We start from the raw sequence: 114,669 nt of genomic DNA on the forward strand, positions 1-114,669 counted from the left end.
GTTCAACAAAGTTTCGGCAAGAGGATGCATTGGGTAAGACTCCTTTCGAGCCAGATTTACAGAGATAGGGAGCAATCAGAAGATACGGCCCTTTCAGAAAACTCTAAAAGGGCCGCACCATGCGTAAACCAAGTTTATAAAAAATTGAGGGGTTTGTAAAGAGGATTAAAGAGGCATTATTTATGTGCCTGCACGGCTGCATTATTTTTCTTCAGCAGTACAGCGCATGCTATGGTAACTACAAAGCCGATCGCGATCAGTGCGTAGACCAGAGCAGTGCCAGCGTACTGTGTTCCGGGGGTGTGCACGCGAATCTCGCAGATGCCCCACTCGCTGACAGCTGCAAGAACGCCGCAGAAGATGCCGCCAAGGTAGGGATTGCCTGTGTGCTGGTACAGGAGACGACAAATCAGGATCGCAACAAAGATGAAGCCGGGCAGCGCATACACTGCAGTTGCGGCAGAAGCCAGACCGCCGAACATCGGGTTCGAGCCGGTAGCCTTGAAGATGCCGTAAACGTAGCAGAGGATGAACAGAGTGGGAACCGATGCGATAAAGCTGATCAGAAGGTTAGAAAGCAGATTGTTTTTGCCGAGCGCCGTGCTAAAGTTAAAACTGTTGACGCTGATGGACATGACAATGTAGTACACGAGATACATGGGTACAACAAGGAGCATACCCGGGATGCGGTTGGCTCCAAACTTCATAAAGCCCCAGTAAACGATCAGGAAGTTCACATCCACAAAATAGTCGACGGCAAAAACCATCAGGATCAGGGCAAAGACTGCAAGCAGGGCCGCGCCGATGGATTTGAGGAGTGCATGCCCGGAAATAGCGATGCCGGTATTCCGGAAGGAGAAACCGTGTTTTTTGCCGTAGGCCATGTACCACACCGTGCACAGAACAAGAGTCAGTGCGCCGCACAGCAGAGAGATCAGGCCGTGGTACGCAGGGTTGGCCGAGTGGAAAAGTGCATCACGGTAAGATGCCAGTCCCTGCTTGTTCAGGAATCGAATAATGAGGATGGACAGGACGGCACTGATGATCTGGATGCCCCAGAACCATGCAACTGCATTCTTATCGCCAACTGGGCGAAGGTCCTGCTCTCCATTGTCGGCACACTGGAATGTCTTGACGGAGCTGACCAGCCAGACCATCAGAGACCCGGCAAACAGCAGCAGACCGGACAGGGCGATGATCTTGAAGATGTTCCAGATGGTATAGGTGTAGCTGCTGGCGCTCAGAGCAGTGCCAGTGGGCATAACACGGTTAAAGAAGGTCAACACACGGTTCATGACCAGCGGGGACCACCAACCAGCCATATGCGTCTCGTTAGAAACAAAGATCTGGCGGCTTCCGGTCTTTCCGCCGTAATCCTGCTCATAAACGGTCTCTGCCACGCGCTGTTCACTGGTGGTTGCGGGGTCGATACCGAAATACAGGAAGGACTGTGCACTGTTGTTGATCACATATTCTGCCGGGCTGGAAAGGTTGGCTGCATACTTGTTGGCGTCGTTGGAATAGGTACCGTTATCATTAGCTTTTTCCGAGAAGAAGAACTCGTCGTTCTTGTCTGCGAGAACTGCGACATCTCGGGCACCGTAAACATCGGTGTAGCCCTCGCTGTTACGCACGATGGGATCGCTGTGGATCAGGAAAATGGCCTTGACAACATTCAGACTGTCGTTATCGCACTGCAGTGCTTCGCCAGCTGCCTTGCCACCGCGGGAGTAGCCCAGCAGCGAAACTCGGTCGGTATCAACGTAGGGCAGAGTCACGCCGTAGCGTACCGCATCATAAAGGCCGCGGCCCTGGGTGAGCCATTCGGAGTCCGGCAGAGGTTCGCTTTCGCCCATGCCGTACATATCCACGCCGATCGCAACATAGCCGCGGCGGGCGAGCTCAATGCAGTAGTGCTGCATTTCTTCTTTGTTGTTGTTTCCGCCATGCTGTACAAAAATAGCGGGCGCAGGCGTTTCAGCGGTGGCGTTTTCCGGAATATAAACATCCATCGCAAGGGTATGACCGGATTCGGATTCAATGGTAACGTTCCGGATGGTCGTTTTGCCGGAGTTCGTCTGTAAAATGAAAGAACCGGCAATGCCTACGATGATGAGCGCGATGCTGACGATGAGACTGATCAGCGGCCTTGAAAGTTTTTTCTCGTTCATATGGGGGACCTCCTTTTTGAATCTGATTTTTCCGTAATAAAAATGGGGACGCACTGCATCTGGACGATACAGTGCATCCCCATCTCACTTCTCTTGGGATGCTTCTAGTATAGCGTTTTGTAACAAAATGTCAATAGAAAATAAACAATTAAAAAATATTTTGTGCGCGAACTATAAAGTCAGACGAAAATCATCAATGCTCTGCCCAGTCGCAGCTGCGGCCCACAGCCTTGTGCCAGCCGGAGAGCAGACGGGTGCGCTCAGCCTCGTCCATCTGCGGGGCAAAGGTCATATTGCAGTGCCACAGGCTGCGGATCTCGTCCCGATCCTTCCACACACCGGTGGCAAGGCCCGCCAGATAGGCAGCGCCCAGAGCGGTCGTCTCCCGGATGGCCGGGCGCAGCACGGTCTTGTTCAGGATATCGGCCTGGAACTGCATCAGGAACTGGTCACGGGATGCACCGCCGTCCACCTTCAACGAGGTGATGGGCACGCCGGTGTCCTTTTCCATAGCAGCCACGAGGTCTGCGCTCTGGTAGGCAATGGACTCCTCTGCCGCGCGGATGATGTGGTTCTGGGTGGTGCCGCGGGTGATGCCCACAATGGCACCGCGGGCATACATATCCCAGTACGGTGCACCCAGACCAGTAAAGGCCGGCACGATGTAAATGCCGCCGTTATCCGGCACCTTCTGGGCATAGTATTCCGCATCGCGGCTCTCCTGGATCATGCGCAGGCCGTCGCGCACCCACTGGATGACGGCACCGCCCACAAAGACGCTGCCCTCCAGCGCGTACTCCACCTTACCGTTCAGGCTGATGGCGATGGTAGAGATCAGGCCGTTCCGGCTGCGGCAGATGGTATCGCCGGTGTTCATCAGCAAAAAGCAGCCGGTGCCGTAGGTGTTCTTGGCCTCGCCCTTGCCAAAGCAGCTCTGTCCGAACAGCGCAGCCTGCTGGTCACCGGCAATGCCGGCCACCGGGATCTGCACACCGCACAGATCGGTGGTGCCGTAGACCTCGCTGGAATCCGTCACGCGGGGCAGGATGCAGCGCGGGATATCCAGCGCTTTGAGCAGGGTGTCGTCCCAGTCCAGCGTGCGGATGTTATACAGCATGGTGCGGCTGGCGTTGGTGCGGTCGGTGACATGCACTCTGCCGCCGGTCAGCTTCCAGACCAGCCATGTGTCCACAGTGCCGAACAGGATCTCCCCTGCCTCGGCCCGCTCCCGCGCACCGGGCACATTGTCCAGGATCCACTTGATCTTCGTTGCGGAGAAATAGGCATCGGGCATCAGGCCGGTGTTCTCCCGGATGTAGTCTGCCATGCCGGGCTGCTGCAGCAGTTCATCCACCAGCGGAGCCGTGCGGCGGCACTGCCAGACGATGGCATTGTAGATGGGGCGGCCGGTGGCCTTTTCCCACAGGATGGTGGTCTCCCGCTGGTTGGTGATGCCAATGGCGGCGATATCGTGGGCATCGACACCGCTCTGGGCCACCACCTCGTTCATGACTCCATACTGGGTGGACCAGATCTCCATGGGGTTGTGCTCCACCCAGCCCTGCTGCGGATAGATCTGCTCAAACTCGCGCTGCTGCACCGCAATGATATTCTGCTCATTGTCGAACAGGATGGCACGGCTGCTGGTGGTTCCCTGATCCAGCGCCAGAACATATTTTGTACTCATGTTTTTGCTCCTCCGTATCGTTTCAGGAGTGTGTATCACAGATTTCGCGTCGCCACAACGTCCACGCCGGTGCCGCACACATCTGCCAGCACCACCTGCCCGGTGCGGACGGGGGCGTGCAGGGTGACGCGGTCCAGCGCAGCCATGACCTCTGTCATCTTCTCTTTGGGTACAGCCTGCGCAGTCTTTACCGGGCAGCGCGGGTACAGCCCGCCCTCCGCCCGCACCGTGCTGGTGATGATGCGAGTGGGATGGGTCAGCTCTTCCCTGCCGTAGGCGGCACCGTTGGGGCAGGCGTTTCCAGTTACATTATAATCATTTTCCGGGTCCACCTGCAAGTGGCAGCCGCAGGGACAGCAGATGCAAATGACTTCTTTGATGCTGCTCATTCTGCAATAACCTCCTCTACCGCAACGGTCAGCGGGCCGTCTGCTTTTTCCAGCAGGACTTTTGGAAGTGCGATGTGCTCCATCTCGCCGGGAGCCATGCGCTGGCGCTTGAACCGGGCCAGCTGCCTGCCGCCGCAGGTCACGGTGATCTGGCTGGGACCGTAGTTCTGCCGCACACGGAAGGAGATGTTCACGCTCCTGTCCACATCAGCGGGGCGCACCCGCTGCGGCACGGTGTAGCCCACGCCATTGCCCGGGATAAGATCGAGTGCGGCGGCATCGGAGGCTTCGCCCTTCAAAACATAGGCCGCCGCAGAAGCACCGGCAAGGTCGCTTTCGCCCGAAACGAAGTCCACCAGATCATGCACGTGCACCACGTTGCCGCAGGCGAACACGCCGGGGATGCCGGTCTCCATATTCTCGTAGACCACTGCGCCTTTGGTGTGGGGGTCCATGGGGATGCCCGCCTGCCGGGTCAGCTCATTTTCCGGGATCAGGCCGACGCTGAGCAGGATGGTGTCCACATCAAATTCCATCTCGGTGCCCGGGATGGGGCGGCGGTTTTCGTCCACCTTGGCAACGGTGGCCTTTTCCACGCGGGCCTTGCCCTGAATATCCACGATGGTATGGGACAGATACAGGGGGATGTCGAAGTCCTGCAGGCACTGCACGATGTTGCGGGTCAGGCCGCCGGAATACGGCATGACCTCCACGCAGGCCGGTACTTTGGCACCTTCCAGCGTCATGCGGCGGGCCATGATCAGGCCGATGTCGCCGCTGCCGAGGATGAGCACCCGCCTGCCTACCAGATAGCCCTCCATGTTGACATAGCGCTGGGCCGCACCGGCGGTGTAGATGCCTGCGGGGCGGGTACCCGGGATGCCAATGGCACCGCGGGTGCGCTCCCGGCAGCCCATGCAGAGGATGATGCTTCTGGCTTCCAAAATCTGATAGCCCTTTTCCCGGCTGACGCAGTGGATCTTTTTGTCCGGGGTGACGTCCAGCACCATCGTGCCCAGCTCCACCCGGACACCGGTGGAGCGCAGCAGTTCAATGCAGCGGCCTGCGTATTCCGGGCCGGTGAGCTGCTCGCCAAAGCGGTGCAGGCCGAAGCCGTTGTGGATGCACTGGTTCAGGATGCCGCCAAGCTCGTTGTCGCGCTCTAAGATAAGGATATCGCGCAGACCATGCTGCCATGCGCTGTAAGCTGCGGCAAGGCCTGCAGGGCCGCCGCCGACGATGACCAGATCAATCATGGTGCTCTCCCTCCTGCTTGGTTTCGCACAGTAAGACGTTGGTGCCGGCCTTATCCTGCAGCACGTCCAGCGGACTGATGCCCAGCGTTTTGCTGATCAGCTCCAGCACCCGCGGCCCGCAAAAGCCGCCCTGACAGCGGCCCATACCGGCACCGCAGCGGCGCTTGACACCGTCAATGGTGGTGGCGGGGATCTCTTCGTGCAGAGCGTCCAGAATTTCGCCCTCGGTGATCGTCTCGCAGCGGCAGATCACGCGGCCATAGGCGGGTTCCTTTGCAATGAGCCGGGCTTTTTCTTCGGGCGGAAGCTCCTTGAAGCGCACCCGGGTGCGGCCATCCCTGTAATCCGCCTTGGGGGCGGGCAGATCGCCGTGAGCTTCCAGAATTTTGACGGCTTCTCTGGCAACGGCCGGTGCACTGGAAAGGCCGGGCGATTTCATGCCCGCCAGATCGATGAAGCCGGGTGCGCCCTCTGCTTCGCCGATAACGAAGTCGCCCGTGTCCACATTGGCACGGACACCCGCAAAATTGCGGATGGACTCGCTGAAGCGGATGTTCGGCACGCTGCGGCGCGCTGCGGCGCTGACGAAGGCTAACCCGGCGGCGGTGCAGGCGGTATCGTCCCCTTCCACGGGGTCGGCGTTCGGGCCGACGATCAGGTTGCCGTGGACGGTGGGGGCCACCAGAACGCCCTTGCCGTTTTCGTTGGGGCACTGGAAGATGACGTGGTGCACACGGCTGCCCTCGGATTTATCCAGCAGGTAGTATTCGCCCCGGGTGGGCTGGATGGTAAATTTGTGGGGTGCGGCCATATCGTGCACGGCCTGCGCCGAGATGCCTGCCGCATTGATGATATAGCGCGTTTCCACAATTCCGGAGGGGGTGGTCAGTGCCCAGCCGCCGGCGGTCTTTTCGATGCGGGTCACAGGGCAGCTGCGGTGCAGCTCCACGCCGTTGCGCACAGCCACTTCTGCCATTGCCAGCGCAAACTCCCACGGGCTGACGATGGCGGCGCTGGGCGCATACAGCGCGCCAACGACAGTGGGGGCCAGATTCGGTTCCATGGCAAACGTTTCCTCTGCGGAAAGCAGCCGGATGCCCGGCACGCCGTTGGCGATGCCGTTCTCATACAGTTTCTGCAGGTGGGGCAGCTCTTCCGGGCTGAGGGCCAGCACCAGACTGCCGCACTGCAGGTACGGCACATCCAGCCGGGCGCAGATCTCCTTGGCCAGTGCGGACCCCTCCACGTTGAGCCGCGCCATCCGGGTGCCCGGTTCGGGGTCATAGCCAGCGTGCAGAATGGCACTGTTGGCCTTGGTGGTGCAGTCGGCCACGTCATTTTCAGCCTCGAAAATGGCGGTCTGCAGCGGGTAATGGGACAGCTCATAGGCGGCTGCCGCACCAATGACACCGCAGCCGATAATTGCTACATCCAGCATAAAAACCTCCTGATCGCTCCGTTTGCCGAATAAAAGAAAAAGAGCAGGACAAACAAAAGGGCCTTTCGACTCTCCCCTTGCTTGTTCTGCTCGATCCTCTGAACAAACTTTTATTGTCTTTATGATAATGCGATCTGCACAAGATGTCAAGCGTTTGTTGAAAATTTAAAGCTCATTTTTACCTGTGCAGCCTTTTCCTGCTCTTTGCGGGCGCGGAGGCTTTTGGCAGAGCACGGCCTGCTGCAGCATGGCCTGCAGCGCTGCGCCCGGCCACAAGGCCGGAGCCGAACGCCCAGTGCAGGTTAAAACCGCCGCAGCTGCCTGCGCAGTCCAGCGTTTCGCCCACAAAGTAAAGGCCCGGACAGCCCTTGAACTGGAAGTGCTGATCCACCTCCCGCAGGGCCAGCCCGCCGCCGGTGGTCTGGGCCTGCTTCCAGCTGCAGGGGGTCAGCCCCTCAAAGCGCCAGTGCTTGGCGGTGTGGGCCAGCTTCTGCCACTGTGCGGCGGTGAGCACGGCAGGCGCGTCGCTGTCCTGCAGCCCGGCGGCAGACCACACAGTACGGCCCAGCTTCTGGTTCAGCAGGCCCAGCCAGAAGTCAGCGGCGCTGCCCCCTGCCGTCTGGGCGGCGTGGGCCGCAAACAGGCTGGCAAGTGCGGTTTCGTCCACTGCCGGGAAGAGGTCCAGCTCCACAGCAGGAGCCTTGGGGCCGCGGCCCGGGGCCAGCAGGCCGGACAGCTGCATGATGCAGATGCCGGAAAGGCCGTAATCGGTGAACTGTACCTCGCCGTTCTCGCAGGCAAGCACATGGGTACCGTCCAGCAGGGATGCTGCTGCCTTGGCACGGATGCCAGCCAGCGCTTTGCGGGGCTTTGCGCACTGCAGGGCGGTCAGGCAGGGGTACAGCGGCTCCACCCTGCCGCCGCACTGGGCGGCGAACCGGGTGCCAAAGCCGTCGGTGCCGAACTGCGGCCCTGCCTCGCCGCCCATGGCGCAGATGACGGCATCGGCGCGCAGCGTTTCGGCAGAGCCCTCTGCCGTCTCGAACTGCACGGCGTAGCCGCTGCGGCTCTGGCTCAGGGTGCGCACGGTGCAGCCGGTGCGCAGCTGCACATGGTGCTGCGCAAGGTGATGCTCCAGCAGGGCCAGCACGTCCGCCGCCTGATTGGAGTACGGATACACCCGGCCCGCCTCGTCGGTGCGGGTGTAAAGCCCCAGCGCATGGAACCAGCGCAGCGGGTCGGCGGTATTTACGGCATCCAGCAGCGGACGAAGTGCTGCCGGGTCGGCAGTGAAATACAGCTCCGGTGCAATGCCGGTGTTATCCAGATTGCAGCGGCCATTGCCGGTGGCAAGCAGCTTTTTGCCCGGCTTCGGGTTGCGCTCCAGCACAATGACCTGTGCAGCGGGGGCACTTTGTGCCGCCGCCAGCGCGGCTGTAAGACCGGCGGCACCGCCGCCCAGAATGAGGATGTTCGGCATCCGGACACCTGCCTTTCTCAGTAGAATTTTAGGATCTGTCTTCATAAGCGGGGTGCTGTGCTTATGAAAACGGCTTTTTGTATCATTGTAGCAGAACCCTGCCGGAAACGCAACGAAGAGGCAGCTTTCCGTGCAGGTCTTTTTGCGCGGGGGCAGCAGGTATAAATGGCCCGGCCTGACAGATACTAGTGCTGCAGGCATTTTTAAGGAAACGGAGGAGCAAAAACATGAAAGCAACAGGAATCGTGCGCCGCATCGACGAGCTGGGCCGGGTGGTGATCCCCAAGGAGATCCGCCGCACCCAGCGCATCCGCCGCGGCGACCCGCTGGAGATCTTCACCACAGGCGACGGCGAGGTGATCTTTAAAAAGTATTCGCCCATTGGCGAGATGAACGCAGTGGCGGCCCAGTATACCGAGGTGCTCAGCAAAAGCTTTGCGCTGACCGCACTGGTGGCCGACCGTGACCGCATCCTTACGGTGAGCGGCTCCGGCCGGCGGGAGCTGGCCGACCGCAGCATCAGCCAGCCGCTGGAAAAGCTGATGGATGGCCGCAGGTTGTACCAGAGCGAGGGCATTGCCGAAAAGTGCATCCTGCCCTGCGAAGGCTCGCCCCGAGCAGTGCTGTGTGCCGCACCCATCATTGCGGCAGGCGATGTGACCGGCGTGGTGGCCCTGCTGACCGAAGACCGCACGGCCACGCCGGATGCCGCCCAGCTCAAGGCCGTGAATGTGGCAGCGGCATTTCTGGCAAGGCAGATGGAAGAGTAAAGAACATGCCGGAGCGCTTTCCTTATAATAAGGAGGGCGCTTTCTTCGTTTATGACAGAATTATGAATCTTTTAAAACATTTTTCCAAGGGGCTTGACAGCACCGGAAAATTGGCTATAATGGTCTTAGCACTCAGGAACAAGGAGTGCTAAACAAACAAAGCGAACGCAAAAAGGAGGCAGGCGCTATGACGATGGATGCACGCAAGCAGCGAGTCTTGCAGGCGATCGTGGCGCTGTATGGTCTCGAAGGCGAGCCCGTTGGCAGCAGCGTGCTGGCAAACTACTTTGACATGGCAGTTTCCAGCGCAACGCTTCGCAATGAGATGGCGGCGCTGACAAAGCTGGGTCTGCTGGAGCAGCCCCACACCAGCGCGGGCCGTGTGCCCAGTGCCAAGGGCTACCGTTACTACCTTGATAATCTGCTGACCGACGATCAGCCGCTGGATCGTGTGAGCCGCGCCCGTGTGGATGCGGTGTTCGCAAGCCTTGACCACGAGCCGGAAAAGCTGGCCGCAGGTGCCGCCAAGGCGCTGGCCGCCATCAGCGGCTGCACCGCCGCCATCAGCACCCCGTGTGCCGAGGATCTGTGCATCGCCCACTATGAAGTGGTTCAGGTGGGCCGCAGCGCAGCGGCTGTGCTGGCCGTTACCACGGCCGGTTACGTTCGTACCCGTGTGGCACGGGTGCGCACCGGTCTTTCCCGCGAGAATGCGGCAGCACTTGCCGCACTGCTCAACCGCAACCTTACCTTTGTAGCGCCGGTGGATCTTTCCACCCGGCTGCTGGCAGAGCTGTGCAGCCAGATCGACCCGGAGCTGGTGCCTGTCATCAGCGCGGCGGCTGCCATCCTGCAGGATTCCGTCAAGCCCCACGTATTTCTGGGCGGCGAGCAGTACCTGCTGGACTGGCCCCAGCTGGACGGCAAGGTGGGCGACATCCTCACACTGCTGAACGACGAGGAGCAGGCCGCTGGCCTGATCGCACCTCCGGCAGAACGCAGTGAGAGCGTGCTGCTGGGCGAGGATCTGGAACCGCAGATCCCGGGCCTGTGCATCGTGAGCGACCGGTATCTGGTGGGCGGAGGCCTGTGGGGCTCCATTGCATTGATCGGCCCCACCCGGATGCCCTTCCAGAAGCTGATGCCGCTGCTGCATTACTTTGCAGACCAGCTGGGCGAGGGCATGAGCGGCAAACGAAAAGACACCCCACAGGCTGCCGTACCCCGGCGGACTGTGATCTATAAGGAGGATCTGGAATGAGCGAAGAAGCAAAAAAGACGGCTCCGGCTCAAGAAGCGGAGCAGCCCGAAACGGCTCCCGAGGAAAAGGCCCAGCAGGCAGCACCCGAACAGGAACCTGCTGCTGAAGCTGCCGACCCGAAGGATGACAAGAAGAAGGATGGCGGCTGGTTCAACAAGAAGGCCCGTGAGCTGGAAGCCGTAAAGGCAAAGCTGGACGCGGCCGAAGCCAACGCTGCACAGGCCAAAGACCAGCTGCTGCGCATGGCAGCGGAGTACGAGAACTACCGCAAGCGCTCCACTCGCGAAGCCGACCAGAAGTTCAACGATGGCATTTCCTTTGCGGTGAACCAGATCATTCCCATTCTGGATACGCTGGAGATGGCAGCAAATGCCCCCACCACCGACGAGAACTACAAAAAGGGCGTGACCATGACGCTGGACAAGGCCGCCAAGGCGCTGGATGCCCTCCATGTGGAGGAGATCGAGGCGCTGGGCAAGCCCTTTGACCCCAACTTCATGAACGCAGTGCAGCAGATCCCCGCCCCGGACGGACAGGAGAGCGGCACCGTCATCACGGTCTACCAGAAGGGCTACAAGCTGGGCGATAAGATCGTCCGCCATGCGACCGTTGTAGTGGCCGAATAACAAAGCAGAAACCCGAAAGGGTTTTGAATATAACATCCGCTTAGCAACATTTGAGCATCACATAAACAATAAGAGTTGTTCTTTCGAGAGGAGTTTTCATTATGAGTAAGATCATTGGTATCGATCTTGGTACTACCAACAGCTGCGTGGCTGTCATGGAGGGCGGCGAGCCCGTTGTTATCGCAAACTCTGAGGGTGCACGCACCACCCCGTCTGTGGTCGGCTTTACCAAGACCGGCGATCGTCTGGTGGGTCAGGTCGCAAAGCGTCAGGCCATCACCAACCCCGAGAACACCGTCGCTTCCATCAAGCGCTTCATGGGCACCGACCACAAGGTGACCCTGAATGGCAAGGAGTACACTCCCCAGCAGGTCAGCGCTATGATCCTGCAGAAGCTGAAGGCTGATGCCGAGGCTTATCTGGGCGAGCCTGTTACCGAGGCTGTCATTACCGTTCCTGCATACTTCAACGACAGCCAGCGTCAGGCTACCAAGGACGCAGGCACCATTGCAGGCCTGAACGTCAAGCGTATCATCAACGAGCCTACTGCCGCTTCTCTGGCATATGGCATCGATAAGGAAGAAGACCAGAAGATCATGGTCTACGATCTGGGCGGCGGCACCTTCGATGTGTCCATCATCGAGATGGGCGACGGCGTTACCGAAGTTCTGGCCACCAACGGTGATACCCATCTGGGCGGCGATGACTTCGATGAGCGCATCATCAACTGGATGGCAGATGCCTTCCAGACCGAGAACGGCATCGACCTGCGTAAGGACAAGATGGCCGCGCAGCGTTTGAAGGAAGCTGCTGAGAAGGCAAAGATCGAGCTGTCCAGCGCAATGAGCAGCCAGATCAACCTGCCCTTCATCACTGCCGATGCTACCGGCCCCAAGCACTTGGATATGACCCTGACCCGCGCAAAGTTCAACGAGCTGACCGCGGATCTGGTCGATCGCACCATGGGCCCCGTCCGCAAGGCTCTGCAGGATGCAGGCCTGCGTCCCTCTGACCTGAAGAAGGTCCTGATGGTCGGTGGTTCCACCCGTATCCCCGCTGTCTACGATGCAGTCAAGAAGGAACTGAACTGCGAGCCCTTCAAGGGCATCAATCCCGATGAGTGCGTGGCTGTGGGCGCTGCTATTCAGGGCGGCGTGCTGCAGGGCGATGTCAAGGGTCTGCTGCTGCTGGATGTCACCCCGCTGAGCTTGGGCATTGAAACTCTGGGCGGCGTGTGCACCAAGATCATCGACCGCAATACCACCATCCCCACCCACAAGAGTCAGGTGTTCTCCACCGCTGCAGACAACCAGCCCTCTGTTGAGGTCAACGTTCTGCAGGGCGAGCGTGAGTTCGCACGCGACAACAAGAGCCTGGGTGTCTTCCATCTGGACGGCATCGCTCCGGCTCCCCGTGGTGTGCCTCAGATCGAAGTTACCTTCGATATCGATGCAAACGGCATCGTGAAGGTCAGCGCAAAAGATCTGGGTACCGGCAAGGAGCAGAACATCACCATTACCGCTTCCACCAACATGTCCAAGGAGGACATCGACAAGGCTGTGAAGGAAGCTGAGCAGTTTGCTGCCGACGATAAGAAGAAGCGTGAAGAGGTCGATATCCGCAACGGTGCCGACCAGATGGTGTTCCAGACCGAGAAGATGCTGAAGGAAAACGGCGACAAGCTGCCCGCCGACGTGAAGAGCGAGGCCGAGAGCAAGCTGGCCGATCTGAAGACCGCTGTTCAGTCCGGCAACGTGGACGACATCAAGGCAAAGCAGGAAGCCCTGAGCCAGGTGTTCGAGAAGATGTATCAGGCAGCCGCTGCCGCACAGCAGGCCGCCGGTGCACAGCCCGGCCCCGACGCAGGTGCAAACAACCAGCAGAAGCCGGGTGATGACGGCGTTGTGGATGCCGACTTCAAGGAAGTCTGATAAAAAACACAGCAGTGTGTGCCCGGCCAAACCGGCGGACGCACGCGTGGAATAGCAAAAGCCGCTCCGGTTTTGCCGGAGCGGCTCTTGCTGGTTATAGAGCGAGGAACCAACCGGGGCGTTTCCCGGATCAAACGTTCCCGGAGAGGTGAGTGGATATGGCACAGGAAAAGCGTGATTACTACGAAGTGCTGGGGGTATCCAAGACTGCGACCGATGCCGAGATCAAAAAGGCATACCGCAAGCTTGCAATGAAATACCACCCGGACTATAACCCCGGCGATAAGGACGCCGAGGAAAAGTTCAAGGAAGTAAACGAAGCAAACGAGGTGCTTTCGGACCCGAAGAAGCGCCAGCTGTACGACCAGTACGGCTTTGCAGGTGTTGACCCTGCCTATGCAGCACAGAACGGCGGCGGCCCCGGTGCGGGCGGCTTTGGCGGTTTTGGCGGCGACGGCGTGGATCTGGGCGACATTTTCGGCGATATCTTTGGCGGCGGCTTCGGCGGCTTTGGCGGTTCGTCCCGTCAGGCAAACCCCAACGCACCGCGCAAGGGTCAGGATATCCGCGTGCGCATCACCCTGAGCTTTGACGAGGCCGTGCACGGCTGCAAGAAGAACATCACCATCACCCGCCAGCAGGAGTGCACCGAGTGCCACGGCAGCGGCTGTGCCGCCGGTTCCAGCCCCGAGACCTGCCCGGACTGCGGCGGCCGCGGCTTCGTGATCCGTCAGCAGCGCACCCCCTTTGGTGTGATGCAGACCCAGCAGCCCTGCTCCCGCTGTGGCGGCAAGGGCAAGCTGGTCAAGAATCCCTGCAAGGTCTGCCATGGCAGCGGCAAGGTGGCTGCTAAAAAGACGCTGGAGGTGTCCATTCCCATGGGCATCGACGACGACCAGAGCTTTGCACTGCGCGGCATGGGCGATGCCGGTGCAAACGGCGGTCCTTCCGGTGATGTGATCGTCATGGTCACGGTGCGCCCCAGCGAGGTGTTCCAGCGCGATGGCTACGATGTGTGGGTCACCGTGCCCATCACTTACAGTCAGGCCGTGCTGGGCGACACCGTGCAGGTGCCCTCCATTGACGGCAAGGTGGAGTACACCGTGCCCGAGGGCACCCAGAGCGGCACCACCTTCCGCCTGCGCGGCAAGGGCATCCAGTACCTGAATGGCCGCGGCCGCGGTGATATGTACGTCAAGTGCGAGGTGGAGATCCCCAAGAAGCTGAACAAGACCCAGCGGGAGGCCCTGAAGAAGTTCGAGGGCACCCTGAAAGAAGAAAACTACGAAAAACGCAAGGGCTTCTTCAAAAAGCTGAAGGACATGTTCAACAACTGAGACTGAAAACCGCATGACATAAAAAGCGGCGGCACTTCCCAAACGGGAGGTGCCGCCGCTTTTGCTTTTTCAGAACAGAGACCGGGACTTAGTTGCCGAAGATCAACAGGGCGTTGGGCACAAGGCCGATGATGGTTGCGCAGGAACCAATGAACCAGAAGCTGCAGCCGATGTCATGGATGGTGTTCGTGGGGCTTTTTTCAGCATGGGCAACCAGAGCGTTCATGCCGTTTTCCACCCAGTTGGAGTTGATATTTGCCTTGCGGTAATCGTGGATGGCAGAAACAGCCTTGTACCAGCCGTACAGCGGGAACCATGCCATGGCGGCTTCCACAACACCTACGCCGCCTTCGGTGTAGGTCATTTCTTCGCAGGACAGAACGTTGTAGGAAGCAGGCATCATGATTTTGTTTTCCATAATAACACTCCTTTGAATCAAAGCTATCCAGACAGTGCAAGATCGCACTGTTTAAAACCCAAAAATAAACCGGGATATGCGCTTGGAGATCGTTCTCATAAAGCAGGGCGCGCCGCCGCATGACGCGAGTAGTTGCTTGCAGGAAAAGGAAAGCAGTGCTGTTCTCTGCAGGCAAAAGACCGTTCAGACGGTATACAGTGCTCAGGCAGCCGATTTCTTATTTCTGCTTGATGAAAAGCCCGCGGCCCTCTATGGCGGAAAAGGCCGCGGGTAAAGGGGTCTTTGGTCTCTCCGGACGGATCTTATGAGCAGGGTCAGAGCAGGACGATGGCAGCATTGACCAGAAAACCAACGCCGGTAGCGCTGGTCGCGGTGACCCAGACGATGCGTCCCAGATCACGCAGCATGTTCTGCGCACTGGAATCCATATCGCGGCTCAGAGCATCCAGACCGGTATCCAGCCAGTCGTTGGGGTGGCTCTTGCGGTAGTTGCGCATGGCGGTAACACCCATGTACCAGCCAATGGGCGGAATCCAGTTCAGCAGAGCTTCCGTAAAGGTAGCACCGCCCTCGGTGTAGGTCATCTCTTCGCAGGAAAGAACGTTGTAGGAAGCAGGCATCATGATCTTGTTTTCCATAATAACACTCCTTTGAATCAAAGATCGTATCAGCACATTCTATGCACTGTTCACACCAGATCGAACCATCGATGAAGAACAACTGCTCTATATCGCCATTGTACAACACCCGTTGATTTTTTGCAAGGGGTGAATGGGCAGAGTGCGCAAAAACTGGAGAGACTTCCGAAAAGAACTAGAAAAATTTGTGAAAAAAGACTGCAATAATTTGACATAAAACAACAGCGCCCTTTCCTTTGCGGAAAAGGCGCTGCCATGTTTACCCGGCCACACCGGCACGGTAGAGGTACGGGTCGCTCTTGAAGCTGTCAAAGCTGTACAGCACCAGGATCTGGTCATAATCGTTATCCGCGATCAGCTGATCCAGACCGTAGTTGTAGTTGCGGAAGTCCACCACATCGATCTGGGCGTAGTTTGCCGTCAGATACGGTGCAAAGCAGTTGGCGTAGCTGTCCTTGATCACCAGAATGCGCCCGATGCCGTCGCCCTCAATGCGGCTCAGGCCGTTGTTGCCATGCAGGAACATGGCATACTTATCGTACACGTTCAGCTTGTCCGTGTCGTACAGGCCGGTGGTCTGGCCGTCTGCGGGCTGACCTGCAGCGGTGACATTATAGATGGTCAGGCTGTTCGGCAGGTCGTAGTAGGTGATAGTATCCGGCACGGCATTCCATGTGCGGGCCTTGGAGTAGTGGGTGCCGTAGAAATTTTCGGCGGTCAGAGCCGTGTGCGCGGCGGGGTCGAAGGGGGTCAGGCCCAGCGCACCGCACAGCTGCTGGTAGGCGTAGTATGCGCCAAGGCTCGTCCAGTGATGGTCGGTGCGGTAGTAGATATATTCGTCCTTGTGTTCGGCAAGGGTCTGCCGCACATCCACAAAGCGCCCTCCGGCGGCCTGTACGGCGGCGGAAAGCTGGTCGAGATAGGCATCCTCGTCCAGCAGCGGCGCGTTTGCAGGCACGTTTTCCGGGTAAATGACCGATGCTGCCGGGGCCAGCAGTACATCCACCTTACCCGGGTGGCGCTGGCACAGTGCTTCCACAGCGGCGGTGTTCTTGGGCAGGGTGCGGTTCTCGCTGTCCAGCAGGCTGAAGGTGCGGGGGAACATCATGTGCTCTTTGCCCAGCAGGATGCCGCCGTTCTGCTCCTTCTGCAGCAGGGTGGTCTCCACTACGCTCTGCAGGCTGATCCACTCATCGCGGCCGAACACCTGATCCTTCACGTACTTTGTGTAGGCGGTAAAGTAGCTGTTCAGCCCCTTGGCGGAAAGCTGGGTCAGCGCCGGGCGCTGGGAAAGGGTGGTGTTTTCCATCTCGCTGTAGGCGCGGTCCGGTGTAATAAGGTCCAGTGCGAACAGACCAAGAAAGAACAGGCTGAACACCACCAGCACCGGGTAGTGCAGGAGCGAGGAAGATTTTTTGGAATGCTTGTCCATCTTCACGCCTCCTTAAAAGTTGAAATAGAGGAACGGGCTGTTGGTGCTGCCCACCACATAGGCGGTGGAGACCACCAGCAGCGCCAGAATGGCGGCACAGCGGGTGACGGCATTCTTTTTGAGCAGGTTCCAAATCTTTTCAATGAGCGGGGTGCAGCAGAGGATGCTGACCACCAGCAGCACACCGTAGTTGCGCAGGAAGTACAGCGGCGAAACACCGCCGGAAGGAACGAACAGCTTGTGGAACAGCAGGCCGAAGCTTACGCCCGTGTCGTTGCCCACAAACATGGCCCAGCCCACCACCACGAGGAACAGGGTGTAGATGTGGGGCCACACTCTGCCCTTTTGCAGGTGGGGCAGCAGGAACAGCTTTTCTACAGCCAGCAGCACAAAGTAGTACAGGCCCCAGCAGATAAAGTTCCAGTTCGCGCCGTGCCAGATGCCAGTGAGCAGCTCCACCACGAACAGGTTGAAGATCTGGCGCTTCAGGCCCTTGCGGTTGCCACCGAGAGGGATATACACATACTCCCGGAACCAGCCGGAAAGGGTCATGTGCCAGCGCCGCCAGAACTCGGTGATGGATGCGGAGATATAAGGGTAGTTGAAGTTTGCGGGGAAGTCGAAGCCCAGCATCTTGCCCATGCCAATGCCCATCATGGAGTAGCCGGAAAAGTCAAAGTAGAGCTGCAGGCTGTAGGCGATGATGCCCAGCCACACCAGCGGGGTGGATGCATTGGCAAGGCCCACAAAGGTGGTGGAAGGGCTGTCCGCAACGCCGATGATGTCTGTCCACAAAGCACCGATGGCATCCGCCAGCAGCACCTTTTTGGCAAGGCCAAAGGTGAACAGGGTCATGCCCTCTTCGAGCTGCTGCAGGCTGTAGCGGTGCCGGTATACGTGCAGCTGGTTCGAGACATCGCGGTATTTCACGATGGGGCCGGCGATCAGCTGAGGGAACATGACCACATAGGCACCAAAGTCGATGATATTACGCTCTGCCTTTACATCCCGGCGGTAAACATCGATGGAGTAGGAAAGGGTCTGGAAGGTGTAAAAGCTGATGCCCAGCGGCAGAGTGCCAATGCCCTGGATCTCGGCAAAGGCGGTGCCCAGCAGGGCGTTTGCGCTGCGCAGCACAAAGTTTGCGTATTTGAAGTAGAACAGCATCCCAAGGCTGCCAATGAGGGCCACCAGCAGAAATGTCCTGCGCAGGGCCGGCTTTTGGTCGAAGTGCTCGATGCACAGGCCGCTGATGTAGTTGATGAGGATGAGGGCCACCATGACCGGGAAAAACCGTACCTCGCCCCAGCAGTAGAACACCAGACTGCAGAGGAACAGCACGGTGTTCTTGAGCTTTGCGGGCGCAAGGTAATACAGCGCCAGCGTGATGGGCAGAAACCGGAACAGAAAGATGATGGTGCTGAAAACCAAAGCGTCAGCCTCCTTTTAGCCGAAAAAAGCCGATGCCGCAAATGGCACCGGCCTTGGGTGGATCCAGATTCAGTCTGCCAGTGCGCTGTCCACGGCGCTGTCCAGATCGGCAGTGCACTCGTTGGATGCGATCACCATGACAATGGTGTTGCCCTTGAAGGCGATGACAGCGTTCTCCACGTTATCCTGCGCCTGAGCAAACTCGGCGTAGTTGCCGTAGAAGGCCACCTGGTCCTGCTGGTAGGAAGCCAGCTGGTTGGCTACGTCCTCGGCCTTGCCGTCGGCAGCTTCGAGCACCAGCACCAGACCGGCATCGCCGTTGTCGTTGCTCTTCACGCCCTTGTAGCTCACCACGTCCTCAGCCTTCAGGCCGAAATCGTACTCAATGTTCATGGCTGCGATCTCGAACTGGTTGGAGATGGGGTCGGCTTCCAGCAGAGCATTGAAAACACCGTCCAGTGCATCAGAGCCGTTCTCGGCAGCATTGTCCACAACAGCGGATGCGGCGGCGCTGGAAGCGGGAGATTCCGCAGCAGCGGTGGAAACGGAGGAGGGAGCGGCCGAAGAGCTGGCGGAACCGCCGCAGCCGGTAAGAGCGACAGCAGCCAGCGCGCCGGTGAGAGCAATTGTAAAGATTTTTGTGCGATTTATCATAAAATATTCCTTCTTTTGTTCAAAACATTTTTGCAGCTGCCCAAAGCGGTCCTGCATCAGGGCAGACTATTGTTATCTTACCATAACTGTGTGCAAAATGCAACGAAAAGCCCCTTGGTTTTACGGATTTTTAACCGGTGATCTTCTCCCCTGCAGCAAGCTTCTGCAGCACGGCAACGGCATCCTCAAAGCACAGGCCGCTCTGCTGGATCAGGGCCGCATTTTCCGGCCCCACATAGCGCCAGTGCCACGGCTCGTAGGTGATCTCGGTAACGGCTTCTGCGTTTTTGGGGTACCGCAGGATGAAGCCGTATTCCACGGCATGGGCGCTCAGCCAGCGGAAGGCCTCGGTGTTTTCAAAGCCCTCGGTCAGGTCGGTGTGCTCCGGGCTGTTCAGGTCGGCAGCAAGGCCGCAGTTGTGCTCCGAGTAGCCCGGCGGGTTCACGATATTTGCCGCCTGCTTTTTCGCTTCGGCTTCGCTCAGGCCCTTATTGCGGAAATACTGGGTCTTTTTGTCGTAGAGGTTCTTCTGGTAGTCCACGCTGCGGTAGCCGCTCTGCATCCAGATGGTCACGCCGTCCTTTGCGGCGGCGGCCTGCATGGCGAGGAACGCATCGGCGGCTTCGGTCTGCAGGGTCTTATTCACAGCGGTGGCCGAGCCGCACGCCTTGGTGGTAAAGGTATGATCGTCCGGCATTTTGTTCGTGTGGTTCACCAGCACCATGCGGGGATCATCCAGAATGGCCTGCGCCTGCCGGGCGGTCAGCAGACTGCTTTCTGCCTCTGATGCTGCCGAGGCGCTGGACGTGGAAGTTGCCGAGGCGGCAGGCACAGCGGAACGGCTGTGCAGCACGAACGAGGCCCCGCCCACGGCAATGCAGGCCACGACGGTAACGGTGAGCACGCGCCGCACGGCGGGCCGCAGATGGCGGCGGTGATGAGGATGGACAGACGGATTCATCTGGAATACCTTCTTTCCGGTGGATGTGCATAGAGTTTGCTTCCTATGGGCAAGCTATGCCCGGAGGGGAAACAATATGAAAATGACAGCACAGGAATATGCGCGCCGGGTGCGGCGTGTGGGGCCGCACTCGCCCTTGGGGCTGGACTGCCTGTGGGCTTTTGGCGTGGGCGGCGGCATCTGCCTGCTGGGCGAAGTGCTGCGCCAGAGCTATCTTGCCATGGGCGTGGAAGACGACCTTGCCGGCACCCTGACCAGCTGCAGCCTGATCGTGCTCTCAGCGGTGCTTACCACGCTGGGCTGGTACCAGAAGCTGGCCGCAAAGGCCGGGGCCGGGTCGCTGGTGCCCATCACAGGCTTTGCCAATGCGGTGGTCAGCGCGGCCATCGAGTTCAAGGCCGAGGGACGGGTGCTGGGTACCGGGGCCAAGATGTTCACCATTGCCGGGCCGGTGATCGTGTACGGCACGCTGGCGGCGGTGGTGTACGGCGCGGTGCTGTGGGTGCTGGGCATGGCGGGTGTGCCTGTGCTGTCATAAACACGGGCAAGTGTGCCATAAGATTGCAGCATGATGTTATTATACAATATTTTATGGAACGTTTTTCATCTATTTTCCACGAAGGAGAAATTTTGCCTATGACGGTCCGGTGCGGGGATACCCTGCTGTTCCAGACACTGCCGGTGATCGCTGCGGGTGCAGCGGTGGGCGGCAAAAAAGAGAGCGAAGGCCCGCTGGCGGCAGAGTTCGACGAGCTGAGCGCAGACAACCGCTTTGGCCAGTCCAGCTGGGAAGCTGCGGAAAAATACCTGCAGCTGCGCGCCGCGCGGCTGTGCCTGCAAAAGGCGGCGCTTCCGCAAGAAAAGGTGCAGCTGGCCCTTGCCGGGGATCTGCAGGCCCAGTGCACGGCATCCAGCTATGCCATGCGGGAGCTGGGCGTGCCCTTTGCCGGGCTGTTCGGGGCCTGCAGCACCATGGCCGAGGGCCTTGCGCTGGGCGCTGCTCTGTGCGAGGGCGGTGCTGCGCGCAATCTGCTGGCCATGGCTTCCAGCCACTTCTGCGCGGCAGAGCGGCAGTTCCGCACGCCGCTGAGCTACGGCGCGGTGCGCACGCCCACGGCCCAGTGGACTGCCACCGCTGCCGGATGCTGCCTTTTGCAGCCGCAGGGCGAAGGCGTTGGCATTGCCGCTGCCACCTTTGGCCGTGTGCAGGATTATCAGGTAAAGGACATCAACAATATGGGGGCTGCCATGGCCCCGGCAGCGGCTTCCACCCTGCTGCACTATTTTAAGGATACCGGCACCGAACCGCAGGAGTTCGACTGCATCTATACCGGCGACCTTGGGCAGGTGGGCAGTCAGCTGCTGCGGGAGCTGCTGGCCGCAGAAGGCTTGCTGATCAAAAACCATGTGGACTGCGGGTGCATCCTGTTCGACGCAAACGAGCAGAGTGTAAAGAGCGGCGGCTCCGGCCCGGGCTGCTGCGCGGCGGTGCTGTGCGGGCACATCCTGCCGCGCCTGCGCCGGGGCAGCCAGAAGCGGGTGCTGTTTACAGCCACCGGGGCCCTGATGAGCCAGACCACCTTTTTGCAGAAGGAGACCATCCCGGCGGTGGCGCATCTGGTGGAGCTGCGTGCGCTGGAAAAGGAGAAGTAAGATGAACTATTTCTGGGCTTTCTGTGTGGGCGGGGCCATCTGCGTGGCGGGACAGCTGCTCATCGACCTGACCGGCCTGACCCCGGCCCGCATCCTGACCGGATATGTGGTGGCGGGCGTGGTGCTTTCGGCCATTGGGTGGTATGCCCCGCTGGCCGAGTTTGCCGGGTGCGGGGCCACGGTTCCCCTGCTGGGCTTTGGCCATCTGCTGGCAAAGGGCGTGCGCACCGCGCTGCAGGAAGAAGGTGCTGTGGGCATCCTCACCGGCGGGCTGACCGCCGCTGCGGCCGGTGTTACCACCAGCCTTGTGTGCGGCGTGGTGTGCAGCTGGGTGGGCAAAAGTCACGACCAGAACTGAAGAAGAAATACACAAGAACATTGCTGCTTTGTCCGCCACCCTTCGCCCTGTTTTTCCACCGCACTGCGGTAAACTGTGCAAAACAGGAGGTGATGCGGATGAAGCACCGCTGGACGACCCTTTTGTGGGAGCTTTGGGCTGCACAGGCCTTGTGCGCGGTGGCAGCCCTGCCGCCGGGCAGTGCGTTCCATACATGCCCGGCACTGGCGCTGCCGGGGCTGGCCCTTGCGGCGGCGGTGCCCACGGCATGGGCTGCGTGGGCGCTGCTGGCCGAGCCGCCCGACGGCCTGCCGCCGGAGCAGCTTCTGGAGCAGGCACCGGGGTTCGATTTTGCCACCCTGTGCGATTTTGAGCGGCCTGCTGCCGTGCCCTGAAAAGCGGGCAAAACAAAAACCCCTGTGCCGGGAACCCGGTACAGAGGTTTTGTTCGTCAATCAGAAAGCGATCAAGCGTTCTTGTTAGCACGCTTTGCCATACGGCTGATCTTGCGGCTGGCGGTGTTCTTTTTGATGACACCCTTAGCGCGAGCCTTGTCGATCGCGGAAACAGCAGCCAGGACGGTTGCGTCCTTGTCAGCGGCATTCGCATCGATGGCAGCGTCTGCCTTCTTGACGACTGTTTTCAGGTTGGTCTTAATGGCCTTGTTGTGAGCCTGCTCTGCAGCAGCCTGCACGACGCGGTCCTTCTGAGATTTGATGTTAGGCATTCGTTCCACCTCCTTGGCTACCTATAACAGCGCACCCTATGATACCATATTTCGCGTACCAGCGCAAGCGTTTTTTTGATTTTTGTTTAGAAAAGTTTTATTTTTTCCATACTTTCTGCGTGCAGAGGGGGCATTTGGCCCCAAAACAGGCAGGAGGAGCAGAAAAATGCGTTTTACCGATATGGCAGACGAGATGTTTGGCGCGGCACAGGGGGCGCTGCCTGCCGGGGTAAGGCTTGCCACAGCAAAGCGCGGCGGGGTCACAATAACGCGGGTGGAGATCGCGCGCGAAGGGCTGGCGAAGCCCCGCGGACGGTATGTCACGCTGGAAATGCCCAGCGTCAGCGTGCTGGACGAGCGGGACGCTGCGGTGATCGAGACCTGTGCGGCAGAACTGCGCGCCCTGCTGCCGCCGGAAGGGCCGGTGCTGGTGCTGGGCATCGGGAACCGGCGGGTCACGGCGGATGCCCTCGGCCCGCGCACGGCGCAGAAGATTTTAGTCACCATGGGGCCGCAGCACACGCTGCCGGTAAAAGGCATCCGGCCGGTGGCCGCCATTGCGCCGGGGGTGTCGGCCTCCACCGGGCTGACTCTGCGCCAGCTGGCCGGGGCCATGGTGGAAGCGGTGCGGCCGGCGGCCCTGATCTGCGTGGACAGCCTTTGCAGTGCCGAGGGCGCGCGGCTGGGCCGCAGCGTGCAGTTCTCCGACACCGGGCTGTACCCGGCGCAGGCGGATCATGCAAAGCATCTGGACGCGGCAGCGCTGGGCGTGCCGGTGATCGCGGCGGGCATCCCCACCTTGATGGATTCGGACGAAGGAGCAGATCTTGTGGTCACGCCCCGGGCGCTGGACAGCGTGATCGCCCACGGCTCGGCTCTTCTGGCCGGTGCCATCAACCGGGCCTTGCAGCCAAGGCTCAGCGTGGCGCAGCTGTTCTGGCTGGCGGGGTAACACCGGTGGGCCGGAAGGGAGGTTATTTTATGCGCAGCAAAGCACTGCCGCCCGCCCGGGCGCAGGGGCATATCGTGCCGTTTCTGGAAGCGGCTGCTCTGTTTGCCGCACTGTGCATCTTTGCCCGCACGGCGGCACTGATGCTGGCTGCGGCCATTACTGCACCGCTGCCCATGGCCGAAACTCTTTTCTGGCTGGGGCGGCAGTCCGCACAGGAGCAGCCCGCATCATCTGTGCAGGTGGAAGCCGCACCGGACAGCACACCGGAAGCGGCGGCATCTTCTCTGCCGCAGGCCGTGCAGGCGCTGACCGGGAACATTGAGGACTACCTTGTGCCGCTGCTGGGCGAGGAAGCCCGCCCGGCGGATGCGGGGACTGTCATTGAAAAAAATTATCCGCAGGGCAGCGGCGAAAAGTACATTCCCTGCGGGGCGGGCAGCATCAAAAACAATACCCGGCAGACGGCGGCAGACATTGCGGCGGAGATCGAGAATCCGCTGCCCTTTGCCATTGAGCCGAACAGTCCCGACCCGCAGGTGCTGGTGATGCACACTCACGCCACCGAGGACTACCGCCTTTCGGCCGGGCTGTGGTTTGCCCCCGGCGATGGTGCCCGCAGCACCGACTGCAGCGTGAACATGTGCGCGGTGGGCCGTGTGGTGGCCGATACCCTCAATGCGGCGGGCATCAACACCCTGCACGACGAGACCCTGAACGACTACCCCAGCTACACCGGCAGCTATGCCAACAGCCGGGCCGTGGTGCAGCAGTATCTGGCCCGGTATCCCAGCATCAAGGTGGTGCTGGATGTTCACCGGGATGCCATCGAGACGGAAAGCGGCAGCCGCTATGCCCCGGTGTGCACGGTGGACGGGAGGCAGGCCGCACAGGTCATGATTATCTGCGGGTGCGACAACGGCACCACCGTTCAGCTGCCGGGCTGGCGGCAGAATTTGCGCTTTGCCGCTGCGTGGGAGCGCAGCATGGAAGGAATGTACCCCGGTTTTACCCGGCCGGTGCTGTTCAGCTACCGGTTCTACAATCAGGATCTGACCGCCGGCAGCCTGCTCATTGAGATCGGCGGGCACGGCAATAACCTGAACGAGGCTCTTTATGCCGGGCAGCTGGCGGCAAAGGGCCTTGCTGCCGCATTGCTGGGCGGTGCTTGACAAAACGCCGCCAAAGTGCTATTTTTTAAAAGTCAAATGCAAAGATCGGGAAAAGTAGCGCGGGCCGTCCGGCCCAGAGAGTGCGGCACAGCTGAGAGCCGCGCCCGCACGCCGCGTGAACGAACACCCGGGAGCAGCAAACTGAACATGGCAGCTGCCATTAGTAGGTGCGCCGCAGGCCCCGCGTTACAGGGGCAGCGCTTTTATTGAGCGCGTGAGCGACCGGACACTTCCGGTAATTCAGGTGGCACCGCGGACATTACAAGACAGCTTGTTCGCCCTGAACTTTCAGGGAGAACAAAGCTGTCTTTTTCATTTTATATCGAAAGGGAGAACAAACACTATGGAACGCACTGAGATCGTTTCGCTGTTCAAAAACACCCCCGCCGACGGCACCGAGATCACCGTCTGCGGCTGGGCAAAGAACATCCGCGACTCCAAGAACATCGGCTTCATCGCCCTGTCGGACGGCGGCTGCTTCAAGACCCTGCAGGTCGTGCTGGAAGCAGGCAAGCTGGCAAACTACGATGAGGTGATCCACACCGGTCTGTACAGCAGCCTGCGCGTCAAGGGCAAGCTGGTGCTCACCCCGCAGGCAAAGCAGCCCTTTGAGCTGAATGCCGACAGTGTGGAGATCCTGGGCGACTGCCCGGCGGACGAGTATCCGCTGCAGAAAAAGAAGATGAGCATGGAATATCTGCGCACCATGCCCACCCTGCGCCCCCGCACCAACACCTTCAACGCCGCTTTCCGCGTGCGCAGCGCCGCTGCCTACGCCATCCACAAGTTCTTCCAGGAGAACGGCTTCGTTTACTCTCACTCCCCGCTGCTCACCTCTTCCGACTGTGAGGGCGCAGGCGAGATGTTCCGCGTGACCACCCTCGACCTTGAGAATGTGCCCAAGAACGAGGACGGCACCGTGGATTACACGCAGGACTTCTTCGAGAAGCCGGTCAACCTGACCGTTTCCGGCCAGCTGGAAGCCGAGGCCATGGCTATGGCATTCGGCAAGGTGTACACCTTCGGCCCCACCTTCCGTGCCGAGAAGAGCTTTACCACCCGTCACGCCGCTGAGTTCTGGATGATCGAGCCGGAGATGGCCTTCTGCGACCTGAACGGCTACATGGACACCGCCGAGGCCATGACCAAGTACGTCATCCGCTACGTGCTGGACAACTGCCCGGATGAAATGGCCTTCTTCAACCAGTTCATCGACAAGGGCCTCATCGAGCGTCTGGAGCTGGTGGCAAACAGCGAGTTTGGCCGCATCAGCTACACCGAGGCCATCGAGATCCTGAAGAAGAACAACAAGAAGTTCCAGTTCCCTGTGGAGTGGGGCGTGGACATCCAGACCGAGCACGAGCGCTACCTGACCGAGGTGGTGTTCAAGAAGCCTGTGTTCGTCACCGACTACCCGAAGGAGATCAAGAGCTTCTACATGAAGCAGAACCCGGACGGCAAGACCGTGGCAGCCGCAGATATGCTGGTGCCCGGCATCGGTGAGCTGATCGGCGGCAGCCAGCGTGAAGAGAACTACGACAAGCTGGTGGCCCGCATGGACGAGCTGGGCATGGACAAGACCAACTACGATTGGTACCTGAACCTGCGCAAGTTCGGCGGCGTGGAGCACGCCGGCTACGGCTTGGGCTTCGAGCGCATGATCATGTACCTCACGGGCATCCAGAACATCCGTGACGTGCTGCCCTTCCCCGCACTGCATACGGCTTCTGATAAGCGCGCATACTTTTACCGGGCTGCTGCACCTTGCGGCGGCCCGTTTTTTGATAAGGAGCACAAAACAAGTGGAAAATATCTCTCCTGCCCTGCTGGACTGGTTTTACAAAAACCACCGCATCCTGCCCTTCCGCACCGACCCCAGCCCCTACCATGTGTGGCTCAGCGAGATCATGCTGCAGCAGACCCGGGTCTCGGCGGCACTGCCCTACTACGAACGCTTTCTCGCCGCCCTGCCGGACATTCCGGCCCTTGCCGCCTGCGAAGAGGAAAAGCTGCACAAGCTCTGGGAGGGTCTTGGCTACTACAGCCGGGTGCGCAACCTGCAAAAGGCTGCACGCATCGTCTGCGAGCAGTACGGCGGACAGCTGCCCGCCAACTATGATGCCCTGCGGGCCCTGCCCGGCATCGGGGACTACACGGCGGGAGCCGTTGCGTCCATCAGCTTCGGTATCCCGGTGCCCGCCGTGGACGGCAATGTACTGCGGGTGTTCTCCCGTTTGTACAACGACCCCGCTGCCGTCACGGAACCGGCAGTGAAAAAAGCGTTCACCGCCCGCGTGATGGAGCACCAGCCGCCGGATGCGCCCGGCGACTACAATCAGGCCCTTATGGAGCTGGGAGCGCTGGTCTGCGTGCCGAACGGTGCGCCCCTGTGCGAAAAATGCCCGCTCGCCCACCTGTGCGCCGCCCGTGCTGCGGGCACTGCATTGGAGCTGCCCCGCAAAGCAGCGCCCAAGCCCCGCAGACTGCAGCCTGTGACGCTGGCCCTGCTGGAAAGCCCGGCAGGTTTCCTTTTGCAGCAGCGGCCCCAAAAGGGCCTGCTTGCCGGGCTGTGGCAGCCGGTACTGTGGGAGGGTGAAGCCCTCGCAGCCGGAGAGGTCCTTGCCCGCCTGCAGGCCATGGGGCTGGATACCGGCACCGCCGCGCCGGAAGCGCTGCCCGCTGCAAAGCACATCTTCAGCCACATCGAGTGGCATATGAACGGCATCCTGCTGCATGTGCCCGCCCAAGATGCTCCGGCAGGCTGCGTCTGGGCCAGCCGGGAAGCTTTGCAGGCGGAGTATACCCTGCCCGGTGCGTTTAAGTCATATAAGAAGCTTATGGTATGAAATTTTGGCCTTTTTGACCTGAATGGTTGTAATTTTTGACAGGAACGGGTATAATAAAAGCCAACAAGCACTGGAATGAAAGCTGAAACATCGTTTCAACGAAAAAAGGAGTGTATTGAACCTATGAAGAAATCTTGTCTGGTCGCTGTGATCACTGTTCTGGCCGCTGTTGCCGGTGCCCTTGCTGCTGTTGCTGTTTACCTGCACCGCCGTGAGAAGGAGCTGGACGAGTACGAGCGTCTGCTGTTCGGCGAGGACGATGCTGCAACGGTAGAGCCGGAGGCTGCTGCCGAAGAGGCTGCCCCTGCAGAGGATGCTGCAGAATAAAAAACACGAACCGTAAACCTTCGGGCGCACCGGCAGTCTGCAAAAGGCTGTGCCGGTGCGCCCTTTTTGCTACATAGAAGGAGTGTATCATGAAGCGTTTTCTGCTCTGGCTCGTGGGTGTGGTGCTGGGCGTAGGCATCTTTCTGGGCGCGGTGATGGGCGTGAGCTATGCCTTTACCACCGAGGGCGGCTGCCCGGACAGCACCGCGCAGTTTGGCACCGAAGCGCTGGAACCCAACGGCTGGTGCTGGCAGGTGCCGCTCATCGGCGGAAAGCTCGATAAGGTGTTTGCCAGCCCCGCCACCCTTACGGTGCAGAAGCTGGGCACGCTGTACACGGCCCACCCGGCCATCACCCTGCCGGACTGGGCCAGCTACACCACCCTCACCATCCAGAACGCCTATGGCAGCATTGTATTTGTGGGCAGTGTGAGCGATTATCAAAGCTTTTTGTTCCCGGCTAACGGCGAATATAAGGCAGAGCTATCAGTCTGGCGGGTGCCGGAGGGCGGCATGGCCACCCAATTTGAGGGCGGCAGCACCGGCTCAGTGCGCAAAAATCTGGGGCTGGAAAAGCCCGCAAAGCCCACCGGCTGGTATCGTTATGCCTTCCGGTTCACCCTGCAGGCCAGCGCGGAGGTGGAACTTTCCGCCGAGCGGGTGGAGCAGGGCGGCATTGTGGGCCTGCGCATCTCCGGCATGACCGGCGATGCAGCACCCACTGTGGAGACCGACCTTGGCAATGTGCAGTGCGTGCGTGCAGCCGATGGCTGGAGGGCCTACATCCCGGCGGCATACAACGCTTCCTCCGGCGGGCATGAGGTGAACATTACCGTGAACGGCGAGACCATCACCCGCAGCATCATCGTGCTGCCCAAGGATTTTGGCACGGCGGATGCGGAGCCGGAACCGGATGCATCGGATGCGGCAAACACCCAGTTCCGCAATGCAGTCTGGGGCCTGTACGAAGCGCCCGCGCGGGAAAAAATGTGGCAGGGCGGCTTTGTGAACCCGGTGGAAAGCTACACCACCCTTGTGGATTACGGTCAGGTCAGGGTGGTCAACGGCAGGCAGGGCAGTCGTTCCAACTCCACAAAGCTTTATACCATTCCCGGCGAGCCCTGCCGCGCCCCGGCAAACGGCGTGGTGGTGCTGGCCGCAGAGCTGGCCCTTACCGGCAACACGGTGGTCATCGACCATGGCTGCGGGATGCGCAGCTACCTGTACGGGCTGCAGACTCTTTCCGTCTCTGCCGGGCAGACGGTGGAAAAGGGGCAGGCTGTGGGTGTGCTGGGTGAGGAGCTGACCATGGACTTCAAGCTTGGCAGCAAGAGCGTGAACCCGTGGATGCTGTTCCAGACCAGCGGCGGATTGTTCTGGAAGGAGAACAGCTGACGATTTTAAATGGCCTCCGCTTTGCGCTGGCCATAAACAGCGGAATTTTTATTTTTATAAGAGCAATGCCGGACGGCCTGCGGGCTGTCCGGCATTGCATTTTCACAGAAAGAGTCATAAAGAAAACCGGCATCATCTGCCGGTTTCGATCTTTTGCGTGAAAAAGGGTCCTGAAAAGCCCGCAGGCTTTTCAGGACCCAAACATAAAAGAAGAATTCCTCTAAATACGGCCAGAGCGAAGCGGAGGCCATTCAAATGGTCAAACCATCAGGAAATGGCATCCACGTCCCACTTCATGCGGACGGCATCGGCACCGTCCAGTTTGATGTTCAGCGCACCGGCGTTGTCCATCACCTGCTGCGGAGTGCGGGCACCGCACAGCACATGCAGGCCGGGGATCATGCGGGCGGTCAGGGCGATCACCAGCTGTGCCAGAGAGCAGTCGTATTTCTCGGTCAGGTCGCCCCACTTTGCCAGCATGTCCAGCGCCTGTGCCCGGCGGGCGGGCTGGAAGCTGGGGTTGGAGTTGCGGGTGCTGCCCTCGGGATAGGTGGTTTCCATGGTCACCTTGCCGGTCAGCAGGCCCTGCTCCAGCGGAGAGTATGCCTGCACCGAAACGCCCAGCTCCCTGCAGGTGGGCAGCAGCTGCTTTTCCACACGGCGGGTCAGCAGACTGTACTTTTCCTGAATGACATCCAGCTGGCCGTACTTGCAGTAGCCGCGGATGATGTCTGCAGTGACGTTGGATGCACCGATGGCACGGATCTTGCCCTGCTCCTTCAGCTTCATCATGGCTTCCACCGTCTCTTCCAGCGGGTAGATGCCGAAATCGGGGGTCTGCCAGTGGGTGTACAGCACATCCAGATGATCGGTGTGCAGGCGGCGCAGGCTGTCCTCCACATCCTCGATGATGCTCTTTGCAGAAAGGTCGCGGTAAACGGTGGTGCCGTCCACGACCTTGTGCAGCACCGGTGTTTCATGCCGCCACTCCAGACCGCACTTGGTGGAAAGCACCACCTTGTCGCGGTCGATGTGCTTCATGGCTTCGCCCACCACGGTCTCGCTATGGTACAGGCCGTAGATGGGCGCGGTGTCGATCCACTGGATGCCTTGCTCCACAGCAGTCTGGATGGCCTTGACGGAAAGGCTGTCGTCGTTATCGCCCCACCATGCACCGCCGCCGATGGCCCAGGTGCCCATGCCGAGAAATGGCACCTGAATGCCGCTTTTGCCAATATTGATATTCTGCATATACTTTACCCTCCATGCCAGCAGTGTTCCCCGCAATGGGAGCATCTCATTCCGCAGCTAGCATTCTTCGTTGTATTTTTTGTGCTTTATGAAAAAAGAGCCGCAGCTGCGGGACATTCCCGCACCGCAGCTCTCTTTCAACTCAGATATTGCCGAACTCGCTCAGTTTCAGCGTTTCGTTGTGGGTCTCAGCCCAGCGCACCGCCCAGTCGGAGGTGAACAGCAGCAGGCGGTTGCCCTTCATATCCTCCACGGCCTTGGTGTCGCTGGTCAGGTCCAGATCCCGCAGGTTGTAGGTGTCGGGGTCGTTCTGCACCCAGCGCAGCTGTTCAAAGGGCAGCTGCTGCATCCGGATCTCCACGTTGTACTCGGTGTTCAGGCGGTACTCCAGCACTTCCAGCTGCAGCACGCCGACCACGCCGACCACCACTTCTTCCATGCCGCCGCCCACTTCGCGGAAGATCTGGATGGCGCCCTCCTGCGCGATCTGCTCCATACCCTTCACGAACTGCTTGCGCTTCATGGTGTCCTTCTGCTCAATGCGGGCAAAGTGCTCCGGCGAGAAGGTGGGGATGCCTGCGAACTGGACCTTCTTTTTGCCGGTGCACAAGGTGTCGCCGATGGAGAAGATGCCCGGGTCGAACAGGCCAATGATGTCGCCGGCGTAGGCTTCGTCCACGATGGCGCGGTCCTGCGCCATCAGCTGGGTGCCGGTGGCCAGCTTGATGTTCTTGCCCTCCTGCACATGGAAGGCCTCCATGCCGCGCTCGAACTTGCCGGAGCAGATGCGCATAAAAGCGATGCGGTCGCGGTGGGCCTTGTTCATGTTGGCCTGAATTTTAAAGATGAAGGCAGAGAACTCGTCGCGGCAGGGGTCCACGGTCTCGCCGGTCAGGCTGTCCACGCGGGCCAGCGGGGTGGGGGTGAGCCGCAGGAAGTTCTCCAGAAAAGGCTCCACGCCGAAGTTGGTCAGAGCGGAACCAAAGAACACGGGGCTCAGCTCGCCGCGCAGCACTTTGTCGAGGTCAAATTCCTCGGCAGCGCCGTCCAACAGCTCGATCTCATCCACCAGCTGCTGGTGCAGATACGGGGTGAGCAGCTCGTCCAGTGCGGGATCGCCCAGCTCGGCCTCGGTCTCATCCACCTTCTTCACGCCGTTGGCGCGGCCGTCGCTGGAAAATGCCAGCACCTTGCGGGTGTTGCGGTCGAACACGCCCTTGAACTCCTTGCCGCAGCCGATGGGCCAGTTCATGGGGTAGGTCTTGATGCCCAAAATCTCCTCAATGTTCTCCATCAGCTCAAAGGGGTCGCGGGCTTCGCGGTCCATCTTGTTGACGAAGGTAAAGATGGGGATGTGGCGCAGGGTGCACACCTTGAACAGCTTGATGGTCTGTGCCTCCACGCCCTTTGCGGCATCGATGACCATGACGGCAGAGTCTGCCGCCATCAGGGTGCGGTAGGTATCCTCCGAGAAGTCCTGATGGCCCGGGGTGTCCAGAATGTTCACGCACTTGCCCGCGTAGTTGAACTGCAGGACAGAGGAGGTGACGGAAATACCGCGCTGCTTCTCAATGTCCATCCAGTCGGACACGGCGTGCTTTGCGCTCTGCTTGCCCTTGACGGAGCCTGCCTGATTGATGGCTCCGCCGTACAGCAGCAGCTTTTCGGTCAGAGTGGTCTTACCGGCGTCGGGATGGCTGATGATCGCAAACGTCCGGCGGCGCTCGATTTCTTCACGATTTGTCATAAACTAGTATTTCTCCTATACGGATAAAACTCCTTCCGTCATCGCTCCGCGATGCCACTGTTCCCCCTTTTGTCACTTGCGTGACATCTTCCCCGGCCGGGGAAGTCTTTCTCATGGAGGGAGGCTTTTGCCTTCCCGCAGCGTCAAAGGCTCCCTCCCAGAGGGAGCTGTCGAGCGAATGCGAGACTGAAGGAGTTCGTTTTTACACATACGTACCCTATTTTATCCGAAAACGCTCCATAATGCAAGTGTTTTCGTTATTTTTTCAGGATGATGCAGGGCAGAGGGGCGGTTTCGGCCCAGTTGGCAAAATCACACACCAGAACGGTAAAACTTTTGAGCGGAAGTGCCCGGAGATATTCCAGCACCGTCTGCTTTTCATCCGTGCCGATGACCTGCCCGCTGTAGAGGATGGCGCTCACCACGCCGCCGGGGCGCACGGCTTCCAAAGCCGCCTGCAGGGCGGGGATGCTGCTCTGCGCGGTGGAGAACACTGCGTGGTCGGCCCCGGGCAGCCAGCCAAAGTTGAACATCACCGCATCTGCCGTGCCGGGCTGCACAACCTGTAAAAGGTCTGCGTGGCTTTGGCAGTGCAGCTCATACCGGGCGGCGGGCACGCCCAGCTGCTCCAGATGCTTCCGGGTGGATGCAATGGCAGCTTCCTGCACATCAAAGCCGATTACTTTTCCTTCCGGCGCGGTGATGCCGCACAGAAAGGCTGTGTCGCCGCCGTTGCCGCAGGTGGCATCGATGCAAAGGCGCGGCTGTGCCAGCCGCGCGGCCAGAAAGTCCTGCACGAACTTGACGGCGGTCAGGTCCGGCGTGCGGCGGCGCACCAGCTGCCTGCCTTCTGCCGCAAAGCCGAACTTTGCCCAGAACGCAAGCTCTGCGGCATCGGCGGGCAGCGGGGCGGTAAATACGGTAGCCTTTTCGCGGTCGTATCCGGCGTAGGCGCGCAAAGTTTCTTTTAATAGATAGGAGCCGTAGCCTTTGCGCCGCCACTGCGGTTCGATGCCAAACGCGGTGATGGCAGCCCCCTTTGCGGCGGGCGTGAGCGCGCAGAAGCCGATCTGTGTTTTTTCCTTATAGAGGGCAAAGCCCTCGTCGGTGCGGTGCAGTTCCATGGTGTGTTCCTCCTGAATTTACGCTTTTACAATAGCAAGCGCAAAGGCCTCTGTCAAGGGCGGAAAGTGCGTCTTTTTTCACAGTTTCTTCACGGCGCGCGCGATTGATTTTCACAATTGACGGTTACAATAGGAGCAGTTCAAAGGAACAGGGCTCCTGTGGACGTATCCCTTACGGAAAGGAAGTATCAGCATGGACAATGAGAACAAATGGGAATATGATTATTCCTCTCAGGATAAAAACGAAAGCGGAGATACCGGTTATCCCAATGTGGGCAGCAGCGGCATGAACACCGCCAACCAGTACAACGACCCGCAGCCGGAACCGGAAGCCGCTTACACCGCCCCGCAGACAGACAACGGCGCAGGCGGTGCAACGCCGCCGGTACATCCGGTACAGCCGCAGGACGCGCAGCCCCCTAAAAAGAAGAAAAAGTTCAACGGCAAGCACGTTGCACGCAGCGCCGTGGCGCTGGTGCTGGCCGCAGCCATGGGCTTTGCGGGCGGCTTTGTGGGGGCAAAGTTTGGCGGCAGCGGCAAGGTGGTCATTCAGCAGGTGGCACCTTCCTCCACGGCCGACAGTGCATCCGGTTCGGATAGTTCCATCACCGCAGCATCCAGCAGCGGCAGCAGCCTGACCACTGAACAGGTGGCTGATCTGGTCAGCCCCAGCGTGGTGGTCATCACTACGGAGCAGGTGGTCTACTCTCAGTGGTCGTGGTACGGACAGAATCAGGTGGAGAGCGGTGCCGGCAGCGGCGTGATCATCAGCTCGGACGGCTACATCCTCACCTGTGCACATGTGGTGGACGGCGCCTCCACCATCACCGTTACCATTGGTGACAAGGACTACACCGCCACCCTCGTGGGCGAAGATACCACCAGCGATATCGCGGTCATCAAGATCGATGCTGACGGCCTGACCCCCGCCACCGTGGGCAACAGCGACAGCCTGAAGGTGGGCCAGAGCGTGATGGCTGTGGGCAACCCGCTGGGTGAGCTGGGCGGCACCGTCACCGGCGGCATGATCAGCGCTTTGAACCGCAGCGTCACCATTCAGGGCAGCAGCTCTGTGAACACCATGTCCCTGATCCAGATGGATGCTTCGGTCAGCCCCGGCAACTCCGGCGGCGGCCTGTTCAATATGAACGGTGAGCTGGTCGGCATTGTGAATGCAAAATCCTCTTCCAGCGACGCAGAGGGCCTGGGCTTTGCCATCCCCATCAACGATGCCATCAAGGTGGCACAGGAACTGCTGGAGAACGGCTATGTGACCGGACGGCCTTATTTGGGCATCACCTATCTGGCCGTGACCGACGCACAGACTGCTTCTCAACTGGGCGTGAATGCCTACGGCGTTTACGTTGTGGAGGTGGTCAAGGGCGGCCCTGCCGAAAAGGCAGGCCTGCAGGCCGGTGACCGCATCGTGAGCGTGGACGGCACCGAGATCGCCTCCAAGGACGACCTTGGCACCCTGATGCAGAAGCACGCAGCAGGCGATACGCTTTCCATCACCATTGCGCGTGAAGGCCAGATGCAGACGGTCAATGTGACGCTGGGCGAAAAGACGGCTTCCAACAGCTGAACAAAATAGAAAACAGGAGCGGATGAGAATTTTCCATCCGCTCCTGTTTTTTATATCTGTCCGAAGATAGTAGCGCTGTAAGGCATCAGTACGGCCTCGTGCTCGTACACCCTTGCCGGGCCGCGCCACAGGCTGGACGAGATGCCGTCGCTCAGCATCTGCCAGCGCCCAACCGGCAGCGGCACGACCTTGCTGGTCTCGGTGGGGTTATAGAACACGCACAGCGCCTGCCATGCTGCGCCGTCGCCCCACTGGGCGGGCAGCTGCCAGCCCACCAGCGGCTGCTCCAGTGAGAAAAAGTACAGGGCATCCGGCGCGTGGGGGTCGGTGCTGGAAAGCCGCGGAAACCTTGCCCGCAGAGCCAGCAGGCCGCGGTAGTAGTCCACCAGTGCATGATATTTTTCGGCCCGCTCCCAGTCCAGCCGGTTCAGCGCAGGCGAGGAGCGGTAGCTGTTGCCCTTCCCTTTTTTGGTGCGGGCAAACTCCTCGCCCGCCTGCAGGAAAGGCAGGCCGAAGCTGGTCAGGTAAATGCCCGCCGCCAGCCGATTCTGGGCAAGGGCTGTGCTGTCTGCCGCTGTGAACTCCGGCTTTTCGTACCGGACCAAAAGCAGCTTGTCCCACAGGGTGAAGTTGTCGTGGGCGGAAACATAGCTCACGATCTGGCTGGGCGCGTGGGGCGGCAGACGGTCGCTGCGGCACCATGCCGCCACCGCGCCGCCGATGTCCCAGAAGCTGCCGGGCTTGCCCTCCACATAGCCCGGCTCCCGGGCGTTGAAGCAGCCGCCCTTGATGGTGTCGCGGGTGTCGTCGCAGAAGATGCCGATGCGCTCGTTCAGCATGGCCAGATTCGCCTTGTTGGCCTCGTATCGGTGCAGCTGGCTGCCGCCGCCCTGCCACTGCTCGCCGTACATCAGGATATCCCGCCCGCCGGGCAGCGTATCCAGCGCGGCGCGCACCGCGTTGATGGTCTCCACGTCGTACAGACCCATCAGGTCGAACCGGAAGCCGTCGATGTGGTATTCCTGCGCCCAGTAGAGGATGGAATCGATCATATACCGCCGGGCCATGGGCCGCTCGCTGGCAAATTCGTTGCCGCAGCCGCTGCCGTTGGAAAAGCTGCCGTCCTCGTTCTGGCGGAAAAAGTAGCAGGGCACGGTATCGTTCAGCGGGTTTTCATTGCGATACATGTGGTTATACACCACGTCCATCACCACGCCGATGCCTGCCGCGTGCAGGGCTGCGATCATTTCCCTGCACTCCCGGATGCGCACCTCGCCGCGGGTGGGGTCGGTGGAATAGCTGCCTTCGGGCACATTGTAGTTGGTGGGGTCATAGCCCCAGTTGTACTGCCGCAGCAGCGGCTTTGCCTCGTCCACGCTGCCAAAGTCGAAAATGGGCATCAGCTGCACATACTTCACGCCAAGCCGCTTTAAATAATTCAGGCAGGTGGGGTGGATGCCGTCCCCATGCAGGGTGGTGCCCTGCTGGGTAAAGGCCATGAACTTGCCCCGCCATGCCGGGCGCACGCCGCTGGCAGCGTCCTGCGAGAAGTCGCGCACGCTCACCTCCCACACCGCGCGCTGCTCCGGCGGGATGACCGGACGCACATCATGCTCCCACCCGGAGGGGGCGATGCGGGCAAGATCTACGATCATGCTGCGGGTGCCGTTCACGCCTGCCGCCCGGGCATAGGGGTCGCCGGTCTGGCGCGAAATGCCATCCACCGTGACCGTATAGGTATAGTATCGTCCGTGCTGGTCGCCGGGCAGATAGATGCTCCACACCCCCTGCTGCCCCCGCTCCAGCGGCAGAGTGCCTATGGGCTCACCGCCGCTGCCTTTGCGGTAAAGGCTGACCTCCACCCTCTGCGCCGTGGGTGCCCACAGGCGCAGATGGGTGCCGGAAACAGCATATTCCTGCCCCAGCGGGCCGGTGTAGGTGGTTTGAAGGTCAAAGGAGATGCTCTCGTACAGCGTTTTCAGTTCGGCGGGCGTTTTGACGGTCATAGTTTCTTCATTCCTTCTTGCAGATTTCCTATCAGATATAAGTGTAAACACCGGCGGTCTTTTTTGCAAGAGGGAATTGCAAAACCTGTCCGGGTACACTATACTGGAAGAAAACGACAAAAACGGAGGGCAAACCATGGCATATACCGACGATTGGGAAAACCTTATGAACGGTGTGTTCGGTGCAGGGGGCAGGCCGCGCTTTGGCGGCACCGCCCAGCCGGAGGCAAAGCCACAGAAATCCGGGACCTCAGCCGTGCCGGACCTGAACGCTGCTCTGCTGGAAAACCAGAAGCAGCTGGATGCCCTGCTCAAAAAACAGAACGCCCAGCTGAAAACGCAGGACACTGCGGTGCAGTCTGCTCTGGAGGACAGCCGCCAGATGCTGCGGGATATGGAAGCGGACGGCCTGCTTGCCAAGGGCACTGCCGATGTGACCGCAGAGCACCTTGGCAGCTTTGAGGGCCTTGCCGCCGAGGTGAAAAAGACCGTTCTCGGGCAGGATGCCTTTGTGGACAGCGTGGTGCGCGCCATGCGCCGGCCCTTTGTGCTGGGCACCGAGCGCCCGGCAGCACGCAATGTGATCCTGCTGTGCGGCGGAGCCGGTACGGGGCGGCATTTTGCGCTGGCAGAGACCGCCCGCATCATGGCGGCGCGGGGCCTTTTGCAGAGCGACAAAACCGCGGTGGTGGACCTTGCCCTCTACCCCAATTCCGGTGCGGAAAAGCTGTTTTTGCAGGATCTGTATGCGGCCCTGCACGCCCCCGGGGAGATCGTGATTTTTGAGCATTACGAGAGCTGCCATGCGGCCTTCCTCAAGACCCTTGCAGACCTTGCTGTGAAGGGCAGCGCACCGCTTTCCAGCCGGTATCTTGTGAACAAGGAGGGCATCCTTGTGGATGCAGGCACGGCGCTGGCACCGGGCGCTGTGAGCAGTATCACGCCCTGCGGCAAGTACCTCATCTTCTTTTCCCGCAAGGGCCGGGACGTGCTGGCAGATAAGTTCGGTGCGCCCTTTGTGGCGGCGGTGGGCGATGTGTGCGAGACCAGCGCCTTTGCCCGCGGGGACCTTGCAGCGCTGGCGGCGCAGCAGCTGAATGCGCTGGCCCAGAAGGTGAGCGCACGCCTTGGCCTGACCCTCTCTGCCGGGGCCGATGTGCGGGACTATGTAGCCGCCCAGTGCTCTAAGGAAAAGGGTGCGGCGGGCCTTGCGGAATGCTGCGATAAAATGTTCCGCGCCCTGAGCGAATACTGCCTGCAGACCGATGCAAAGCTTACCGGCACCGTCACCCTGACCGCAAAGCCGGAGGGCGTATGGTTTTGCCTGAACGACCAGCCCGAGCAGGAGCTGTCTGCCCTGCTGCCTGCCGAGTACACGGGCGCTGTAGATGAAATCCGCGCCGAACTCAACGGCCTTGTGGGCCTTGGGGCGGTCAAGGAGTATGTGTTCGGTCTGGCGGATAACCTGCAGGTGCAGCAGCGCCGCGCGGCGGCAGGCTTCAAGACCGCCAGCCTTTCCATGCACATGATCTTCACCGGCAACCCGGGCACCGGCAAGACCACCATTGCCCGGCTGGTGGCAAAGTACCTCAAGGCCATCGGCGCGCTGAAGGGCGGCCAGCTGGTGGAAGTGACCCGCGCTGACCTTGTGGGCCGCTACACCGGCCACACCGCCCCGCTGACCAATAGCGTCATCGAGAGTGCCCTCGGCGGTGTGCTGTTTATCGATGAAGCCTACAGCCTCTACCGCGGCGAACAGGACAGCTTTGGTCTCGAAGCCATCGACACCCTTGTGAAGGGCATGGAGGATCACCGGGACGAGCTGGTGGTCGTTCTGGCGGGCTACACCCGGGAGATGGAGGTGTTCCTTACCGCCAACAGCGGTCTTGCCAGCCGCTTCCCCAACAAGATCGAGTTCCCGGATTACACGGCAGACGAGCTGCTGGACATCACCAACGTGCTGGCAAAGGGCAAGGGCTACCGCCTTGCCGAGGGCTGTACCTTCCCGCTTTTGGGCTACTACAAGCGCCGTCAGGCGCTGGACAGCCGCACCGCCGGCAACGGCCGTCTTGCCCGCAACACGCTGGAAAAGGCCATCTTCCACCAGAGCCGCCGCCTTGTGGCAGAACCTGCCGCCGAGCTGGACCTGATTTTGCCCAGCGATCTGGAATTTGAAGAATAAAAAATCAGTAAAAAGAAAAGCAACCTCGCCCTCTCCGTCATTGCTTACGCAATGCCACCTCTCCCAAAGGGAGAGGCCTTGGCATAAAGATGAAGTCTGCGTGGACTGCCAAAGGCTCCCACTCTGGGGGAGCTGTCACCGAAGGTGACTGAGAGGGCGAGGAAGTTAAAAACAAGGGACCACTGCGCGGAATAGCAGTAGCCCCTTGTTTTATTTATGCAGTTTCGCCAGCGTTTTGGCTATTTCCCGCAGGCCCTGCCGCACCTCGGCGGGAGCCATTACTTCCACCTTGCCGCCAAAGCCGCACACCCAGCCGTAGAACTGGGGGCTGACGCATACCGGCACATCAAAGTGGAAGTGGGTGCCGTCTTCTTCCGGAACAAAGACCGGTGCTTTGCCAAAACGGTCGCGCATGGCGCTTTCCAGGTCGGCGGTGCAGCGCAGGGTGACCTGGTGCTCCGGCCCGCCGAACATGTTGAAGTGCTTGCGCAGATAGGCGGGCAGGTCGAACTGGCGGAACTCGGCCTTGCCCCGGCGGGCATCGCCCAGCACCGTCACGGAAGACATGCGGTCCACGCGGTAGTTGCGGATGCCCGCAGGCTCTTTCTCGTCCTGATAAGCGATAAGGTAGTAGCAGCCGTTTTCCCATGCCAGCTGCCACGGGCTGACGGTGCGGGTGCCGCCGTCCTTGTAGCGGAACCGCACCATTCTGCCCGCATTGATGGCGCTGTGCAGCGCATCGATGCTGTAAAGCAGGGTGTGGCTGTCGCTTTTGGGGCGGCCATCCACGTACACCTGACGCTGCAGCTGGGTGCCCTCGTAGTCGGAGCAGAGGGCTTCCAGTTTATGGATGAGTTTACTGCTGGTGCGTGCCGACACAACCTTGCTGGCCTGTACGGCATCCACCAGCAGCTTCAGCTCAGAAAGCTCAAAGGTGCGGCTGGCCAGCCAGTAGCCGCCGCCGCGCCCGCGCCGCAGCTGGATGTCATACCCCAGACTGCGCAGGGTGTCGATATCGCTGTAGATGCTTTTGCGCTCGGCAAGAATGTCCTGCTGTTCCAGCAGCTCTACCAGCTGCGGTACATTGAGCAGGTGTTCTTCGTCGGTCTTTTGTTCCAGAATGCGCAAAAGGGTCAAAAGCTTGGATTTCTGGCCTTCCTGCTTGGGCATGGGAGCACCTCCGGTTTATTCGGGCAGTTTTTTGTCGAACGCCGCGCGGCGCTGGGTGGAAAGACGGAACATCTCTTCCAGCTTGTTCCGGTCGTCGGCCACAAGGGCAGCGCGCATCTGCTGCAGCGCAGCATCGAACTGGTCGATCTCGCTGATGAGGTTTTCCTTGTTCCACAAAAACAGCTCTGCCCACATTTTATCGTTGATGCGTGCAATGCGGGTCAGGTCACGGAAGGAGTCGCCGGTGTACTCGCACAGCGAAGAGTTATCGTTGGCGCACATCAGGCTCACGGCGATGGCATGGCACAGCTGGCTCACATAGCCGATCATCTTGTCGTGCTCCTGCACCGTCAGGGTGCAGATGTGGTGGAAGCCCAGCACTTCGGCCAGGTCCTTTGCCCACTGGATGGCTTCGGGCGTGTTCTTTTCCGTGGGGGTGATGATGAAGTTGGCCGGGGCAAAGTTCACCTCGGCGGCGTGCTCCACGCTGGAAGTCTCACGGCCTGCCATCGGGTGGCTGGCAATGAACTCCACGCCCGCCGGGCACATGGCCTGCACCGGCTCCACAAGGCCGGTCTTTACGCCGGAAACATCGGTAAAGATGCAGCCGGGCTTGAGCAGATGGCCGTAGGTGCGGAACCACTCGATGAGGGCCGTGGGGTACAGACCAAAGATGATGTGGTCGGCGCTGCTCACAAGGTCCTCAAAATCGTGGGTCTTGCCGCTGGCGATATAGCCGTGCTCTAGCGCGTACTGCAAATGCCCTTCGCTGCGGTTGATGCCGTCCACATGGAAACCGGCTTTCGTCAGTTCCAGCGCGTATTTGCCGCCCAGCAGGCCAAGGCCCACCACGAGATAACGTTTTGTTTTATCAAGCATATTCCACCTCCGCGCCCAAGGGCTTGATGGCTTCAAAGAAATTCGGCCAGCTTTTTGTGATGGCTTCGGCATCGTCCACGGTCAGGGGGATGCCCGTACTCAGGGCCAGCACCGCAAGGCTCATGACCACACGGTGGTCATTGTGCCCATGCAGAACACCCGCCGGAGCGTGCAGCCTGTTCGCGCAGCCGTGCACCGTAATGGTGCCGCCCTCGCTTTCCAGCACGCCGCCGCAGGCACGCAGCTCGGCCTCCATGGCAGCGATGCGGTCACTCTCCTTCAGGCGTAAACGCTCTGCGTTGCGGATGACTGTAGTGCCTTCGCACAGCAGGCCCAGCACCATGAGCACAGGGCCAAGGTCCGGGCAGTCCGCAAGGTCGATGTCCACCCCGTGCAGGGGGGCCTTTTCAAAAGAGATGCCCTCTGCCGTGCGGGTAAACACCGCGCCGCACCGGCGCAGGATATCCAGAATGGCGGCATCGCCCTGCAGCGTTTCCGGGGCAAGGCCGGTGATGGTCACGTCGCCGCACACTGCACCCAGCACCGCCGGGAACGCGGCCTGACTGTAATCGCCCTCCACGGTGTAATCGCAGGGGTGATAGTGCTGCCCGCCCGGGATGGCAAGAGTGTTTTCGTCCAGCCAATGGCTCTGCACACCGAAGGCTGCCTGCACAGAGCGGGTCATATCGATGTAGCTGCGGCTCTCCACCGGCGGGATGAGGTGCAGCGTGCTGTTGCCGGAAAGCAGCGGCAGAGCAAACAGCAGCCCGCTGATGAACTGGCTGGATACATTGCCTGCAAGGCAGTATTCGCCGGGGGTCAGTGCCCCTTCCACGGTCAGCCCGGCAGCGCTCTGCTCAAACCGCAGGCCCTGCTCCCGGTACAGAGCTTCATACACCGACTGAGGCCGCTCCATCAGCCGCCCGCGGCCGGTGAAGGAAACTGCCTGTCCGGTCAGGCTGGCGATGGGGATGAGAAAGCGCAGGGTGCTGCCGCTCTCGCAGCAGTCCACCGGCGCGGCAAGGGCACAAAATGCCCCAGCCCTTCCACCACAGCGTCGTCTGCGCCGGTACGCACACGGGCACACAGCTGTGCCGCTGCGCCCAGCGTGGCAGAGATGTCCTTGCTGAATTCGAGGTTCGTGATGTGGCTGCGGCCCTCGGCCAGTGCCGCGCAGAGCACAGCACGGTGGGCCATGCTCTTGCTGGGTGGGGCAGTGATGGTGCCGCCCACGGAACGCGCGTTCTGAATCGTTACCAGCATAGGCCGTTACATATCGCGGCCAATGGCCCATGCCACCTGACGGCACTTTGCCATGGCCTGTGCGAAGGAATCCGGGGTCAGGCACTGTGCGCCGTCGCTCCATGCGTGCTGCGGGTCGTAGTGGACCTCCACTTCCAGACCGTCGGCACCGGCGGCCACAGCGGCAATCATCATGGGCTCGACCAGATTGGCCTTGCCGGTGGCGTGGCTGGGGTCCACGATGATGGGCAGGTGGGTCTTTTCGTGGATGATGGGCACTGCAGAGAGATCGAGGGTGTTGCGGGTGTACTTCTCGAAGGTACGGATGCCGCGCTCGCACAGGATGACCTGCTCGTTGCCGCCGGCCATGATATACTCGGCGCTCATGATCCACTCCTCAATGGTGTTGCACAGGCCGCGCTTGAGCAGCACGGGCTTGTGCATCTTGCCAACGGCCTTGAGCAGCTGGAAGTTCTGCATGTTGCGGGCACCGATCTGCACCACGTCCACGTACTCCTCAAACTCGGGGATGCGGTCCTCGCTCATCAGCTCGGAGACGATGGGCATGCCGGTGGCCTCGCGGGCCTTTACCATATCCAGAATGCCCTCGGTCTCAAGGCCCTGGAAGGAGTAGGGAGAGGTGCGGGGCTTGTAGGCACCGCCGCGGAACAGGGTGGCACCGCCGGCCTTCACGCCCTGTGCAATGCGCAGAGCCTGCTCTGCGCCCTCGATGCTGCAGGGGCCTGCCATGACGGCGATCTTTTCCTTGCCGCCGATCTTCACGCCGCCGCAGTCGATCACGGAATCTGCCGGGTGGAACAGGCGGTTTGCACGCTTATAGGGCGCGGACACGCGGGTGACGTTGTCGATCCACGGGTTTGCCAGCACATCCCGTTCGTCGATCTTGGTGGTGTCGCCCACAAGGCCGAACACGTTGTAGTTCTTGCCGGTGATCAGGGTCACGTCCAGACCCTGCTTCTCGAATTTGTCAACGATCTTTTCCAGTTCATCCTTCGGAGTCCCTTTTTTGGTGGAGATGATCATAGTGATAATTTCCTTTCGTTTTTACATCACGATATGCGCCTTGCTGGAGCCGTCGGTGCGCAGCAGCTGGGCCAGATAAATGCAGGCGTGCAGGTAGCCCTGCGGGCCTTCGCCGATAAAATGGCCCTGACAGCCGAAGGATACCACGTCCGTCTTGCGGAAAGGCTCCCGCTCGTCCGGGGCGTGCAGCATCACTTCCACGGCGGGTACGCCGCACAGGCGCAGCGCATCCAGAATGGCCACGCTGTAGTGGGCGTAGGCACCAGGGTTCAGCACGATGCCGTCCACCCGGCCCGCTGCGGCCTGAATTTCGTCCACGAGGTCGCCCTCGTGGTTGGACTGGCAGCAGTCGGTCTCAATGCCCAGCTGTTCGCAGCCTGCCTGCACATAGTCCATGATGGCGTTATAATCCAGCTCACCGGGTACGCCCGGCTCCGACCAGCGCATGATGTTGAGGTTCGGGCCGTTAAGAATCAAAAATTTCATCCAGTGCCTCCATGGCGGCATGCAGGGCATTGTCCAGCGTGCCGTTGTTGGGAATGACGGCATCTGCCGCTGCCAGATACAGCGGACGGCGCTGTGCTTCCATCTGGCGCAGTGCGTCCATGCTGGAAGAAAGCGGCCTGCCGCCGCCCACGGCCAGCGCATCCACCGGCCGGTCGATGAACAGAATGATGCCGTTCTGGTGCAGAGCACGCAGATTCTCCGGCTTTTTTACAATGCCGCCGCCGCAGGAAATGAGCTGCCGGCCCTCTTTGCCAAAGCGCTGTGTTTCGGCAGTTTCCTTTGTGCGGAAGCCGTCCTCGCCCTCGGCTGCAAAGATATCCGGGATGCTGCGGCCGTCGGTCTTTACGATCTCCTCGTCGAGGTCCACAAAGGTACGGCCAAGGCTCTTTGCCAGCATCCTGCCGAGGGTGGTCTTGCCGGAAGAGGGCATCCCGATCAGGGCAATGTTCAGCATATCCCGGCGCAGTGCGGCGGTGATGCGCCGAATTTCAACCGGCGCATCCTCGAACTTGCGGTCCAGAAAATATTCTGCGGCGTACACCGCCTGCGCCACCAGCATTTCAAGGCCGCCCACAGCCACCGGCACGCCCGCTTCCTCGGCGCGGAGGATGAGCTCGGTCTTGTCGGGGTTGTACACCACATCCACCACAGCTTCAAGGCCCGGCATGGCGGCAACGTCCAGATTGCACACCCCCACATTCGGGTACATGCCCGCCGGGGTGGTGTTGACCACGATCTGTGCCCCACTGGAAACGGCCTCGGCATAACTCAGCTCGCCCTTTTCCGGGTCCGGATGGCGGCTGACGGTGAGCACCTTTGCCGCACCCTTGTCCCGGGCCACAGCGCTGGTGGTGTTGTGGGTGCCGCCGGTGCCCAGAATAACCACCGTTTTGCCTGCAAAGCTCACGCCGTGGGCGTCGCACAGGTGGGAAAAGCCCATATAATCGGTGTTATAGCCGTAGAGCAGGCCGTTTTTGTTCACCACCGTGTTCACTGCTCCGATGGCCTTGGCCCGCGGGTCGATGTAGGAGCAGTATTCCATCACCAGCTTTTTATAGGGAATGGTCACATTGATGGCCTTGAACTGCCGCTTTGCCAGAAAGGCCCGGGCCTCTTCCTCGGTGGGCAGAGGGCACAGGTCGTAGTGGTAGCCGCAGAGCATCTCGTGGATGATCTTGGAGTAGGAGTGGCCGAGTTTTGCGCCGATGAGTCCGTATTCCATTTTACTCGTCCTCCTTCCGGAAGCTGGTGGGGTGGGTCATCCATGCCGCGCCGTAGCGTGCCGTGAGCAGGTCGCCCACAGCCAGTGCGGCGGCGCAGGTCTGCACGATGGCGGCTCTGGGCACGATGCAGGGGTCGTGACGGCCCTGAATGGACAGCTGTGCGTCCTTTTTGGCAAGATAGTCTACTGTATCCTGCTGCTTGTAGATGCTGGGTGTGGGTTTGACCACGGTGCGGAACACCACCGGCATCCCGTTGGCGATGCCGCCGTTGATGCCCGCATTGTGGTTGGTGGCGGTCACCACCGCACCCTCCGGTGTCATGCGGAAGGCGTCGTTTGCTTCGGAGCCGCGCATCCCGGCAAAGCCGAAGCCGGTGCCGAACTCGATGCCCTTGACGGCGGGGACGGAGAACACCAGATGTGCGATCTCGCTTTCCACGCTGTCAAAATAGGGCTCACCGATGCCTGCCGGCAGGCCGAGGACGGCGGTTTCCAGCATCCCGCCCACGCTGTCGCCCTCCGCACCGGCGGCACGGATGGCGGCTTTCATGGGTTCTTCTACGGTTTCATCCAGCACCGCAAAGCCCTCGGGCTTGCTGGCAAGGGCTTCCACCTGGGCAGAGAGCTGTGCGGCATCATCCTGTGCAAAGCGGGTGTCCGCAATGCCAGCGCACTCTGCGATATGGGTGGTGATGTCGATGCCCGCACGGTGCAGTGCGCTCAGCACAATGGCACCGCCCGCCACAAGGGCGGCCGTCACCCGGCCGGAGAAGTGCCCGCCGCCGCGCGCATCCTGAAAGCCGTGGTACTTGGCGTAGGCGGTGTAGTCTGCATGGCCGGGGCGCAGAAGGTCTGCGGTTTTGGCGTAATCGCCGCTGCGGGTGTTGGTATTTTCGATCATCAGGGCAATGGCGGTGCCGGTGGTGCGGCCGTTCACCACGCCGGACAGCAGCTGCACGGTATCCGCTTCCACGCGGGGAGTGGACAGGCCGTCGCCCCGGGCACGGCGCTTGTCCATGCAGGCGGCGAGAAAAGTCTCGTCCACCGGCAGGCCTGCGGCCATGCCGTCCAACACCGCGCCGATGGCGCGGCCATGGCTCTCGCCGAAAATGGTCAGCGAAAGGTCGCTGCCGAATGTATTTTTCATGGCTTACTCCTCAATGCCCAGCAGGGGACGCAGGCCCTCCACCGGGATGGTCTCGGCGCGCCAGCAGCCCAGACCCGGCACCTTGATAATGGTGATCTGGCCGCTCTGTGCCTTTTTGTCGTGCAGCATTTCAGCCAGCACCTTTTCCTTATCATAAGTAGTGCGGGTGGGCAGGCCGAGGCGGCGGTACACCGCGCGCACCCGCTTCTGCAGTGCCTTGGATTCGATCATGGGCAGCATGCCCAGCGCCACGCACTCGCCGTGGTAAAGGCCCACGGTGCGGCGGCCCTTGATGCCCTTGACGGCCTCGATGCCGTGGCCGATGGTGTGGCCGAAGTTGAGCGCCTTGCGCATGCCCTGCTCAGTCTCGTCCTGCTCCACGATGTTCTTCTTGAACCGCAGGCTGCGGCAGATGATCTCGCCGATCTGGGCATCCACGTCGCCATTTTCAAAGATCGCGAACAGCTCGGGGTCTGCCAGCAGGCTTGCCTTGACGGCTTCTGCCAGACCGTTGATGAAGTGGCGGCGGGGCAGGGTGGCAAGGGTGTCCGGATCCACGATGACGAGCTTGGGCTGCCAGAAAGCGCCCACGATGTTTTTGGTATCGCCCAGATCCACGGCGGTCTTGCCGCCGATGGAGGAATCGATCATGGAAAGGGTGGTGGTGGGGCAGTTGATGAAGTCGATGCCCCGCATGTAGATGGAAGCGGCAAAACCGGCCAGATCGCCCACCACGCCGCCGCCCACGGCGATCACCAGATCGCCGCGGCCCATGCCGAATTCCAGCATCTGGCGCAGCACGGATTCCAGAATTTTAAAGCTCTTGCTGGCTTCGCCCTGCGGCACCGTGATGATGTGGGCATCCTTGCACTGATCGGCCACCATCTGGGCGTACTGTGCGGGCACACCACTGTCGGTCACAACGGCCACACGGCGGTCCAGCCGGGCGAACTGGTACAGGTTTTCCAGCGAGCCGCTCTTGACGATGATGTCATAGCTGCGCTCGCCCAGATTCATGGTCAGCTTGGTTCCGATAAATTCACTCATTTGGTATACACTCCTAACAGCCGCACGGTACGGCAGGTGCGGTCAAGCTCACGCAGCAGCGCGGCGGTCTCGTCGGCGGTGGGGTCGCCCACCAGCTCCACGTAAAAATAATATTCAAACGGCACATGAGGCATGGGCCGGCTCTTGATGGACTCCATATTGAAGCCGCTGGCACCGATGATCTGGATCACCTCGCCCAGCTTGCCGGGCTTATTGTCCACCGTGAACAGCAGCGAGAACCGGTTGCCGCCGGTAGGCTTTTCGCGGCTGAGCACGATAAAGCGGGTGGTGTTGTCGCCGTCGGTGTTGATGCTGGGCACCAGCACCTCCAGCCCGTACAGTGCCGCCGTCTCCACGCTTGCAATGGCCGCTTTGGAGGAGTCGCCGCTTTCGGCCACGAACTTTGCGGCCATGGCGGTGTTGGCCATGGCGGTGGCGGGCAGGCCGAACTGCCTTAAAAAGGTCTCGCTTTGGGCGATGGCCTGCTGGTGGCTGTAGACGCTTTTGATCTGGTCGAGCTTTGTGCCCGGCAGCACCAGAAGATTCTGGGAGATGGGCAGATCGTACACATCCACCACCCACAGCGCCGGATGGTTATAGCACAGATCCAGCACGGCGGAAACATCGCCCGCATGGCTGTTCTCAAAGGGAACGACGCCCCGGGCAGCATCGCCGCGTTCCACCGCGTCAAACACCTCGTCCCAGGTGGGATAGCTCACAGCCTCGGCGTGGGGGAACAGCGCCCGGAGGGCAATGTGGGCAAAAGCGCCTTCCACGCCCTGATAGGCGGCGCGGTTTTGGCTCAGCACCACGGCTTCGTACTGCTTTGCCACGTCCATCAGGTTCTGCACGTGGTCTTTATAGTAGGGCCGCAGGGCCGGGTCCTGAATGCGGGCCGCAGCCTTTTCCAGCACTGCCGTCTCGCGGGCGGCATCGTAAACGGGCAGGCCATGGGCTCTTTTGTATTCGGCCACCTGCAGCACGGCGGCCATCCGCCGTTCAAACAGCGCAGCCAGCTGGGCATCCACCATGTCGATCTCGGCGCGTGCCTGTTCCAGTGCGTCCATGGGTTCACATCCTTTTGTATGTATGATAAATACCATCAAGATAATAGATACCCAGTAAGTATACCATAACTGGGACGGAGAAACAACAAAACCTCCGGCGTTTCAAAGGGGAGAATATTTCAAATCAGATATGTGTAAAAAGAACAAAATAGAAAACGAACTCCCTCAGTCAAACCCTTGCGGGTTTGCCAGCTCCCTCAAAGAGGGAGCCTTTGACAAAGCGGAAAAGTTTCCGGTTCTGCCAAAGGCCCCATCCCCGAGGGGGCTGTCGCCGAAGGCGACTGGGGGAGTTCTATTTGCATATTATCTGTTTTTCAGCAGCTCTTCCCGGCTCCTTGCTTTGCCGTAATATCTCCCATAGGGATTATCCAGCGCCTGTGCAAGGGAGACCGGCTTTTCCGGCTCCGGCCTTTGCACCGGCTTTGCTGTGCGGTCAAATGTGAACCCGGCGGCAGGCCCGCCGCGCTTTACCCGGAACCGCATGGCTCAGCCCTCTGCACTGGCAGTGGAAACAGCCCCGGCGGTCAGCTTGTTCCACAGTTCTTCGCCGCCCTCAAGCAGGTCGGCGGAGTCCTTGTTCCATGCGCCGCGGATACCGATATAGTACCGGCTCATCAGCTCCTGACTGGAGCCGCTTTCGCTCTGCACAGCATCAGAAGCGTAATCGCCCAGATCAAGGCCCGCCAGCACCGGGCAGTCGGTCCAGCGGTAGACCATGTTCCACCAGTCACTGTCTGCGTCGGACTGCGGCAGGCTGCCGTCGAGGTAGCGCAGGGTGCCGGTGGTCTGCTGGAACCCGGCTGGGTCGTACAGGATGAAGATGGAACTCAGCGCGCCCTGAATGTCGGTGGAAAGCTTGGTGGTGCCTGCCATGTCAAGGTAGGCGTCCGAGTCCTCGTTGCCAAAGTCCATGGTGTAGAGGTTCAGCTTTACCACCACCTTGCCGTCGCCGTTCCGGTCTTCGCCGTAGGCGGCAAGGGCGTCCTGCAGGGCGGTCTGGGTGGCTTCCGGCAGGTAGTGGGGTGCCACAACGGCCACGTTATAGTCTGCATGGACGGTAAAGAAATACTGCCCGATGAAGTTGTAACCGAAGAACACCACGATGATGCCGATGATGATGACCCACTTGAGGTTATAATCCCACCAGTTGGCCCAGCGTTCCTTGCGGGTGTACTGGCGCTGTTTGCGGGGCTGGAGGTCTTTGGGGTCAATATCGCGTTCGTAACGGTAGCTTGCCATGGGGCAGTTTCCTCCAAGTTCTGATTTACAGCTGTGCCAGAATGGCCTGACGCACAGCGTCCGGCAGCTGCTTCTGCTCGGCCTTGCTCATGCCTGCAGTCCGGATGGGCGGCAGCACCTTGATATGCACGCTGCCCGGATGGCACAGGTTGCCATTGTTCTCAAACAGGGCACGTGCACCGGTAATGGCCACCGGAACCACCGGTGCGCCGGTCTTGACGGCAATGCGGAATGCACCGGCCTTGAACTCACCGGCACCGCCCTCTTCTCCCTTGTAGCGGGTGCCCTCCGGGAAAATGACGAAGCTCTTGCCGCTCTCCACAATGGCAGTGGCATCGTTCAGGGCGCGCACGGATGCCCGCAGGTCGTCGCGCTGCACGAACACGCAGCCCAGTAGCTTCATCCAGCGGTTCAGCAGCGGGATCTTTTCCAGCTCTTCCTTGGCAAGGATGCCGTGGGGCTTATCCAGACTGGCCAGCAAAAGCGGGATGTCGTAGTAGCTGCGGTGGTTGCCCACGAACACGCAGGCCGTATCTTTGGGGATATTCTCAAGGCCCTCCACGCTCAGGAAAACGCCGGTCACCTTTAAAATGCCCCGGCTCCAGTGCGGGATATGCTTGTTGACGAGCTCTTCCACCAGCTGCATGTCGCCTGCAGCCAGAGCGCGTTCCGCCCGGCGCAGCACGCCATAATGGACGATCATATAACCAAATAAGTAAATAAACATCGCAATCGTGCGAAAAATGCTCATTGCGTTTTCCTCCCTCCGGCAAAATATGCCATTGTCATTGTATCACACTTTTTGTAAAAAGGGGAGAAATAACACTTTTTTTACAAATCGGAGGATCTGCGGTCTTGCAAAATTGACAAAATGCGGGTATATTTATAGTTGTAAAGCCAGCACAATGGCACTTTCTGCACGAAATGCTTTCTGCCGGCCCAATGGATGAAGAGAGAGGTACCATACGAACATGGGTTTATTTCCTTCCGCAAATGACTTCAAGGCCGGTAAGGGCGTTGAAAAGGATGCTCCCCGCAAGACCGGCGTGGGCCGTTTTTTTGAGCTTGTGGGCCGTGATATGAACGGCATGTTCCTTGCAAACCTGCTGGCCTGCATCGGCTTTCTGCCGGTGATCTGTCTGGTGTACATCGGCTTTCTGGCAAACAGCCTGCCTGTCATGCTGGCAAGCGCGGTGGTAGGCGGCATTCTGGCCGGGCCTGCGCTGGCTGGCATGTACGATACCGTGCTGCGTGCCCTGCGTGACGAAGCCGGTTACTGGTGGGTGACCTATCGCCGTGCCTTCAAGCGCAACTTCAAGGCCAGCATTGCGCCGGGCATCTTCTACTGTGTGGTGGTCACGGCACAGATCTTCCTTGTGTATTTCTGCTTCAATATGCTGAGCAAGGGCACCAATGTGGGCGTGCCGCTGTGGGTGGCCACGGTGCTGAACCTGCTCATCTTCCAGATGCTGTTCGCCTACATGTGGCCGCAGGTGGTGCTGCTGGATCAGCCCTTCAGCCTGACCGTGAAAAACAGCATCAACTGCATGATCGCGTTCCTGCCCCACGCACTGGCGGCGGCCATCGTGCAGATCCTGTTCTGGGGCGTGGTGATCCTGTGCATGCCGCTGGGCCTGCTGCTCATGCTGATCTTCGGCTTCTGGTTCGTGACCGAAGTATCCTGCCAGATCATCTACGGCGATATTGAAAAGGTGTTCCACATTGAGGAGAGCATCCGCAAAATGAAGGATGCCGAGCTGGAAGCCGCCCTCCAAGAGGACTACGGCGAAAGCACCGACGACACCGAAGAGTAAATTTGAACTTCCGCAAAGGAGAGGTGCTCCATGGAACAACGGAATAATCTGGTTTTGCAGGGCACCGAGACCTTCTCCCGCGGGCAGCTGGACAATGTGGCACTGGACGGCGGTGCACTGGTGCTGGACAGCGTGGCGGGCCGCTGCCTGCAATACGGCAGCTACACCACGCCGGAATTTGCCATGCCGGCCTTCTGCAACCTGAATGTCAGCTGGAACGCCTTTGCGCCCCACAACACCATGGTGGAGGTGCGCTGCCGGGTATATGCCGGAGGAAGCTGGACCGGCTGGATGAGCTTTGGCAAGTGGGCGCCGGGCTACCCCCGCTGCAGCTGCAATTCCCAGAGTGACGACGGCATGATCTTCCTCATGGGCGATACCGTGACCGTGGCAACGCCCGGCGGCGGCACCGGCGTGCAGCTGCAGGTGAACCTTTCCACCAACGATGACAAGGTCTCGCCCGCAGTGCGCCTGCTGGCCGCGGCAGTGCGGCCGCTGGCGTGGGAAAAGCACAACGGCCACCCGCTGAACCGGCAGCTCTATCTGCCGGAATACTGCCTTTCCGCCCACGATCCCAGCTTTGGCCGCACCATGGATCTGCCGCTGGTCATGGCGGCACTGATGAACTGCTGGGGCGAGGATGTCCTGCCCGAAGAAGTGGCCTATGTGATGGAGGACATGGCCCACAGCACCACCGCCAATGCGGCCTTTGCGGCTGCTGCCGCCGGCTGCTGCGGCTACCCCTGCTGGCAGGCATGGATGGACCTTGCCGACCTGCGTGCCCAGATCCACGATGACTGCTGTGTGGCAGTGCAGGTGGAGCGGCGCATCCGCGGCCAGCGGGACCCGGTGCGGGTCTGGATGGGCCTGCGCGGCTTTGGCCACGACGATGCCGTAATGGCAGATTATGTGCTGCTGAACGACCCCACCGCAGATTCCAACGGCGCAGTGAACTGCACCATGGCACTGGTGGACTTTATGCGTTACTTTACCGGGCGCGCCATCGCCCTGCGGGCAAAACCCCGCGATGTTGCCGCCAACCGTCCGCTGCGGATGCGCTGCGAGCTGGTGCCCGGCGAGACGGCAGACGTTTACTATTTTGAGCAGCGCGGCGTGAAGGACCCGCTGCCGGAAGGCTTTTCCGGCTGGGTGGCCTGTGCGTGCCACGACGGTGTGGCCCACGCCACCACCGCCCACCGCAGCTTCTGCCGGATGGAGCGCACGCCGGAGGGCGGCATCCGCTTCCCGGAAAAGATCATGGCCGCAGGCTGCCGCTGCAGCGTGTATGCAGTGGACCAGACCGGTGCCATGCGCGTGGCGGAGGTGCGGCTGCCAAAGCCGCGCCCCACGCCGGAGCAACCTGTTTCCCAGGCACAGGAAAAGCCGGCGGAATGACCGGCCCGACCCAAAGCCTTTGGGCTATAGATCAAGACATAGGAGGAACACATTATGGCAAAGACGATCATCACTTTGGGACGTGAATACTGCACGGGCGGCCGCTACATCGCTGAAGATGTGGCAAATGCGCTGGGCATCAAGCTTTACGACAAAGAGCTGATCACCATGGCAGCAAAGCACTCCGGTCTTTCGGAAGAAGCTGTTGCCGCCAGTGAAAAACGGCATACTCACAGCCTGCTGTACAGTCTGTACACCATGGGCAATGAGCTGCCGCTGGGCGATCAGGTGTTCATTCTTCAGAGCCGCATCATCAAGCAGCTGGCCGAGGAAGGCCCCTGCGTGATCCTGGGCCGCTGCGGCGACTATGTGCTGCGTGAGCGCAAGGATGTGCTGCGCGTGTTCGTGTACGCCCCCAAGGAGTGGCGGCTGGAATACGCAAAGACCAATCCTCTGGTCAAGGCCAAGGACGAAAAGGGCATCAAGGACGAGGTGGAAAAGACCGACCGCAACCGTTCTGCCTACTACAACTACTACACCCAGAACCGCTGGGGTGATGCCCACAACTATGATCTGGCCATCAACGCTGCTCTGGGCCGCGAGACCTGCGTGAAGATGATCCTGGACGCAGCCGCCGCCAAGGAGAAGAACCTTGGCTGACCGTCCGGGCACTTCAAAATAAAACAACGATGATTCGTGGGTAGGGTGCTTTTGCACCCTGCCCACGTTTCGGGCAACGGCGACTGTTTTACTCCTTCAGTCACGGCTCCCGCCGTGCCAGCTCCCTCGAAGAGGGAGCCTTTGGCAGTATGATGGAGTTCCTGATTTTGCCAATGCCTCCCTCATTGAGAAAGACTTCCCCCGGCCGGGGGAAGATGTCACGCAAGTGACAAAAAGGGGAGCGGTGGCATCGCGCAGCGATGACGGAAGGAGTTATTCGGCAGCGGCCTTGCCATATTCCCTGTAACCTCAACATCAAAAGGAGCAAACGTGGAAACAAAGCAACCCCAAACCTCTCCCGCCCAAACGCGGGAAAACATTATGGGCACCATGGAGATCAACCCTCTGCTGGTCAAGCTGAGCGTGCCCATGATGATCTCCATGCTGGTGCAGGCGCTTTACAACGTGGTGGACTCGGTGTTCGTGTCCCATGTGAGTGAAAGCGCCCTCACCGCTGTGTCCCTCGCCTTCTCGCTGCAGAATGTGATGATCGCTGTGGGCGTGGGCACCGGCGTAGGCGTGAACGCCATGCTGTCCAAAAGTCTGGGCGAAAAGAACCAGAGCCGCGCCAATGCCACGGCGAAAAACGGCATCTTTCTTTCGCTGTGCAGCTTCGTGGTGTTCCTCGTCATTGGCCTTACCTGCATGAAGCCCTATTTCTATGCACAGACCAGTGATGCGGCTATTGCGCAGCAGGGCATCCAGTATCTTTCGGTGTGCTGCATCTTCAGTCTGGGCCTTTTCACCCAGACCATGGGCGAAAAGCTGCTGGCCGCTACCGGCCGCACCCACCTGAGCATGATCAGCCAGCTGGTGGGTGCCGTGGTGAACATCATTCTGGACCCTATCTTCATCTTTGGCTACTGCGGTGAGGCCCTCAGTGGTACCACCGGCGCAGCTGTGGCAACGGTCATCGGCCAGTTCTGCGGCGCAGGCATGACCCTGTTCTTCAACCTGAACAAAAACCCGGATATCCAGATCAGCTTCAAGGGCTTCCGCCCCAGTGCCAAGGCCATTGGCCGCATCTACACGGTGGGCCTGCCCAGCATTGCCATGCAGTGCGTGGGCAGCCTGATGACCTTTGGCATGAACCTGATCCTCATGAGCTTCTCGGCCACAGCGGTGGCGGTGTTCGGTGTGTACTTCAAGCTGCAGAGCTTCGTGTTCATGCCCATCTTTGGCTTGAACAACGGCATGGTGCCCATCATCAGCTACAACTACGGTGCCCGCAGACCGGACCGCGTGAAAAAAACCATCAAGCTGGCAGTCTGCTATGCCGAGTGCATCATGCTCATTGGTTTCTGCATCTTCCAGTTCGCACCGGATAAGGTGCTTGGCATCTTTGCGGCCAGTGATGCCATGCTGGCCATTGGCATCCCAGCCATGCGCATCATCTGCCTGCATTTCCTGTTGGCGGGTGCCAGCATCGTGCTCAGCTCGGTGTTTCAGGCACTGGGCAACGGTGTGTTCAGCCTGATCGTTTCGGTCTGCCGGCAGCTGTTCGTGCTGCTGCCGGCCGCATGGCTGCTGGCCCAGACCGGCAATGTCAACAATGTCTGGTGGGCCTTCCTCATCGCTGAGATCGTCAGTGTCCTGCTGAGCCTTGGCTTCTACGCCCGCATCAACAAAAACATCATTGCCCCCATGTATTCCCCTGCCGAATGAGGGGCGTGAAAAACTGTCCCTGCAAAGGAAAGGAACGTGATCTCTATGGTAAAAAAGCTCAAATGGAATCTGGTGCTCATGAGTGCGCTGTATCTGGGTCTGGGCGTTTTTCTGCTCATGAAGCCCACCACGGCCCTGAACATCGTGTGCTATGCGCTGGGCGCTGTGGTGCTGGCCTGCGCGGCGGTGCAGCTCATCCGCTATTTTGTGGTGGAACGCGGTGTGTTCCAAAGCCAGCTCACCCTGATCTCCGGCATCATCTGTCTGGCATTGGGTGCGTTCCTGATCCTGCGCAGCGACATCGTGGTGAGTATCCTGCCCATCGTGTTCGGCCTGTTCGTGATCTTTGACAGCATCAGTCGTGTGCAGAACGCACTGGACCTGCGCCGCTGCGGCTATTCCAGCTGGAAAAGCTTTCTGCTGCTGCCGGTGCTCAGCGTGGTGCTGGGCGTTATCATGATCCTGAACCCCTTCGGCACCATGGAAACGCTGGTCATGGCCATTGGCATCATCCTGATCGTGGAGGGTTCCATCAACCTGCTCAGCGCCCTGTACACGGTGCTGGCCGTGCGCCGTTTTGCCAAGCTGCACCCGGAGACTCAGTCCATGCTGGAGTCCCTGACCGGTGAAGACCTGAACGGCGACGGCGTAGTCGCCCCGGATGTGACCCGCACCGATGCCGAGGCCAGCGCTGTGGAGCTGGATGAGGTGGACGAGAGCGCCACTGTGGAACAGGAGAACGAGAAATAAGGAAACTCCTCCAGTCTGTTTCGCAGACAGCCCCCTCTGGGATGGGGCCTCTGGCCAAGCCGGAGACTTTTCCGTTTCCGCGGAAGTTTGCCGGAATGCCAAAGGCTCCCTCAATGAGGGAGCTGGCAAACCCGAAGGGTTTGACGGAAGGAGTTCGCAATCAAAACAGCAAAGGATAAAAGAGAAATGGAAAAGTATGATCTGATTATTGTCGGTGCCGGCCCGGCTGGCATTTTTACCGCTGTGGAGCTGCTGCGCCACGGCAGCAAAAAGAAGATGCTGCTGGTGGAAAAGGGCAAGCCCGTGGAAAAGCGCCACTGCCCCAAAGCCGAAGTGGGCCACTGCGTCAACTGCCGCCCCACCTGCGCCATCACCACCGGCTTTTCCGGTGCAGGTGCCTTCTCGGATGGCAAGCTGAGCCTCTCCTATGAGGTGGGCGGCGACCTGCCCACCCTGATCGGAGAGGAGTTTGCACAGGAGCTTATCGACTACACCGACAAGATCTATCTTGAGTTCGGCGCAGACCCCCATGTGGAGGGCATCTACACCGGCGAGGAGATCAAGGAGATCCGCAAGAACGCCATCCATGCCGGCCTGAAGCTGGTGGACTGCCCGATCCGCCATCTGGGCACAGAGAAGGCTCAGCAGCTGTATCTGGCCATCCAGAACTATCTGGCCGACAACGGCGTGGAGATGCTGTTCAATACTGAGTGCGAGAACATCATCCTTGAGAATGAGGAGTGCAAGGGCGTGCTGCTGAAGGACGGCGATCAGGTCCGGCCTGTGTATGCGGATACCGTGGTCATTGGCACCGGCCGCCGCGGTGCGGACTGGCTGGAAAAGATCTGCGCCGAGCACCACATTGCCCATAAGCCCGGCACCGTGGACATCGGTGTGCGCGTGGAGTGCCGCAACGAGGTCATGGAAAAGGTGAACAAGGTGCTGTATGAGTCCAAGCTCATTGGCTACCCCAAGCCCTGGAAGAACAAGGTGCGCACCTTCTGCCAGAACCCCGGCGGCTTTGTGGCGCAGGAGAACTACGACAACGACCTTGCCGTGGTCAACGGCCACAGCTTCAAGGAGAAAAAGAGCGAGAACACCAACCTTGCGATTCTGGTCTCCCACAACTTTACCGAGCCGTTCAACCAGCCCATTGCCTACGCACAGAAGGTGGGCGAGCTGACCAACATGCTGGGCGCAGGCCACATCATGGTGCAGCGCTACGGCGACATTCTGGACGGCAAGCGCACCTGGCAGAAGGAGCTGGCCCAGTCCAACGTGAAGCCCACCCTGAAGGATGCCGTGGCAGGCGACATTACCGCCGCCATGCCCTACCGCGCCATGACCAACATCATTGAGTTCATCAAGATGCTGGATATGGTGGTGCCCGGCTTTGCCGCCAACGAGACCCTGCTGTACAGCCCGGAGCTGAAGTTCTACTCCAACAAGGTGAAGATGGACGAGAACCTTGACACCAACATCAAGGGCCTGCACTGTCTGGGCGACTCCTCCGGCTGGACCCGCGGCCTGATGATGGCTTCGGTCATGGGCGTGCTTATGGGCCGCAAGCTGGCCGAAAAGGAAGACTGCTAAAAACAAGCATCAACAAAAACAAAAAATCCCGGCACTGCAAGGTGTCGGGATTTTTTAGGTTTGAAATTCAGCCCTCAATGAGCTCCACAGTCTTCATCTTGACCGGGGTGGTGGGCTTATCGTTCCAGTCGGTGCGGACAGCTGCGATCTTATCCACAACATCCATGCCTGCAACCACCTTGCCAAAGGCAGCGTACTGGCCGTCCAGATGAGGTGCATCCTGATGCATGATGAAGAACTGGCTGCCGGCGCTGTTGGGGTTCATGGCGCGTGCCATACTGATCACGCCGCGGGTGTGCTTGAGCGGATTGTTCACGCCGTTTGCAGCAAACTCGCCCTTGATGTTCCAGCCGGGGCCGCCGGTGCCGTTACCCAGCGGGCAGCCGCCCTGAATCATAAAGCCGGGGATCACGCGGTGGAAGGTCAGGCCATTGTAAAAGCCCTCGCTGACCAGCTTCTTGAAATTCTCACAGGTGATAGGAGCGGCTTCTTCGTTCAGCTCGATATCGATGATGCCGCCGTCTTCCATAGTAATGCGAACCATAACGCTACAATACTCCTTTTGTGTTGCCCCGCAGCAGTGCGGGAGTGTTCGGCAGAAGGCCTGCCGGATATCTCTTATAGTATACCATAGGTTTTGGGGGTTGCAACGCCGCAGATGCAACGTTTTTGTTAAAATTCATCTTTCATCTCCACCATATCGGCCCAAAAGCGCTTGGGGCAGTGGGTCATGCGGCATTTTTCGTTGTGGCGGGCCTTGATCTCCAGCGTCTGGTAGAACTGCTTCCACAATGCCTGAAACTGCTGCTCCCGCTTGCTGGGCGGCGGCAGCTCCAGCGGTGCAGCCAGCTCCAGCAGCCGGGCCTTGTGGTCCTCCTGCAGCAGCACAGCCTGATGCACCGCATCGTAGATCATAAAGTTTTCTTCCGGGAACCGTCCGCAAAAGTGGGGCCGCAGCAGCGGCAGGATGTAGTTTTTGGGGTGGATGACGGCGCCCAGCATCCCGTCGTGCTCCTCAAACCGCACAAAGCCCTGAAACTTGTCCACTTCCCAGTCAAGGCTTTTCTTCATCTCATACAGCGGGGCCACGTCCGGGTGGCCGGTGCGCTTCACGGTGCCGGGGCCGAGGGCGAAGGCCAGATGCAGAAAGCGGATGAGCAGCAGCTCTTTGTCCTCCCGCCCGGAGAGGAAATCCCGGCTGACGAGGTACTCTGTCTCGGGGCCAAGCTTTCTGCCAAAGCTGGCAAACACCCGCTGAGCCTTGGCGTGGTCGGTGGGGATGTCCTTGACCGGGTACAGGGTGGAAGTTTCCCGCTGGGGTGTCCACACCGCAAAGGGGATCTCGTGCTGGGCAAAGCTCTCGAACACGCAGCACAGAAAGCCTTCAAAGCTGCTGTCGTAGAGGTACACCACATCCGCATCGTGGAGCCTGCGGGCTTTCTGAACTTGAACATTTACAGCGCCTTCGCCAGACATTGCACCGCCTCCTCCCGCACCATGCGCATGGCTGCGCGCGGTGCCACGCCCTGCGTGATCAGATCGTCCACCGCAGGCGGCGTGAACAGACTGAGCTGTTCGCAGCTGCCGCCGAACACGTTGGGGTCGATGAGCGCCTGCGTGATGCGCTCCCGCCCGGCGGTGCCACGGCCCGGGTGCGCACCCGCAAAACCCTTGCAGGTGATGAAATACTGTGCCCGCTTGAGCACCACGCCCATGCGCTTCAACTCGTCCAACCCAAGGCTGGAAAGCTTGCGCGCGTGCCAGATGCGCCGGGCACTTTTGGGGCCGATGCCCGGCACACGCAGCAACATTTCAAAGGGCGCGCGGTTCACATCTACCGGAAAAAGCCCGTAGTGCTGCACGGCCCAGTTGCATTTTGGGTCGAGGTAGGGGTTGAAGCTCTGGTTGGCTTCATCCAGAATTTCGTCTGCCTTGAACTGGTAAAACCGCAGCAGCCAGTCAGCCTGATACAGCCGGTGCTCCCGCAAAAGCGGGGGTTTGGTGTCCAGCGCAGGCAGGCGGGTGTCCTCGGCTACCGGGATGTAGGCGGAGTAGAACACCCGTTTCAGACTGTACTTCCGGTACATGCCCTCAGTGAGCTTTAAAATGTGGTAGTCTGTCTCCGGCGAAGCGCCTACGATCATCTGGGTGCTCTGCCCGGCGGGTGCGAACTTTGGCGCATGGCGGTAGACGGTCAGCTCCTGTTTGCTCTGCGCGCCGGAAACTGCGATCTGCTTCATGGGCCGGAAAATGGAGTGCCGCCCTTTGTCCGGGGCCAGCAGGTTCAGGCTCTGCTCACTGGGCAGCTCCACATTCACGCTCAGGCGGTCGGCCAGATATCCCAGCTGCTGCAGCAGTTCCGGGCTGGTGCCGGGGATGGCCTTGGCGTGGATGTAGCCCCCAAAGCGGTATTCGCCCCGCAGCAGCCGCAGGGCGGCCAGCATCCGTTCGGTGGTGTAGTCCGGCGTGCCCAGCACCGCGCTGGAAAGGAACAACCCTTCAATGTAGTTGCGGCGGTAAAACTCCACAGTCAGCTCAGCCAATTCCCGGGGCGTGAAGGTGGCACGGGGGATATCGTTGGACTTGCGGTTGACGCAATAGCTGCAGTCGAAGGCACAGCAGTTGGTCATGAGCACCTTTAAAAGGCTCACGCAGCGGCCATCAGCGGTAAAGGCGTGGCAGCAGCCCGGTGCATAGCAGCTGCCAAGAATGCCTGCCCGCGCGGTGCGGGATGCGCCACTGGAGGTGCAGGCAACATCATATTTGGCGCTGTCGGCCAGAATGGTAAGCTTGTCCATCAGGGTCTGTTCCATGCAGAATACACCTCCAAAGTGGGAAAAAGGGTCAAAAAATAAAGCCATGCGCAAAATTGCAGATGGCTTTTATGGTTTCACGGTTAGCGTCCTCGCCCTCTCAGTCTCACTTTGTTCGACAGCTCTCCCAAAGGAGGAGCCTTTGGCAGTACGGGAAAGTTTCCGGTTTTGCCAAGGCCTCCCTCCATGAGGAAGGCGGCTGCGAACAGCGTGAGCAGACGGAAGGAGTTATTACCATTTTGCCTTGGTTTCCACCACGCGGCCGGCGATGTGCAGATGGTTCAGGTCCTCGCCCTTGATGACCATTTCGCTGTAGGCCGGGTTGAAGGGCTGCAGCACCACGCAGTTGCCGCGCTGGATATAGCGCTTCAGGGTGCCCTCGCCCTCATCGCCGTAGATCAGCACGCCAAGGTCGCCGTTTTCCAGTGTGTCCTGCTTGTGCACAAGGGCAAGGTCGCCGTCCTGAATGCGGGGCTCCATGCTGTCGCCGCGCACCACCAGATAAAAATAGTTGGAGGGGTCCTTCACACGGGCATACTCCTGACCGTAGTCCTCCTCAAAGGCGAGGGCACCGTAACCGGCCTTTACCGTGCCGATCACCGGGATCAGGCTTTCAGAATAGCTGCCAAAGAACCGCTCTTCCGGGGCGGAAACATTGCTTACCGGGCGGTACAGGCCCAGCAGATAATCTGCTGTGGTGTTCAAAAGCTCGGCAATGCGGGCCACGGTAGACGGATCGGGAGAGGACTTGCCGCTTTCCCATTTGCCGACAGCCTGCTGTGTCACGCCCAGTTTGGAAGCCAGCTCAGCCTGGCTGATGCCCTGCTTTTTGCGGCACTGCTTCAAAAGTTCTGAAAACGACATGGTATATTTCTCCTTTACACCGCGAGGAAATTTTCTTGTGTTTATTATACAACAAAAAGGTGTACTTGTAAAGACCTGAAACAGGCCAAGACCCAAAAAGGTTGTGGTAAATTTTGTTTTTAAGGGCTGAAAGAAAAAAATTGCCCCAAAGGCTTGACACCGGCGTGCAAATCTGGTAAATTAAATAGGCATTCGACACGGCGTAAGGCGGATGTCCACAAGGAGAGATGTCCGAGTGGTTTAAGGAAGCAGTCTTGAAAACTGCCGTACGGCAACGTACCGTGGGTTCGAATCCCACTCTCTCCGCCATTTTTTATTGAATAAGTGTAACACACTTTGCTCTGGAGTAGTACTCAAGAGGTCGAAGAGGCGCCCCTGCTAAGGGCGTAGGTCGTCTAAACAACGGCGCGAGGGTTCAAATCCCTCCTACTCCGCCAAGAAAAAGCTCGTTGATTCGTTGAAATCAATGGGCTTTTTCCTTTGTAAAGGAAAAATGCGGCTTGCGGAACAAAAAAGGAGGAACCAATGGCGTTTGGCGTTTTGGCGGGTCAGATCACGGTGATCTTTCTGGAGGTGCTGCTGGGCTATGTAGGTGCACGCAGCGGCATCATCAAGGATCGTGACAGCAAGTTTTTGTCGGATTTTATCATGAAGCTTCTGCTGCCCTGTACCATGCTGGCTGGTGCAGCCGTGGATGGTGAGCCGGAGCTGCTCACTCAGGCAGGGGTGCTGTTCGTGCTGCTGCTGGCACTGTTTGTGGTGACCACCGGCCTGTGCCGGTTGAGCAGCTGGCTGCACCACGACACGCCGGGTAAGTATGCGGTGCTGGTGGGCACGGCGGCTATGCCCAACTGCGGCTTCATCGGCCTGCCGCTGTGCAGCGCCCTGCTGGGCACCGCGCGCGGCACTGTGTTTGCGGGCATGGCCATGGCCTCTTATAATGTATGGTTCTTTACCTATGTGGTGTGCCTGTTCCGCCCTGGCGAGAAGATCCGGCTCAAGACCTTCATCACCCCCACCAACATTGCCACGGTGGCTATGCTGGTGCTGCTGGCCACCGGCTGGCGGCTGCCCGCACCGGTGCAGCAGTTCTGCAGTGCGGTGGGCGGCTGCACCACCCCGCTGGCGCTCATGATCGTAGGTGTGCTGCTGGCAGACAGCGACATCCGTGCGCTGCTGCACACCGGTTTCCTGTACCGGGTCACCCTGCTGCGCGGCATCCTGTTCCCGCTGCTGTTTATGCTGCTGCTGTGGCTGCTGCCGCTGGACAATGTGCTGCGCACCGGCCTGTCCATCATCGCCTGCTGCCCGGCCGGCAGCCTTGCCGCTGTGCTGGCCAAACAGACCGGCACCGAGGCGACCCTTGCCAGTCAGGCGGTGGCCCACTCCACCGTGTGTATGCTGGTCACGGTGCCTGCCATGCTGCTGCTAACGGGCGTTATGTTCCCGATGTGAGAAGCTGTAAAAAAGCCCGCTGTCTTTGGACGGCGGGCTTTCTGCTGTTATAGCATAAGGTTCGTGATACCTGCTAGAACCAGCAGGTGCACCGGGTAGAACCAGTAAAAGGCCTTTTTTGCAGCGGACTGCACGCGCCGCGCTGCCCGTTGTAGAACCAGACCAGCACAAAGGCCAGCGGCGCGGTCAGCTCGAACAAAAACAGCAGCGCACCTGCAAGGCACTGCCGCTTGCGGTCTGCGCGGGTCAGGTACAGGGTGCAGATGATGAGCACGCCGATGGCGTGGTAGTCGGTGTTGGCAGCCAGCGCCAGCGCGGCGCAGCCGCCCGCCCACACAAGCCCCTGCCAGCCGGGCAGGCCGTTTTCCTTTTCAAAGCGCTTGAGCCCTGCCATAGCCAGCACGCCCAGCGCCAGCGTCCAGTAGACGTTCTGGTGCTGCGGGGCGAACGGTGTGCGGAAAAAGGCAAGGTCAAAAGGCACCTCGCTCAGAAGGCCGAACAGCAGAAGCCGCCGGACGTATTTTTTTACATCGTGGGTGTGCAGAAAGCCCTCCACGGCCAGAAAGCAGAAGATGGGAAAGGCCAGCCGCCCGATATACCGCAGCACACGGTCTGCCGCCAGCAGGGTGCTGACCGGGATGCCACCGCAGCTGGCAGCACCGGCGGCGAGGGCCGGCAGCAGGATACCGGCTTCGATGCAGGAAGCGCCGATGTGATCAATGAGCATGGTGATGCAGGCGATGTATTTGAGCGCTGTGCCGCTGAGTCCACAGCGGACAGGGGCTTTGGCAGTCTCGGTCATAAGGAATCCCTCACTTGATAAAAAATCTACTTTTTGTGCTTTTTTAATGATACGGCGCAGGCTGGCAGGCTCCTGCGTCATCTTTGACAAAATACGCCGGAAAGGCGCATAAATCGGGCAAAAATGCTTGACAGAAAAGGCGCGGGATAGTACAATCAAGAAGATAATTGAACTATCTCAAATGAAAGATGAAAAAGATTCACAGAGAATCGGGCGTCTCCGAACCAGTAAAAACGGAAGGAGGCTTTGGGCATGACGCTTTTTTCCTACGAGATTTTTGATGCCGTGGCCCGGCAGGGCAGCTTCAACAAGGCGGCACAGCAGCTGCACCTGACCCCATCGGCTATCAGTCACGCCATTGCCGTAATGGAGGAGGAGCTGGGCTTTGCCCTGTTCAACCGCGGCAAGAACGGCGTATCCATGACCAGCTACGGCGCATCCCTGTATCCCTCTATTCGCGATGTGCTCAACAGCGACGAGGCCCTCAAGCAGAGCATCGCCCGCCTGAACGGCCTGGAAAAGGGCAAGGTGAAGCTGGGCGTATTCAACTCGGTGTGTGCTTCGCTGCTGCCGGGCCTGCTCAAAAGCTTTATGACCCACTACCCGCAGATCGAGATCGAGGTGTATCAGGGCACCTACGACGATGTGAAGGAATGGCTGCGAACCGGTCAGGTGGATATCGCGTTCCTTTCCTCCACCTGCCGTGAAGAGTTCAACCTCACCGAGCTGTTCCGCGAGCCGCTGCTGTGCATTGTGCCGCAGGACTGGCCCGAACCGGAAAACGGCGTGATGACTCCCGCCCTGATGAACGGCCAAAGCTTCGTTGTACAGTGCGATGCCACCGATGCTGAGATGCGTCAGTTCCTGAAAAAATATAAGATCGGCACCGAGCGCCGCTGCCATGTCATCGACGACCAGTCCAACATCGCCATGGTGGAAGCAGGTCTGGGCATTTCCATCATGCCGCAGATGCTGCTGCGCGACTGCAAGGCTGCGATCAAGATCTATCCCATCGAGCCAGAGGAAGACCGTGTGGTGGGCCTGGCTGTGCAGCGCCCCGCCGCAATGGCCCCGGCAGTGGAACAGATGTTCCACCACATCGTAGACTACTGCAGGCAGATCGAGCTGAGGTGAGCCGGACTCCTTTATACTATACCATAAAACAGTCTGTGTGTGGAGCATGGACTGTTTTTTTATTAAAAGAGAGCAATTGTATCAGCGTGCAAAATCCGCTATACTTAGAAAAACAGGCTGGTTTTATGCAGAAGCCTTGATTGGAGCAGAAAGATGAAGACCATAAAACGACGTGCCTTTTGCAAGGCGGCAGCAGCTGCCGTGGCAGGCGTGCTGGCCCCGCACGCGGCGGCAGAGGCTTTGCTGCCGCAGGCCGCACAGGCTGTGGTGGGCAGTGCGGTGCCGGAGGATTACTACTCCTTCGCTTTCCGCAGCGACCACAGCGAAACAGATCTCTCCCACGATTTTTATTATACAGATGCCTTTTTTGAGAATACGGCGCTGCAGTACAGTCACAAGCTGGCACTGGCAACGCTGGGCCTTGTGGCGGCAAGCGGCAACACCTACCAGAGCGATGCGCTTTACTGGGTGGAGGGTGAAGCGGGCCGTGAGAACAGCATTGCGGATGCCTACCAGAAGCTTGGCTTTGCCAATGCGGTCTATGCGGGCTACCAGTGCAGCCTGAACACCCCGGTGGATACCGCGGGCTGTGCTTTTGCGCAGAAAACACTGGTACAGGATGGCCAGCGCACCACCATTATTGCAGCCATGCTGCGCGGTGTCGGCTATGGCGCCGAGTGGGCCAGCAACCTGCATGTGGGCGAAGGCGGCGGGCACTATGGCTTTGTGACAGCAGCAGAGCATTTTTTTGAGGATCTGCAGGACTACCTGAAAAAAGCCGAGGCTGCAGCGGGAACGCTGGGCACCATCAAGCTCTGGCTGGGCGGCTACAGCCGCGGCGCGGCTGTGGCAAACCTGACGGCGGCGCGCATCCGGCAGCAGCTGCCGCAGATCGCGCAGGAAAATACCTTTGTTTACACCTTTGCCGCACCGGCGGCACTGACGGCAGCAGACCGCCCGGATCTGCAGGCGGACTACGACAACGACCACACGGCAGACGGAGGACTGAAAACGGATTGGGATGTAAGCAATATCTTCAACATCATTTCCAGCGGCGACATCGTGGCCCGCGTGATGCCGGAAGAGTGGGGCTACCACCGCAACGGAAACGACCGCTTTCTGCCCTCCACGGCGTACCAGAACGAGCTGGATGATCTGAGCATCATCGAGAGCCGGATGGGCGGCGTGCCGCTGCGGTTCGACCAGCTGGCCACAAAGGAAGATGTGGATTCGGTGATCGTGGCGGCTCTGGCGTTCTGCAAAAGCGCCGCAAATTACCACGAAAAATATGAAGCTGCCTTTATGGATATGCTGCAGTGTGCTTTTACCCTCTCGGAGAAAGAGGCAGCCGAGGGCGTGATCCTGGACGATGAAGCTGTGATGGAACGGCTGCGCAGCATGGAGAACATCCGTAAAATGTCGTGGACGAAGGTGCTGCGCTGCGTGATGACGGCTTCGGCCATGAGCCGACCCATTCTGGAGCAGGTGGGGGCCATCGTGCCGCTGCGGGCGCAGCAGGTGGTGGTGCCGGTGCTGGCGGTGGGTCTGTGCTACGAGGTGGAGAGCGATGTGCTGCGGATGCTGGTGTACTACATCCTCAGCCTGATGAGCGTGAACAGCCCGGCAGACAGCGTTCTGCGTGCGGCATTCTGCCACTACCCGGAAAACTACATCACCCTGATGGAATATTACGACCCCGCCGAGCACGGCATGGAAGCCTATACCCGAAAATAAAATCTCCGGAAATAAAAAAGAGGGGCTGTTGCAAAATAAAAATGCGATAGCAGCTTGCACAAAGGAATAGCGCAAAATCAAAAACCCGGAACCCTTTCTGAGCCATTTTGGCCCCGAAAAGATTCCGGGTTTTGTGCATGATTTTTCAGAGAGCTATTTTGCAACAGCCTCTTTCATCGCTGCGCAAACGCGAAGTTATTGATCTTCTGAATCCAATCCAAGTTCTTTCAGCTCTTTTTCGTTTTGGATATCTTCATCGGTTTTCTTTCCGGTGATAGCACTATATGCTTCTTTGATGCCATTTTTAACGGCCCATTTGATAACGAAATACAGCGCAATCAAAATAATAATTGCGGTTCCTCCGCTTATGCCTAATTCATTCCACATGATTCAATCCTCCAAATGCAGATTTGTTGAACTGAGCCGAGTATACCATACTCTATTAAGAATAGCAAAAGGCAGTATACCACTACCATAGTGATACCCTGCCTTTGCTCGTTCCGGCTCTCGCCCTGTACCGCCCACCACAAAACGGCAGTCATCCCGGTAGACATTCCTAGGCGTTGGGAACCTTGACGGAATCTGACGGCTGGCGCCTGTACGGGTTGCGTTTGCTGATTTTTCCGCAGCCCCTTGGCAGGGCTTTGAAAAATCAGAACGCTGTCCCAGCCTCGGCTCCCTGTTTCCGCCGCAGGCGGCGGTCGCCTCCGCTGCTGTTCGAGTCCTGTACCGCCCACCACGAAAAAAAGCCCCCAGACCGAATGGTCTGGCGGCATCTTTCTTGGTAGACATTCCTAGCCGTTGGGAACCGCGCACTAACAAACACCCCACTGGGGTGTTTGTTGCCCCGCCTGCGGCGGTGCCGTGCTGTTCGAGTTCTGTACCGTCCGGCTCTGACGTGGGTTAGTGGATGACGCAACAAAAAAGCCCCTGACCAAAGTCAGAGGCTCTTGTTTTGGTGGAGCATTCTCCACAGCACTCGAACCTAAAACCTCTTCACGAGTGACCATTTTGGCATCGTCCGTGAAGTTGAAATTGAGTACGACCCGGTCATCAAAGACGTAGACCGAGTTGACAAAGGTATCAATGATCTGCCGCTGGTGTTCCGTGCTGCCCACGTCACCCTTGCGGAATTTCTCAAGCCAGAACCGAATCCATTCACGGGTCAGGACGGGCTTTTTCAGTTCTTCTTCCAGAATACTGGTGTTCAGAGCTTCCTTCTGGGCTTCCAGCTCGTCCAACCGCTGCTTGGTGGTCGGGGTCAGGATGCCCTGTTCAATGGCTTCCAGAAGGTTTGCCAACCGCTTCTCCGTATCCCGGAGCTGCTCTTTCAGGACAGGCAGCCGGGTGTTCTCCTGCTGCTGGGCTTCCATAATCAAATCTATCAGCCGTTCGATGATTTCATCGCTGAAAATCACCTTGATGGCAGTCTCCACCACGAACCGTTCCAACGGCTCTTTGCGGATGGCTTTCAGATCGCAGTGCGCCTTGCCGTGGCGTTTGGCTTTGCCACACTTGTAGTAATAGTAGGTGTTTCCCATGTGGCTTGTGCCGCTTTCGCCGCCCATGAGCGTACCGCACTTGCCGCAGAACAGCTTGGTGGTCAGCAGATAGCTCACATCCTCTTTTGCGGGCCGACCATGGGCAATCCTGTTCTGCTCAAAACGCTGCTGCACCCGGTCAAACAGGTCCTGGTCAACAATGGCCGGAATGCCGCCCGGCGTCACAATGTCCTTGTAGCGGTATTCGCCGATGTAGCGGCGGTTGCGGAAGATCTGGAAGAAGCTGTTCTTCACGAACGGCTTCCCGGTACGGGTACGCAGGCCGCGCTCGTTCAGGGATGCGGCAATCTTCTCAGCCGGTTCGCCGTTGGCGTACCGGCTGAAGATCTCCTGCACAATAGGAGCCGTTTCCGGGTCGATATGGTACAGCCTGTCCTCTTTGCCGATGGTGAAACCCAGCGGCACCACACCACCGTTGTACTTGCACTGGAGGGCGTTTTCGCGCTCACCGCGCGCCACTTTCAGGGCGAGCTCGGCGGAATAGTATTCCGCCATGCCAATCAGCATACTCTCCACCATAATGCCTTCAGGCCCCTGCGAGATGGGTTCCATGGCAGACACCAGATGGACACCGTTCTTTTCCAGCTGGTACTTGTAGTTCACGGCATCGAACCGATTCCGGGCAAAGCGGTCCAGCTTCCAGACCAGAACTACGTCGAAGATTTTCTTTCCGCTGTCCTTGATCATCCGCTGAAAGTCTGGGCGGTCATCCGTTTTGGCAGAGTAGGCACGGTCAATGTAGGTGCCGACCACGGTGATGCCGTTCTTCTCGGCGTAGTCCTTGCAGTCGCGCAGCTGTCCCTCAATGGACGCTTCACGCTGGCTGTCGGATGAATAGCGGGCGTAGATTACAGCGGTCATGACGGACACCTCTCATTCTACATCATTGAACGGTGGAGCGTTCTTTCAAAGCACTGTTTCGTATAATGTATATACCATGTTTTGATGGAGAAATCAAGACTTTTTATTATCTTCAGTTTTTCTTTTTGAACAATTGACCCAACAGCCACCCCTCTCGTTGAAATGAGGTGACTGTTGGGCCGACTTGCTCGGATTCCTTTATTCTTCGTTTAGCTGGACGATGGTATTATAAAAGATTTTGTTTGGAATAACGACTTGAAGAACACCCTTTTTCAAAAGTGCTTCTATGCGTTTCATGACATACCAGTCACTTACCGGAGCAGAAATCGCTTTTAATACGTCTGCGGTAAGTTCACCAACCGAAATAGGAATTCTCGATACTAAACTAATAATTCTCTGGTCGAAATAATCTATGTTAACGCTTTTAACATCGTTCGCATGCCAAATACGCATGGAGGTGTTTTCGTTTAATAGCTTTCCCCATCTTTTGGCATACTCAGTAATAGTTTCTTCCGTCAAATACTTTTGTGAGATCTTATCGGTTTTCCCTTCCATAAATTCTTTCAGACCTTCTCTGGATGCAAGCAAAATTCTATTTGTACCATACTTTGCTGCATAGTAACAAATATAATAAATGCCGCACCAACAATCGGCAGAACTCCTGACCCAAACACGCAGTGGCTTATGATTTATCATATCACATTGAACCGCATTCGCTGTACCATGATATTTCGACCACAGTTGTCTAGCTTCAATTTGGCTGTCAGGATAATATTCTGAAAGGCAATTCACGAATTGTTTGCAACGATATTCTGAATCGCAAGCATATTGAAGTTCTCCCATTGATAACATAAACGGAAACAACTTTACACTTTCGACGATGCCTAAAGCTGCTAACATATTGACATCACTGGGTTCAAAAACAATTTCATCCATAGCTGGTCAAAATCATAATTTCGGGATGGTAACTTGTGTAGTTGCACTCCAATAGATTGGTTTGCTTGAGCCAACCACTCCAAAATAACACCCAACGCTGCAATCAAGATAAGTTCCAACATCATAGAAGTCATATGTATAGGTTGTATTATATATACTTTGTTCTGGAACTAGTGCTGTCGTTGAAAATGGGCAGCTTCGTTCGATGTTATCGGAATAGCTCGTGTAGTAATCCGTTCCTGAAACATTTTTTATTAAATCCGGGCCAATACCGACGGTAGTTCCACTCATATAAAAGCCCAATCCATTGGCCTTTGTATAAAGAACTCTCCATGTTCCATCAATATACGATACAACTCTTGAGCCGTCTGTATTAGAAACAGGAATGCGCATTGGAACCTCGGCCAAAACATAAAATCCGAGATTCTCTTGTTCTTGCACAGAAAGATTGAGAAGTTCTTCTATCGAATAATCATCGATCTTTCTCTTATTTCCAGTTGCAAATGCTGGCTGAATGGTCAGGAGAAATAAAACCGTGACCAATAGAATGGAAATCAGCCGTTTGATTTTGTTAGTCATAGTATACTGCCTCCTAATTTATTTTTTTCTTCACTCAATACACTAAAGCTCCATTGGAATCACCTTCATTAAATTTTCCCCTTCAGGTGTATACTCCTCGGCAAATAAATGTGAACCATACAAATGCTGAAACTACTAGAATACTGCTGGAATAGAAAATATTGTGACCTTACACTGCTTTGGGTGATTACTTTGCTTTCCTTCATTGAATAGCTAGAACAACAGCTACTATCAAGAACAAAGTTGAAAGCCCAAGCTGAACCCATGCAATTTTTTCGTTTTCGGCATTGTTACAGCCTTTGGAGGATACTGCCACTTGGATATAATGCACTGCTACGATTCCATATGAGAAAAACAAAGAAGCCCAAGCATAAGGTACTGCGCTTTTATCTGTCAATCGGACAAGATTACTAGTCCATACTGAAATGCAGCCCCAAAGGGCAAAAGGAGCAATAAGAAAAAAGTTGCTTTTGCCTTTTTTCATTCTTAGCCTCCCACAGCTTGATGGTACGATTTTGTAGTATCCATAAGGTGTCCACCGGAATCATACGAATACAAAATATCATGATAGCAATGGGTATAGTAGCTATTATCATATGCGAAATGGACTTCATACAGCGATTGATTTATAACAACTTTCGATGGAGAAGTAGCTAGAACCACACTAACCAAAAAGGATCCAACCGTAACAGCAGTGCTTCCCGGCAAGTGCAACCCAGTAATTAAAAGGCTTGCTGCAGTTTCAACTCCACCAATCTCAATTTGCGCAATCGCCGTATTGTCAATTGTATAGCTGAGATTTGATACAAATATATGCTTATACTGTGATCCTGTAACATCACTTCCAACAGTGGCTCCCCTTGTTTGAGGCATAGATTTTGAAGTTGCTAATTTCAAAAAGACATCATGATCACATTTTCCTTTCCTTATTTTGATTTGATTGCTTTTACGACTAAATAAATGACCAGTATGCCGATGCAGAGCGAAATAATTGTCAATGCCTCTGCCGTTGCATTAAGGCAAGCACCAATAAAATAAACCAATACCAAAAATGCAACAAAAGCGATAAGAAGCAGCACCCATTTGTTTTTTTTCATGTTATCACCTCCCTATCTACAAAAGTTGGCATTAAATTTTTGTTGAACCAAAGGAATTGTTGAGAATACAATCAATACCCATTTGGAGAGATAGTAGCAAACTACATGACGTGTATACGGAAGCACATTAAAAATGGCAAGCAGGAAATCTATTGACGAAAGAACAGATGCGACCATCTTGTAACTTGACCGCTTCTTTTCACTTAAAGGCTTATTCTTTGCTTCGATAGGTGAGAGAAAGATAGAGATGCCCAAAAGAGCTACTGTTGTCAGGATACGGAAAAGGTGATTTGCTGCGATTGCCTTACTTAGCAAAATGCAGATAAGTGCCAGTCCGGAGAATGCCAAATAGCATCTGGTGTGCGATGTTGCATGGTATCCGCCAATGTAGATTCGCTGTGGGATAAACCCAATCAAAAATGAAAGTGCGTACCGCACATCACCACACACAACAGCGATTAAAACAACAAGCAGAACGCTCACAACAGATGATATGAGCAACTCGTACCCATAGACATACGCATCCGCCTTTGCTTCATCTATCACTTTTTGCTCGCAGAAAAGACGGACTGATTTTTGAGACAGCGTGCGTTCCCACATTGCAGTTGCGCCACCTTATCTTCTGATTTTTGCTTCACTGTATCATAAATTTCAGCAAAATCAAGAGGTTTGGCAAAACTGGTCGTTCTGGTGACAAAAGTGGTAGGTCAGGCTACTTGTAAGGAGCCTTTGCACAGTCTATAATAGTAGCAGGACATTATTTTGTGGAGGTTGTCGAAATGCTGAAGTACCACGTTGCAGTCTGCGATGATGAGAAATCAGACCTTGATGGCATTGTTCAAAGCGTCCAGCAGTACGATGTGCAAGGCTGCTTTGACATTGAAACTTACATGGATGGAAACGAACTTCTGAGCGAATTGCAAATGCAGAAGAAATCCTTTGATCTGCTTCTTCTCGATATCGAGATGCCATCCAACGGTTTTCAGCTGGCGCAGTCTTTGATTCAGATGGAGAAGCATCCTTTGGTGGTATTTGTCACGAAGCGGCATGAGTACGCTGTGCAGGGATATGGCATTGCATTCCGCTACCTTGTCAAACCTTTGGATCAGACGCTGTTCGCTGCGGCAATGGATGCCGTCCTTCAGGAACTGAACTCCAAACATTTCACGATCGAATACGATGGTGTTACCATGTCCTTGGAAACATCGGACATTTACTTTCTGGAAAGCCACGGACATAAAGTTCTGATTCACTGCAAGGAGCAAGACCTTACATTGCGAATGAGCATTCCTGAAGCCTTGGAGCAGCTTCCCAAACGGTGCTTTGTGTCACCACACAAAAGTTATCTCGTCAACATGGAACACATTGTTTACGCTACGGGAACCGCTGTTTTTCTTTCCAGCGGACATCAGCTGCCGATCAGCAGGAGGAAGCGTCAGGAGTTCAATCAGATCTTCAACGCTTATTTGGGAAGATGATGCTTTATTATTTCGTTGAGTTTGCAGAGAGCTTTGCCAACATTGCCCTGTTGCTGCTTTTTATCGGTCGGCTGTTTCCCAAAAAGGAGCCCGTCTCAAGGTGGTTCTATGGCCTATGTTGCACTCTTGATTGCTGGGCAGTGTGCTTTGAGTTTATTCCCGGATTGGGTGACGCAGCGCACGATCTATCTTTTAGTTGGCGGATTTTTCCTTGCATTGCTGTTCTATGAGGTTCGACCGTGGCAGGCGGTTTTTGCAAGCGGAGCTTTCTTCACACTGATTGCTTTGGTGGAAGTGCTTGCAATGCTTCTGATTGGGCTGCGTATCCCGGATACCGACATTCTAATGCAGGCTGGGGCAGCACGGTTGGTCTATGTTGTTTTTTCAAACCTGATTCAAATTCCACTCGTAGTCCTGATCTCACATTTTTTCAGCCGAAAAGGAAATGCTCTGCGTATCCTATGGCTGCTGCCGATCATTGCGATTCAAATCGCAAGTATTGCTGTCTGTTATGTGGCACAGTATCATGCTGCGGATGAGTATTTCCCGGATTATATGGTCGGTCTTATGGCGGTGCTTCTCCTTATAAACATCCTGATCGTGTTCTATGTGGAAGCTCTCCGGGAAAATGAACTGGAAAAATTCAAAGTTAAGTTCAACGAACAGCAGTACAATCTTCAAATGGAATACTACCAGCAGCTCAAAGAACGCCAGGAAGAAGTCCGTTCTCTGCGGCATGATGTGAAGAAATACATCCTGGCGATGCAGGCAGTTGCAGAACACGGTGATACCGAAGAACTTCACAAGATTGCGCAGGCTGCCACGGATGTTTTCGAGCGTTCCACAAATATTTCTGCGGTCGGAAATCCTGTTGTTGATGCTCTTTTGAATTATTACTTACGAATTGCGGAAAGGAATAACATCAAGGTCAATCTGGATGTGACGATTCCTGAAGTTTTGACGATCTCATCGCTGTCTCTGAGCATCATCCTCGGAAATACATTTGACAATGCCATCGAAGCCTGTTGCGACCTGCCAGCGGAACAGAGAATCATTCATCTACAGCTGCGCAAGCAGTATCGAAGCCTCTTCTATCGGCTGGAAAACCCATACAGTGATACTTCTCGCGGAATCCGCATCGGAGAGTATCACGGTTACGGACTAAAAAATATAAATCGTATCGTTCAGGAGAACCATGGTGACTTCTATACGAAAAAGAAAGACGGTGTGTTTACCGTCCAAGTCCGCCTGAACTGCGAAAATTAAAACATTCTCCTAAAACATTGCTTTGCTTTTGCTTGTACTTTGTGTGTTTCATTCATCTGATGTATTCATTATCCTGAAGTGTTGACACACATCAATACTTATGTTATCATTCCCAACAAATCCACAGCGATTTCTGTAAAGAAACGATTCTGTGCGGTTTTATTTCCTGCGAAGATTTACCGCCCCGCAACACACCCGATCATTTTGCCGTCTGTTTCACCCGACAAAATCCTTCGCCTGTACTGCGTGGGCGGTATTTTCTTTTTGGGGAAGCCGTACCTTGAGAATTTCATGAGCCGTCCGAGCGTGATACCGGCTTTTCGGCCAACGCCGCTGCAAAACAGGGGCAGGAACTTCGTTCGGAGCAAACGGCGATCAACATACACGAGCAGCGGAACTCTCTACTTATTTTTGCGTCTTAACAATTCGGAAACAACTTTCGGAAATGCGTTTTGAGCGCAGCGGTGGAGAGCAAGAATCGTCCCGTGGCCACAAATTTTCAATTCTTGAAAATGTTGTGCTCCACCGGGACTTCACATCTGCAACTCTTGCGAGTTTTGATGTGATCTTGTTGGGGCGTACCTGCCCCAAACCCTGCTCATATTCGCACCTTGCGGTGCGAAAGAACGGCGTGTCGTGCTTACATAGCTCCACCGAGGAGCTAGCGAAACGACAGGAGGTACAATGACCGAAACGAATGTTCAACCGATTCCTAGCAATTCCCAGCACCACGACACGCCGAACAACAAAACGCACGTCATCAAGTTCCGTGTGACAGCGGAGGAAAAAACGTCACTGGAACTCACTTGCAAACTCCTAAATCTCTCCCTCTCCACTTTTATCCGCCGTGCCATCCACAACGTCAAGATCGAGAAAACAATCATCGTTGCCGGCGGCGGAGAAGAAACCCTGACCGCTGTTTCCACTTTGCTTGCCCAGTGCAGCAAGGTGGGCAGCAATCTCAACCAGCTTGCAAGGCACTTCAATTCCGGCGGTGCGGACACCGAGCAGATCCGGGCGAAACTCCTTGACGAACTTGCAGACCTGACCGCATTCCGGCTGCACGCCGAGAAAGTTCTGGGTGAACTGTATGGCAACGCTCAAGCATATCGCCTCTAAGAATTCGGACTACACCGCCATCGAAGCGTACCTCGTTTACCAGCACGACGCGTTCACCGGAAAGCAACTTCTGGATGAGCACGGCAAGCCGAAGCTGCGGGATTCGTACCTGCTCGACACCCTTGAGTGCGGCGATTTCTCGTTCGCAACGGCCTGTCTGCTGGCAAACCGCAAGTATGGCAAGAACACCCAACGCGATGATATTAAGAGCCATCAGTATATCATCAGCTTTGACCCACGCGATGCAGCCGACAACGGCTTGACCATGGAAAAAGCACAGGCACTTGGCCTGAAATTCTGCGAAGAAAACTTCTCCGGTCACCCCGCCATCGTCTGCACTCACCCGGATGGGCATAACCATTCGGGAAACATCCACGTCCACATTGTGATCGGCAGTATCCGCACACGAGAGGTGGAACGTAAGCCCTATATGCAAAAGCCCCGTGACTGGCGTGAGGGTATGAAGCACTCCAGCACAGCCCAGACCATGCGGCACTTGCGTGTTGAGGTCATGGAACTGTGCGAGGGTGCCGGACTGTACCAGATCGACCTGCTCAACGGCTCGAAAGAGCGCGTGAGCGAAGCTAAGTATTGGGCGCGTAGGCGCGGTCAGTTGAAACTTGACCGTGAGAACGCAGCCCTCACCGCAGCTGGACAGCCGCCCCAGCAGAAGAAGTTTGAAACCGCAAAGGAAACCTTGCGGAAACAGATCTCGGATGTGCTGGACACCGCAATGAGCTTTGAAGATTTCTCGGACAGGCTCTTGCAGCAGTACGGAATCACGGTCAAGGAAAGCCGTGGTCGGCTCAGCTATCTGCCTGCCGGAAGGACAAAGTTCATCCGGGCGCACAGCATCGGTGACAAGTTCGATAAGGCGGCAGTGCTTGCCACGTTGCAGGCAAACGCCGAACGCGAACCCAAGGCGCAGTTCAAGCAGGATACCATCGGGAAACTGATCGACATCCAGTCGAAAATGACCGAAGGCAAGGGCATTGGCTATAAGCGTTGGCTCACGAAACACAATCTCAAAGTTATGGCACAGACCGTGAAGCTTCTGCAGGAAAAGAACTTGACCGACGAGGACGCCCTGAACCAGCGCATCGCTGAACTGGAAACCAAGTATCACGACTCGCTGGCGGTGGTGAAAGACCTCGAAGGTCGCATGAAAGCCAACAATGAGCTGCGCTATCACATCGCAGCCTACACCAGCACCAAGAATGTCGCACAGCAGTTAAAGACTGCCAAACGACCCGCAGCCTTTGAGGAGCAGCACCGTGCAGAGCTGACAGCATACCGGGTGGCAGCAGCCTATTTCAAGGCAAACAACATCACCAAGCTGCCCAGCCCGAAAAAGCTGGAAGCCGAGTATGCGCAGCTGGCATCCGAAAAGGCAAAGTTCTACGAACAGTACAAGGAAGCCAAGGAAGAACTGTTCAAGCTGAAAACCGCAAAGCAGAATGTTGCGTCCTTTTTCCGGGAGGAAGAACAGACGCAGCAGGAGAGATAAAGGAGTGTGCGTATGATCAATCTGAAAATTGACCCGGAGTTCCAGTCCCAGATTCCTCCTCTGACCGATGATGAATTCAAGCAGCTTGAAGAAAATATCCTGAAAGAGGGCAAGCTGCTTTCTCCTTTGATCGTTTGGGGCAATACCCTTGTTGATGGACACAACCGTTATGCCATCCTCCAGAAGCACCCGGAGATTTATTTCTCCACCATGCCGCTCCCGTTTGAAAGCCGGGAAGAAGTTCTCGCTTGGATTTGTAAAAATCAGCTGGGGCGGCGCAACCTCACACCGGAGCAGAAGAAGTTCCTCATTGGAAAGCAGTACAGTGTGGAGCATCGAAAGCCCGGTGGAAACGGCAACAACCAGCACACGGCTGCTGCCAAGAAAACTGCCCCGGAGGAATTGTGTCAAATTGACACAATTCCTCCCACCTCTGCGGAAGCGAGCATCCGCAAGCAGATTGCGGAGCGGAACAATGTCAGCGAATCCTACGTTGCCCGTTCTGAAAAATTCATGTGTGGCGTAGAGATCATGGAACAGATGGTGCCCGGTATGCAGGAGAAAATCCTGTCCGGGCAGTTCAAAGTCCGTGATGCTGATATGCACCGCCTTGCCAGAGCCGATTTTCCGAACCGCAAGCAGATCGTGCACGAGATTCTGCACCCGGAGGACCGCCCCGCTCCGCAGTCGAGCTACTCACACTACTCTGGAATCAACTACTCCGCGCTGGAAGTCGCTGTCCGGCGGATTCAGCAGGACTTTGATTTTTTGATGAGATACTTGCCTAAGCTACCGGACGATTCCTACGCCAAAACTGAAACGCTAAAAATCCTCAAGCAGCACAAAGCGTATATGGCACAGTTTGAAGAACTGCTGAACGATGAAAAAATCGCATAACGACAGGCACTTGTAAGCCATCAACGAGCCACCAGCCGCAAGTGCAGGGCGGAAAGCATCCGCGCCCTTGCGCCTGATAAAAATTGGAACTTTGATTTTCTCGCCCGGCTTTGCCACGGTGGGACGATCAAAGGAGCGTGCGTTTGAACAAAAAGAAAAAGTCCACAAACACTTCCCCTTATCCCGATGAAGTCATCGACCGTCTGGCACGGGCGTTCTACCCGGCCATCCTTGCCTGCTGGAACAGCGAGGAAGGACAGCGAGAGTTTGCCGCATGGCAGACAGAACAGGCTCATCTTGCAGGAAAAGAAAAACAGGAAGTTCCCGCTAGCAGAGTTCCCATAAAACAGTATTTGCAAAAGTTCCCTAAATGGGGAAGATTTGGCGTGACTTCGGTCACGCCTTTTCTTTGCTTCCAGTTCATCCAGAGGGATGTACCCCAGCCCATCGTACTTGATATGGATGTGCTGCACCCGCTTTCCGCTGGACTTATCCGGGGCATCCACATAGATAGCGGACACCAGTTCACGGAGAGCATAGGGGTGAGTTCTTCAATATGGACGTACTTGTGCGCTTTCTGGACGAACTTTTCAATATTCTCGATTTGCTGTTCCTGTACTTCGATTTCCTGCTGGATAGAGAGGACGTCCTCTTCCAGCTGCTTCTGCTCGGCATCGTAACTCTGGCTCATCATGTCAAAACGTTCATCGCTCAGCTTTCCACTGGCGTTGTCCTCGTAGATCTTCATGAACAGCCGTTTGAGATCTGCGATCCGCTTCTCATTCCGGGCAAGCTGCTTCTTCAGGACGGTCAGCTTTTCGGTGCTTTCCACCCGAAGCTGCTCCTCCATGACCTTGCGGAAGTAGTCTTCATGGCAAAGGATGTAGTCCGTTACCTGCTGGATATGGTTCAGCACACGGCCTTCCAGAACCTTTACCCGGATGAAGTGTCCCTTGCACTTGCTCCCGTTCTTCTTGTGCAGAGAGCAATCAAAGAAGTCTTGACTGAAGTCCCTGTTATTGGACGAACCATATTGCATCTTGGAACCGCAGTCAGCGCAGTAGACCATACCGGAGAAAATGCTGCTCTTGCCTGTCCGGGTCATGCGGTGACGCTGGTTACGAATCTCCTGAACCTTTTCAAACACATCATCGTCAATAATGCGCTCATGTGTATCCGGGAAGATAGCCTGATTTTCCACAGGATTCAGATGTCTCTTTTTATCCCAGATAGAGTTAGTATAGGTCTTGAAATTGACTGTGCAGCCAGTGTACTCCCGGCGTTCCAGAATCAAACTTACTGCTCTTTTATCCCAGCGATAAGGGTCTTCCGGGGCAGGTGCGTTTGTACTCCGGCCATGGCTCAACTTGTAGGCGGTAGGGGTCAGAACCTTATCTTCCCACAGTTGGTCTCGCAATTTGGGTCGGCCCACGGCCTTCCATGCACATGGAGAAGATGCGCTTCACGACCGCAGCCGCTTCCAGATCAACAAGCCAATGCTTCGGGTTCTCCGGGTCTTTTACATAGCCGTACGGCACATTGACCGTCAGCGGTACGCCACGCTCTCCCTTGGCCTTCTGAACGGCCCGAATCTTGCGGCTGGTATCGCGGGCGTAAAACTCGTTGAACCAGTTCTTAATGCCCGCAAAATCGTTGTTTACGCTGTTCGGGTCAATGGTGTCGTAGTTGTCGTTAATGGCAATGTAGCGAACGCCATACTGGGGAAAGGTGAAGTTGGTGTACAGACCTGTCAAGGCAGAATTGCGCCCCAGTCGGGATAAATCCTTCGTGATAACGATTCCTACACGCCCTGCTTCGATCTCGACCAGCATACTCTGAAAGCCGGGACGGTCATAGTTCGTGCCGGAGTAGCCATCATCCACAAAGAACACCGGGTTCGGGAAGTAGTTCTTCTTGGCGTATTCCAGAAGGATGGCCTTCTGGTTCTCAATGGACAGGCTTTCGCCGAGCCGTGCGTCCTCTTGCGACAGTCGGCAGTAAAGTGCGGTGATTTTATTCGTTGCTCCAGACATTGTTGTGTCCTCCTTACTCTGTGGAGCAACTGTCAGTACAGGATTGGTTACCGGGTCAAGTATAGCAGAATTGGGCGCAGTTGTCATTCGTCTGCACCCTCATCTTCAAATTTTTGCTGGGCGTTCTTGGCAACAATGCGCTCCAGCTTCTTCAAAAGGATTCCTTGCCCTCATAGCTGCCGGTCACGGTGTAGGTGGTGTGACCGACTTTCTCCGTGGTGGTCAGTTCTGGAATCCAGAAAGCGGACAGGTTCTTGACATGGAGGTTGCCGTTCTCGTCCACATAAGAGCCGTGTTTCTTCTGCTCTTCGGTCAAGGGCTGCCGCTTGAAATAGATTTCATTTTCGGAGATGCTCACGGTTTCGCTGGCTTGCTCCTTCGGGGTGTCGTCATACAGCTGGGCAAAAAATGCCAGTGCATCCTCGGGTGAGTCTTCCTCCATGAGCTGCTCGAAAACTCGCTGCTCCTCTGCCGAGAGGTTGTTCCATGCGGCATCCAACTCCTGCTCGTTGGCCGCGTTGACAAAGGCTTCGATTTCTTTTTTCATGGTGCATCCTCCTTTGGCTGCGGAAAGCGTTTTTCAAAAAGTATGGGTTTTCGTGAGAGCAAGAATCGTCCCGTGGCCACAAATTTTCAATACTTGAAAATTCCTGCCCCTTTGGGACTGCTTCTTGTTGGGGCGTGCCTGCCCCAAACCCTGCCAGATAAAAGCAAAGGGGCATTATCTGCCCCGATGCTTTTCCTTTCGCTTCTGCTGTTTCAGTTCAAACTGACGCTGCTTTTCTGCTTCGCGTTGTTTACGGCTAAGTGCTTTTCGCACCAGCTTATTTTCTTCTCGCTGCATTTGCAACGCCTGCTGTGACTTTGTACCGATTCCTGTGGCAACTGTTTCCTTTCGGATTTGTCGTTGCAATCGCTTTGGGTTCACAGACTCTTTCTTTACAACTGTCTCAACAGATGGACTGAAGCGCAGCCGACTGTAATTTTTGAGCAGATACTCCCAGACTTCATAGTCCTTTGGTTCTGGACCAAACACGACTTTACACACTGAAAGCTTTCTTCTCTCAATACGTTCAAATACTCCGATCCAGAATGGATCCTCAAAAAATACAGTCAGCTTTGTAGAATCAATGTCCATAACGAAACCCTCCTGAAATAAATCCTTACAGGAACGGACAACCCGGAGGGAAGGTTACTTACCTACACCGTGCGGTGTAGACGGCTGGGCTACCTACCAGCTCTGGCATCTCTCAGAAAGAAATGCGTTGCGTTTTTATCCTGCTTTTATTATATAAAGCACATCCCTGTGCATTATATCTGCCTTAATTGGTTTTCCAAGTGAAGTATACCACACTCGTGGTCAAATGACCACCCATATATACGAGAATTTGGCCGTTTTACTGCGTACGTGCGTACCAACCTTCCGTACGCACGTACGCAGCGATTCGCCCGAAACGTACCTTATACAACCGTTCCCCTCGGAGAGCCCACGGCACTTTGCAGGCCGCAGGGATGAAAGTGTCATAGTGGGTTATTACACTTCCGCAGAAGTGCCTTTTCCTCGCCGCAAACAGCCGGGGTGCGCCTTTGTGGAGCTTTCTATGCGGCGAATCCACATCGTCCACAGGCGATGTGAGCAGGGATTCTAAGGGGCGCAGCACCTTTGGCACACGACTTTGGTACAAAGTCTAGTGTGTTACACCTTGCCAGAGGTGTACACGTTCCTGAAATGCAAAAGCCCCATACCCAACACCTTGACGGTGCGGACATGGGACTTGATGCTTCCTCGGCCTAGCCGGGTACTCGTAACCAATCCTGACAGGCAGTTGCCGTGTCATTTCTCGAAAACTGTTTTACGAATACCCAGCACTGGGGAACTCCCTGCCTTACTTATCGTGTGTGGATTTTTGCAGGGTGCGTCCTTCGGGGCGCACCCTGTTTTTGTGTTTAAAGAGAAATCACTGTGTAACCTTGACGGGCAAAGGTAAGTGTTATTTAATGTATTTGAAGCCTTTTTGAAAACAGTACATATCATAGGAGTGTGAGTTGAATAATGTCACTGTCTGATTCGGAGTATGTTACCATTGATAAAGATATACGCAATACAGGCTTTTTTCTGAATATTTACCTCCTTGCTTTCAACTGAACCCTAAAGCATTTCTGCAGCCGCCACCTTTTGAATGCGATTTGATACCTCCGTACAATTTTAACATGAGCAGATTCAATCAAAACGATGCGCGTAGAATTATCAGCATTCCAGAAATCGGAGCATATGCGGTAGTTCATGCATACATGAAAGAAAAACATATTGTTAAAGACTTAATAGAGTTCACTGAGAATAATCCTTGCTCATTTTCTCCAATTTTGGGAGTGAATCATACGATTATTCGACACGAGCAATCGTACGGCGGCGATGCTCCCACAGGTGATATTCCCATGCCATCAGATTACATTTCAAATCTTGCAGCAAAGATAATCAAAGCAAGTGGAGCCAAAAAAATCTTGAAATTGGACATTTCCAACTTTTTCTCTAGCTTTTATCTTCATATGATTCCTGCTATTATTTTAGGGTTCGATGAAGCCAATCGACAGTTTCAGAATTTTCAGCATGGTGAGTCAGTAAGCGACACCTACACTATATATAAGAATTTGGATTCTATATATCGAAAACAAAATCTAAACCGAACAAATGGTCTCCTTGTTGGTCCGCTCTCTTCAAAAATAATTGCAGAAGGTATGATGGCAAGAATCGATAAGGAACTTTGTAACGCGGGTTTGAATTATTCTCGGTATGTTGATGATTATGAAATATATATTTATAATGATGATGAAAAGCAAATTGTCAGCATAGTAGGACGTATATTAAAGAAATATGGATTCACATTGAATTATGAAAAAACAGAAATTACTGAGTTTCCCTATTATATAGCTGAAAATCTAAAGAAAATTATTGAAAAATATCAATCGGCAGTGGATGAAAATCCATTGATATCACATAACGCCGAGTTGATGAACCTTTTTAACACATTTTTCAATCTTGAAATTTCAGGGACCAAAGGTTCAATAAGATACCTCTTAAAGAGCATCGAAAACGCTCCCATCGAGCTTACTGATGATCAAGATCAAAGACTTTACCGTGCATATCTTTTTACAATCTTAACTAATAATGCTCGATCTCTAACAAAAGCTTGTTCGCTTATTCTTAAAAGTACAACATATGAGCCATTGAACGAAAAAGAAAAAGCTCAGATTTCAACAATGCTTTTGATGAATCTCCTAGAAGATCATGACTTGGAAGTTCTCTGGTTACTATATATTTTAATAGAAGCTCAAGCATTGGTCCCTAATGATTCTGCAATCAATAAAATTATTGAAAGTCAAAATGAACTTGCTCAAATAATGCTGCTTCGTAAAAATTTTTTATCTGACGCTCAGAAACAAACAATTTCCGAAAAAACACATTCTTGGATTTTGTTATATGAACTGTTTTCTAACGATATTATATCCGAGGAATCACTCGTCCGAAAACTAAATCTCAACAAAAACCTCAACATGTATAGAAAAATGAAAGATAACGACGTTCATTTTTGTTACTGACATGTAAGAAGCTCCTCTCATAGAACATAGAAAGATGTACAACTATGGTTGTAGCACTGTGGTAATATACGGCATATCCTCTGTCTAGTCACATAAGATGGAGAACTTACATGATATAGGAGCATCAAGTTCTCAGGCTGCAAACTTGATGCAAAGCAAAAGGCAGGGCACCACCTTCATGGTGATACCCTGCCTTTATTCGTTCTTGCTTACCGTTCTGCGTACTCTCGCCGCAGAACCTCCGATAAACAAAAAACGTACCCGAACCCTTTCTCGTAAAGAATCGGGTTCGAGTACGAACTGTATGGTGGACGGTACAGGACTCGAACCTGTGACCTCCTGCACGTCAAGCAGATGCTCTACCAGCTGAGCTAACCGTCCATATTCTGTTTTGCCGAAATCAGCTTGATTATATTACCATACCTTCTGCCAAAAAGCAAGTGCTTTTTCAAAAATTGTAAAACTTTTTTAAAGGCAGGGGCGCTGACTGCCCTTTTTACGAGCCAGCGCACATTTGGCGGCGGCAGGCGAAAGGTTTTCTGTTGCTCACACTGTTTTGTTGTGATATAATAATAAAGTTATAATAGGAATAGTATCGGAAGGTATTTGCAGCATGAGAGTTTTGGGCATCGACCCCGGCTACGCCATCGTGGGCTGGGGCGTGGTGGATTACGCAGGCAACCGGTTTGCGCCGGTGGACTTCGGTGCGGTGTGCACCGACGCGGGCGTGCCGTTCGAGCGCCGTCTGGACGAGGTGTATGCAGGCATCAAAGAGGTGATCGAGCGCACCCGGCCCGAGGTGCTTGCCATCGAAAAGCTGTTCTACCAGCACAATCAGACCACGGTCATCGGCGTGGCAGAAGCCCGCGGTGTGATCCTGCTGGCGGCAGCGCAGGCAGGCCTGCCTATCTACGAGTACACCCCCATGCAGGTCAAGCAGGCTGTTACCGGTTACGGCAAGGCCGTGAAAAAGCAGGTGCAGGAGATGACCCGTGTGCTGCTGCATCTGCCCGCCGTGCCAAAGCCGGACGATACCGCCGATGCGCTGGCTATGGCGATCACTTTCTGCCACACCAACGGCAACCAGCTCAACCGCTTTGTCCGCCGTGTGGCCGGGCCGATCTGACCCTCTCACCGGTTCCGTCCGCCTGCAGCGGCGCGGCACCGGAGCTCTCCTGAAGGGCGAGCTGAACAGAGGAAAATTGGCCGACACAGAAACTGAGAGGGCTTTAAATGATCTACTGTCTGACAGGAAAAATCGTCAAAAAAAGCATGAGCGCGGTGGTGCTCAGCTGCGGCGGTGTAGGCTACTACGCCCAGTGCCCGGCCAGCGTGGCCGGGGCCTTGCCCGGCGTGGGCAAGGAAGCCACCATTTATACCGTGATGAGCGTCACCGAGAACGACGTGAGCCTTTACGGCTTTGCCACCGAGCAGCAGCAGGCCTGCTTTGAGATGCTGACCGCCGTGTCCGGCGTGGGGCCTAAGGTGGGCCTTGCCATCCTGAGTGTGATGGAGCCGGACCGCGTGGCACTGGCGATCTCGGCGGGGGACCACAAGGCGTTCAAGGCGGCTTCCGGCGTGGGGCCGAAGCTTGCACAGCGCATCGTGCTGGAGCTGAAGGATAAGGTCGCCAAGGGCTTTGTGGACGGCATCTCGCTGGAGGATGTGGCAGGTGCTTTTGCCGACACACAGGCTTCTCAGGGCAGCAGTCAGGCCATTGCGGCGCTGGTGTCGCTGGGGTACAGCCAGAGCGAAGCAGCGCTTGCCGTTTCCAAGATCGACGCGGCATTGCCCGTGGAAGAGATCATCAAACTGGCCTTGCGCAGCATGGCAGGCAGGAGGTAAAGAATGCAGGACGAAACTGCGCTGTACGGCGCAAAAATGATGCAGCCCGGCATGACGGCGGCGGACAGCGAGGAAAACAACCTCCGCCCGCAGCATCTGGAAGACTATATCGGGCAGGAAAAGGTCAAGCAGAACCTGAAAATTTACTTGGAAGCTGCCAAGCGGCGCGGCGAACCGATGGACCACATCCTGCTCTACGGCCCGCCGGGCCTTGGCAAGACCACACTGGCAGGCATCATTGCCAACGAAATGGGCGTACAGATCCGTATTACCAGCGGCCCGGCCATTGAAAAGCCCGGCGACCTTGCTGCCCTGCTCACCAATCTGCAGGAGGGCGATGTACTGTTCATCGACGAGATCCACCGCCTGTCCCGTCAGGTGGAAGAGGTGCTGTATCCGGCGCTGGAAGACTATGCGCTGGATATCATGATCGGCAAAGGCCCCAGCGCCCAGAGCATCCGCATCAACCTGCCGCGGTTCACGCTGGTGGGTGCCACCACCCGTGCAGGCCAGATCACCGGCCCTCTGCGCGACCGCTTTGGCGTGCTGCTCAAGCTGGAGCTGTACAGCCCGGATGAACTGAGCAAGATCATCCAGCGCTCGGCAGGCATCCTCGACCAGCCCATCACGCCGGAAGGTGCTTACGAGCTGGCCAAGCGCAGCCGCGGCACGCCCCGCGTGGCAAACCGCTTTTTGAAGCGCATCCGCGACTTTGCCACCGTGCTGGGCGACGGCATCATTGACCGGGATGTGGCCCTGATGGGCCTCAAGCGGATGGACGTGGACGCACTGGGTCTGGACGAACTGGACCGCAGTATGCTGCGTGCGATCATTGAAATGTACAACGGCGGCCCGGTGGGTCTGGAAACGCTGGCGGCGGCCCTCGGCGAGGAATCCGTCACGCTGGAAGACCTGTGTGAGCCGTATCTGATGCAGATGGGCTTTCTGACCCGGACGCCCCGGGGCCGCTGCGCAACGCGGCTGGCCTACGAACATCTGGGCCTGAAAGCGCCGGAGGCCGCTGTGCCCGAGGACAACGGGCAGCAGAGTTTGTTCTGAGATAAACGGGCTTGCCCTCTCAGTCTCACTTCGTTCGACAGCTCTCCCAAAGGGAGAGGTGGCATCGCGCAGCGATGACGGAGAGGGCGAGGATGCTTACAATATTATAACTTGCTTCTTTCTATAGAAAGTGGGGTATTATTATGGGAAAATACTTTGGAACCGATGGCGTGCGCGGCGTGGCCGGCGCAGACCTGACCTGTGAGCTGGCAATGAAGATCGGCCGCGGCGCTGCTGCGGTGCTGACCGGCAGCACCGGCCACCGTCCGCGCATCCTGATCGGCAAGGACACCCGCCAGTCCGGTGATATGCTGGAAGCAGCCCTGACCGCCGGTCTGTGCAGCGTGGGTGCGGATGTGGAAAGTCTGGGCGTTCTGCCAACGCCCGCTGTGGCCTATCTGGTGGGCAAGTACAATGCCGATGCCGGCATCGTGATCTCTGCCTCCCACAATCCGATGGAGTTCAACGGCATCAAGATCTTTGCCGGTACCGGCTATAAGCTGCCGGACGAGGTGGAGAACCAGATCGAAGCCTACATCGACAACAATTGCGCGGGCATTGAGCTGAAGACCGGTGCCGAGGTGGGCCGTGTGTACCGCCGCGATGACGGCCTGCAGGACTATGTGGATCACCTTTATGAGTCCATCCACGGCGACCTGACCGGCCTGAGGGTCTGCATCGACTGCGCAAACGGCGCTTCGGCTGCCGTGGCACAGAAGCTGTTCCCCCGTCTGGGCGCAGACTGCACCTTCATCGGCATTGAGCCTGACGGCCAGAACATCAACAAGGGCGTAGGCAGCACCCACCTCGACAATTTGAAAAAGGCTGTTGTAGAGGGCGGCTTCGACTGCGGCATTGCCTTTGACGGCGATGCCGACCGCTGCCTTGGCTGCGACGAAAAGGGTCAGGAGATGGACGGCGACAAGATCATTGCCCTGCTGGCCATGACCATGAAGGAAAAAGGCCGTCTGGACGGCGACACCGCCGTGGTTACGGTCATGTCCAATCTGGGCTTCATCAAATATATGGAGAGTCAGGGCATCAACACCGAAAAGACCGCCGTGGGCGACCGCTACGTGCTGGAAAACATGCGCGAGAACGGCTTTGCCATCGGCGGCGAGCAGAGCGGCCATGTCATCCTGCTGCACCATGCCACCACCGGCGACGGTGAGCTGACCGCCGGCAAGCTGCTCAAGCTGCTGGCTGAAAGCGGAAAGAAGATGAGCGAGCTGAACGGCATCTACGCCCAGTACCCGCAGGTGCTGGTGAATGTGACCGCCAACGCCGCCCAGAAAAAGCCTACAAAGAGGACGAAGTGCTGGCCGGTTTCATTGAGAACGAGCAGCAGAAGCTCATGGGCATGGGCCGCGTGCTGGTGCGGGTGTCCGGCACCGAGCCGAAGATCCGCGTGATGGTGGAGGGCCAGGATCTGGACGCCATCCACCGCTGCGCCGACCGCATCGTGGATAAGATCAACAAGCGCATTCTGGGCCAGTAAGAAACGGATAAAAGAGAAGGGAGGACGCTATGCGCCCTGCAGATACCTGGAAAGACTATGAACTGCTGGATGCCACCGACGGCAACCGTCTGGAGCGCTGGGGTGAGACCATCCTCATCCGCCCGGACCCGCAGGTGGTGTGGAAAACGCCCAAGCAGAGCCCGCTGTGGGCAAAGGCAGATGCTGTTTATCACCGCTCCAATCAGGGCGGCGGCGAGTGGGAGTACAAGCGCCGTCTGCCCGAAAAGTGGAAGATCAGCTGCGGCGAGGGCGAGGATAAGCTCACCCTCATCGTCAGCCCTACCGGCTTCAAGCACACCGGCGTGTTCCCGGAGCAGGCTGTCAACTGGGCATGGTACGCCAAAAAACCGTGCCGCAGGCCGCCCGGTAAAGGTGCTGAACCTGTTCGGCTACACCGGCGGTGCCACACTGGCCTGTGCGGCGGCAGGTGCCACCGTCTGCCATGTGGATGCCTCCAAGGGCATCGTGGCGTGGGGCAAGGACAATGCTGCGGCAAGCGGCCTTGCCGACCGGCCCATCCGCTGGCTGGTGGACGACTGTGCCAAGTTCGTTGCCCGCGAAAAGCGCCGCGGCAACACCTACGACGGCATCATCATGGACCCGCCCAGCTACGGGCGCGGCCCCGGCGGTGAGATCTGGAAGCTGGAGGACTGCATCTACGACCTCATCAGCCAGTGCGAAGAGGTGCTGAGTGATACGCCGCTGTTTTTTGCAGTGAACAGCTACACCACCGGCCTGTCCCCGGCGGTCATGGAATATATGCTCAAGACCACGCTGGTGCCCCGCTTTGGCGGCGAGACCAGCTGCGACGAGATCGGCCTGCCGGTCTCTGCCACCGGCGGCGTGGTGCCCTGCGGCGCAACCGCCATCTGGGAAGAATAAATACTCCTTCCGTCATCGCTTCGCGATGCCACCTCCCTCAGGGAGGGAGGCTTTCTGACGGCAGAAAACCAAAAGGCTCCCTCTTTGAGGGGGCTGCCGCCGCAGGTGGCTGGGGGAGTTTATAAAATAATCTGAGATTTGGGGTACAGCCCCTTTCAGAGGGGCGCACCACCAGAAAGAGAAACACAAATGGAAGAGACGATTTTAACAGCACAAAATCTGAAATTCCGCTACGACAGCGACCAGCCGATTTACGCACTGGACGGTGTCTCAACGGAAGTAAAGCGCGGCGAATTCGTGGCCGTGCTGGGTGCCAACGGCTGCGGCAAGTCCACGCTGGCAAAGCACTTCAACGCTATCCTGCTGCCGGAGAGCGGCAAGGTCTACGTGGAGGACATGGACACCGCAGACGACGACAAGCTCTATGATATCCGCCAGACCGTGGGCATGGTGTTCCAGAACCCGGACAATCAGATCGTTGCCACCGTGGTGGAGGAAGACGTTGCCTTTGCACTGGAAAACCTCGGTGTGCCGCCCGAAGAGATGCGCCGCCGCGTGGACGACTCCATGAAGATGGCCGGCATCTATGAGTACCGCGAGCGCGCACCCCACAACCTTTCCGGCGGCCAGAAGCAGCGCGTTGCCATTGCAGGCGTTGTTGCCATGCGGCCGGACTGCCTGATATTAGACGAAGCCACCGCCATGCTGGACCCCCGGGGCCGTGAGCAGGTGATGCAGACCATCCACTACCTGAACAGGAATATGGGCATCACCGTGGTGTCCATCACTCACTACATGGAGGAAGCTGCGCAGGCAGACCGTGTGCTGGTGATGAGCAAGGGCCATGTGGTGATGGAGGGCACCCCCAAAGAGGTGTTCAGCCAGACCGAGAAGGTGCGCTCCCTGCATCTGGATGTGCCGCAGGCTGCAGAGCTGAGGGACGAGCTGGTGAAGGCCGGCATCCCGATGCCGGAGGGCATCATCGACACCGGCGAATGCGCACAGGCTCTGTACGAGCTTTTGCAGTAAGGGGGGCAGACGCAAATGGCAGATATCATCAAAGTAGAACATCTGAGCTACGTCTACAACCCCGGCATGCCCAATGCGGTCACTGCGCTGGACGACGTGAGCTTTACGGTGGAAGAGGGCGACTTTGTGGGCATCATCGGGGCCACCGGCTCCGGCAAGAGCACCCTCATCACCCACATGAACGGCCTGAACAAGCCTACCAGCGGCAAAATTTATATCGATGGCCGCGACCTGTGGGAAGATCCGGAGAAGATCCGGGACTTCCGCTTCCTCACCGGTCTGGTGTTCCAGTACCCGGAATACCAGCTGTTCGAGGAGACCTGTTATAAAGATATCGCGTTCGGCCCCAAGAACATGGGTCTGGACGAAGCCGAGATCGACCGCCGCGTGCATGAAGCCGCCGATTTCGTGGGCCTTGACCCGGCCCTGCTGGAGCGCAGTCCCTTTGAGCTTTCCGGCGGCCAGAAACGCCGGGTGGCCGTGGCGGGCGTTATGGCCATGAAGCCCCGCATTCTGGTGCTGGACGAGCCTGCTGCGGGCCTTGACCCGGAGGGACGGGACGACATCCTCAGCGAGGTGAAGGAGTACCACAAAAAGACCGGCACCACTGTGCTGCTGGTGTCCCACAGCATGGAGGACATTGCCAAGTACGCCAACCGCGTTCTGGTGATGAGCAACAAGAAAATTGCCATGTACGACACCGTGGAAAAAGTGTTTGCCCGCGCTCCGGAGCTGCTGGAGCTGGGGCTTTCCGTGCCGCAGGTGACGAAGATCTTCCTCAAGCTGCGGGAGATGGGTGTGGATGTGCCCGCTGATGTGTACACCATCCCCTATGCGGTCAAGATGATCCTGGAGGCCAAGCGCCGCCGGGAGGCAGGCGAGAGCCTTGTGCTCCCGCGGGAAGCAAAGAAGGAAGGAGGCGCTGCCGGATGCTGAGAGATATCACCATTGGCCAGCACTTCCCGGGCAACAGTCTGGTGCACCGGTTTGACCCGCGCCTGAAACTGGTGCTGACCATCGCCTATATTGTGCTGCTGTTTGCAGCTTCCAATCCGCTGGGCCTTGCCCTTTCCATTCTGTTCCTTGCAGCAATGTACAAGGTGGCAAAAATTCCCGGCAAAATGATCATGAAGAGCCTGAAGCCCATCCTGCCCATCGTGATCTTCACAGCGTTGCTGAACCTGTTCTTTGTGTCAGGCGAGGGCGAACCGCTGGTGCACATCTGGTTTTTGACCATTTATGCCGAGGGTGTGCGCTATGCTGTGTTGATGGCAGTGCGCGTCATGGCGCTCATCGCAGGCACCAGTCTGCTCACCTACACCACCAGCCCCATCGTGCTCACGGATGCCATCGAGCAGCTGCTCAAGCCCTTGGGCAAACTGCACTTCCCGGTGCACGAGCTGGCGATGATGATGAGCATTGCCCTGCGGTTCATCCCCACCCTCATTGAGGAGACGGACAAAATTATGAACGCCCAGAAAGCCCGCGGTGCCCAGCTGGATACCGGCAAGATGACCGACCGGGTAAAAGCCTTGGTGCCGGTGCTCATCCCGCTGTTCATTTCGGCCTTCCGCCGCGCGGACGAGCTGGCCATGGCCATGGAATGCCGCTGCTACCGGGGCGGCGACGGCCGCACCCGCCTGAAGGTGCTGCGCTGCGAAAAGCAGGATTATATCGACCTTGCCGTGTGCATCGCCTGCTTTGCAGTGATCCTTGCCTCCCGGCTGGTGTTCCCGAATTTTTAAAACTCCCCCAGTCGCCTTCGGCGACAGCCCCCTCGAGGAGGGGGCCTTATAGCCTCCCTCTTTGAGGGAGGTGGCACGGCAAAGCCGTGACGGAAGGAGTTCCATGCAGAACTTTTTACTTACCCTTGCCTACGACGGCACCAATTACTGCGGCTTTCAGGTGCAGCCCAATGGCCGCAGCGTGGCCCAAACCTTTCAGGACGCGCTGCAGGCCGTGCTGGGCAGCCGCCCCGATATCAAGGGCTGCAGCCGCACCGATGCAGGGGTGCACGCGCTGGGCTTCAAGCTCAACTTCCACGCCGATACCCGCATCCCGGCGGCAAAGTTCCCGCTGGCGCTCAACCAGCATCTGCCGCCGGACATCCGGGTGCTGGACGCGCAGGTGGTGCCGGAGGACTTCCACGCCCGGTACGCGGCCCATACCAAAACCTACCTCTACCGCATCCACAACCACCCCATCGACTCGCCTTTTGACGCGGCTTATTACACCCGGGTGCCCCGGCATCTGGACGAAGCCAGAATGCAGGCGGCGGCGCAGCAGTTCGTGGGCAGGCACGATTTTCTGGCTCTGTGCGCGGCGGGCTCTTCCGCTGCAGCCCATGGCGATACCGTGCGCACCATCACGGACTGTCATGTTACCCGCAAGGGGGACGAGATCGACATTGAAGTGACCGCCGACGGCTACCTGTACAACATGGTGCGCATTCTGGCAGGCACTTTGTGCGAAGCGGGCGCAGGCCGGCTGGACCCGGCGGAAATTCCCGCCATTCTGGAAAGCCGTGACCGCAGCCGCGCCGGGCCGACCCTGCCCGCCAAGGGCCTGTTTTTGAAGTGTGTGGAGTATGATCTGTAAGGAGAACCATTCATGAGCAAAATTCGCCGCGGCGGACATTCCGCCGAAGGGGAGACGCTTTCTGCCGGACGCGTCGAATATCTGGAAGCCGCCCGGGCCCGGGTGCGCACACGGCGCATCCGCCGCACCGTCGTCATCGTAGCGGTGCTGACCATCCTTGTCCTGTTTGCCACCGGCGCAGTGGGGTCTTCCATTGCACGCGCAAAAGACCTTGTGGATACTGCCGTCATCGCGCTGGCACCAGCCGCAGGCTGGCCGCAGCAGACCGGCATCACCGACCCGGATGCGGTGGCGCAGATGTCTGGCAGCTTTGTGGAGATGGGCGGCGACAGCTGCGTGGTATACAGTCTTGGCGGCACCCGCCTGAACAGCATCCAGAGCGGCTATGCCCGCCCGGCCATTGCTGCAGGCAAGACCCGCTTTGTGCTGTACAACCGCTCCGGCAATGAGCTTCGGGTGGAAAGCCGCACCCAGAACCTTTATACAAAAACCATGGACAGCACCATCTCGCTGTGCGCCGTGGCAGATGCCGGACAGGTGGCTGTTGTGACCGACAGCACCGACAGCGTGGCAAAGCTGACCGTTTACAATTCCAGTATGCAGCAGCAGCTGGTGTGGAACCTGACCAGTGAGCAGGGCACCCCGCTGCGCATGGCCTTTGCGCCGGACAGCCGCCGCCTTGCCGTGGCCGCTGTATCGGCGGTGGGCGGCCAGCTGACCACGAACCTTTATGTACTGCCCCTCTCGCAGGGCGACCCGGTATGCCTTGGCTCCGAGAACAGTGTGCCCCAGTGGATGGGCTGGATGTCCAACGGCTTTTTGCTGGTGCTTTATGAGAACCGCGCCGTGCTGTACAACACGAGCGGCGGCAGCGCAGGCGAACGCGCCAGCTACGATTTTGGCGGCGGCACCCTCGTCAGTGTGTCCAACACCAGTAACGGTGCGGCCCTGCTGCTGAGCAATGGCCAGACCAGCACGGCGGTGCTGCTGGACGGGGAGCTGACCGTGGGTTACAGCGGCAGCGTGCTCTCGGCCAGCCAGATCATCCGGGCAAAGAACGACGGCTTCTACCTGCTCACCGACAGCACGGTGGAGCGCTTCAACGGTGTGGGCGAGTTCCAGTGGAGCCAGCCGCTTTCGGCCCGGCCGCAGGCACTGATCGAGGGCAAGCAGATCATGGTGCTCAGCGGCAACACGGTGCAGGTGGTCACACCGCCGGAGCAGACAGCTTCCAGCGGACAGTGATTTTTGGGTGAGAAGATCATGCGTAAATAGCACTCTTGCGGGGAAAGTGATAAAAATAACAGGGAAAACAAGGTATGTTCAAGAATCCGTCATTTCTTTTTGATATCATATGCACGGCAGCATGGATCATTCTGGTGGTGCGCTATGCGCGCAAGGGCTTTCTTTCGTCCATTGTGCAGCTGGTGGGCAACCTGTTCAGTCTGCTGGGGGCCAAGGAGCTTTCCGCTGCCTGCGCCGGCTGGGTGTTCGAGCACATGCTGGCAGGCGGCTTCCGCACCCAGATCGCAGCAAACATTGCTGCGGGCGGTGCGGTAGACCTTTCCGGCATTGCGGAAAAGTATGCGGGCTTCCTGCCTGCTTCTTTCCGCGCTTCCATCGTGGCAGCCTGCGAGCGCTCCATTGGCGCTGTGCTGGCCGATAACGCGGTGGTGCTGGCCGATTCCATTGTGGAAAACGTGCTGCAGCCGCTGCTCACACCGGTGATCACGCTGGTGCTGTTCTTCTTGTTCTACGCGCTTTTGCGCCTGCTGGTCAGTATGCTGGTCACGGTGCTGGGCCTTGTGAACAAGCTGCCGGTCATTGGCACGGTAAACCGCGGCCTTGGCTGGCTTGTGGGCGGTGCCACGGCGCTGCTGGATATCTATTTGGTGCTGTGCATCCTGTGGGGCATCATCGTCATCACAGGCGGCAACCTGAATGTGCTCAACGATACGGTGATGAGCAGCAGTCTTTACTACAAAATCTTCAATCTCTTCAACCCTTTCCTGTAAAGGGTTTTGCATAAAGGAGGAACTATGGTCTGTATTCGATGCCAGAAACGTCCGGCGATCATCTTCATCCAGCGGATGGACAATGGTCAGATGAAGCAGGAGGGCTACTGCCTGCACTGCGCCCGTGAGCTGCACATCAAGCCGGTGGACGATCTGATGAAGCAGTTCGGCATGTCGGATCAGGATCTTGATAACATGGAGAACCGCATGGAAAGCATGATGGAGGAGATGGGCGATGCAAACCCGCTCTCCATGATGATGAACATGGCGAACGGCGGCGAGGATGCTGACCCGGACAGCATGGACGAAGATCTGATCCCCGGCAGCAATGCCACCTTCCCGCTGGGCTTTACCAGCAGCGAGAAGAAAGATGGCGACAAAAAGACCGACCGCAAAAATGGCAAAAAGCCGCCTAAGCGCAAATTTTTGGATACCTATTGCGAGAATCTGACCCGCAAGGCCCGGGAAGGCAAACTGGACGATATCATTGGCCGCGACCGCGAAATTTACCGCACCATCCAGATTTTGAGCCGCCGCCAGAAGAACAACCCCTGCCTCATCGGCGAAGCCGGTGTGGGCAAGACCGCCATTGCCGAGGGCATTGCGGAGCGCATTGCCAAGGGGGATGTGCCCATCGGCCTGAAGGATAAGGAGATCTATCTGCTGGACCTCACCAGCCTTGTGGCAGGCACCCAGTTCCGCGGCCAGTTCGAGCAGCGGGTCAAGGGCCTGCTGAGCGAGGTGAAGGCCGCAGGCAACGTGATCCTGTTCATCGACGAGATCCACACCATCACCTCTGCCGGTGAGAGCGAGGGTGCCATGAACGCGGGCAATATCCTGAAGCCCGCCCTCTCCCGTGGTGAAATTCAGGTCATCGGTGCCACCACCTTCAACGAGTACCGCAAGTATATCGAGAAGGATCAGGCGCTGGAACGCCGTTTCCAGCCCGTGCGGGTGGAAGAACCCAGCGTGGCCGATACCCTTGCTGTGATGAACGGCATCAAGCACTACTACGAGCAGCACCATCATGTGCAGGTGCCTGCCGATGTGCTTTCTGCCACTGTCACCCTGAGTGAGCGCTATATCACCGACCGTTATCTGCCCGATAAGGCCATCGACCTGCTGGACGAAGCCTGCGCCTGCTGCAATCTGGCCCACCCGGTCATTTCCGAGTATCTTGGGATGCAGAAGGAGCTGGATGCCCTCAAGCAGGAAGAAGCCGAGATGGAGAATGCGGATGTGAACGAGCCCATCGACTACGAGCGCGTGGCCGAGCGCAAGACCCGCATTGCAAAGCTCGAAGCCGACCTGCCCGCAAAGCAGGCTGCTGCCAGCGAGATCCAGGTGACCATGGACGATGTGGCCAAGGTCATCGAGCTGTGGACCGGCATTCCGGCGGTCAAAATTCGGGAGACCGAGTTCGCAAAGCTGGCAAACCTTGAGGGCGAGCTGAAAAAGAAGATCATCGGGCAGGACGAGGCCGTGCATCTGGTGGCGCAGGCCATCAAGCGCAGCCGCGCCGACCTTTCCGGCCGCCGCCGTCCCGCAAGCTTCATCTTTGTGGGCCCCACCGGCGTGGGCAAGACCGAGCTGGTCAAGCAGCTGGCAAATCAGCTGTTCGACGGCCCCGACCCGCTCATTCGTCTGGACATGAGCGAGTATATGGAAAAATACGCGGTGTCCCGCATGATCGGTTCGCCTCCGGGCTATGTGGGCTATGAGGAGGCCGGCCAGCTCACCGAAAAGGTGCGCCGCCGCCCCTACAGCGTGGTGCTGTTCGATGAGATCGAAAAGGCGCACCCGGATGTCATGAACATTTTGCTGCAGATTCTGGACGAGGGCAAGATCAACGATGCGCAGGGCCGCACGGTGGACTTCTCCAACACGGTCATCTGCATGACCTCCAACGCCGGCAGCAGTGACCAGAGCACCGGCGGGCTTGGTTTCAACAAGAGCGAGGAACAGCTCAGCGAGGAAAAGACCCGCAAGGCGCTGGCCCAGTTCCTGCGGCCGGAGTTCCTTGGCCGCGTGGATGAAGTGATCGCCTTCAAGCCCCTGACCGAGGAGACCCTGCAGGGCATCGCGGCCCTGATGCTGGACGAGTACAAGCCCGGCATGGAGGCCAAGGGGATCGCATACAGCTACACCCCGGCAGCCCTCAAGGCGCTGGTGCAAAAGAGTCAGGGCGGCAAGTTCGGCGCCCGCGACCTGCGCCGTGTCATTCGCAAAGCCGTGGAAGACCCCGCCGCCGAGCGCCTGATCGACGGCACGCTGGCATCCGGCGGCACCCTTGTGGTGGATGCTGGTGAAAACGGCGAAATCATCTTGAAGTAAACAAAGAGAAAGCCCCTGCATCCGTTTTGGAATGCAGGGGCTTTTCCGCTGTTTGGCGCTGTACGGCAAACTGGAACTTGTCGGGGCGAGGCCCCTCCATCTTGCTAACGCAAGACCGTTCGGTCGCTTAAAAGCCCCACTGGGGCTTTCATTGTTCCGCTTCGCTCCACAAACGCGAATTTTCAAATTAGTCTTTGCAAATAACCTTTGAACCTTCACCATCAATTACAATTCCCTGACGGTTGTTAATAGGGCATAGATTCAAATCCGAAAACTCAGTCATTATTTTCTCGGTAACTTTCTTAAATGGTGCTGTAAGATAATGCGGAAGAACATAGAAATCAATCAAAGCAAGCCCTGCATCATCTTCTTGTGAGTAGTCCTCCGGCTTTTCATCCATTTGCTCGATATATTGGATGCTTGGAGCGCATATAATCGCACCTGCCGATTCACCAATCATCAGTTTTCCCTTTGCCAATTCTTTCTTCAACAGCTCATCCGTTCCCGTTTTACGGAGCTGGTCTATAAGGAAAAAAGAATTTCCGCCGGTAAAATATATCACATCCGCATCTTCAAAAACAGACTGTATCGTTGAATAAGCCTCCGTTGAAATATCAATTTCAGTTACGATTGCTCCCAACTTTTTGAATAATTTTCGAGCCGAGCCGACATAACCGGTGTAGCCTTCACGCAGCGAAGCTGTTGGAATAAATGCGACTTTTTTATTTTCAATTTCTTCCTTTATCAGACTTCCTACACTTGAAAAGTGCGAACATAAAAATAGTTTCATCAATATTCTCCTTTATATATAAATTCGCGTTTGTGGAGCGAAGCGGAACAATGAAAGCCCCAGTGGGGCTTTTAAGTGACAGAACGGTCTTGCGTAGCAAGATGGAGGGGCCTCGCCCCGACAAGTTTCGATTTGTTGAATCAAGTATAGCATATTGCGAACAAAAGGAAAAGCAAAGCTGTGAATGCATGATATTATCCCGCATTGACAAAACTGCGCAGAATCAGTACAATAAAACATAGCTATCCGCAAATTTTTTGCATGAGAATAAAGGAGCGTTTTTCTATGCCGAGCAATAAAGTCCGCACCCGTTTTGCGCCGTCGCCCACGGGTTATATGCACGTTGGCAACCTGCGCACTGCCCTGTACACCTACCTGATGGCAAAGCACGAGGATGGCACCTTCATCCTGCGCATCGAGGATACCGATCAGGGCCGCTATGTGGAGGGCGCTGTGGATGTCATCTACAACACCCTGCGGGAGACCGGCCTGCTGTGGGACGAAGGCCCGGACATCGGCGGCCCCGTGGGCCCCTATGTGCAGAGCGAGCGCATGGGCATGTTCAAACAGTATGCCGAGCAGCTGGTGGCAGAGGGCAAGGCATACTATTGCTTCTGCACCGAGGAGCGTCTGGAGGCCCTGCATGCTGAGCAGCGCGCCAACGGTGAGATGACCCACTATGACGGATGCTGCCGCGACCTGCCCAAGGACGAAGTGGAAAAGCGTCTTGCTGCCGGGGAACCCTATGTTATCCGCCAGAAGATCCCCCGCGAGGGCGTGACCGGCTTCGACGATGTGGTGTACGGCCACATCGAGGTGAACAACAGCGAGATGGACGACCAGATCCTCATCAAGACCGACGGCATGCCCACCTACAACTTTGCAAATGTGGTGGACGACCACCTCATGGGCATCACCCACGTGATCCGCGGCAGCGAGTATCTGTCCTCTACCCCCAAGTACAACCTGCTGTATCAGGCGTTCGGCTGGGAGATCCCCACCTACATCCACTGCCCGCCGGTCATGAAGGATGCGCAGAATAAGCTTTCCAAGCGCAACGGCGATGCCAGCTATCAGGATCTGGTAGCAAAGGGCTACCTGACCGAGGCCGTGCTGAACTACATCTGCCTGCTGGGCTGGAGCCCCAAGGGCGAGTATGCCGAGCAGGAGATCTTCTCCCTGCCGGAACTGGTCAAGATCTGGTCTCCGGACGGCATCTCCAAGTCTCCGGCCATCTTCGATCCCCTCAAGCTGCGGGCCATCAACGCGGAATATATCCGCCGCCTGTCCCCGGAAGAGTTCCAGAAGAAGGCGGAGCCGTGGATCGACAAGGCCGTGCACACCTCTATCGACAAGAAGCTGCTGTGCGCAAACCTGCAGCCCCGCTGCGAAGTGCTGGGCGAGATCCCGGAGCAGCTGGATTTCTTTGACGCCATGCCCGAGTACGATGTGAGCATGTACGCCAACAAGAAGCAGAAGACCACCCCGGAGACCGCCAAGGAGGCACTGGAAGCCCTGCTGCCTGTGCTCAGCGACGAAGCACTGGATTTTGGCAATCGCGATGCCGTCTTCGATGCCTGCAAGGCCAAGGCTGAGGAGCTGGGCAAGAAGAACGGCTGGCTGCTGTACCCGCTGGGCATTGCCCTTTCTGGCAAGCAGCGCACCCCCGGCGGCGGCACCGACCTTGCCTGCATGATGGGCCGCGAAACCACCCTTGCCCGCGTAAAAGCGGCAATTGAAAAGCTGAACGGCTGATTTTTGCCATAAAACCACAAAGCTCTGCAGCATTTTTGAACGCTGCAGGGCTTTTTTGCGTCTTTGGGCCGGTTTGCGGCAGAACACTGCACCGCGCCAAAAATCGCCGCGCGCCTGCGCTACAGTATATGCAGAAAGCGCGGGGAACAGAACCACAACGCCCCGCCGGAAAGCGGGGAGTTTTTATGACAGAGCGGATGGGTCTGGCAGCGGTCGGGCGGCAGAACAGACAGCGGGCAGCGCTGGCACGGCGGGCGGAGCTGCGCCCGGCAGCGCGCAGGCTGGCGGCTGTGGCAGTGGGATTTGCGGGCGGCTGGGCCGTTCTGTACGGTGCACTGATGCCTTTTGGTCTGGGCTTTGTGCTGGGCTTTGCAGAGGACTGCTTTGCCCCCTGTGCGGCGGGTGCGGCGCTGGGTGTGCTGCTGCACGGGTTTGGCGCGCTCTCGCTGCGCAGTGTCTGTATGCTGTGCGCACTGGGTGCTGCAGTGGCAGCGCGGTGGATGGGTGCCAGAACACTGACCCCGGCGGCACTGGCGGGCTGCGGCACGCTGGTGGGCGTGGCGCTGTGCTTTGCCTTTGGCGGCGGCGGGGCAGAGCTGGTGCTTTACAGTGCGGCAGATGCCCTGCTGGCCGCAGCCATGGGCTTTTGTCTGCGGCAGTTCGCGCCCGAAAAGCCGGGTGCCGGGATGCTTCTGGTGGGTGCGGCCGCAGCGGCGGCGCTGGGCAGTGTGCAGCTGTGGCAGCTGCTGCCGGGCGTGATCGTCTGCGCGGCGCTGGAACTGTATTTATGCAGCAAAGGGCAGGCCAAAGCTGCGCTTGCGGCCTGCGCGGTGCTTGGCGCTGCGCTGTGCGCGGCAGACCCGGCCCTCAGCTTTGCGGCATCCGGCCTTGCCTGTGCCACGGCGGCAGCGGCGGTGCTGGCACCCGGACGGCGCATGGAAACGGTAGCTGCCTACGCGGGCGGCTGCGTGACCGGTGCACTCTGTGTGCAGCCGCCCGGGAGCGCGTTCCAATATCTCCTGAACGTCTGCATCGGCATCACGGCCGTAGCGGCCATGCCCGCAGCGTGGCTTGTGCCGGAGCCGGAAGAAAAGCCGCAGGCAGGGCAGGCCCAGCCGCAGCAGTACAGTGCAGCGGCCACCCGGCTGGAACAGGTGTCCCAGAGCCTTGCATCGCTGGCAGAGACCGTGAACGATGTCTACGAAACGCTGCCGCACCGGCGTGAGGATTTCCATTGGGTAATTGACAACACACATGATACCCTTTGTTTTAACTGCGGACGGCGGGATACCTGCTGGAAGCAGGAGTATGCCGCCACGCTGGAGGGCATGGAAGCACTGCGCCCTCTGCTGGAAAGCAGCGGCGGGCTAGAAACGGCTCAATTGCCCGGACAATTATCCCGGTGCATCCACCCGGCAGCACTGTGCGCAGCGGCAAACCGCTCCTTTGCGCTGTACCGCAGCCGCAAGGAGGCCCGCCTTCATGCCGAAGCCATGCGCACTGCCCTGACCGAGCAGTACAGCGCCGTGGCCGAAGCGCTGGGCGTGTTGGGAGAACAGCTGGGCCGTCCGGGCGACCCGGAACCCTATAAATCCGGCCGGGTGGCGGACTTTTTTGCGCAGCTTGGCACTCCGCCGCAGGAGTGTGCCGTCACGCTGGATGATCTGGGCCGCACCCATGCGGCGGTCACGCTGCCGCGCACCCGTTTTTCCGCGCAGGAGCTGTCTGCACTGGCCGGGGAGGTGGGCCGCATCTGCCGCCGCACGCTGGAAGTGCCGCAGGTGCTTTCCTGCAAGGGAATGACCACCCTGCTGTTCAGCGAAAAGCCTGTGCTGCGGGCCGTGTTCGGCATGGCGGGCGCGGCGGCGCGGGGCAGTATTTCCGGCGATGCGGTGCAGCAGTTCTGCAGCCCGGCGGCAGCGCAGATGATCCTGTGCGACGGCATGGGCACCGGCAGGCCTGCAGCCGTGGATGGCAACCTTGCCGCCGAGCTGACGGCCCGGCTGCTCAAGGCGGGCTTTACCGCAGAGCTGGCGGCAAGGCTGGTCAACGTGGCCCTTGCCCTGAAAAGTGAGGATGAGAGCGGTGCCACGCTGGATCTCATCAGCGTGGATCTTTACACCGGCACGGCAAGGCTGTTCAAGGCCGGTGCGGCACCGGGCTTCCTTGTGCACGGCGGGCGGGTGCGTGCTGTGGGCGACACCAGCCTGCCGGTGGGCATTCTGGGCGGAGTGAACGGACAGAGCCGGGTGGTGCATTTGACGGTGGGCGATTATGCGGTGCTGGTCTCGGACGGGCTGCTGGTGGACGGCCCGGGCTGGGTGGCAAAGCAGCTGGAGCTTTCCGCTGCGGCAGGAGAAGCGCCGGAAAAAGTTGCAAAGACGCTGGTGGAAACGGCCCGCGTGCGCGCCCAGAAGACCGGCAGGCCGGACGACATTACGGCGGCGGTGCTGCGGCTGGAAAAATGCGTTTGATGTTCATACAAACTTCGTTGATTTTCGACGGAGGAGAAGGTATACTATGGAAGCATAGAAATAAAACGGGAGGACAGAAACATGCTTACCATAACCGTAGCGCAGGATGGCAGCGGCGATTTTGCTTCGGTGTCCGAAGCGGTGCTGGCCGTGCCTTATGCCTGTGCAGCAGAGATCCGCATTGGCCCAGGCGTTTACCGCGAAAAGCTGGTGTGCGAAAAACAGGATATCACCCTGATCGGCGCAGGCATGGAAAGCACCCGCATCGTGTGGGGCGACGGCGGCAAACTGCCGCACCCGGACGGCAGGCCCACCCACACCTTCCGCAGCTATACCGCGTTTTTCCGGGGGATAGAACTGCGGGTGCGGGACCTGACCATTGAAAACGATGCCGGCCCCGGGGCAAAGGTGGGGCAGGCCGTGGCGGCTTATGTGGACTGCTCACACACCCTCTTTGAGAATGTGCGGCTGCTAGGCAATCAGGATACGCTGTTCTGCGCCCCTCTGCCGGAGAAGGAGCGGGAGAAGGATGGCTTCCTTGGCCCGGGCCGCTTTGCGCCCCGCCGACCGACGGCCCAGTATTACCGGCACTGCGAGATCGCGGGAGATATCGATTTTATTTTTGGCGGCGCGGACGCTCTGTTTGAGCAGTGCACCATCCGCACCGTGAACAACCACCTGCCTGCAAGCTACGTCACGGCTCCCTCGGGCCGTGCCGATGGCCTCGGGTTTGTGTTCTGGGACTGCGACTTTATTTCGGACGACTGCCCGGCGGGCACGGTGTTTCTGGGCAGGCCATGGCGGCCCACCGGTAAAACGGCTGTGCTGGACTGCCGTCTGGGAGCCCACATTGCACCGGAAGGCTTTTCGCCCTGGCAGAGCCGTACCGACTCGGACCTTGCCAGCTTTGCCGAAGCGGGCAGCACCGGCGAGGGCGCAGCAGCGCGCGGTGCATGGGTGAAGCAGCTGGACAGCCAGCAGGCCGAAGAGCTGCTCAGATGTGCACGGAAGCTTTGCAGACCGGAATAAACGTATGAAATATAAAAAGGTGTATAAGATACTTCTATGAAAAAACTGCCGAATTTTGTCAAATGGATCATCATTCTGGCGGCACTGGCTGCAATGGGCTGGATGATGTGGGCTGTGAATGATCGTGCCTCCCGGGTGGAAATGCCCGCACCGGATAATACATTCGGAATTTATCGCACAGCAGATTCCAGCCAGTAAATCATTTGGAATGGCCGCAGCATTGCGGGCAGAAACGATGCTCTATAGAAAAAGCAAAAGCCGGGACGACCACACGGTCATCCCGGCTTTAAAATTATTCCTGATTATTCCTGCCCGGCCATCTCGGCTGCATTGGCGGGCAGGTCGTTCATGATGAACCAGAACGTAGTGCCCATGCCAATGGCGCTCTGCACACCAAAGCGGAAGCCGTGCTGCTGGAAGATGGCCTTGGTGATGGAAAGGCCCAGACCGGTGCCCTGCTTGCCGGCATCCGAACGGGAGCGGTAGTACCGATCAAAGATATAGGGCAGGTCGTCGGCAGAGATGCCGGGGCCGTGGTCCTCCACCTCTACCCGCACGCCCTCGGTGCAGCGCTGGGCCCGCAGGATGAAGATGCCGTCTTTGCCGATGTGGTGCATGGCGTTGCCCAGCAGGTTATGCAGTGCGCGCTGCATCATGTTGGGGTCTGCGTAAACGGGCAGTTCCTCGTCCGGCAGCTCCAACTGGAGCTGCCAGCCGTTCTGGGCGCAGATGGCATCGTACCGTTCGCTCACCTCGTCGCACAGCTGGCCCATATCAAAGTGCACGCGCTCGCATTTGTCGGCACCGCTGGTCACCTTGCTCAGCTCCATCACGCTGGAGACCAGTGCGGTCAGGCGGTCGGTCTCGTCCACGATAATGTTCATCTGCTCATCGCGGTGGGCCTTGTCGTCGCCGGTAATGTCGCGCACCGTCTCGGCATAGCCCTTGATAAGGGTCAGCGGGGTGCGCAGGTCGTGGGAGACGTTGGCCAGCAGATCGCGCTGCATCTGCGAAGAATGCTGCACCTCGCTTGCCATGTGGTTGAAGTCCCGGGCCAGATCGCCCAGCTCATCGCTGCGGCGGGTATCCACCTGCACGGCATAGTTGCCCATGGCCATCTGGCGGGCAGCGCTGGAAAGCTGGCGCAGCGGCTTTGTGAACCACTCACTGAACAGCCATGCCGCCGTCATGGCAAAGGCAAAGATCAGCGCCGCTGCCATGGGCAGCACGGTGCTCAGCACCCTGCCGGCTTCGGCCACATGCACAAGGCTGGTAGTGACCAGAACGGTGTACTCGCCGCCGGAGGTGTTGCGCCCTACCAGCAGCTGTGCCGAGCCGGAGAGCCGCGGCGGATTCAGGGTCTGCACAAAGCCGCCGGTGGTGCGGCATTTCTTGCGCATGGCCACAGCGGTGGAAACGATCATATCGTTGTTGGCGGAATCCGAGAGCAGCGTTTCGTGCAGGTTGCAGTAGGACTGGTTCTCGATCTTATAGATCGTGCGCATGGTGGTATCGGAAATATCCACACAGAAGCTGTTCAGCGAACCGCTGGCGTACAGCTGAGTGGCAAGCCGGTCAAAAAACGCGGTGTTGACCGTAAGATGGCCAAAAGACCATGCCGAAAGGGCTTCGCCGTTTGCAATAGCCTTGTCCAGCTCGGCGGTGATGCTTTCTGCCTGAGTGGTCAGCTGTTTTTCAATGTGCTTGGTGTACAGCGGTTCCAGCAGCTGGGTGGACAGAAACCACACCAGTGCCAGCAGGAACAGACAGATACAACACAAAAACCACATCAGCTGGCCGCGGATGCCGGGGGAGTGATGGTGCCGCATGAATCCTCCACTCCTTTATCAGCGCGTTGCGTCGGGGTCGAATTTGTAGCCGATGCCCCACACGGTAGCAATGTAGCTGCGGCACTTGCCCAGATGGCCCCGCAGCATTTTGACATGGGTATCCACGGTGCGGTCCTCGCCAAAGTAGTCGTAGTTCCACACCTTCTGCAGGATCTTTTCACGGCTGAGGGCGATGCCCTTGTTGGAAGCAAGGAACACCAGCAGGTCGAACTCCTTGGGGGTCAGGGCCACCTCCTCGCCGGAAACGCGCACCGTGTGGCTGGCCGTGTCGATGGTCAGCTCACCAAAGGTCATGGTGTCGGAGGCAGCGGCGGGCTTGGGCATGGTGCGGTTCAGCACGGCCTTGACGCGGGCTACCAGCTCACGGGGAGAGAAGGGCTTGACAACGTAGTCGTCGGCACCGCTCTCCAGGCCGGCCAGCTTGTCGTATTCCTCGCCGCGGGCGGTCAGGATGATGACCGGCGTGTTGATGTGGCGGGCGCGCATCTCCCGCAGGCAGGTCATACCGTCCATGAACGGCATCATCAGGTCCAGAATGACCAGATCGAAGGCTCCGCCGGAAAGCTGGGTCAGCGCAGCTGTGCCGTCGGCGGCTTCTTCACAGATATAACCGGAATATTGTAAATGTTCACGGATCAGCTCGCGGATGCGCGGCTCATCGTCAACGATCAGGATCTTAGCCATAATACAGACACCTTCCTCAATAATAGACTTCTTGACCAGAATATCATACAGCAAGAATAAAAAAAGCTGTGAAGTTTGCGTGAATGCTTTTCAAAAAAAGTGCCCGCAGCGGCGGGCTGCTTCCAGTACCAGTATACCACAGAAAAACGGCCCTGCACAGCCAGAGTTTGCGGGGCAGACCGCAGGCCCAGCCGGATGGTGGTGCTTTCCGACCTGCACAATTCCGAGTTTGGCGCATATAATAGTGAGCTTGTGGATAAGGTGCGGCGGCGCTGGCCTGCTTTTATCTGCGCATCCCGGTGGGCCATGTGGAAGCCGGACTGCGCACCTACGATCTGGATTCCCCCTATCCGGAGGAGCTCAACCGGCAGGCGGTGGGCGTGCTGGCAAAATACAACTTCGCGCCCACCGAGCAGGCCAAGCAGAACCTGCTGCGGGAGTGGTTCAGCTGGTGGACGGCACCGAGAACATTTCCAGCGTGGCACACTGCATGATTCGACTGCGGTTCGCGGTCAAGGACCTGAACAAGGCCGATCAGGAAGCGCTGAAGAAAATCCCCGGCGTGCTGTCCGTCACCCCAGCGGCATGATGTTCTGCGGTGCAGTGCCCAGAAACGCCGGTGTCTCCGGCGACGCAGCGGTCAGGTTCGTCTTGCTCACCTTCCACCACAGGCGGGTGGTGCCGTCCGGCGCGGTAAAGATCAGGTTCCAGTCAAAGGGATTCTCGCTGGTGGAGTTCAGCTGCACCGGAAGAGCGTTCGGCGCAGCTGGTGCGCAGGGGGCAAAGTCGTGGGCGCGGATGCCCACGGCGGTGCAGGTTTCCGGTACCTCGGCGGCAAGGTGAAGGGGCGCATCCCAGCCGGTCAGGCGCACGGTGTGGGCATCCACGCGGGTACAGGACAGAATGTTCTTGCAGCCGGTCAGCCGTGCGGCGGTGGTGCTCTGCGGGTCTGCAAACACCTCTTTGGTGCCGCCGGTGCGCAGCACCTGCCCGCCATCCATCACGATCATATCCCGGCACAGGCGGTAGGCTTCGTCACGGTTGTGTGTGACCAGCAGCGCCGTGCCGCCAAACCCGGCCAGCAGGCTGCCCACTTCGCCCTCCATTTCCTCGCGCAGGTAGCTGTCCAGCGCACTGAACGGCTCGTCCAGCATCAGAATTTTGGGCCTGCCCACAAGGATGCGTGCCAGCGCGGTGCGCTGCTGCTGTCCGCCGGAAAGCTGGGCCGGGTAGCGCTTGGCAAGGGATTCCAGCCGCATGGCCTGCAGCATTTCGGCGCAGCGGGCCTTACGGGCGGCCTTGTCTTTTTCGGCTTTCAGGCCGCAGAGCACGTTCTGCTCCACGGTCATGTTGGGGAACAATGCGTAGTTCTGGAACAGCAGGCCCACGCCGCGCTGCTGCGGCGGCAGGTCGATGTGCTGGGCGCTGTCAAACAGCACCCGGCCGTCCAGTACGATGCGGCCCGCATCCGGCTTTACGATACCGGCAATGCAGCGCAGGGTCATGCTTTTGCCGCAGCCGGACGCGCCCAGAATGGCCGTGGCGGTGCTGCGCGCGGCAAAGTTGGCGTGAAGGGTAAAGCCATCCAGCTTTTTGGTAATGTTCACTTCAAGACTCATGCGCGGCCACCTGCTTTCTGTTTTTTCTCCAGCAGATTCACGGCCAGCAGCACCACTGCCGAGATCACGATATCCACCAGCACCCAGCGCATGGCACCGGCTTCGTCGTTGGTGCGCCACAGCTGGTACACGGTGGTGGCAATGGTGGCGGTCTTGCCGGGGGTGTAGCCTGCGATCATGCTGGTGGCACCGTACTCGCCCAGCGCGCGGGCAAAGGCCAGCACCGTGCCGGCCAGAATGCCTTGACGGCAGCAGGGCATCCGCACCCGCCAGAAGATCCACACGTCCGACTGGCCCAGCGTTTGCGCCGACCATGCCAGCGTTTCGTCAAAGCTTTCAAACGCGCCGCGCGCCGTGCGGTACATCAGCGGAAAGGCCACCACGATGGATGCAAAGATGGCACTGTACCAGTTCATGACCAGCTTCACGCCGAAATGCTCCATGAAAAAGGCACCCAGCGGCCGCTTTGCGCCGAACAAAAGCAGTAGAAAATAGCCCACCACCGTGGGCGGCAGCACCATGGGCAGGGTGAGCACCACGTCCAGCGCGCCCTTGACAGTGCGCGGCAGCTTGGCAATATAGTAGGCGGCAAAAATGCCAAGGAAGAACACCGCCGCGCAGCTGACGAGGGCGATGCGCAGGCTGTTCCAAAGGGGATACCAGTCCATAAATGATACCTCCGAATAAAAAGGCTTCCCCCGGAGGGGAAGCTCTGAAAAACAACGGATTTACAGTGCGGTGAAGCCCACGCTCTCGAACACGGTCGCGGCGCGGTCGGTCTGCAGATAGGCCAGAAACTCCCTGGCAGCCTCGGCGTTGGGGGCGGCCTTCAGCACGGCGGCAGGGTAGATCACCTGACCGCACATCTCCTTGGTGGCCTCATCCACGGGGGTCAGGCCTGCGCTGTAGGCATCGGTGCAGTACACGACACCGGCATCCACGCTGGCTTCGGTGATCTGGGTGGTGACCTCCTTGACGTTGGAGCCGTAGGTGATGACACCGGCTGCGGCCAGTGCTTCCTCGTCCAGAGCGTAGTAGGCAAGGATCTTCTGGGTGTACTGGCCCACGGGCACATCGCTGTTGCCCATGCAGAACAGAATGTCCCCGGCCTTGAGGTGCTCGGCCAGAGAATCGAAGCTGTCGATGCCCTTATTGCCATTCTCGGGCACGCACAGAACGACCTTGTTCTCCAGCAGGTCCACGCGGGAATCGCTGTCCACGAAGTCCAGTCCTTCGGTGTTCACATCGGCGGAAGCGGTGCTGTCCAGCTGGTTCATCTGCTTCTGACCGGCGGAGATGAACAGGTCGCAGTCCGCGCCTTCCTGGATCTGGGTCTTGAGGGTGCCGGAGGAGTCGAAGTTGAAGCTGAAGGTCACGCCGGGGTTCTCGGCAGAGTAGATCTCGCCGATGGCGGTGAGGGTCTCGGTGAGGGATGCGGCGGCAAACACGATCAGCTCCATGGATCCACCGGCAGCTTCAGAAGAAGCAGCGGCAGAGCCTGCCACGGAAGATGCAGTGCTGGAAGCGGAGGAGCCGCAGGCGGTCAGGGCCGCAGCGGCACCGGCGATACCGGCAGCAGCCAGAAAGCTGCGGCGGGAAATTTTAGTGTTGTTCATGATAAGCGCTCCTGTTTTTAAAATGAATCTTTGCATTTGATACGGTACAGGATGCGGTGCCGCCCACCGGGATACTTTTTTACTTCCGGGCGCATTCGCCGTCCAGCCCGGCGGCAAGGCGGATGCCGTGCGCAAGGCTGGGCAGGATGTACTCGAGGTTTTCTTTTACGGCCTTAGGGCTGCCCGGCAGGTTCACGATCAGGGTCTTGCCGCGCAGCACACTGGCGGCACGGCTCAGCATCCCGCGCGGTGTGATGGTAAGGCTATGGTACCGCATGGCCTCGGCAATGCCGGGCGCGTTGCGTTCGGCTACGCTCAAAGTCACCTCCGGGGTGATATCCCGGGGTGCAAAGCCGGTGCCGCCGGTGGTGAGGATCAGGTTCACCTGACGGGCATCCGCAAGGCGCAGCAGCTGGGTTTTGAGCTGGGCGGCATCGTCCGGCAGAAGCAGCGTTTCTTCCACCTTGTAGCCTGTGGCGGTGAGCATCTCCACAATGAGTGGGCCGCTTTTGTCCTCCCGTTCGCCGTGGCTGCCCTTATCAGAAAGGGTGATCACCGCCGCGCGCAGGGGCAGGTCTGCCGGGGTGGGCAGCAGCTTCATCTCGTCGCCGGTGTGGATGGTGCCGCCTTTTACCACCCGTGCGAACACGCCCTCCCGCGGCATGATGCAGTCGCCGGTCTGCCGGCGGATGGCGCAGTCGCTGTGGCACTCCTTGCCGATCTGGGTCATTTCCAGCACGGCATCCCCAATGGCAAAAAAGCTGGGCACCGGCAGGGTGGCAAGATCGAACCCTTCCACCACCAGATTTTCGCCAAAGGCACCGTAGTCCACCCAGAGCTTTTGACGGAAAGCTTCAATTTTTTCTGCGCTCAGCAGGCTGACCTGCCGGTGCCAGCTGCCGCCGTGGGCATCGCCCACAATACCCCACTCCGGGGTGAGAACAGCGGACGGCACCGGCGTTTTCAAGGTGCCGCGCCGGGGGCTTGTGCAGATAGCCAGAATTTTACCCATAAATTTGTGTTATCCTCCGATCCGGTACATCCCTCGTGTGGCGGGCATAGAGCCTTGGCCGAAGTGATGTTCCCGGGGTTTTGCCAGAATCGTGTTTTGAATGGCCTGCAAAAGGGCCGCGTCGTCCGCGCCGCTGCGCAGCAGAGCACGCAGGTCGGTGCCGGATTCGCTGGCAAGGCACGGACGCAGAAAGCCCTGACTTGTCAGCCGCACCCGGTTGCAGGAAGCGCAGAATTTGCCGTGCACGGCAGCAATCAACCCGATGCTGCCGCGCCAGCCGGGCGCAGAATAATACACCGCCGGCCCATCGCCAAAGGCCGCACCGGTCACCGGCTGCAGCCGCGGCCAGCGGCGGTAAAAGCGCTCCAGCAGTTCCGGGCCGGAAAGGCCGGGCAGCCCGGCACCAAAGCCAATGGGCATCATCTCAATAAAGCGCACCTGCAGCGGATGCTCCTGTGCGAAGGCAGCAAGGCTTTCCAGCTCGCCCTCGTTCACGCCGGGCTGCGGCACACAGTTCAGCTTGACCGGAATGCCGCTGGCAAGGGCCGCCCGGATGCCGTTTTGCACGGCGGCAAGCTCGTCTTTGCCGGTGATGCGCCGGAAGGTCTCCGGGTGCAAGGTGTCAAGGCTGATGTTCACGCTGTCAAGGCCCGCCGCCAGCAGGGCGGGCAGCTTCTGGGCCAGCAGCACGCCGTTGGTGGTAAGGGCAACGCGGCGGATGCCGGGAATGGCTTTCAGGCCCGCCGTCAGTTGTTCCACGCCCCGGCGCACCAGCGGTTCACCGCCGGTGATGCGCACCGTGTCGATGCCGCACTGGGCGAACAGCGCAGCCAGCCGCAGAAATTCCTCATAGGTCAGAATATCTTCGTGGGCCAGCTTTGGCACGCCGTCCGGCATACAGTAGCGGCAGCGCAGGTTGCACAGGTCGGTGACCGAAAGGCGCAGATAGTGGATATTGCGGCCGTATGCATCAAACATAGCCGCCCTCGGCCCGCACATAGTGCCCGCTCTTGCCGCCGGTCTTCTCGACCAAGTGGATCTCGCCCAGCTCCATGCCCTTATCCACGGCCTTGCACATATCGTAGATGGTGAGCAGCGCGGCAGAAACGCCGGTCAGAGCTTCCATTTCCACGCCGGTCACGCCGATGGTCCTGGCGGTGCACACGGCCTCTACGGCCTGCTGTTCGGGCAGAAGGTGAAAATCCACAGTCAGCTTGCTCAGCGGCAGCGGATGGCACAGGGGGATCAGCTCACTGGTGCGCTTGGCCGCCATGATGCCTGCAATGCGGGCCACGCCCAGCACGTCGCCCTTCTGGGCGGTGCCGTCCCGAACAGCGGCAAAGGCTGCCGCATTCATAGTGATGATGCCGCGGGCCACAGCCTGCCGTGCAGTGACGGGCTTTTCGCTCACATCCACCATCACGGCGCTGCCGGACGCATCAAAATGAGAAAGTTTTGTTTCGCTCATAATTTTTACCTTGATAAAGCTCTCCCCTTTGGGAGAGCTGGCAAAGCCGTAAGGCTTTGACTGAGAGGGTTTCAGCAATGCCCGAAGCCGCAGTTGGGCCAGTGGCATTCGGCGCAGCCTAAGCACAGCCCGCCCTCGCCCAGCCGGGCAATGTCCTCGGCAGTGATGGGGTCGTCGGCCAGCAGGCGCGGCAGCAGCAGGTCAAAAATGGTGCGCTTGGCGTACATCACGCAGCCGGGCAGGCCGCACACCGGCACACCGTCCAGATAGCTCACAAGGAACATGGCACCCGGCAGCACCGGTGCGCCATAGGTGATGATCTCGGCACCGGTGTTCTTGATGGCAAGCGGCGTGCGGTCGTCGGGGTCTACGCTCATGCCGCCGGTGGTAAAGATCATCTCGCAGCCTGCGGCCTTTGCTTCCAGAATGGCGGCGGTGATCCCGGCGGGGTCATCGTCGCAGGTTTTGTGATAGGTCATCTCGCAGCCGTATTCAGCCAGCTTGCCCACCAGAACGGGGGTGAATTTGTCCTCGATGCGTCCCTTGAATACCTCGCTGCCGGTGGTGATGACCGCAAACTTTTTCGGGTGGAAAGGCAGCACGTTCAGGATGGGTTCGCTGCCTGCTGCGGCCTGCATGGCATCCATCTTCTCCTGCTCGATCACCAGCGGGATGATGCGGGTGCCGGCCAGCTTCTGGCCCTTTTTCACGGGCAGGTCGCCGTGGATGGTAGCGATCATCATTTGGGGTGTGCGGTTCACGGCCAGCAGGGCGGCGCGGTCGATCTTCAAAAGACCGTCGCAGTCGGCAACCAGTTCGATCTTGCCTTCCTTCGGCTCAGTGCCGTGGATGTTGCGGCCCGCTGCTGCCTTGTACAAAAGGGCAGCGGCTTCGTCCTCGTGCAGGATGCCGGGGCGCTTCTCCCAGACATAGAGATTCTCTTTGCCAATGGAGAGCAACACGGGAATATCCTCCGGCTGGACGATGTGCCCTTTGCGGAAGCGTGCTCCCTTGAACTGGCCGGGAATGATCTGTGTGATGTCGTGGCAGAGCACCTGCCCGACAGCGTCTTCGGTACGGATGAGTTTCATGCAGAACCTCCGTTACAGGGACGGCATCTGGTTCTCGATCCAGTCTGCCAGAGCAGTAGGATCGTCCAGTGCAAAATCAGCGCCCGGCACATCGCCCACGATGGCCATGGGCTGGAACGCGGTGCCCACCGGGCTGACCGAGCTGCGCACCACCTCGATCTTGGCCCAGCCGCTGTCGCCAAAGCCTTCCAGCAGTACAAGGTCGTAGCCGTGGCGCTCGAACAAAGCCAGCAGGTCCTGCTCGTTCAGGCGGAACTGCTCGGTAAGCAGATAGCGCCCGGCAGTAAACACGGCCACACCCTCGGCACCGGCCTCATGCAGGCGGTCGGTCTCGGCGGGTAGGCGCAGATCGTCAGCCTCGCGGATCACGCCCACCTTCAGCCCGCGGCTCTTGAGCACCGGCAGCAGCGTGGCCAGCAGAGCGGTCTTGCCGCTGCCTGCGGAACCGCTGACAGCCAGCACTGCCGGATGCTTGAAGCTCAGTTCGGCGGCAAGCGCCTGTTTCTGTTCACTGTACAAAAGTATCACCCTCCGTTTTATCCCATCGGCAAAAACTGCCGGTTCACTCCTCAATGCGCACAAAGCGCGGCTGCACTTTGCCGTCCCGCTCCACGGTCTCGCACCACATGGCGGCAGGACGCACCCAAAGCCCGCGTTCCCCGTACAGGGCGCGGTACACCACCATTTCCTCTTCGGTCTCGCTGTGGCGGGCCATGCCCAGCACTTCGTATTCGTTGCCCTTGAAATGCCGGTAGCGGCCCGGCTGCACATTATATTTGAATGCTTCCATGTTATCCTCTTTTACACTGACACGCGGCATTCCGGTGCAGAATGCCATATTTATAATCAGTATAGCATATTTCAGCACGGCAAAAAAGGCTTTGGCAGGAAAGATGGAGAAAAAGGCGGCAGGCGGCGGCAAAAGCCGGGAGACAGAGTTGGGTGCTTGAACTGCCGCGCCACAGATGCTATACTGAAACGATAAGGGGATACCCCCCTGAAAAAGCTCTGAAGATAAAGGAAAAAGCCCTATGAGGATCGGACTTATTGAATTTCTGCTCATCCTTGCCATTGCGTCGCTCACCATCGGGCCGCAGGTGGCATTGTTCGTGGATCGCTGGATGCGCCGGGCAAACCGCGCCAATGCCCGCGCCGCCCGCCGCCGTGCCGAGTATGCGGCCCAGATGGCGGTGGAGCGGGACGCGTTGCTCAAGCGGTTCCGCACGGCCAGCACGGTGTTTGGCGTGTGCATCCTGCTGGCGCTGGTGTATGCACTGGTGTTCCGGCCCATCGATACGCCGCCACAAGGCTACACCGCGCCGGATGTCCGGCAGGACACCGGTGCAGCACAGACGGCTCTTGCCGCCGATCATAAGGGAACGCTGGATCTGGGCGAATATCAGGGTGTGGACTGCATCCGCACACAGGACGGCCTTGTGTATGCCGCAGCATACGACGGCGCAGCCTTAAAAAAGCGCACGAGCGACCTTGTGCGCACCGACGGCGGACACGATGCGGCCATCCTTTCCGTGGACGGTGAGCTGACCGGTTTTGCCTTTGACGGCAGCGGGGACCTGTGGCTGAGCATCCTCACGCCCGGCGGCGGCAGCCTGTGCCGCGCCGCCCACGACAGCTGGGGCACGGCGGTGGAGCAGGTGGTGACCCAGATCGACGGTGCACCGCTGGGGGCTGTCTCAGCGGTGGAAGCCGCGCCGGACGGCAGGATCTACTTTGCGGTTGCTGCCAGTGCCAGTGCCGCGGACGGGCTGGAGAGCACTCTGCGCACCGAACTGCTGGCCCACACCGGCACGGGCTGCGTGTATGTATACGACCCGGCAGCACGCACGGTGCAGAAGGTGCTGGGCGGTGTGGCCGGTGCTTCCGGGCTGGCCCTGAGCCGGGACGGCAGCACGCTGTTCGTGGCTGACCTTGGGAACCGCTGTGTGTGGAGCGCTGCCGCCGATGCCCGCGACCTGACGGCGGGCGGTAAAAACTGCCAGAGCTTTGTTTCCGGCCTGCCGGGGTATCCCGGTGCGCTTGCTATGGATGAAGACGGCACCCTGTACATCGGCTACCGGTGGGCGCGCAGCAGCTGGCTGGAAAAGAACGCCGACAGCACCCTGCTGCGGGGCATTGCCCTGCGTGCAGGCCGGAATCTGCAGGAAAAGCTATTCAGCCTGCCTGCCGATGCGCCCTGCGCGGAAGCTGTAGATACGGCAGACGGCAGCTGGAAGCGGACGGTCTCCAGCAAGGGTGCAGGCGGTGTGACAGCTCTGTGCCCGGTGGAGAGCAGGCTGTATCTCGGCCTTGCAGGCAGCGAAAAGGTGCGCAGTGCAAATCTTTGATCTTTGATAAAAAACGAGGTGTTTTTTATGACAGAAGAATTCAAAAACAAATCGAGACGCAGGCCCGGCAGGCAGTGACCGAACTGCTGGCCGAAGCAAAGCTGAAAAAGGGCGATGTGTTCGTGGTGGGCTGCTCGTCCAGCGAGATCGTGGGCGGGCACATCGGCAAGGATTCCAGTCTGGAAGCCGCGCAGGCCGTGTACGCGGGCCTTGCCCCAGTGCTGGCCGAAAACGGCATCT

General features: G+C 58.2%; 104 protein-coding genes, 3 tRNA genes and 6 pseudogenes (2 of these 113 only partly in view). 53 read left to right on the top strand and 60 right to left on the bottom strand.

Features of this window, described 5'->3' with window-relative positions:
* From PXT33_RS01585 to PXT33_RS01615, 7 genes are all read right to left on the bottom strand, one after another.
* A protein-coding gene (locus tag PXT33_RS01585) for a glycerol-3-phosphate responsive antiterminator (protein ID WP_154260009.1) crosses the window boundary here: on the bottom strand, nt 1–30 show its 5' portion. It extends 534 nt beyond the left edge of the window; the window shows 30 of its 564 coding nt (coding positions 1–30); its start codon is at nt 28–30; the stop codon falls past the left edge of the window.
* Nucleotides 31–176: 146 nt separating this feature from the next.
* A complete protein-coding gene (locus PXT33_RS01590) occupies nt 177–2,171 on the bottom strand; it encodes a CocE/NonD family hydrolase (RefSeq protein WP_332375818.1) in 1,995 nt (664 codons plus the stop codon).
* 193 nt (nt 2,172–2,364) lie between these two features.
* On the bottom strand, nt 2,365–3,858 hold the full coding sequence (gene glpK, locus PXT33_RS01595; RefSeq protein ID WP_120080356.1) for a glycerol kinase GlpK: 1,494 nt from the start codon (nt 3,856–3,858) through the stop codon (nt 2,365–2,367).
* A 35-nt stretch (nt 3,859–3,893) separates the two neighbouring features.
* Nucleotides 3,894–4,247 carry a DUF1667 domain-containing protein gene (locus PXT33_RS01600; RefSeq protein ID WP_207698789.1) on the bottom strand — a complete coding sequence of 118 codons (354 nt, stop codon included), beginning with the start codon at nt 4,245–4,247 and terminating at the stop codon, nt 3,894–3,896.
* A complete protein-coding gene (locus tag PXT33_RS01605; protein ID WP_332375819.1) occupies nt 4,244–5,503 on the bottom strand; it encodes an FAD-dependent oxidoreductase in 1,260 nt (419 codons plus the stop codon). The genes PXT33_RS01600 and PXT33_RS01605 overlap by 4 nt, the downstream gene beginning before the upstream one ends.
* Nucleotides 5,496–6,941, bottom strand: coding sequence for an NAD(P)/FAD-dependent oxidoreductase (locus tag PXT33_RS01610; RefSeq protein ID WP_097774613.1), 1,446 nt, complete (start codon nt 6,939–6,941; stop codon nt 5,496–5,498). The genes PXT33_RS01605 and PXT33_RS01610 overlap by 8 nt, the downstream gene beginning before the upstream one ends.
* A gap of 178 nt (nt 6,942–7,119) precedes the next feature.
* Entirely contained in the window at nt 7,120–8,421 is a 1,302-nt protein-coding gene (locus PXT33_RS01615; protein WP_332375820.1) for an aminoacetone oxidase family FAD-binding enzyme, read from the bottom strand.
* A gap of 227 nt (nt 8,422–8,648) precedes the next feature.
* Between PXT33_RS01615 and PXT33_RS01620 the strand changes: the two genes are divergently transcribed.
* The 5 genes from PXT33_RS01620 (at nt 8,649) to dnaJ (ending at nt 14,346) form a co-directional block, all read left to right on the top strand.
* Complete coding sequence (locus PXT33_RS01620; protein WP_097776925.1) at nt 8,649–9,191, top strand: stage V sporulation T C-terminal domain-containing protein; 543 nt, start codon at nt 8,649–8,651, stop codon at nt 9,189–9,191.
* A 187-nt stretch (nt 9,192–9,378) separates the two neighbouring features.
* Nucleotides 9,379–10,452, top strand: coding sequence for a heat-inducible transcriptional repressor HrcA (hrcA, locus tag PXT33_RS01625; RefSeq protein WP_120120417.1), 1,074 nt, complete (start codon nt 9,379–9,381; stop codon nt 10,450–10,452).
* Nucleotides 10,449–11,078: a nucleotide exchange factor GrpE gene (locus PXT33_RS01630; protein ID WP_005943579.1), complete on the top strand. Its 630-nt coding sequence runs from the start codon at nt 10,449–10,451 to the stop codon at nt 11,076–11,078. The genes hrcA and PXT33_RS01630 overlap by 4 nt, the downstream gene beginning before the upstream one ends.
* A 101-nt stretch (nt 11,079–11,179) precedes the next feature.
* The gene (gene dnaK / locus PXT33_RS01635; RefSeq protein ID WP_005943578.1) at nt 11,180–13,009 is read left to right on the top strand and encodes a molecular chaperone DnaK; all 1,830 of its coding nucleotides are present in this window, start codon (nt 11,180–11,182) and stop codon (nt 13,007–13,009) included.
* Between the two features lie 158 nt (nt 13,010–13,167).
* Nucleotides 13,168–14,346, top strand: coding sequence for a molecular chaperone DnaJ (gene dnaJ / locus PXT33_RS01640; protein ID WP_097781181.1), 1,179 nt, complete (start codon nt 13,168–13,170; stop codon nt 14,344–14,346).
* Between the two features lie 88 nt (nt 14,347–14,434).
* Here dnaJ and PXT33_RS01645 read toward each other — a convergent pair whose 3' ends face one another.
* The 6 genes from PXT33_RS01645 to PXT33_RS01670 form a co-directional block, all read right to left on the bottom strand.
* Nucleotides 14,435–14,764 (bottom strand): hypothetical protein, encoded by a 330-nt coding sequence (locus PXT33_RS01645; RefSeq protein WP_332375821.1) that lies wholly within the window; start codon nt 14,762–14,764, stop codon nt 14,435–14,437.
* 314 nt (nt 14,765–15,078) lie between these two features.
* Complete coding sequence (locus PXT33_RS01650; protein ID WP_005943572.1) at nt 15,079–15,402, bottom strand: hypothetical protein; 324 nt, start codon at nt 15,400–15,402, stop codon at nt 15,079–15,081.
* A 259-nt stretch (nt 15,403–15,661) separates the two neighbouring features.
* Nucleotides 15,662–16,834, bottom strand: coding sequence for a DHHW family protein (locus PXT33_RS01655; RefSeq protein WP_332375822.1), 1,173 nt, complete (start codon nt 16,832–16,834; stop codon nt 15,662–15,664).
* A gap of 12 nt (nt 16,835–16,846) precedes the next feature.
* Nucleotides 16,847–18,265, bottom strand: a complete 1,419-nt coding sequence (locus PXT33_RS01660; protein ID WP_097774622.1) for an MBOAT family protein — start codon at nt 18,263–18,265, stop codon at nt 16,847–16,849.
* Nucleotides 18,266–18,334: 69 nt separating this feature from the next.
* Nucleotides 18,335–18,919: a DUF4358 domain-containing protein gene (locus PXT33_RS01665; RefSeq protein ID WP_044953887.1), complete on the bottom strand. Its 585-nt coding sequence runs from the start codon at nt 18,917–18,919 to the stop codon at nt 18,335–18,337.
* Between the two features lie 130 nt (nt 18,920–19,049).
* Nucleotides 19,050–19,880, bottom strand: a complete 831-nt coding sequence (locus tag PXT33_RS01670; RefSeq protein ID WP_242960042.1) for a M15 family metallopeptidase — start codon at nt 19,878–19,880, stop codon at nt 19,050–19,052.
* Nucleotides 19,881–19,956: 76 nt separating this feature from the next.
* On the opposite strand from PXT33_RS01670, the gene PXT33_RS01675 reads away from it, so the two are divergent.
* The 4 genes from PXT33_RS01675 (at nt 19,957) to PXT33_RS01690 (ending at nt 22,265) form a co-directional block, all read left to right on the top strand.
* A complete protein-coding gene (locus PXT33_RS01675) occupies nt 19,957–20,418 on the top strand; it encodes a SpoVA/SpoVAEb family sporulation membrane protein (protein WP_332375823.1) in 462 nt (153 codons plus the stop codon).
* A 98-nt stretch (nt 20,419–20,516) separates the two neighbouring features.
* Nucleotides 20,517–21,533, top strand: coding sequence for a stage V sporulation protein AD (locus PXT33_RS01680; protein ID WP_332375824.1), 1,017 nt, complete (start codon nt 20,517–20,519; stop codon nt 21,531–21,533).
* Nucleotide 21,534: 1 nt separating this feature from the next.
* Nucleotides 21,535–21,891, top strand: a complete 357-nt coding sequence (locus PXT33_RS01685; RefSeq protein ID WP_005943559.1) for a SpoVA/SpoVAEb family sporulation membrane protein — start codon at nt 21,535–21,537, stop codon at nt 21,889–21,891.
* Nucleotides 21,892–21,989: 98 nt separating this feature from the next.
* Nucleotides 21,990–22,265 carry a peptidoglycan synthetase gene (locus PXT33_RS01690; protein ID WP_118527663.1) on the top strand — a complete coding sequence of 92 codons (276 nt, stop codon included), beginning with the start codon at nt 21,990–21,992 and terminating at the stop codon, nt 22,263–22,265.
* A 71-nt stretch (nt 22,266–22,336) separates the two neighbouring features.
* Here the strand turns inward: PXT33_RS01690 and rpsT are convergent, their stop codons facing one another.
* On the bottom strand, nt 22,337–22,597 hold the full coding sequence (gene rpsT, locus PXT33_RS01695) for a 30S ribosomal protein S20 (RefSeq protein WP_005943554.1): 261 nt from the start codon (nt 22,595–22,597) through the stop codon (nt 22,337–22,339).
* Nucleotides 22,598–22,763: 166 nt separating this feature from the next.
* Here rpsT and gpr point away from each other — a divergent pair, with 166 nt between their 5' ends.
* The 6 genes and pseudogenes from gpr (at nt 22,764) to PXT33_RS01725 (ending at nt 29,285) form a co-directional block, all read left to right on the top strand.
* Nucleotides 22,764–23,549 carry a GPR endopeptidase gene (gene gpr, locus PXT33_RS01700; protein ID WP_005943552.1) on the top strand — a complete coding sequence of 262 codons (786 nt, stop codon included), beginning with the start codon at nt 22,764–22,766 and terminating at the stop codon, nt 23,547–23,549.
* 29 nt (nt 23,550–23,578) lie between these two features.
* Nucleotides 23,579–24,718, top strand: a complete 1,140-nt coding sequence (spoIIP, locus tag PXT33_RS01705) for a stage II sporulation protein P (RefSeq protein WP_097774625.1) — start codon at nt 23,579–23,581, stop codon at nt 24,716–24,718.
* Nucleotides 24,719–25,061: 343 nt separating this feature from the next.
* A pseudogene (gene asnS, locus PXT33_RS01710) lies at nt 25,062–26,449 on the top strand (asparagine--tRNA ligase).
* A 71-nt stretch (nt 26,450–26,520) separates the two neighbouring features.
* The gene (locus tag PXT33_RS01715; RefSeq protein WP_332375826.1) at nt 26,521–27,564 is read left to right on the top strand and encodes an A/G-specific adenine glycosylase; all 1,044 of its coding nucleotides are present in this window, start codon (nt 26,521–26,523) and stop codon (nt 27,562–27,564) included.
* Between the two features lie 123 nt (nt 27,565–27,687).
* A complete protein-coding gene (locus tag PXT33_RS01720; RefSeq protein WP_044953882.1) occupies nt 27,688–27,891 on the top strand; it encodes a hypothetical protein in 204 nt (67 codons plus the stop codon).
* 89 nt (nt 27,892–27,980) lie between these two features.
* Nucleotides 27,981–29,285: a M23 family metallopeptidase gene (locus PXT33_RS01725; protein WP_332375827.1), complete on the top strand. Its 1,305-nt coding sequence runs from the start codon at nt 27,981–27,983 to the stop codon at nt 29,283–29,285.
* Between the two features lie 267 nt (nt 29,286–29,552).
* Here the strand turns inward: PXT33_RS01725 and PXT33_RS01730 are convergent, their stop codons facing one another.
* The 3 genes from PXT33_RS01730 to PXT33_RS01740 form a co-directional block, all read right to left on the bottom strand.
* The gene (locus PXT33_RS01730; RefSeq protein ID WP_097774628.1) at nt 29,553–30,536 is read right to left on the bottom strand and encodes an aldo/keto reductase; all 984 of its coding nucleotides are present in this window, start codon (nt 30,534–30,536) and stop codon (nt 29,553–29,555) included.
* A 142-nt stretch (nt 30,537–30,678) separates the two neighbouring features.
* Complete coding sequence (locus tag PXT33_RS01735; RefSeq protein ID WP_207698798.1) at nt 30,679–32,283, bottom strand: peptide chain release factor 3; 1,605 nt, start codon at nt 32,281–32,283, stop codon at nt 30,679–30,681.
* A gap of 257 nt (nt 32,284–32,540) precedes the next feature.
* Nucleotides 32,541–33,407, bottom strand: coding sequence for a GNAT family N-acetyltransferase (locus PXT33_RS01740; protein ID WP_332375828.1), 867 nt, complete (start codon nt 33,405–33,407; stop codon nt 32,541–32,543).
* Nucleotides 33,408–33,600: 193 nt separating this feature from the next.
* On the opposite strand from PXT33_RS01740, the gene PXT33_RS01745 reads away from it, so the two are divergent.
* Entirely contained in the window at nt 33,601–34,992 is a 1,392-nt protein-coding gene (locus PXT33_RS01745; protein ID WP_332375829.1) for a trypsin-like peptidase domain-containing protein, read from the top strand.
* Nucleotides 34,993–35,042: 50 nt separating this feature from the next.
* Here the strand turns inward: PXT33_RS01745 and pulA are convergent, their stop codons facing one another.
* Nucleotides 35,043–36,998 carry a type I pullulanase gene (pulA, locus tag PXT33_RS01750; protein WP_332375830.1) on the bottom strand — a complete coding sequence of 652 codons (1,956 nt, stop codon included), beginning with the start codon at nt 36,996–36,998 and terminating at the stop codon, nt 35,043–35,045.
* A 136-nt stretch (nt 36,999–37,134) separates the two neighbouring features.
* Here pulA and PXT33_RS01755 point away from each other — a divergent pair, with 136 nt between their 5' ends.
* Complete coding sequence (locus PXT33_RS01755) at nt 37,135–39,180, top strand: AAA family ATPase (RefSeq protein WP_332375831.1); 2,046 nt, start codon at nt 37,135–37,137, stop codon at nt 39,178–39,180.
* A 210-nt stretch (nt 39,181–39,390) separates the two neighbouring features.
* On the opposite strand, the gene PXT33_RS01760 is transcribed toward PXT33_RS01755, so the two are convergent.
* The 12 genes and pseudogenes from PXT33_RS01760 to PXT33_RS01820 all read right to left on the bottom strand — a co-directional run bounded on the left by PXT33_RS01760 (nt 39,391) and on the right by PXT33_RS01820 (nt 50,495).
* Nucleotides 39,391–40,350 (bottom strand): WYL domain-containing transcriptional regulator, encoded by a 960-nt coding sequence (locus PXT33_RS01760; protein ID WP_332375832.1) that lies wholly within the window; start codon nt 40,348–40,350, stop codon nt 39,391–39,393.
* Between the two features lie 15 nt (nt 40,351–40,365).
* Complete coding sequence (locus PXT33_RS01765; protein WP_097774633.1) at nt 40,366–41,229, bottom strand: prephenate dehydrogenase; 864 nt, start codon at nt 41,227–41,229, stop codon at nt 40,366–40,368.
* Nucleotides 41,222–42,492 (bottom strand): annotated as a pseudogene (aroA, locus tag PXT33_RS01770) (3-phosphoshikimate 1-carboxyvinyltransferase). Before aroA ends, PXT33_RS01765 begins: the two are co-directional and overlap by 8 nt.
* A 6-nt stretch (nt 42,493–42,498) precedes the next feature.
* Complete coding sequence (gene aroF / locus PXT33_RS01780) at nt 42,499–43,515, bottom strand: 3-deoxy-7-phosphoheptulonate synthase (protein WP_097776943.1); 1,017 nt, start codon at nt 43,513–43,515, stop codon at nt 42,499–42,501.
* Nucleotides 43,516–43,536: 21 nt separating this feature from the next.
* The gene (locus PXT33_RS01785) at nt 43,537–44,001 is read right to left on the bottom strand and encodes a type II 3-dehydroquinate dehydratase (RefSeq protein ID WP_097774636.1); all 465 of its coding nucleotides are present in this window, start codon (nt 43,999–44,001) and stop codon (nt 43,537–43,539) included.
* Nucleotides 43,982–45,244 carry a shikimate kinase gene (locus PXT33_RS01790; protein WP_332375835.1) on the bottom strand — a complete coding sequence of 421 codons (1,263 nt, stop codon included), beginning with the start codon at nt 45,242–45,244 and terminating at the stop codon, nt 43,982–43,984. Before PXT33_RS01790 ends, PXT33_RS01785 begins: the two co-directional genes overlap by 20 nt.
* A gap of 1 nt (nt 45,245) precedes the next feature.
* Complete coding sequence (gene aroC / locus PXT33_RS01795; protein WP_332375836.1) at nt 45,246–46,391, bottom strand: chorismate synthase; 1,146 nt, start codon at nt 46,389–46,391, stop codon at nt 45,246–45,248.
* A 3-nt stretch (nt 46,392–46,394) separates the two neighbouring features.
* Nucleotides 46,395–47,438, bottom strand: coding sequence for a 3-dehydroquinate synthase (gene aroB / locus PXT33_RS01800; protein WP_223388313.1), 1,044 nt, complete (start codon nt 47,436–47,438; stop codon nt 46,395–46,397).
* Complete coding sequence (locus tag PXT33_RS01805) at nt 47,435–48,505, bottom strand: prephenate dehydratase domain-containing protein (RefSeq protein ID WP_332375837.1); 1,071 nt, start codon at nt 48,503–48,505, stop codon at nt 47,435–47,437. The genes aroB and PXT33_RS01805 overlap by 4 nt, the downstream gene beginning before the upstream one ends.
* A gap of 303 nt (nt 48,506–48,808) precedes the next feature.
* Entirely contained in the window at nt 48,809–48,988 is a 180-nt protein-coding gene (locus PXT33_RS01810; RefSeq protein WP_005943509.1) for a hypothetical protein, read from the bottom strand.
* A 3-nt stretch (nt 48,989–48,991) separates the two neighbouring features.
* On the bottom strand, nt 48,992–49,744 hold the full coding sequence (locus tag PXT33_RS01815) for a hypothetical protein (RefSeq protein ID WP_097774641.1): 753 nt from the start codon (nt 49,742–49,744) through the stop codon (nt 48,992–48,994).
* Nucleotides 49,745–49,769: 25 nt separating this feature from the next.
* Nucleotides 49,770–50,495, bottom strand: a complete 726-nt coding sequence (locus PXT33_RS01820; protein ID WP_154260572.1) for a 1-acyl-sn-glycerol-3-phosphate acyltransferase — start codon at nt 50,493–50,495, stop codon at nt 49,770–49,772.
* A gap of 220 nt (nt 50,496–50,715) precedes the next feature.
* Between PXT33_RS01820 and PXT33_RS01825 the strand changes: the two genes are divergently transcribed.
* The 6 genes from PXT33_RS01825 (at nt 50,716) to PXT33_RS01850 (ending at nt 57,681) form a co-directional block, all read left to right on the top strand.
* Nucleotides 50,716–51,558, top strand: a complete 843-nt coding sequence (locus PXT33_RS01825; RefSeq protein WP_005943504.1) for a DUF624 domain-containing protein — start codon at nt 50,716–50,718, stop codon at nt 51,556–51,558.
* A 30-nt stretch (nt 51,559–51,588) separates the two neighbouring features.
* The gene (locus PXT33_RS01830) at nt 51,589–52,953 is read left to right on the top strand and encodes a hypothetical protein (RefSeq protein WP_332375838.1); all 1,365 of its coding nucleotides are present in this window, start codon (nt 51,589–51,591) and stop codon (nt 52,951–52,953) included.
* Between the two features lie 54 nt (nt 52,954–53,007).
* On the top strand, nt 53,008–53,613 hold the full coding sequence (locus PXT33_RS01835) for an AAA family ATPase (protein ID WP_097774644.1): 606 nt from the start codon (nt 53,008–53,010) through the stop codon (nt 53,611–53,613).
* 330 nt (nt 53,614–53,943) lie between these two features.
* On the top strand, nt 53,944–55,338 hold the full coding sequence (locus PXT33_RS01840; protein ID WP_243145084.1) for an MATE family efflux transporter: 1,395 nt from the start codon (nt 53,944–53,946) through the stop codon (nt 55,336–55,338).
* A 45-nt stretch (nt 55,339–55,383) separates the two neighbouring features.
* On the top strand, nt 55,384–56,088 hold the full coding sequence (locus PXT33_RS01845) for an HdeD family acid-resistance protein (RefSeq protein WP_097774646.1): 705 nt from the start codon (nt 55,384–55,386) through the stop codon (nt 56,086–56,088).
* 186 nt (nt 56,089–56,274) lie between these two features.
* A complete protein-coding gene (locus tag PXT33_RS01850) occupies nt 56,275–57,681 on the top strand; it encodes an FAD-dependent protein (RefSeq protein ID WP_332375839.1) in 1,407 nt (468 codons plus the stop codon).
* Nucleotides 57,682–57,748: 67 nt separating this feature from the next.
* On the opposite strand, the gene PXT33_RS01855 is transcribed toward PXT33_RS01850, so the two are convergent.
* The 4 genes from PXT33_RS01855 to PXT33_RS01870 form a co-directional block, all read right to left on the bottom strand.
* Complete coding sequence (locus PXT33_RS01855; RefSeq protein WP_005943496.1) at nt 57,749–58,225, bottom strand: peptidylprolyl isomerase; 477 nt, start codon at nt 58,223–58,225, stop codon at nt 57,749–57,751.
* Between the two features lie 128 nt (nt 58,226–58,353).
* Nucleotides 58,354–59,157, bottom strand: a complete 804-nt coding sequence (locus PXT33_RS01860) for a TIGR03915 family putative DNA repair protein (RefSeq protein ID WP_332375840.1) — start codon at nt 59,155–59,157, stop codon at nt 58,354–58,356.
* Nucleotides 59,136–60,494, bottom strand: coding sequence for a putative DNA modification/repair radical SAM protein (locus PXT33_RS01865; RefSeq protein WP_120080304.1), 1,359 nt, complete (start codon nt 60,492–60,494; stop codon nt 59,136–59,138). Before PXT33_RS01865 ends, PXT33_RS01860 begins: the two co-directional genes overlap by 22 nt.
* Before the next feature lie 231 nt (nt 60,495–60,725).
* Nucleotides 60,726–61,358: a LexA family transcriptional regulator gene (locus tag PXT33_RS01870; protein ID WP_005943491.1), complete on the bottom strand. Its 633-nt coding sequence runs from the start codon at nt 61,356–61,358 to the stop codon at nt 60,726–60,728.
* 221 nt (nt 61,359–61,579) lie between these two features.
* Here PXT33_RS01870 and PXT33_RS01875 point away from each other — a divergent pair.
* The 3 genes from PXT33_RS01875 (at nt 61,580) to PXT33_RS01885 (ending at nt 62,813) form a co-directional block, all read left to right on the top strand.
* Nucleotides 61,580–61,667 (top strand) — tRNA-Ser (locus PXT33_RS01875).
* A 34-nt stretch (nt 61,668–61,701) separates the two neighbouring features.
* Nucleotides 61,702–61,795 (top strand) — tRNA-Ser (locus tag PXT33_RS01880).
* Nucleotides 61,796–61,883: 88 nt separating this feature from the next.
* A complete protein-coding gene (locus PXT33_RS01885; protein ID WP_097774648.1) occupies nt 61,884–62,813 on the top strand; it encodes an AEC family transporter in 930 nt (309 codons plus the stop codon).
* Between the two features lie 73 nt (nt 62,814–62,886).
* On the opposite strand, the gene PXT33_RS01890 is transcribed toward PXT33_RS01885, so the two are convergent.
* Complete coding sequence (locus tag PXT33_RS01890; protein WP_347070435.1) at nt 62,887–63,615, bottom strand: TraX family protein; 729 nt, start codon at nt 63,613–63,615, stop codon at nt 62,887–62,889.
* A 252-nt stretch (nt 63,616–63,867) separates the two neighbouring features.
* Here PXT33_RS01890 and PXT33_RS01895 point away from each other — a divergent pair, with 252 nt between their 5' ends.
* Complete coding sequence (locus PXT33_RS01895) at nt 63,868–64,749, top strand: LysR family transcriptional regulator (RefSeq protein WP_005943485.1); 882 nt, start codon at nt 63,868–63,870, stop codon at nt 64,747–64,749.
* A 153-nt stretch (nt 64,750–64,902) separates the two neighbouring features.
* A complete protein-coding gene (locus PXT33_RS01900) occupies nt 64,903–66,483 on the top strand; it encodes a lipase family protein (RefSeq protein WP_097774650.1) in 1,581 nt (526 codons plus the stop codon).
* Nucleotides 66,484–66,678: 195 nt separating this feature from the next.
* On the opposite strand, the gene PXT33_RS01905 is transcribed toward PXT33_RS01900, so the two are convergent.
* The 8 genes from PXT33_RS01905 to PXT33_RS01940 all read right to left on the bottom strand — a co-directional run bounded on the left by PXT33_RS01905 (nt 66,679) and on the right by PXT33_RS01940 (nt 72,118).
* Entirely contained in the window at nt 66,679–66,870 is a 192-nt protein-coding gene (locus PXT33_RS01905) for a DUF6019 family protein (protein ID WP_154260588.1), read from the bottom strand.
* Nucleotides 66,871–67,298: 428 nt separating this feature from the next.
* Nucleotides 67,299–68,906 carry a recombinase family protein gene (locus PXT33_RS01910; protein WP_347070436.1) on the bottom strand — a complete coding sequence of 536 codons (1,608 nt, stop codon included), beginning with the start codon at nt 68,904–68,906 and terminating at the stop codon, nt 67,299–67,301.
* A 198-nt stretch (nt 68,907–69,104) separates the two neighbouring features.
* Nucleotides 69,105–69,842 (bottom strand): DUF3658 domain-containing protein, encoded by a 738-nt coding sequence (locus PXT33_RS01915; protein WP_223387800.1) that lies wholly within the window; start codon nt 69,840–69,842, stop codon nt 69,105–69,107.
* A gap of 12 nt (nt 69,843–69,854) precedes the next feature.
* Nucleotides 69,855–70,421, bottom strand: a complete 567-nt coding sequence (locus PXT33_RS01920) for a hypothetical protein (protein WP_005934531.1) — start codon at nt 70,419–70,421, stop codon at nt 69,855–69,857.
* A gap of 202 nt (nt 70,422–70,623) precedes the next feature.
* Nucleotides 70,624–70,905 carry a hypothetical protein gene (locus tag PXT33_RS01925; protein WP_005943373.1) on the bottom strand — a complete coding sequence of 94 codons (282 nt, stop codon included), beginning with the start codon at nt 70,903–70,905 and terminating at the stop codon, nt 70,624–70,626.
* Nucleotides 70,906–70,907: 2 nt separating this feature from the next.
* Entirely contained in the window at nt 70,908–71,318 is a 411-nt protein-coding gene (locus PXT33_RS01930; protein ID WP_332375844.1) for a hypothetical protein, read from the bottom strand.
* A 29-nt stretch (nt 71,319–71,347) separates the two neighbouring features.
* Nucleotides 71,348–71,518: a hypothetical protein gene (locus PXT33_RS01935; protein ID WP_005924488.1), complete on the bottom strand. Its 171-nt coding sequence runs from the start codon at nt 71,516–71,518 to the stop codon at nt 71,348–71,350.
* A 12-nt stretch (nt 71,519–71,530) separates the two neighbouring features.
* Entirely contained in the window at nt 71,531–72,118 is a 588-nt protein-coding gene (locus PXT33_RS01940; RefSeq protein ID WP_005924490.1) for an accessory gene regulator B family protein, read from the bottom strand.
* 179 nt (nt 72,119–72,297) lie between these two features.
* Between PXT33_RS01940 and PXT33_RS01945 the strand changes: the two genes are divergently transcribed.
* The 5 genes from PXT33_RS01945 (at nt 72,298) to PXT33_RS01965 (ending at nt 77,785) form a co-directional block, all read left to right on the top strand.
* Complete coding sequence (locus PXT33_RS01945; RefSeq protein ID WP_005924492.1) at nt 72,298–72,996, top strand: LytTR family DNA-binding domain-containing protein; 699 nt, start codon at nt 72,298–72,300, stop codon at nt 72,994–72,996.
* A 108-nt stretch (nt 72,997–73,104) separates the two neighbouring features.
* Complete coding sequence (locus PXT33_RS01950; protein ID WP_347070437.1) at nt 73,105–74,262, top strand: GHKL domain-containing protein; 1,158 nt, start codon at nt 73,105–73,107, stop codon at nt 74,260–74,262.
* 684 nt (nt 74,263–74,946) lie between these two features.
* The gene (locus PXT33_RS01955) at nt 74,947–75,381 is read left to right on the top strand and encodes a plasmid mobilization protein (RefSeq protein WP_055187141.1); all 435 of its coding nucleotides are present in this window, start codon (nt 74,947–74,949) and stop codon (nt 75,379–75,381) included.
* The gene (locus tag PXT33_RS01960) at nt 75,353–76,888 is read left to right on the top strand and encodes a relaxase/mobilization nuclease domain-containing protein (RefSeq protein ID WP_332375846.1); all 1,536 of its coding nucleotides are present in this window, start codon (nt 75,353–75,355) and stop codon (nt 76,886–76,888) included. Before PXT33_RS01955 ends, PXT33_RS01960 begins: the two co-directional genes overlap by 29 nt.
* A 12-nt stretch (nt 76,889–76,900) precedes the next feature.
* Entirely contained in the window at nt 76,901–77,785 is an 885-nt protein-coding gene (locus tag PXT33_RS01965) for a hypothetical protein (protein WP_274235711.1), read from the top strand.
* Between the two features lie 20 nt (nt 77,786–77,805).
* On the opposite strand, the pseudogene PXT33_RS14755 reads toward PXT33_RS01965, so the two are convergent.
* The 4 genes and pseudogenes from PXT33_RS14755 to PXT33_RS01990 form a co-directional block, all read right to left on the bottom strand.
* A pseudogene (locus PXT33_RS14755) lies at nt 77,806–79,217 on the bottom strand (DUF4368 domain-containing protein).
* Nucleotides 79,177–79,818, bottom strand: a complete 642-nt coding sequence (locus tag PXT33_RS01980; protein WP_347070439.1) for a recombinase family protein — start codon at nt 79,816–79,818, stop codon at nt 79,177–79,179. Before PXT33_RS01980 ends, PXT33_RS14755 begins: the two are co-directional and overlap by 41 nt.
* A gap of 151 nt (nt 79,819–79,969) precedes the next feature.
* On the bottom strand, nt 79,970–80,365 hold the full coding sequence (locus PXT33_RS01985; RefSeq protein WP_347070440.1) for a hypothetical protein: 396 nt from the start codon (nt 80,363–80,365) through the stop codon (nt 79,970–79,972).
* Between the two features lie 174 nt (nt 80,366–80,539).
* Nucleotides 80,540–80,956 (bottom strand): YjdF family protein, encoded by a 417-nt coding sequence (locus tag PXT33_RS01990; RefSeq protein ID WP_156074781.1) that lies wholly within the window; start codon nt 80,954–80,956, stop codon nt 80,540–80,542.
* A gap of 1,073 nt (nt 80,957–82,029) precedes the next feature.
* Between PXT33_RS01990 and PXT33_RS01995 the strand changes: the two genes are divergently transcribed.
* A complete protein-coding gene (locus PXT33_RS01995) occupies nt 82,030–83,415 on the top strand; it encodes an RNA-directed DNA polymerase (protein WP_347070441.1) in 1,386 nt (461 codons plus the stop codon).
* Nucleotides 83,416–83,720: 305 nt separating this feature from the next.
* Here the strand turns inward: PXT33_RS01995 and PXT33_RS02000 are convergent.
* A tRNA-Val gene (locus tag PXT33_RS02000) sits at nt 83,721–83,796 on the bottom strand.
* A 232-nt stretch (nt 83,797–84,028) separates the two neighbouring features.
* On the opposite strand from PXT33_RS02000, the gene ruvC reads away from it, so the two are divergent.
* From ruvC to PXT33_RS02060, 12 genes and pseudogenes are all read left to right on the top strand, one after another.
* Complete coding sequence (gene ruvC, locus PXT33_RS02005; protein ID WP_005943476.1) at nt 84,029–84,541, top strand: crossover junction endodeoxyribonuclease RuvC; 513 nt, start codon at nt 84,029–84,031, stop codon at nt 84,539–84,541.
* Nucleotides 84,542–84,648: 107 nt separating this feature from the next.
* Entirely contained in the window at nt 84,649–85,260 is a 612-nt protein-coding gene (ruvA, locus tag PXT33_RS02010; protein ID WP_332375849.1) for a Holliday junction branch migration protein RuvA, read from the top strand.
* Between the two features lie 3 nt (nt 85,261–85,263).
* Nucleotides 85,264–86,319 (top strand): Holliday junction branch migration DNA helicase RuvB, encoded by a 1,056-nt coding sequence (gene ruvB, locus PXT33_RS02015; RefSeq protein ID WP_332375850.1) that lies wholly within the window; start codon nt 85,264–85,266, stop codon nt 86,317–86,319.
* A 143-nt stretch (nt 86,320–86,462) separates the two neighbouring features.
* Nucleotides 86,463–87,817, top strand: a pseudogene (gene glmM / locus PXT33_RS02020) (phosphoglucosamine mutase).
* A 29-nt stretch (nt 87,818–87,846) separates the two neighbouring features.
* A pseudogene (locus PXT33_RS02025) lies at nt 87,847–88,720 on the top strand (class I SAM-dependent methyltransferase).
* A 189-nt stretch (nt 88,721–88,909) separates the two neighbouring features.
* On the top strand, nt 88,910–89,749 hold the full coding sequence (locus tag PXT33_RS02030) for an energy-coupling factor transporter ATPase (RefSeq protein WP_332375852.1): 840 nt from the start codon (nt 88,910–88,912) through the stop codon (nt 89,747–89,749).
* Nucleotides 89,750–89,764: 15 nt separating this feature from the next.
* Nucleotides 89,765–90,685, top strand: coding sequence for an energy-coupling factor transporter ATPase (locus PXT33_RS02035; RefSeq protein ID WP_005943466.1), 921 nt, complete (start codon nt 89,765–89,767; stop codon nt 90,683–90,685).
* On the top strand, nt 90,679–91,494 hold the full coding sequence (locus PXT33_RS02040; protein WP_332375853.1) for an energy-coupling factor transporter transmembrane protein EcfT: 816 nt from the start codon (nt 90,679–90,681) through the stop codon (nt 91,492–91,494). The genes PXT33_RS02035 and PXT33_RS02040 overlap by 7 nt, the downstream gene beginning before the upstream one ends.
* Nucleotides 91,495–91,597: 103 nt before the next feature.
* Nucleotides 91,598–92,347 (top strand): tRNA pseudouridine(38-40) synthase TruA, encoded by a 750-nt coding sequence (truA, locus tag PXT33_RS02045; protein ID WP_332375854.1) that lies wholly within the window; start codon nt 91,598–91,600, stop codon nt 92,345–92,347.
* A 12-nt stretch (nt 92,348–92,359) separates the two neighbouring features.
* Entirely contained in the window at nt 92,360–93,592 is a 1,233-nt protein-coding gene (locus PXT33_RS02050) for a DUF5711 family protein (protein WP_332375855.1), read from the top strand.
* A 74-nt stretch (nt 93,593–93,666) separates the two neighbouring features.
* Complete coding sequence (locus tag PXT33_RS02055) at nt 93,667–94,362, top strand: hypothetical protein (protein ID WP_097774251.1); 696 nt, start codon at nt 93,667–93,669, stop codon at nt 94,360–94,362.
* 24 nt (nt 94,363–94,386) lie between these two features.
* Complete coding sequence (locus tag PXT33_RS02060; RefSeq protein WP_332375856.1) at nt 94,387–96,696, top strand: ATP-dependent Clp protease ATP-binding subunit; 2,310 nt, start codon at nt 94,387–94,389, stop codon at nt 96,694–96,696.
* Nucleotides 96,697–96,883: 187 nt separating this feature from the next.
* Here the strand turns inward: PXT33_RS02060 and PXT33_RS02065 are convergent, their stop codons facing one another.
* Entirely contained in the window at nt 96,884–97,486 is a 603-nt protein-coding gene (locus PXT33_RS02065; protein ID WP_097774253.1) for a Type 1 glutamine amidotransferase-like domain-containing protein, read from the bottom strand.
* A 285-nt stretch (nt 97,487–97,771) separates the two neighbouring features.
* Between PXT33_RS02065 and gltX the strand changes: the two genes are divergently transcribed.
* From gltX to PXT33_RS02085, 4 genes are all read left to right on the top strand, one after another.
* Nucleotides 97,772–99,241 carry a glutamate--tRNA ligase gene (gltX, locus tag PXT33_RS02070; protein ID WP_097774254.1) on the top strand — a complete coding sequence of 490 codons (1,470 nt, stop codon included), beginning with the start codon at nt 97,772–97,774 and terminating at the stop codon, nt 99,239–99,241.
* A gap of 185 nt (nt 99,242–99,426) precedes the next feature.
* Nucleotides 99,427–101,715, top strand: coding sequence for a PP2C family protein-serine/threonine phosphatase (locus PXT33_RS02075; RefSeq protein ID WP_332375857.1), 2,289 nt, complete (start codon nt 99,427–99,429; stop codon nt 101,713–101,715).
* Between the two features lie 81 nt (nt 101,716–101,796).
* Entirely contained in the window at nt 101,797–102,744 is a 948-nt protein-coding gene (locus PXT33_RS02080) for a pectinesterase family protein (RefSeq protein ID WP_332375858.1), read from the top strand.
* Nucleotides 102,745–102,780: 36 nt separating this feature from the next.
* Entirely contained in the window at nt 102,781–102,942 is a 162-nt protein-coding gene (locus PXT33_RS02085; RefSeq protein ID WP_165852638.1) for a hypothetical protein, read from the top strand.
* Nucleotides 102,943–103,046: 104 nt separating this feature from the next.
* Here the strand turns inward: PXT33_RS02085 and PXT33_RS02090 are convergent, their stop codons facing one another.
* Nucleotides 103,047–104,573, bottom strand: coding sequence for a cell wall metabolism sensor histidine kinase WalK (locus tag PXT33_RS02090; protein ID WP_207698826.1), 1,527 nt, complete (start codon nt 104,571–104,573; stop codon nt 103,047–103,049).
* 18 nt (nt 104,574–104,591) lie between these two features.
* Nucleotides 104,592–105,278, bottom strand: a complete 687-nt coding sequence (locus PXT33_RS02095) for a response regulator transcription factor (protein ID WP_044953253.1) — start codon at nt 105,276–105,278, stop codon at nt 104,592–104,594.
* A 269-nt stretch (nt 105,279–105,547) separates the two neighbouring features.
* Here PXT33_RS02095 and PXT33_RS02100 point away from each other — a divergent pair.
* A pseudogene (locus tag PXT33_RS02100) lies at nt 105,548–105,718 on the top strand (UDP-N-acetylglucosamine 2-epimerase); the annotation flags it as partial.
* Nucleotides 105,719–105,850: 132 nt separating this feature from the next.
* On the opposite strand, the gene PXT33_RS02105 reads toward PXT33_RS02100, so the two are convergent.
* The 9 genes from PXT33_RS02105 to PXT33_RS02145 form a co-directional block, all read right to left on the bottom strand.
* Nucleotides 105,851–106,897, bottom strand: a complete 1,047-nt coding sequence (locus PXT33_RS02105; protein WP_154256604.1) for a sulfate/molybdate ABC transporter ATP-binding protein — start codon at nt 106,895–106,897, stop codon at nt 105,851–105,853.
* Complete coding sequence (gene modB, locus PXT33_RS02110) at nt 106,894–107,565, bottom strand: molybdate ABC transporter permease subunit (protein WP_097774260.1); 672 nt, start codon at nt 107,563–107,565, stop codon at nt 106,894–106,896. Before modB ends, PXT33_RS02105 begins: the two co-directional genes overlap by 4 nt.
* Nucleotides 107,566–107,625: 60 nt before the next feature.
* Nucleotides 107,626–108,513 (bottom strand): molybdate ABC transporter substrate-binding protein, encoded by an 888-nt coding sequence (gene modA / locus PXT33_RS02115; RefSeq protein ID WP_154256602.1) that lies wholly within the window; start codon nt 108,511–108,513, stop codon nt 107,626–107,628.
* 79 nt (nt 108,514–108,592) lie between these two features.
* A complete protein-coding gene (locus PXT33_RS02120; RefSeq protein ID WP_332375859.1) occupies nt 108,593–109,525 on the bottom strand; it encodes a molybdopterin-binding protein in 933 nt (310 codons plus the stop codon).
* A 9-nt stretch (nt 109,526–109,534) separates the two neighbouring features.
* Nucleotides 109,535–110,503, bottom strand: a complete 969-nt coding sequence (gene moaA, locus PXT33_RS02125; RefSeq protein WP_249235418.1) for a GTP 3',8-cyclase MoaA — start codon at nt 110,501–110,503, stop codon at nt 109,535–109,537.
* Complete coding sequence (gene moaC, locus PXT33_RS02130) at nt 110,496–110,993, bottom strand: cyclic pyranopterin monophosphate synthase MoaC (protein ID WP_097774263.1); 498 nt, start codon at nt 110,991–110,993, stop codon at nt 110,496–110,498. The genes moaA and moaC overlap by 8 nt, the downstream gene beginning before the upstream one ends.
* A 71-nt stretch (nt 110,994–111,064) precedes the next feature.
* Nucleotides 111,065–112,084, bottom strand: a complete 1,020-nt coding sequence (locus PXT33_RS02135; RefSeq protein WP_332375860.1) for a molybdopterin-binding protein — start codon at nt 112,082–112,084, stop codon at nt 111,065–111,067.
* 12 nt (nt 112,085–112,096) lie between these two features.
* Nucleotides 112,097–112,612, bottom strand: a complete 516-nt coding sequence (locus tag PXT33_RS02140; protein ID WP_332375861.1) for a molybdopterin-guanine dinucleotide biosynthesis protein MobB — start codon at nt 112,610–112,612, stop codon at nt 112,097–112,099.
* Between the two features lie 34 nt (nt 112,613–112,646).
* Nucleotides 112,647–112,874, bottom strand: a complete 228-nt coding sequence (locus PXT33_RS02145; RefSeq protein ID WP_154260621.1) for a DUF1653 domain-containing protein — start codon at nt 112,872–112,874, stop codon at nt 112,647–112,649.
* A gap of 241 nt (nt 112,875–113,115) precedes the next feature.
* On the opposite strand from PXT33_RS02145, the gene PXT33_RS02150 reads away from it, so the two are divergent.
* Together PXT33_RS02150 and PXT33_RS02155 are read left to right on the top strand one after the other, a co-directional pair.
* Entirely contained in the window at nt 113,116–114,429 is a 1,314-nt protein-coding gene (locus PXT33_RS02150; protein WP_332375862.1) for an SMP-30/gluconolactonase/LRE family protein, read from the top strand.
* A gap of 74 nt (nt 114,430–114,503) precedes the next feature.
* Nucleotides 114,504–114,669, top strand: partial view of a TIGR01440 family protein gene (locus tag PXT33_RS02155; protein WP_405002396.1) — the beginning only. The gene runs 347 nt beyond the window's last position; 166 of the gene's 513 nt are visible here — the first part of the coding sequence; the start codon lies at nt 114,504–114,506; the stop codon falls past the right edge of the window.

Origin of the sequence: Faecalibacterium taiwanense (assembly GCF_036632915.2) — a bacterium.
Lineage (GTDB): Bacteria > Bacillota > Clostridia > Oscillospirales > Ruminococcaceae > Faecalibacterium > Faecalibacterium taiwanense.

Coding starts and splice junctions, on each gene's coding strand:
- PXT33_RS02055 (WP_097774251.1), top strand. CDS start 93,667: ATGTTCAAGAATCCGTCATTTCTTTTTGATATCATATGCACGGCAGCA.
- PXT33_RS01745 (WP_332375829.1), top strand. CDS start 33,601: ATGGACAATGAGAACAAATGGGAATATGATTATTCCTCTCAGGATAAA.
- PXT33_RS01925 (WP_005943373.1), bottom strand. CDS start 70,905: ATGAAAAAAGGCAAAAGCAACTTTTTTCTTATTGCTCCTTTTGCCCTT.
- PXT33_RS01915 (WP_223387800.1), bottom strand. CDS start 69,842: ATGGATGAAATTGTTTTTGAACCCAGTGATGTCAATATGTTAGCAGCT.
- rpsT (WP_005943554.1), bottom strand. CDS start 22,597: ATGCCTAACATCAAATCTCAGAAGGACCGCGTCGTGCAGGCTGCTGCA.
- PXT33_RS01590 (WP_332375818.1), bottom strand. CDS start 2,171: ATGAACGAGAAAAAACTTTCAAGGCCGCTGATCAGTCTCATCGTCAGC.
- PXT33_RS01855 (WP_005943496.1), bottom strand. CDS start 58,225: ATGGTTCGCATTACTATGGAAGACGGCGGCATCATCGATATCGAGCTG.
- PXT33_RS01865 (WP_120080304.1), bottom strand. CDS start 60,494: ATGGAACAGACCCTGATGGACAAGCTTACCATTCTGGCCGACAGCGCC.
- PXT33_RS01650 (WP_005943572.1), bottom strand. CDS start 15,402: ATGGAAAACAAGATCATGATGCCTGCTTCCTACAACGTTCTTTCCTGC.
- PXT33_RS01940 (WP_005924490.1), bottom strand. CDS start 72,118: ATGTGGGAACGCACGCTGTCTCAAAAATCAGTCCGTCTTTTCTGCGAG.
- PXT33_RS01830 (WP_332375838.1), top strand. CDS start 51,589: ATGGAACAACGGAATAATCTGGTTTTGCAGGGCACCGAGACCTTCTCC.
- PXT33_RS01740 (WP_332375828.1), bottom strand. CDS start 33,407: ATGGAACTGCACCGCACCGACGAGGGCTTTGCCCTCTATAAGGAAAAA.
- PXT33_RS02060 (WP_332375856.1), top strand. CDS start 94,387: ATGGTCTGTATTCGATGCCAGAAACGTCCGGCGATCATCTTCATCCAG.
- gltX (WP_097774254.1), top strand. CDS start 97,772: ATGCCGAGCAATAAAGTCCGCACCCGTTTTGCGCCGTCGCCCACGGGT.
- PXT33_RS01765 (WP_097774633.1), bottom strand. CDS start 41,229: ATGCTTGATAAAACAAAACGTTATCTCGTGGTGGGCCTTGGCCTGCTG.
- PXT33_RS01720 (WP_044953882.1), top strand. CDS start 27,688: ATGAAGAAATCTTGTCTGGTCGCTGTGATCACTGTTCTGGCCGCTGTT.
- PXT33_RS01985 (WP_347070440.1), bottom strand. CDS start 80,365: ATGAAAAAAGAAATCGAAGCCTTTGTCAACGCGGCCAACGAGCAGGAG.
- PXT33_RS01885 (WP_097774648.1), top strand. CDS start 61,884: ATGGCGTTTGGCGTTTTGGCGGGTCAGATCACGGTGATCTTTCTGGAG.
- dnaK (WP_005943578.1), top strand. CDS start 11,180: ATGAGTAAGATCATTGGTATCGATCTTGGTACTACCAACAGCTGCGTG.
- modA (WP_154256602.1), bottom strand. CDS start 108,513: ATGAACAACACTAAAATTTCCCGCCGCAGCTTTCTGGCTGCTGCCGGT.
- PXT33_RS01610 (WP_097774613.1), bottom strand. CDS start 6,941: ATGCTGGATGTAGCAATTATCGGCTGCGGTGTCATTGGTGCGGCAGCC.
- PXT33_RS02085 (WP_165852638.1), top strand. CDS start 102,781: ATGAAAAAACTGCCGAATTTTGTCAAATGGATCATCATTCTGGCGGCA.
- PXT33_RS02080 (WP_332375858.1), top strand. CDS start 101,797: ATGCTTACCATAACCGTAGCGCAGGATGGCAGCGGCGATTTTGCTTCG.
- PXT33_RS01810 (WP_005943509.1), bottom strand. CDS start 48,988: ATGCGGTTCCGGGTAAAGCGCGGCGGGCCTGCCGCCGGGTTCACATTT.
- pulA (WP_332375830.1), bottom strand. CDS start 36,998: ATGACCGTCAAAACGCCCGCCGAACTGAAAACGCTGTACGAGAGCATC.
- PXT33_RS01870 (WP_005943491.1), bottom strand. CDS start 61,358: ATGTCGTTTTCAGAACTTTTGAAGCAGTGCCGCAAAAAGCAGGGCATC.
- PXT33_RS02030 (WP_332375852.1), top strand. CDS start 88,910: ATGGAAGAGACGATTTTAACAGCACAAAATCTGAAATTCCGCTACGAC.
- aroC (WP_332375836.1), bottom strand. CDS start 46,391: ATGAAAAATACATTCGGCAGCGACCTTTCGCTGACCATTTTCGGCGAG.
- PXT33_RS02095 (WP_044953253.1), bottom strand. CDS start 105,278: ATGGCTAAGATCCTGATCGTTGACGATGAGCCGCGCATCCGCGAGCTG.
- ruvA (WP_332375849.1), top strand. CDS start 84,649: ATGATCTACTGTCTGACAGGAAAAATCGTCAAAAAAAGCATGAGCGCG.
- dnaJ (WP_097781181.1), top strand. CDS start 13,168: ATGGCACAGGAAAAGCGTGATTACTACGAAGTGCTGGGGGTATCCAAG.
- PXT33_RS02040 (WP_332375853.1), top strand. CDS start 90,679: ATGCTGAGAGATATCACCATTGGCCAGCACTTCCCGGGCAACAGTCTG.
- PXT33_RS01905 (WP_154260588.1), bottom strand. CDS start 66,870: ATGTGGAATGAATTAGGCATAAGCGGAGGAACCGCAATTATTATTTTG.
- PXT33_RS01995 (WP_347070441.1), top strand. CDS start 82,030: ATGAGCAGATTCAATCAAAACGATGCGCGTAGAATTATCAGCATTCCA.
- PXT33_RS02135 (WP_332375860.1), bottom strand. CDS start 112,084: ATGAAACTCATCCGTACCGAAGACGCTGTCGGGCAGGTGCTCTGCCAC.
- PXT33_RS01645 (WP_332375821.1), bottom strand. CDS start 14,764: ATGGAAAACAAAATCATGATGCCTGCTTCCTACAACGTTCTGTCCTGC.
- ruvB (WP_332375850.1), top strand. CDS start 85,264: ATGCAGGACGAAACTGCGCTGTACGGCGCAAAAATGATGCAGCCCGGC.
- moaA (WP_249235418.1), bottom strand. CDS start 110,503: ATGTTTGATGCATACGGCCGCAATATCCACTATCTGCGCCTTTCGGTC.
- PXT33_RS01845 (WP_097774646.1), top strand. CDS start 55,384: ATGGTAAAAAAGCTCAAATGGAATCTGGTGCTCATGAGTGCGCTGTAT.
- PXT33_RS01690 (WP_118527663.1), top strand. CDS start 21,990: ATGAAGCACCGCTGGACGACCCTTTTGTGGGAGCTTTGGGCTGCACAG.
- PXT33_RS01910 (WP_347070436.1), bottom strand. CDS start 68,906: ATGACCGCTGTAATCTACGCCCGCTATTCATCCGACAGCCAGCGTGAA.
- PXT33_RS02150 (WP_332375862.1), top strand. CDS start 113,116: ATGAGGATCGGACTTATTGAATTTCTGCTCATCCTTGCCATTGCGTCG.
- PXT33_RS01850 (WP_332375839.1), top strand. CDS start 56,275: ATGGAAAAGTATGATCTGATTATTGTCGGTGCCGGCCCGGCTGGCATT.
- gpr (WP_005943552.1), top strand. CDS start 22,764: ATGCGTTTTACCGATATGGCAGACGAGATGTTTGGCGCGGCACAGGGG.
- PXT33_RS01675 (WP_332375823.1), top strand. CDS start 19,957: ATGAAAATGACAGCACAGGAATATGCGCGCCGGGTGCGGCGTGTGGGG.
- PXT33_RS01605 (WP_332375819.1), bottom strand. CDS start 5,503: ATGATTGATCTGGTCATCGTCGGCGGCGGCCCTGCAGGCCTTGCCGCA.
- PXT33_RS01990 (WP_156074781.1), bottom strand. CDS start 80,956: ATGGACATTGATTCTACAAAGCTGACTGTATTTTTTGAGGATCCATTC.
- PXT33_RS01615 (WP_332375820.1), bottom strand. CDS start 8,421: ATGCCGAACATCCTCATTCTGGGCGGCGGTGCCGCCGGTCTTACAGCC.
- PXT33_RS01960 (WP_332375846.1), top strand. CDS start 75,353: ATGGCAACGCTCAAGCATATCGCCTCTAAGAATTCGGACTACACCGCC.
- PXT33_RS01665 (WP_044953887.1), bottom strand. CDS start 18,919: ATGATAAATCGCACAAAAATCTTTACAATTGCTCTCACCGGCGCGCTG.
- PXT33_RS01600 (WP_207698789.1), bottom strand. CDS start 4,247: ATGAGCAGCATCAAAGAAGTCATTTGCATCTGCTGTCCCTGCGGCTGC.
- PXT33_RS02035 (WP_005943466.1), top strand. CDS start 89,765: ATGGCAGATATCATCAAAGTAGAACATCTGAGCTACGTCTACAACCCC.
- hrcA (WP_120120417.1), top strand. CDS start 9,379: ATGACGATGGATGCACGCAAGCAGCGAGTCTTGCAGGCGATCGTGGCG.
- PXT33_RS01620 (WP_097776925.1), top strand. CDS start 8,649: ATGAAAGCAACAGGAATCGTGCGCCGCATCGACGAGCTGGGCCGGGTG.
- PXT33_RS02075 (WP_332375857.1), top strand. CDS start 99,427: ATGACAGAGCGGATGGGTCTGGCAGCGGTCGGGCGGCAGAACAGACAG.
- PXT33_RS01900 (WP_097774650.1), top strand. CDS start 64,903: ATGAAGACCATAAAACGACGTGCCTTTTGCAAGGCGGCAGCAGCTGCC.
- PXT33_RS01760 (WP_332375832.1), bottom strand. CDS start 40,350: ATGCCCAAGCAGGAAGGCCAGAAATCCAAGCTTTTGACCCTTTTGCGC.
- PXT33_RS02090 (WP_207698826.1), bottom strand. CDS start 104,573: ATGCGGCACCATCACTCCCCCGGCATCCGCGGCCAGCTGATGTGGTTT.
- PXT33_RS01755 (WP_332375831.1), top strand. CDS start 37,135: ATGGCATATACCGACGATTGGGAAAACCTTATGAACGGTGTGTTCGGT.
- aroF (WP_097776943.1), bottom strand. CDS start 43,515: ATGATCATCTCCACCAAAAAAGGGACTCCGAAGGATGAACTGGAAAAG.
- PXT33_RS01965 (WP_274235711.1), top strand. CDS start 76,901: ATGATCAATCTGAAAATTGACCCGGAGTTCCAGTCCCAGATTCCTCCT.
- PXT33_RS01670 (WP_242960042.1), bottom strand. CDS start 19,880: ATGAATCCGTCTGTCCATCCTCATCACCGCCGCCATCTGCGGCCCGCC.
- PXT33_RS01785 (WP_097774636.1), bottom strand. CDS start 44,001: ATGAAATTTTTGATTCTTAACGGCCCGAACCTCAACATCATGCGCTGG.
- PXT33_RS01935 (WP_005924488.1), bottom strand. CDS start 71,518: ATGAAAAAAAACAAATGGGTGCTGCTTCTTATCGCTTTTGTTGCATTT.
- PXT33_RS01655 (WP_332375822.1), bottom strand. CDS start 16,834: ATGGACAAGCATTCCAAAAAATCTTCCTCGCTCCTGCACTACCCGGTG.
- PXT33_RS01820 (WP_154260572.1), bottom strand. CDS start 50,495: ATGAGCATTTTTCGCACGATTGCGATGTTTATTTACTTATTTGGTTAT.
- modB (WP_097774260.1), bottom strand. CDS start 107,565: ATGGACTGGTATCCCCTTTGGAACAGCCTGCGCATCGCCCTCGTCAGC.
- PXT33_RS01825 (WP_005943504.1), top strand. CDS start 50,716: ATGGGTTTATTTCCTTCCGCAAATGACTTCAAGGCCGGTAAGGGCGTT.
- PXT33_RS02145 (WP_154260621.1), bottom strand. CDS start 112,874: ATGGAAGCATTCAAATATAATGTGCAGCCGGGCCGCTACCGGCATTTC.
- PXT33_RS02120 (WP_332375859.1), bottom strand. CDS start 109,525: ATGGGTAAAATTCTGGCTATCTGCACAAGCCCCCGGCGCGGCACCTTG.
- spoIIP (WP_097774625.1), top strand. CDS start 23,579: ATGCGCAGCAAAGCACTGCCGCCCGCCCGGGCGCAGGGGCATATCGTG.
- PXT33_RS01685 (WP_005943559.1), top strand. CDS start 21,535: ATGAACTATTTCTGGGCTTTCTGTGTGGGCGGGGCCATCTGCGTGGCG.
- PXT33_RS01955 (WP_055187141.1), top strand. CDS start 74,947: ATGACCGAAACGAATGTTCAACCGATTCCTAGCAATTCCCAGCACCAC.
- PXT33_RS01680 (WP_332375824.1), top strand. CDS start 20,517: ATGACGGTCCGGTGCGGGGATACCCTGCTGTTCCAGACACTGCCGGTG.
- PXT33_RS01945 (WP_005924492.1), top strand. CDS start 72,298: ATGCTGAAGTACCACGTTGCAGTCTGCGATGATGAGAAATCAGACCTT.
- glpK (WP_120080356.1), bottom strand. CDS start 3,858: ATGAGTACAAAATATGTTCTGGCGCTGGATCAGGGAACCACCAGCAGC.
- PXT33_RS01725 (WP_332375827.1), top strand. CDS start 27,981: ATGAAGCGTTTTCTGCTCTGGCTCGTGGGTGTGGTGCTGGGCGTAGGC.
- PXT33_RS01950 (WP_347070437.1), top strand. CDS start 73,105: ATGGCCTATGTTGCACTCTTGATTGCTGGGCAGTGTGCTTTGAGTTTA.
- PXT33_RS01920 (WP_005934531.1), bottom strand. CDS start 70,421: ATGACTAACAAAATCAAACGGCTGATTTCCATTCTATTGGTCACGGTT.
- PXT33_RS01835 (WP_097774644.1), top strand. CDS start 53,008: ATGGCAAAGACGATCATCACTTTGGGACGTGAATACTGCACGGGCGGC.
- PXT33_RS01630 (WP_005943579.1), top strand. CDS start 10,449: ATGAGCGAAGAAGCAAAAAAGACGGCTCCGGCTCAAGAAGCGGAGCAG.
- PXT33_RS01730 (WP_097774628.1), bottom strand. CDS start 30,536: ATGCAGAATATCAATATTGGCAAAAGCGGCATTCAGGTGCCATTTCTC.
- PXT33_RS01895 (WP_005943485.1), top strand. CDS start 63,868: ATGACGCTTTTTTCCTACGAGATTTTTGATGCCGTGGCCCGGCAGGGC.
- aroB (WP_223388313.1), bottom strand. CDS start 47,438: ATGAGTGAATTTATCGGAACCAAGCTGACCATGAATCTGGGCGAGCGC.
- PXT33_RS01890 (WP_347070435.1), bottom strand. CDS start 63,615: ATGACCGAGACTGCCAAAGCCCCTGTCCGCTGTGGACTCAGCGGCACA.
- PXT33_RS02050 (WP_332375855.1), top strand. CDS start 92,360: ATGAGCAAAATTCGCCGCGGCGGACATTCCGCCGAAGGGGAGACGCTT.
- moaC (WP_097774263.1), bottom strand. CDS start 110,993: ATGAGCGAAACAAAACTTTCTCATTTTGATGCGTCCGGCAGCGCCGTG.
- PXT33_RS01980 (WP_347070439.1), bottom strand. CDS start 79,818: ATGTCTGGAGCAACGAATAAAATCACCGCACTTTACTGCCGACTGTCG.
- PXT33_RS01860 (WP_332375840.1), bottom strand. CDS start 59,157: ATGTCTGGCGAAGGCGCTGTAAATGTTCAAGTTCAGAAAGCCCGCAGG.
- PXT33_RS01735 (WP_207698798.1), bottom strand. CDS start 32,283: ATGACAAATCGTGAAGAAATCGAGCGCCGCCGGACGTTTGCGATCATC.
- ruvC (WP_005943476.1), top strand. CDS start 84,029: ATGAGAGTTTTGGGCATCGACCCCGGCTACGCCATCGTGGGCTGGGGC.
- PXT33_RS01815 (WP_097774641.1), bottom strand. CDS start 49,744: ATGGCAAGCTACCGTTACGAACGCGATATTGACCCCAAAGACCTCCAG.
- PXT33_RS02105 (WP_154256604.1), bottom strand. CDS start 106,897: ATGAGTCTTGAAGTGAACATTACCAAAAAGCTGGATGGCTTTACCCTT.
- PXT33_RS02065 (WP_097774253.1), bottom strand. CDS start 97,486: ATGAAACTATTTTTATGTTCGCACTTTTCAAGTGTAGGAAGTCTGATA.
- truA (WP_332375854.1), top strand. CDS start 91,598: ATGCAGAACTTTTTACTTACCCTTGCCTACGACGGCACCAATTACTGC.
- PXT33_RS01805 (WP_332375837.1), bottom strand. CDS start 48,505: ATGGACGCACTGGAACAGGCACGCGCCGAGATCGACATGGTGGATGCC.
- PXT33_RS01790 (WP_332375835.1), bottom strand. CDS start 45,244: ATGGAATACGGACTCATCGGCGCAAAACTCGGCCACTCCTACTCCAAG.